The sequence below is a fragment of the Nocardia sp. CA-151230 genome (assembly GCF_050942175.1).
In the GTDB taxonomy this organism is placed as follows: domain Bacteria; phylum Actinomycetota; class Actinomycetes; order Mycobacteriales; family Mycobacteriaceae; genus Nocardia.
Genome location: NZ_CP192061.1, coordinates 8,538,184 through 8,648,714 on the forward strand (window position 1 = coordinate 8,538,184; position 110,531 = coordinate 8,648,714).

Annotated in this window: 118 protein-coding genes and 1 pseudogene (2 of these 119 only partly in view); 50 read left to right on the plus strand and 69 right to left on the minus strand. The window is 68.4% G+C overall.

Features of this window, described 5'->3' with window-relative positions:
* Positions 1–129 carry the 3' portion of a hypothetical protein gene (locus ACQP1O_RS39925; RefSeq protein ID WP_433563448.1) on the plus strand. The gene continues 69 nt to the left of window position 1, outside the view, so only the last 129 of its 198 coding nucleotides appear in the window; its start codon lies beyond the left edge, outside the window; its stop codon occupies positions 127–129.
* A 92-nt stretch (positions 130–221) separates the two neighbouring features.
* On the opposite strand, the gene ACQP1O_RS39930 is transcribed toward ACQP1O_RS39925, so the two are convergent.
* The gene (locus tag ACQP1O_RS39930; protein WP_433563449.1) at positions 222–623 is read right to left on the minus strand and encodes a Dabb family protein; all 402 of its coding nucleotides are present in this window, start codon (positions 621–623) and stop codon (positions 222–224) included.
* Between the two features lie 110 nt (positions 624–733).
* Between ACQP1O_RS39930 and ACQP1O_RS39935 the strand changes: the two genes are divergently transcribed.
* Positions 734–1,360 carry a TetR/AcrR family transcriptional regulator gene (locus ACQP1O_RS39935; protein WP_433563450.1) on the plus strand — a complete coding sequence of 209 codons (627 nt, stop codon included), beginning with the start codon at positions 734–736 and terminating at the stop codon, positions 1,358–1,360.
* Here ACQP1O_RS39935 and ACQP1O_RS39940 read toward each other — a convergent pair.
* Positions 1,348–1,926 carry a TetR/AcrR family transcriptional regulator gene (locus ACQP1O_RS39940; RefSeq protein ID WP_433563451.1) on the minus strand — a complete coding sequence of 193 codons (579 nt, stop codon included), beginning with the start codon at positions 1,924–1,926 and terminating at the stop codon, positions 1,348–1,350. The two genes, ACQP1O_RS39935 and ACQP1O_RS39940, sit on opposite strands and share 13 nt — an antisense overlap.
* A gap of 90 nt (positions 1,927–2,016) precedes the next feature.
* On the opposite strand from ACQP1O_RS39940, the gene ACQP1O_RS39945 reads away from it, so the two are divergent.
* Positions 2,017–2,439 carry a hypothetical protein gene (locus ACQP1O_RS39945; RefSeq protein ID WP_433563452.1) on the plus strand — a complete coding sequence of 141 codons (423 nt, stop codon included), beginning with the start codon at positions 2,017–2,019 and terminating at the stop codon, positions 2,437–2,439.
* Between the two features lie 61 nt (positions 2,440–2,500).
* Here ACQP1O_RS39945 and ACQP1O_RS39950 read toward each other — a convergent pair whose 3' ends face one another.
* From ACQP1O_RS39950 to hemL, 7 genes are all read right to left on the minus strand, one after another.
* Positions 2,501–3,691 (minus strand): Rieske 2Fe-2S domain-containing protein, encoded by a 1,191-nt coding sequence (locus ACQP1O_RS39950; RefSeq protein WP_433563453.1) that lies wholly within the window; start codon positions 3,689–3,691, stop codon positions 2,501–2,503.
* Positions 3,692–3,857: 166 nt separating this feature from the next.
* The gene (gene ccsB / locus ACQP1O_RS39955; RefSeq protein ID WP_433563454.1) at positions 3,858–4,847 is read right to left on the minus strand and encodes a c-type cytochrome biogenesis protein CcsB; all 990 of its coding nucleotides are present in this window, start codon (positions 4,845–4,847) and stop codon (positions 3,858–3,860) included.
* Positions 4,847–6,466: a cytochrome c biogenesis protein ResB gene (gene resB, locus ACQP1O_RS39960; RefSeq protein ID WP_433563455.1), complete on the minus strand. Its 1,620-nt coding sequence runs from the start codon at positions 6,464–6,466 to the stop codon at positions 4,847–4,849. The genes ccsB and resB overlap by 1 nt, the downstream gene beginning before the upstream one ends.
* Before the next feature lies 1 nt (position 6,467).
* Entirely contained in the window at positions 6,468–7,292 is an 825-nt protein-coding gene (locus ACQP1O_RS39965) for a cytochrome c biogenesis CcdA family protein (RefSeq protein ID WP_433567950.1), read from the minus strand.
* Positions 7,293–7,297: 5 nt separating this feature from the next.
* Complete coding sequence (locus ACQP1O_RS39970) at positions 7,298–7,933, minus strand: TlpA family protein disulfide reductase (protein WP_433563456.1); 636 nt, start codon at positions 7,931–7,933, stop codon at positions 7,298–7,300.
* On the minus strand, positions 7,930–8,535 hold the full coding sequence (locus ACQP1O_RS39975; RefSeq protein ID WP_433567951.1) for a histidine phosphatase family protein: 606 nt from the start codon (positions 8,533–8,535) through the stop codon (positions 7,930–7,932). Before ACQP1O_RS39975 ends, ACQP1O_RS39970 begins: the two co-directional genes overlap by 4 nt.
* A 665-nt stretch (positions 8,536–9,200) precedes the next feature.
* Positions 9,201–10,538 (minus strand): glutamate-1-semialdehyde 2,1-aminomutase, encoded by a 1,338-nt coding sequence (hemL, locus tag ACQP1O_RS39980; protein WP_433563457.1) that lies wholly within the window; start codon positions 10,536–10,538, stop codon positions 9,201–9,203.
* Positions 10,539–11,089: 551 nt separating this feature from the next.
* On the opposite strand from hemL, the gene ACQP1O_RS39985 reads away from it, so the two are divergent.
* Complete coding sequence (locus ACQP1O_RS39985; RefSeq protein ID WP_433563458.1) at positions 11,090–11,437, plus strand: hypothetical protein; 348 nt, start codon at positions 11,090–11,092, stop codon at positions 11,435–11,437.
* Between the two features lie 102 nt (positions 11,438–11,539).
* On the opposite strand, the gene ACQP1O_RS39990 is transcribed toward ACQP1O_RS39985, so the two are convergent.
* From ACQP1O_RS39990 to hemB, 5 genes are all read right to left on the minus strand, one after another.
* Positions 11,540–11,764, minus strand: a complete 225-nt coding sequence (locus ACQP1O_RS39990) for a hypothetical protein (protein WP_433563459.1) — start codon at positions 11,762–11,764, stop codon at positions 11,540–11,542.
* A gap of 83 nt (positions 11,765–11,847) precedes the next feature.
* Positions 11,848–12,084 (minus strand): hypothetical protein, encoded by a 237-nt coding sequence (locus tag ACQP1O_RS39995; protein WP_433563460.1) that lies wholly within the window; start codon positions 12,082–12,084, stop codon positions 11,848–11,850.
* Positions 12,084–12,650, minus strand: a complete 567-nt coding sequence (locus ACQP1O_RS40000) for a hypothetical protein (RefSeq protein ID WP_433563461.1) — start codon at positions 12,648–12,650, stop codon at positions 12,084–12,086. The genes ACQP1O_RS39995 and ACQP1O_RS40000 overlap by 1 nt, the downstream gene beginning before the upstream one ends.
* Positions 12,651–12,927: 277 nt before the next feature.
* Complete coding sequence (locus ACQP1O_RS40005) at positions 12,928–13,440, minus strand: hypothetical protein (protein WP_433563462.1); 513 nt, start codon at positions 13,438–13,440, stop codon at positions 12,928–12,930.
* A gap of 22 nt (positions 13,441–13,462) precedes the next feature.
* The gene (gene hemB, locus ACQP1O_RS40010; protein WP_433563463.1) at positions 13,463–14,440 is read right to left on the minus strand and encodes a porphobilinogen synthase; all 978 of its coding nucleotides are present in this window, start codon (positions 14,438–14,440) and stop codon (positions 13,463–13,465) included.
* 208 nt (positions 14,441–14,648) lie between these two features.
* On the opposite strand from hemB, the gene ACQP1O_RS40015 reads away from it, so the two are divergent.
* Complete coding sequence (locus ACQP1O_RS40015) at positions 14,649–14,969, plus strand: hypothetical protein (RefSeq protein ID WP_354846878.1); 321 nt, start codon at positions 14,649–14,651, stop codon at positions 14,967–14,969.
* Positions 14,970–15,057: 88 nt separating this feature from the next.
* Here ACQP1O_RS40015 and ACQP1O_RS40020 read toward each other — a convergent pair whose 3' ends face one another.
* From ACQP1O_RS40020 to ACQP1O_RS40045, 6 genes and pseudogenes are all read right to left on the minus strand, one after another.
* Positions 15,058–15,333 carry a hypothetical protein gene (locus tag ACQP1O_RS40020; RefSeq protein WP_433563464.1) on the minus strand — a complete coding sequence of 92 codons (276 nt, stop codon included), beginning with the start codon at positions 15,331–15,333 and terminating at the stop codon, positions 15,058–15,060.
* Between the two features lie 151 nt (positions 15,334–15,484).
* Positions 15,485–17,047, minus strand: coding sequence for a uroporphyrinogen-III synthase (locus ACQP1O_RS40025; RefSeq protein ID WP_433563465.1), 1,563 nt, complete (start codon positions 17,045–17,047; stop codon positions 15,485–15,487).
* A gap of 131 nt (positions 17,048–17,178) precedes the next feature.
* Positions 17,179–18,186 (minus strand): annotated as a pseudogene (gene hemC, locus ACQP1O_RS40030) (hydroxymethylbilane synthase); the annotation flags it as partial.
* The gene (locus tag ACQP1O_RS40035) at positions 18,183–19,571 is read right to left on the minus strand and encodes a glutamyl-tRNA reductase (RefSeq protein ID WP_433563466.1); all 1,389 of its coding nucleotides are present in this window, start codon (positions 19,569–19,571) and stop codon (positions 18,183–18,185) included. The pseudogene hemC and the gene ACQP1O_RS40035, both read right to left, overlap by 4 nt.
* Complete coding sequence (locus tag ACQP1O_RS40040; protein WP_433563467.1) at positions 19,568–20,332, minus strand: redox-sensing transcriptional repressor Rex; 765 nt, start codon at positions 20,330–20,332, stop codon at positions 19,568–19,570. The genes ACQP1O_RS40035 and ACQP1O_RS40040 overlap by 4 nt, the downstream gene beginning before the upstream one ends.
* A gap of 322 nt (positions 20,333–20,654) precedes the next feature.
* Positions 20,655–20,915 carry a glutaredoxin family protein gene (locus ACQP1O_RS40045; protein WP_433563468.1) on the minus strand — a complete coding sequence of 87 codons (261 nt, stop codon included), beginning with the start codon at positions 20,913–20,915 and terminating at the stop codon, positions 20,655–20,657.
* Between the two features lie 183 nt (positions 20,916–21,098).
* On the opposite strand from ACQP1O_RS40045, the gene ACQP1O_RS40050 reads away from it, so the two are divergent.
* On the plus strand, positions 21,099–22,049 hold the full coding sequence (locus ACQP1O_RS40050; RefSeq protein WP_433567952.1) for an HAD family hydrolase: 951 nt from the start codon (positions 21,099–21,101) through the stop codon (positions 22,047–22,049).
* A gap of 176 nt (positions 22,050–22,225) precedes the next feature.
* Here ACQP1O_RS40050 and ACQP1O_RS40055 read toward each other — a convergent pair whose 3' ends face one another.
* The 9 genes from ACQP1O_RS40055 to ACQP1O_RS40095 form a co-directional block, all read right to left on the minus strand.
* A complete protein-coding gene (locus ACQP1O_RS40055) occupies positions 22,226–23,245 on the minus strand; it encodes a lysophospholipid acyltransferase family protein (protein ID WP_433563469.1) in 1,020 nt (339 codons plus the stop codon).
* Positions 23,242–24,273: an NAD-dependent epimerase/dehydratase family protein gene (locus tag ACQP1O_RS40060; protein WP_433567953.1), complete on the minus strand. Its 1,032-nt coding sequence runs from the start codon at positions 24,271–24,273 to the stop codon at positions 23,242–23,244. The genes ACQP1O_RS40055 and ACQP1O_RS40060 overlap by 4 nt, the downstream gene beginning before the upstream one ends.
* A 226-nt stretch (positions 24,274–24,499) precedes the next feature.
* A complete protein-coding gene (locus tag ACQP1O_RS40065) occupies positions 24,500–24,601 on the minus strand; it encodes a 30S ribosomal protein bS22 (RefSeq protein WP_003402602.1) in 102 nt (33 codons plus the stop codon).
* Positions 24,602–24,793: 192 nt separating this feature from the next.
* On the minus strand, positions 24,794–25,036 hold the full coding sequence (locus ACQP1O_RS40070) for a helix-turn-helix domain-containing protein (protein WP_045437601.1): 243 nt from the start codon (positions 25,034–25,036) through the stop codon (positions 24,794–24,796).
* 212 nt (positions 25,037–25,248) lie between these two features.
* Complete coding sequence (gene proC, locus ACQP1O_RS40075; protein WP_433563470.1) at positions 25,249–26,067, minus strand: pyrroline-5-carboxylate reductase; 819 nt, start codon at positions 26,065–26,067, stop codon at positions 25,249–25,251.
* A 27-nt stretch (positions 26,068–26,094) separates the two neighbouring features.
* Entirely contained in the window at positions 26,095–26,991 is an 897-nt protein-coding gene (locus ACQP1O_RS40080) for a thioesterase family protein (RefSeq protein ID WP_433563471.1), read from the minus strand.
* 98 nt (positions 26,992–27,089) lie between these two features.
* The gene (locus tag ACQP1O_RS40085; protein ID WP_433567954.1) at positions 27,090–28,010 is read right to left on the minus strand and encodes a sugar phosphate isomerase/epimerase family protein; all 921 of its coding nucleotides are present in this window, start codon (positions 28,008–28,010) and stop codon (positions 27,090–27,092) included.
* A gap of 22 nt (positions 28,011–28,032) precedes the next feature.
* Complete coding sequence (locus tag ACQP1O_RS40090) at positions 28,033–29,760, minus strand: hypothetical protein (protein ID WP_433563472.1); 1,728 nt, start codon at positions 29,758–29,760, stop codon at positions 28,033–28,035.
* Entirely contained in the window at positions 29,757–30,749 is a 993-nt protein-coding gene (locus tag ACQP1O_RS40095; protein WP_433563473.1) for a hypothetical protein, read from the minus strand. The genes ACQP1O_RS40090 and ACQP1O_RS40095 overlap by 4 nt, the downstream gene beginning before the upstream one ends.
* A 65-nt stretch (positions 30,750–30,814) precedes the next feature.
* Here ACQP1O_RS40095 and ACQP1O_RS40100 point away from each other — a divergent pair, with 65 nt between their 5' ends.
* From ACQP1O_RS40100 to ACQP1O_RS40130, 7 genes are all read left to right on the plus strand, one after another.
* On the plus strand, positions 30,815–31,729 hold the full coding sequence (locus ACQP1O_RS40100) for a hypothetical protein (RefSeq protein ID WP_433563474.1): 915 nt from the start codon (positions 30,815–30,817) through the stop codon (positions 31,727–31,729).
* Positions 31,730–31,842: 113 nt separating this feature from the next.
* Complete coding sequence (locus tag ACQP1O_RS40105; protein WP_433563475.1) at positions 31,843–32,616, plus strand: hypothetical protein; 774 nt, start codon at positions 31,843–31,845, stop codon at positions 32,614–32,616.
* Between the two features lie 34 nt (positions 32,617–32,650).
* Entirely contained in the window at positions 32,651–33,253 is a 603-nt protein-coding gene (locus ACQP1O_RS40110; RefSeq protein WP_433563476.1) for a hypothetical protein, read from the plus strand.
* Positions 33,254–33,308: 55 nt separating this feature from the next.
* Positions 33,309–33,854: a hypothetical protein gene (locus tag ACQP1O_RS40115; RefSeq protein ID WP_433563477.1), complete on the plus strand. Its 546-nt coding sequence runs from the start codon at positions 33,309–33,311 to the stop codon at positions 33,852–33,854.
* Positions 33,855–34,031: 177 nt separating this feature from the next.
* On the plus strand, positions 34,032–34,487 hold the full coding sequence (locus tag ACQP1O_RS40120) for an Ig-like domain-containing protein (protein WP_433563478.1): 456 nt from the start codon (positions 34,032–34,034) through the stop codon (positions 34,485–34,487).
* A gap of 22 nt (positions 34,488–34,509) precedes the next feature.
* Positions 34,510–34,989: a hypothetical protein gene (locus tag ACQP1O_RS40125; protein WP_433563479.1), complete on the plus strand. Its 480-nt coding sequence runs from the start codon at positions 34,510–34,512 to the stop codon at positions 34,987–34,989.
* Between the two features lie 258 nt (positions 34,990–35,247).
* The gene (locus ACQP1O_RS40130) at positions 35,248–35,604 is read left to right on the plus strand and encodes a hypothetical protein (RefSeq protein ID WP_433563480.1); all 357 of its coding nucleotides are present in this window, start codon (positions 35,248–35,250) and stop codon (positions 35,602–35,604) included.
* 104 nt (positions 35,605–35,708) lie between these two features.
* On the opposite strand, the gene ACQP1O_RS40135 is transcribed toward ACQP1O_RS40130, so the two are convergent.
* From ACQP1O_RS40135 to ACQP1O_RS40145, 3 genes are all read right to left on the minus strand, one after another.
* Positions 35,709–36,398, minus strand: coding sequence for a response regulator transcription factor (locus ACQP1O_RS40135; RefSeq protein WP_154790977.1), 690 nt, complete (start codon positions 36,396–36,398; stop codon positions 35,709–35,711).
* Positions 36,395–37,645 carry a sensor histidine kinase gene (locus tag ACQP1O_RS40140; RefSeq protein ID WP_433563481.1) on the minus strand — a complete coding sequence of 417 codons (1,251 nt, stop codon included), beginning with the start codon at positions 37,643–37,645 and terminating at the stop codon, positions 36,395–36,397. The genes ACQP1O_RS40135 and ACQP1O_RS40140 overlap by 4 nt, the downstream gene beginning before the upstream one ends.
* 165 nt (positions 37,646–37,810) lie before the next feature.
* Positions 37,811–38,197: a winged helix-turn-helix transcriptional regulator gene (locus ACQP1O_RS40145; protein WP_433563482.1), complete on the minus strand. Its 387-nt coding sequence runs from the start codon at positions 38,195–38,197 to the stop codon at positions 37,811–37,813.
* An 89-nt stretch (positions 38,198–38,286) separates the two neighbouring features.
* Here ACQP1O_RS40145 and ACQP1O_RS40150 point away from each other — a divergent pair, with 89 nt between their 5' ends.
* From ACQP1O_RS40150 to ACQP1O_RS40160, 3 genes are all read left to right on the plus strand, one after another.
* A complete protein-coding gene (locus tag ACQP1O_RS40150; protein WP_433563483.1) occupies positions 38,287–38,985 on the plus strand; it encodes an NADPH-dependent F420 reductase in 699 nt (232 codons plus the stop codon).
* On the plus strand, positions 38,982–39,545 hold the full coding sequence (locus tag ACQP1O_RS40155) for a TetR/AcrR family transcriptional regulator (RefSeq protein ID WP_433563484.1): 564 nt from the start codon (positions 38,982–38,984) through the stop codon (positions 39,543–39,545). Before ACQP1O_RS40150 ends, ACQP1O_RS40155 begins: the two co-directional genes overlap by 4 nt.
* Positions 39,546–39,623: 78 nt before the next feature.
* A complete protein-coding gene (locus ACQP1O_RS40160; protein ID WP_433563485.1) occupies positions 39,624–40,655 on the plus strand; it encodes a medium chain dehydrogenase/reductase family protein in 1,032 nt (343 codons plus the stop codon).
* Between the two features lie 87 nt (positions 40,656–40,742).
* Here ACQP1O_RS40160 and ACQP1O_RS40165 read toward each other — a convergent pair whose 3' ends face one another.
* The 6 genes from ACQP1O_RS40165 to ACQP1O_RS40190 form a co-directional block, all read right to left on the minus strand.
* The gene (locus ACQP1O_RS40165) at positions 40,743–42,791 is read right to left on the minus strand and encodes a CocE/NonD family hydrolase (RefSeq protein ID WP_433563486.1); all 2,049 of its coding nucleotides are present in this window, start codon (positions 42,789–42,791) and stop codon (positions 40,743–40,745) included.
* Positions 42,792–43,064: 273 nt separating this feature from the next.
* The gene (locus tag ACQP1O_RS40170; protein ID WP_433563487.1) at positions 43,065–43,802 is read right to left on the minus strand and encodes a phosphoglyceromutase; all 738 of its coding nucleotides are present in this window, start codon (positions 43,800–43,802) and stop codon (positions 43,065–43,067) included.
* On the minus strand, positions 43,799–44,779 hold the full coding sequence (locus ACQP1O_RS40175) for an ROK family protein (RefSeq protein ID WP_433563488.1): 981 nt from the start codon (positions 44,777–44,779) through the stop codon (positions 43,799–43,801). The genes ACQP1O_RS40170 and ACQP1O_RS40175 overlap by 4 nt, the downstream gene beginning before the upstream one ends.
* A gap of 123 nt (positions 44,780–44,902) precedes the next feature.
* A complete protein-coding gene (locus tag ACQP1O_RS40180; RefSeq protein WP_433563489.1) occupies positions 44,903–45,502 on the minus strand; it encodes a YbjN domain-containing protein in 600 nt (199 codons plus the stop codon).
* Positions 45,499–46,866 (minus strand): D-inositol-3-phosphate glycosyltransferase, encoded by a 1,368-nt coding sequence (gene mshA, locus ACQP1O_RS40185; RefSeq protein ID WP_433563490.1) that lies wholly within the window; start codon positions 46,864–46,866, stop codon positions 45,499–45,501. The genes ACQP1O_RS40180 and mshA overlap by 4 nt, the downstream gene beginning before the upstream one ends.
* Before the next feature lie 119 nt (positions 46,867–46,985).
* Entirely contained in the window at positions 46,986–47,810 is an 825-nt protein-coding gene (locus ACQP1O_RS40190; protein ID WP_433563491.1) for an alpha/beta fold hydrolase, read from the minus strand.
* A gap of 59 nt (positions 47,811–47,869) precedes the next feature.
* Between ACQP1O_RS40190 and ACQP1O_RS40195 the strand changes: the two genes are divergently transcribed.
* The 5 genes from ACQP1O_RS40195 (at position 47,870) to ACQP1O_RS40215 (ending at position 53,017) form a co-directional block, all read left to right on the plus strand.
* Positions 47,870–48,604 carry an SDR family NAD(P)-dependent oxidoreductase gene (locus ACQP1O_RS40195; RefSeq protein ID WP_357006591.1) on the plus strand — a complete coding sequence of 245 codons (735 nt, stop codon included), beginning with the start codon at positions 47,870–47,872 and terminating at the stop codon, positions 48,602–48,604.
* Between the two features lie 139 nt (positions 48,605–48,743).
* Positions 48,744–49,778 carry a 3-oxoacyl-ACP synthase III family protein gene (locus tag ACQP1O_RS40200; RefSeq protein ID WP_433563492.1) on the plus strand — a complete coding sequence of 345 codons (1,035 nt, stop codon included), beginning with the start codon at positions 48,744–48,746 and terminating at the stop codon, positions 49,776–49,778.
* Positions 49,779–49,784: 6 nt separating this feature from the next.
* Positions 49,785–50,666, plus strand: coding sequence for a hypothetical protein (locus ACQP1O_RS40205; protein WP_433563493.1), 882 nt, complete (start codon positions 49,785–49,787; stop codon positions 50,664–50,666).
* A gap of 30 nt (positions 50,667–50,696) precedes the next feature.
* Positions 50,697–51,449 (plus strand): glycosyltransferase, encoded by a 753-nt coding sequence (locus ACQP1O_RS40210; RefSeq protein ID WP_433563494.1) that lies wholly within the window; start codon positions 50,697–50,699, stop codon positions 51,447–51,449.
* Complete coding sequence (locus ACQP1O_RS40215) at positions 51,446–53,017, plus strand: class I adenylate-forming enzyme family protein (RefSeq protein WP_433563495.1); 1,572 nt, start codon at positions 51,446–51,448, stop codon at positions 53,015–53,017. Before ACQP1O_RS40210 ends, ACQP1O_RS40215 begins: the two co-directional genes overlap by 4 nt.
* On the opposite strand, the gene ACQP1O_RS40220 is transcribed toward ACQP1O_RS40215, so the two are convergent.
* The 3 genes from ACQP1O_RS40220 to ACQP1O_RS40230 form a co-directional block, all read right to left on the minus strand.
* On the minus strand, positions 52,985–54,298 hold the full coding sequence (locus ACQP1O_RS40220) for a phthiocerol/phthiodiolone dimycocerosyl transferase family protein (protein ID WP_433563496.1): 1,314 nt from the start codon (positions 54,296–54,298) through the stop codon (positions 52,985–52,987). The two genes, ACQP1O_RS40215 and ACQP1O_RS40220, sit on opposite strands and share 33 nt — an antisense overlap.
* Before the next feature lie 15 nt (positions 54,299–54,313).
* Positions 54,314–55,522 carry a L,D-transpeptidase gene (locus tag ACQP1O_RS40225; protein ID WP_433567955.1) on the minus strand — a complete coding sequence of 403 codons (1,209 nt, stop codon included), beginning with the start codon at positions 55,520–55,522 and terminating at the stop codon, positions 54,314–54,316.
* A gap of 97 nt (positions 55,523–55,619) precedes the next feature.
* The gene (locus ACQP1O_RS40230) at positions 55,620–56,711 is read right to left on the minus strand and encodes a UDP-N-acetylmuramate dehydrogenase (RefSeq protein ID WP_433567956.1); all 1,092 of its coding nucleotides are present in this window, start codon (positions 56,709–56,711) and stop codon (positions 55,620–55,622) included.
* 44 nt (positions 56,712–56,755) lie between these two features.
* Between ACQP1O_RS40230 and ACQP1O_RS40235 the strand changes: the two genes are divergently transcribed.
* From ACQP1O_RS40235 to ACQP1O_RS40245, 3 genes are all read left to right on the plus strand, one after another.
* On the plus strand, positions 56,756–57,241 hold the full coding sequence (locus ACQP1O_RS40235) for a DUF2505 domain-containing protein (RefSeq protein WP_379389207.1): 486 nt from the start codon (positions 56,756–56,758) through the stop codon (positions 57,239–57,241).
* A 75-nt stretch (positions 57,242–57,316) separates the two neighbouring features.
* On the plus strand, positions 57,317–57,832 hold the full coding sequence (locus tag ACQP1O_RS40240) for a DUF2505 domain-containing protein (protein WP_433563497.1): 516 nt from the start codon (positions 57,317–57,319) through the stop codon (positions 57,830–57,832).
* A complete protein-coding gene (locus ACQP1O_RS40245; RefSeq protein WP_433563498.1) occupies positions 57,802–58,602 on the plus strand; it encodes a class I SAM-dependent methyltransferase in 801 nt (266 codons plus the stop codon). Before ACQP1O_RS40240 ends, ACQP1O_RS40245 begins: the two co-directional genes overlap by 31 nt.
* A 108-nt stretch (positions 58,603–58,710) precedes the next feature.
* Here the strand turns inward: ACQP1O_RS40245 and ACQP1O_RS40250 are convergent, their stop codons facing one another.
* Both ACQP1O_RS40250 and ACQP1O_RS40255 read right to left on the minus strand, forming a co-directional pair.
* On the minus strand, positions 58,711–60,201 hold the full coding sequence (locus ACQP1O_RS40250; RefSeq protein ID WP_433563499.1) for a hypothetical protein: 1,491 nt from the start codon (positions 60,199–60,201) through the stop codon (positions 58,711–58,713).
* 71 nt (positions 60,202–60,272) lie between these two features.
* Positions 60,273–60,890, minus strand: a complete 618-nt coding sequence (locus ACQP1O_RS40255; protein WP_433563500.1) for a hypothetical protein — start codon at positions 60,888–60,890, stop codon at positions 60,273–60,275.
* Positions 60,891–61,002: 112 nt separating this feature from the next.
* Here ACQP1O_RS40255 and ACQP1O_RS40260 point away from each other — a divergent pair, with 112 nt between their 5' ends.
* The gene (locus ACQP1O_RS40260) at positions 61,003–62,160 is read left to right on the plus strand and encodes an LmeA family phospholipid-binding protein (RefSeq protein ID WP_433563501.1); all 1,158 of its coding nucleotides are present in this window, start codon (positions 61,003–61,005) and stop codon (positions 62,158–62,160) included.
* On the opposite strand, the gene deoC is transcribed toward ACQP1O_RS40260, so the two are convergent.
* Positions 62,157–62,816 (minus strand): deoxyribose-phosphate aldolase, encoded by a 660-nt coding sequence (deoC, locus tag ACQP1O_RS40265; RefSeq protein WP_354847004.1) that lies wholly within the window; start codon positions 62,814–62,816, stop codon positions 62,157–62,159. The genes ACQP1O_RS40260 and deoC overlap by 4 nt on opposite strands.
* A 72-nt stretch (positions 62,817–62,888) precedes the next feature.
* Between deoC and ACQP1O_RS40270 the strand changes: the two genes are divergently transcribed.
* Both ACQP1O_RS40270 and purU read left to right on the plus strand, forming a co-directional pair.
* On the plus strand, positions 62,889–63,437 hold the full coding sequence (locus tag ACQP1O_RS40270) for a GNAT family N-acetyltransferase (protein ID WP_433563502.1): 549 nt from the start codon (positions 62,889–62,891) through the stop codon (positions 63,435–63,437).
* A 161-nt stretch (positions 63,438–63,598) separates the two neighbouring features.
* Entirely contained in the window at positions 63,599–64,480 is an 882-nt protein-coding gene (gene purU, locus ACQP1O_RS40275; protein WP_433563503.1) for a formyltetrahydrofolate deformylase, read from the plus strand.
* Between the two features lie 59 nt (positions 64,481–64,539).
* Here purU and ACQP1O_RS40280 read toward each other — a convergent pair whose 3' ends face one another.
* The 6 genes from ACQP1O_RS40280 to ACQP1O_RS40305 all read right to left on the minus strand — a co-directional run bounded on the left by ACQP1O_RS40280 (position 64,540) and on the right by ACQP1O_RS40305 (position 70,002).
* Positions 64,540–65,544: an alpha/beta fold hydrolase gene (locus ACQP1O_RS40280; protein ID WP_433563504.1), complete on the minus strand. Its 1,005-nt coding sequence runs from the start codon at positions 65,542–65,544 to the stop codon at positions 64,540–64,542.
* Between the two features lie 148 nt (positions 65,545–65,692).
* Complete coding sequence (locus ACQP1O_RS40285; RefSeq protein WP_433563505.1) at positions 65,693–66,715, minus strand: alpha/beta fold hydrolase; 1,023 nt, start codon at positions 66,713–66,715, stop codon at positions 65,693–65,695.
* Positions 66,716–66,896: 181 nt separating this feature from the next.
* Positions 66,897–67,193 carry a DUF2516 family protein gene (locus tag ACQP1O_RS40290; protein ID WP_433567957.1) on the minus strand — a complete coding sequence of 99 codons (297 nt, stop codon included), beginning with the start codon at positions 67,191–67,193 and terminating at the stop codon, positions 66,897–66,899.
* A 179-nt stretch (positions 67,194–67,372) separates the two neighbouring features.
* Entirely contained in the window at positions 67,373–68,038 is a 666-nt protein-coding gene (locus ACQP1O_RS40295) for a heparin-binding hemagglutinin (protein ID WP_433563506.1), read from the minus strand.
* Positions 68,035–68,571, minus strand: a complete 537-nt coding sequence (locus ACQP1O_RS40300) for a helix-turn-helix domain-containing protein (protein WP_433563507.1) — start codon at positions 68,569–68,571, stop codon at positions 68,035–68,037. The genes ACQP1O_RS40295 and ACQP1O_RS40300 overlap by 4 nt, the downstream gene beginning before the upstream one ends.
* A 135-nt stretch (positions 68,572–68,706) precedes the next feature.
* On the minus strand, positions 68,707–70,002 hold the full coding sequence (locus ACQP1O_RS40305) for a DUF445 domain-containing protein (RefSeq protein WP_433567958.1): 1,296 nt from the start codon (positions 70,000–70,002) through the stop codon (positions 68,707–68,709).
* 186 nt (positions 70,003–70,188) lie between these two features.
* Here ACQP1O_RS40305 and ACQP1O_RS40310 point away from each other — a divergent pair, with 186 nt between their 5' ends.
* From ACQP1O_RS40310 to ACQP1O_RS40320, 3 genes are all read left to right on the plus strand, one after another.
* Complete coding sequence (locus ACQP1O_RS40310) at positions 70,189–70,929, plus strand: TetR/AcrR family transcriptional regulator (RefSeq protein WP_379389195.1); 741 nt, start codon at positions 70,189–70,191, stop codon at positions 70,927–70,929.
* Positions 70,930–71,040: 111 nt separating this feature from the next.
* Positions 71,041–72,474 carry an ABC1 kinase family protein gene (locus ACQP1O_RS40315; RefSeq protein WP_433563508.1) on the plus strand — a complete coding sequence of 478 codons (1,434 nt, stop codon included), beginning with the start codon at positions 71,041–71,043 and terminating at the stop codon, positions 72,472–72,474.
* Positions 72,475–72,499: 25 nt separating this feature from the next.
* Complete coding sequence (locus ACQP1O_RS40320) at positions 72,500–73,741, plus strand: saccharopine dehydrogenase family protein (protein ID WP_433563509.1); 1,242 nt, start codon at positions 72,500–72,502, stop codon at positions 73,739–73,741.
* A gap of 13 nt (positions 73,742–73,754) precedes the next feature.
* On the opposite strand, the gene ACQP1O_RS40325 is transcribed toward ACQP1O_RS40320, so the two are convergent.
* Positions 73,755–74,711 carry a hypothetical protein gene (locus ACQP1O_RS40325; RefSeq protein ID WP_433563510.1) on the minus strand — a complete coding sequence of 319 codons (957 nt, stop codon included), beginning with the start codon at positions 74,709–74,711 and terminating at the stop codon, positions 73,755–73,757.
* An 82-nt stretch (positions 74,712–74,793) separates the two neighbouring features.
* On the opposite strand from ACQP1O_RS40325, the gene ACQP1O_RS40330 reads away from it, so the two are divergent.
* From ACQP1O_RS40330 to ACQP1O_RS40350, 5 genes are all read left to right on the plus strand, one after another.
* Complete coding sequence (locus ACQP1O_RS40330) at positions 74,794–75,423, plus strand: TetR/AcrR family transcriptional regulator (RefSeq protein ID WP_433563511.1); 630 nt, start codon at positions 74,794–74,796, stop codon at positions 75,421–75,423.
* 126 nt (positions 75,424–75,549) lie between these two features.
* Entirely contained in the window at positions 75,550–76,257 is a 708-nt protein-coding gene (locus tag ACQP1O_RS40335) for an ESX secretion-associated protein EspG (RefSeq protein WP_433563512.1), read from the plus strand.
* Between the two features lie 68 nt (positions 76,258–76,325).
* A complete protein-coding gene (locus tag ACQP1O_RS40340) occupies positions 76,326–77,177 on the plus strand; it encodes a polyphosphate kinase 2 family protein (RefSeq protein ID WP_433563513.1) in 852 nt (283 codons plus the stop codon).
* Positions 77,178–77,340: 163 nt separating this feature from the next.
* Entirely contained in the window at positions 77,341–78,135 is a 795-nt protein-coding gene (locus ACQP1O_RS40345; RefSeq protein WP_433563514.1) for a DsbA family protein, read from the plus strand.
* Positions 78,135–78,701, plus strand: a complete 567-nt coding sequence (locus tag ACQP1O_RS40350) for a vitamin K epoxide reductase family protein (protein ID WP_433567959.1) — start codon at positions 78,135–78,137, stop codon at positions 78,699–78,701. Before ACQP1O_RS40345 ends, ACQP1O_RS40350 begins: the two co-directional genes overlap by 1 nt.
* On the opposite strand, the gene ACQP1O_RS40355 is transcribed toward ACQP1O_RS40350, so the two are convergent.
* Entirely contained in the window at positions 78,698–79,846 is a 1,149-nt protein-coding gene (locus ACQP1O_RS40355) for a S1C family serine protease (RefSeq protein WP_433563515.1), read from the minus strand. The two genes, ACQP1O_RS40350 and ACQP1O_RS40355, sit on opposite strands and share 4 nt — an antisense overlap.
* A 64-nt stretch (positions 79,847–79,910) precedes the next feature.
* Positions 79,911–80,648: a ZIP family metal transporter gene (locus ACQP1O_RS40360; protein WP_433563516.1), complete on the minus strand. Its 738-nt coding sequence runs from the start codon at positions 80,646–80,648 to the stop codon at positions 79,911–79,913.
* A gap of 106 nt (positions 80,649–80,754) precedes the next feature.
* Between ACQP1O_RS40360 and ACQP1O_RS40365 the strand changes: the two genes are divergently transcribed.
* Positions 80,755–81,807, plus strand: a complete 1,053-nt coding sequence (locus ACQP1O_RS40365; protein WP_433563517.1) for an NAD(P)-dependent alcohol dehydrogenase — start codon at positions 80,755–80,757, stop codon at positions 81,805–81,807.
* A gap of 56 nt (positions 81,808–81,863) precedes the next feature.
* Here the strand turns inward: ACQP1O_RS40365 and ACQP1O_RS40370 are convergent, their stop codons facing one another.
* The 7 genes from ACQP1O_RS40370 to aceA all read right to left on the minus strand — a co-directional run bounded on the left by ACQP1O_RS40370 (position 81,864) and on the right by aceA (position 88,723).
* A complete protein-coding gene (locus ACQP1O_RS40370) occupies positions 81,864–82,055 on the minus strand; it encodes an antitoxin (RefSeq protein WP_433563518.1) in 192 nt (63 codons plus the stop codon).
* 76 nt (positions 82,056–82,131) lie between these two features.
* Positions 82,132–82,512: a VOC family protein gene (locus ACQP1O_RS40375; RefSeq protein WP_433563519.1), complete on the minus strand. Its 381-nt coding sequence runs from the start codon at positions 82,510–82,512 to the stop codon at positions 82,132–82,134.
* 108 nt (positions 82,513–82,620) lie between these two features.
* Positions 82,621–83,325, minus strand: a complete 705-nt coding sequence (locus ACQP1O_RS40380; RefSeq protein ID WP_433563520.1) for a helix-turn-helix transcriptional regulator — start codon at positions 83,323–83,325, stop codon at positions 82,621–82,623.
* A 43-nt stretch (positions 83,326–83,368) separates the two neighbouring features.
* Positions 83,369–83,494, minus strand: coding sequence for a hypothetical protein (locus ACQP1O_RS40385; protein WP_364620331.1), 126 nt, complete (start codon positions 83,492–83,494; stop codon positions 83,369–83,371).
* A 183-nt stretch (positions 83,495–83,677) separates the two neighbouring features.
* Complete coding sequence (gene metE, locus ACQP1O_RS40390; RefSeq protein WP_433563521.1) at positions 83,678–85,993, minus strand: 5-methyltetrahydropteroyltriglutamate--homocysteine S-methyltransferase; 2,316 nt, start codon at positions 85,991–85,993, stop codon at positions 83,678–83,680.
* Positions 85,994–86,165: 172 nt separating this feature from the next.
* Positions 86,166–87,038, minus strand: coding sequence for a 3-hydroxybutyryl-CoA dehydrogenase (locus ACQP1O_RS40395; protein ID WP_354847064.1), 873 nt, complete (start codon positions 87,036–87,038; stop codon positions 86,166–86,168).
* A 395-nt stretch (positions 87,039–87,433) separates the two neighbouring features.
* Positions 87,434–88,723: an isocitrate lyase gene (gene aceA, locus ACQP1O_RS40400; RefSeq protein WP_433563522.1), complete on the minus strand. Its 1,290-nt coding sequence runs from the start codon at positions 88,721–88,723 to the stop codon at positions 87,434–87,436.
* A gap of 529 nt (positions 88,724–89,252) precedes the next feature.
* On the opposite strand from aceA, the gene ACQP1O_RS40405 reads away from it, so the two are divergent.
* The 3 genes from ACQP1O_RS40405 to ACQP1O_RS40415 all read left to right on the plus strand — a co-directional run bounded on the left by ACQP1O_RS40405 (position 89,253) and on the right by ACQP1O_RS40415 (position 91,789).
* The gene (locus ACQP1O_RS40405; protein ID WP_433563523.1) at positions 89,253–89,729 is read left to right on the plus strand and encodes a DUF1772 domain-containing protein; all 477 of its coding nucleotides are present in this window, start codon (positions 89,253–89,255) and stop codon (positions 89,727–89,729) included.
* A 175-nt stretch (positions 89,730–89,904) separates the two neighbouring features.
* Entirely contained in the window at positions 89,905–90,750 is an 846-nt protein-coding gene (locus ACQP1O_RS40410) for a nucleotidyltransferase family protein (RefSeq protein ID WP_433563524.1), read from the plus strand.
* Positions 90,751–90,763: 13 nt separating this feature from the next.
* Positions 90,764–91,789, plus strand: a complete 1,026-nt coding sequence (locus tag ACQP1O_RS40415; RefSeq protein WP_433563525.1) for an XdhC family protein — start codon at positions 90,764–90,766, stop codon at positions 91,787–91,789.
* Between the two features lie 20 nt (positions 91,790–91,809).
* On the opposite strand, the gene ACQP1O_RS40420 is transcribed toward ACQP1O_RS40415, so the two are convergent.
* From ACQP1O_RS40420 to ACQP1O_RS40445, 6 genes are all read right to left on the minus strand, one after another.
* Positions 91,810–92,907 carry an ABC transporter substrate-binding protein gene (locus ACQP1O_RS40420; protein ID WP_433563526.1) on the minus strand — a complete coding sequence of 366 codons (1,098 nt, stop codon included), beginning with the start codon at positions 92,905–92,907 and terminating at the stop codon, positions 91,810–91,812.
* A 79-nt stretch (positions 92,908–92,986) separates the two neighbouring features.
* Entirely contained in the window at positions 92,987–93,781 is a 795-nt protein-coding gene (locus tag ACQP1O_RS40425; RefSeq protein WP_433567960.1) for an ABC transporter permease, read from the minus strand.
* Between the two features lie 47 nt (positions 93,782–93,828).
* Positions 93,829–94,590 carry an ABC transporter permease gene (locus ACQP1O_RS40430; protein WP_433563527.1) on the minus strand — a complete coding sequence of 254 codons (762 nt, stop codon included), beginning with the start codon at positions 94,588–94,590 and terminating at the stop codon, positions 93,829–93,831.
* A gap of 11 nt (positions 94,591–94,601) precedes the next feature.
* Positions 94,602–95,405: an ABC transporter ATP-binding protein gene (locus ACQP1O_RS40435; protein ID WP_402776210.1), complete on the minus strand. Its 804-nt coding sequence runs from the start codon at positions 95,403–95,405 to the stop codon at positions 94,602–94,604.
* A gap of 118 nt (positions 95,406–95,523) precedes the next feature.
* The gene (locus tag ACQP1O_RS40440; RefSeq protein ID WP_433563528.1) at positions 95,524–95,934 is read right to left on the minus strand and encodes a hypothetical protein; all 411 of its coding nucleotides are present in this window, start codon (positions 95,932–95,934) and stop codon (positions 95,524–95,526) included.
* 98 nt (positions 95,935–96,032) lie between these two features.
* The gene (locus ACQP1O_RS40445) at positions 96,033–96,977 is read right to left on the minus strand and encodes a hexose kinase (protein WP_433563529.1); all 945 of its coding nucleotides are present in this window, start codon (positions 96,975–96,977) and stop codon (positions 96,033–96,035) included.
* A 104-nt stretch (positions 96,978–97,081) separates the two neighbouring features.
* Between ACQP1O_RS40445 and ACQP1O_RS40450 the strand changes: the two genes are divergently transcribed.
* Positions 97,082–97,522 (plus strand): DUF4254 domain-containing protein, encoded by a 441-nt coding sequence (locus tag ACQP1O_RS40450; RefSeq protein WP_433563530.1) that lies wholly within the window; start codon positions 97,082–97,084, stop codon positions 97,520–97,522.
* Positions 97,523–97,860: 338 nt separating this feature from the next.
* Here the strand turns inward: ACQP1O_RS40450 and ACQP1O_RS40455 are convergent, their stop codons facing one another.
* Entirely contained in the window at positions 97,861–99,378 is a 1,518-nt protein-coding gene (locus ACQP1O_RS40455) for an ATP-dependent DNA ligase (protein WP_433563531.1), read from the minus strand.
* Positions 99,379–99,484: 106 nt separating this feature from the next.
* Between ACQP1O_RS40455 and ramB the strand changes: the two genes are divergently transcribed.
* The 9 genes from ramB to ACQP1O_RS40500 all read left to right on the plus strand — a co-directional run bounded on the left by ramB (position 99,485) and on the right by ACQP1O_RS40500 (position 108,495).
* The gene (ramB, locus tag ACQP1O_RS40460) at positions 99,485–100,894 is read left to right on the plus strand and encodes an acetate metabolism transcriptional regulator RamB (protein ID WP_433563532.1); all 1,410 of its coding nucleotides are present in this window, start codon (positions 99,485–99,487) and stop codon (positions 100,892–100,894) included.
* A gap of 118 nt (positions 100,895–101,012) precedes the next feature.
* Positions 101,013–101,702 carry a hypothetical protein gene (locus ACQP1O_RS40465; RefSeq protein WP_433563533.1) on the plus strand — a complete coding sequence of 230 codons (690 nt, stop codon included), beginning with the start codon at positions 101,013–101,015 and terminating at the stop codon, positions 101,700–101,702.
* 330 nt (positions 101,703–102,032) lie between these two features.
* Positions 102,033–103,268 carry an urea ABC transporter substrate-binding protein gene (urtA, locus tag ACQP1O_RS40470; protein ID WP_433567961.1) on the plus strand — a complete coding sequence of 412 codons (1,236 nt, stop codon included), beginning with the start codon at positions 102,033–102,035 and terminating at the stop codon, positions 103,266–103,268.
* Between the two features lie 244 nt (positions 103,269–103,512).
* Positions 103,513–104,400 (plus strand): urea ABC transporter permease subunit UrtB, encoded by an 888-nt coding sequence (gene urtB, locus ACQP1O_RS40475; protein WP_433563534.1) that lies wholly within the window; start codon positions 103,513–103,515, stop codon positions 104,398–104,400.
* Positions 104,397–105,563 carry an urea ABC transporter permease subunit UrtC gene (urtC, locus tag ACQP1O_RS40480; RefSeq protein WP_433563535.1) on the plus strand — a complete coding sequence of 389 codons (1,167 nt, stop codon included), beginning with the start codon at positions 104,397–104,399 and terminating at the stop codon, positions 105,561–105,563. The genes urtB and urtC overlap by 4 nt, the downstream gene beginning before the upstream one ends.
* Positions 105,560–106,435, plus strand: coding sequence for an urea ABC transporter ATP-binding protein UrtD (urtD, locus tag ACQP1O_RS40485; RefSeq protein WP_433563536.1), 876 nt, complete (start codon positions 105,560–105,562; stop codon positions 106,433–106,435). Before urtC ends, urtD begins: the two co-directional genes overlap by 4 nt.
* Positions 106,419–107,111, plus strand: a complete 693-nt coding sequence (gene urtE / locus ACQP1O_RS40490; RefSeq protein WP_433563537.1) for an urea ABC transporter ATP-binding subunit UrtE — start codon at positions 106,419–106,421, stop codon at positions 107,109–107,111. The genes urtD and urtE overlap by 17 nt, the downstream gene beginning before the upstream one ends.
* Before the next feature lie 86 nt (positions 107,112–107,197).
* On the plus strand, positions 107,198–107,890 hold the full coding sequence (locus tag ACQP1O_RS40495) for a GntR family transcriptional regulator (protein WP_433567962.1): 693 nt from the start codon (positions 107,198–107,200) through the stop codon (positions 107,888–107,890).
* A 65-nt stretch (positions 107,891–107,955) separates the two neighbouring features.
* Positions 107,956–108,495 carry a carboxymuconolactone decarboxylase family protein gene (locus ACQP1O_RS40500; RefSeq protein WP_433563538.1) on the plus strand — a complete coding sequence of 180 codons (540 nt, stop codon included), beginning with the start codon at positions 107,956–107,958 and terminating at the stop codon, positions 108,493–108,495.
* Between the two features lie 90 nt (positions 108,496–108,585).
* Here ACQP1O_RS40500 and ACQP1O_RS40505 read toward each other — a convergent pair whose 3' ends face one another.
* Entirely contained in the window at positions 108,586–109,257 is a 672-nt protein-coding gene (locus ACQP1O_RS40505) for a GNAT family N-acetyltransferase (protein ID WP_433563539.1), read from the minus strand.
* 102 nt (positions 109,258–109,359) lie between these two features.
* A complete protein-coding gene (locus tag ACQP1O_RS40510; RefSeq protein ID WP_433563540.1) occupies positions 109,360–110,139 on the minus strand; it encodes a TetR/AcrR family transcriptional regulator in 780 nt (259 codons plus the stop codon).
* A 123-nt stretch (positions 110,140–110,262) separates the two neighbouring features.
* On the opposite strand from ACQP1O_RS40510, the gene ACQP1O_RS40515 reads away from it, so the two are divergent.
* Positions 110,263–110,531, plus strand: the 5' portion of a protein-coding gene (locus tag ACQP1O_RS40515; protein ID WP_433563541.1) for a VOC family protein. The gene runs 109 nt beyond the window's last position; only the first 269 of its 378 coding nucleotides appear in the window; the start codon lies at positions 110,263–110,265; the stop codon falls past the right edge of the window.

Below are 110,531 nucleotides of genomic sequence, written 5' to 3' on the forward strand. Positions count from 1 at the left end.
TTCGGACCCCAGCGATCGGCCGGCACCGGCTCAGCACCCGCCAGGCGCAACCGCGTTATCGGTCCCGAAGATGATCCGGATTTCCTCGCAAAGCTCTCCCGGGAGCATCGTGACGGCGAATCCACCTGAATGGCCGAAGCTCGCCAACCAGATAGCCATATAGACAGATGTGACCGTCCCCCGCGGAACCGCACCAGCGGACCCACGGGGGACGCGTCGTCTCAGGCGAAGGCCACCTCGGGGATGGTGGCCATGAGCTCCTCCCATTCGGGATACATCTCGACCTTGCGCAGATGCAGCGCCTTGATCTTGTCGGACAGCTCCGGGTCCGGATCATCCGAAATATCCGGGCCGATCACCAGCTTCGCGAAATGCGGCGCGATCTCCGGATCCCCGGCCAGGTGCACCGGGTCGTGCAGATACCGCTCCAACGCGGCCAGATCCTCGATACCCACACAGTAGGCATGCGTGAGGCCCTCGGCCGGATCCCCCAGGCTCTGCCCGACCGTCGCGAAACTCACCGACTCCACCGACGCGGTGCGGCGCATGGCCGCGAGCACCTCGGCCCGCTGCTGCTCGGTGGACTCTTCGCGGAATCGGAACCGCAGGACGTGAACGATCATGCCAACTCCTTCATTTGAACTTGCTGGTTCAATATTTCGAACCAGTCGATTCAGTAGACATGATTGAACCCATGAGTTCAATAGGACGAACACGCCGGTAAGATGACCGGGTGACCACAGCGAAGGCGAGCCGCGGCCGCATCGACAAGCGGCAGGCCATTCTCACGGCGGCCCTGACGGTTTTCGCGCGACGCGGCTACGCCCAGGCCTGTGTGCAGGAGATCGCCGACGCGGCATCCGTCGCCAAACCGACGGTCTACAACCACCTCACCGACAAGGAAACGCTGTTCCGCGCGGCGATGTCGGCGGCCGCGGACGCGGTCGGCGACCAGGCCCTCGGCGCGCTCGAACCGCTACGCGAGCCCGGCGACGAGCTGGCCGCGGCCTTCGGCGAGACCGCCGCGCTGCTGCTGCGGGCCTGCTCGGACGAACGCGCGCTCGCCCTGCACCGGCTCACCTACGCCCAGGCGGGCGGCTTCCCCGATCTGGTCGATACCGTCCTGGACCGCACCACGATCCGGCTCCGCGACGCGCTTGCCGACCGGCTGGCCCGGCTCGCGCTGGCCGGACGGCTACGCCACAGCGACCCTGCGGTCGCCGCCGAGCAGTTCCTGGCGCTACTGAGCGGTCCGCTGGAAGCGCGCTCGCGCCAGGGCAATCGGGCCGTCGCCGCGGCCGAACTCCGGGCCGTCGCCGATGCGGCCGTGGATACGTTCCTGCGCGCCTACCGCCCCTGAGCGCCCGGCGCGAAGCGGTGGCGGACGAGATCCATTGCGGCGCGCGACATTCGATCGAAGGGCTCGATCTCGCCCGCGGCGCGGCAGAGCACGTGGGCGCCCTGCAGCAGGGTGAGCAGGGTGGTAGCCAGGTCCGCAGCGGTGGCCGGGTCCGCGCCGGCGGCGGTCAGTCGCTCGGCGAGTGTGGTTGTCCAGGAATCGAATGCGGTGGCGGCCACGGTGCGCAGGTCGCCGCTGTCGGGGTCCACGGTGACGGCGGCGACGGCGCAGCCCGCGCCGTCGGCCGAGGCGGCCACCACCGGGCGGACCAGAGCGAGGAAGGACTCGACGAGAGCCACCGGGTCGGGGGCCGGTAGCGCGGCCAGATGCCCGCGCACCTGGTCGCCGTTGCGGGCGGCGGCCGTCGCCACCAGCTCGGCCTTGCCGCCGGGGAAGTGGTGGTAGATCGCGCCGCGGGCGGCGCCGCTGGCGTCCAGGACCGCGGTGAAGGACATGCCCGCGACGCCCTTCTTCTGCAGCGCGTCGATGGCCGCGTCGATCATCCGATCCCGCGTGGTCGCCGCCATTTTTCCTCCCACCGTTGACTAGTACGGCCATCCTAGTACACACTCGACTCGCTAGTACGTACGTACTAGCACTCGAGAACGGAGAGCCCAGTGCCCATCACCGTGACCGCACCGCGCGGCGCCCTCACCGCCCGCGGCGAACGCGAGATCCTGCCCGCCCTCACCGCGGCCCTGGCCGAGGTCAGCGGCGGCGCCGGCAATGACTTCTTCACCGGAATCATCGGCGGCAGCGTGCATCTGCTGCCGCCGGAGGACATCTACGCGGGCGGCGAGAACCGGCCGATCGTCATGGTCGAACTCAAGCTGCCCAATATCGGCCTGCCCGACCCGGACGCCCGCGCGGCCTTCATCAGCGCGGCCACCGACATCGTCGCGGGGCTCACCACCGCAGGCCATCGGCGCGAGGACATCTGGGTCAATATCCTCAATGCCCTCGACGGCGCCTGGGGCATCGGCGGCCGCGCCTACACCGGCGAGGCACTGATCGCGGCGGTCACCGCGGCCGCCAACTGACGACGGTCCGGGCGGGTGCGCAGTACCGCGCCCGCCCGGACCGTCCCGAACCCGATCCCCGTCAGTGGCTGACGGCGTCCTCTTCCGCCTTGCGCCTGAGGTTTTCGGCGACCTCCGCCTCCCACGCCTCATTGGCCTTGGTGGTGTCGACCTCGAACTCGAAGCGCTGCACCGACTTCGGGTCGATGTCGGCGACGTCCACGTAGAACTGCTCGTACCAGCGACGCAGCTGGTAGACCGGCCCGTCCTCCTCGGTCAGCAGCGGATTCTCGATCTTGGACTTGTGCTTCCAGATCTCGACGTCCTGCAGGAAGCCCTCACCGATGCCGACGGTCATCTTCTTCGCGATCCGATCGGCCGAGGCATCGTCGATGCCCTGCGGCTTGCGCACCGACATGCCGTACTGCAGCACGAACGCGTCCTGCGAGATCGGGTAGTGGCAGTTGATGAGCACGGTCTCGAGCTCGAAGCCGCTGTAGTTGTTGACGAGCGGATTCACCATGTAGGACGGCCCGAAGTACGAGGCCACCGACTTCAGCGTCGAGTTGCCGCCGTACTGCGTGGCCATGCCCTTGTCCGGGCGCGCCGTGGAGTCCAGGAACTGGGTGGCGACGTGGCCCTCGAAGACGTTCTTGAAGAACGTCGGATACGCGTAGTGGATGTAGAAGAAGTGGGCCATGTCCACGACGTTGTCGATGATCTCGCGGCAGTTGGAGCCCTCGATCACCATGGACTCCCAGGTCCACTCGGTCCAGCCGTCGGCGAGCCCCTCGGTGCCCTTGCCCTCGGCATCGGTGTACGGGCCCTCGATGTAGGGGATCGTCACCTCGTCCGGCGGCGGGTTGCCCTCGTGGTCGTGCCACACGTAGAGCTGGTCGTTGCGCTCCAACGTGATCCACGACCGCGTCCGTGCCAGCGGCGGCACCCGCCGCGCATACGGAATCCCGGTGCACTTCCCATTGCCGCCCCAGCGCCAGTCGTGGAACGGGCAGGCGATGGAATCACCCTTGATCTCACCCATGCTGAGGTCGCCGCCCAGGTGCCGGCAGTAGGAGTCGAGCACGTGCAGCTCACCCTTGCTGTCGGCGAAGATCACCAGCTTGGTCCCGAATGCGGAGACCTGATGCGGCTTCCCGTCCCGGAACGACTTCGCGAGCCCGAGGCAATGCCATCCGCGTGCGTACCGCGTGGGCGCCTCGCCCACGTCGATCTCCCGCACCTTCCGAACCCGACTCTGCGGCGCCACTGCCATGACGAGCCCCTTCACTAAAACTAGAACGTGTTCTAATCACGGTCGCTTAATACGGTACAGCCCCTGAGCACCGATCGGAAGCTCCCGGAAAAAGAAGAAGGCCCCGGCACTGAAACGTGCCGGGACCTTCCGAAACCCATTGGGCCAGTTCAGGACGCCTCTCGGGTCAGTTCAGACCCGCGTACGAATGCAGACCGCTGACCACGATATTGATGATGAAGAGGTTGAAGAGCATGGCCACGAAACCGGCGATATTGATCCAGGCGGCCTTGGTGTCACGCCAGCCGGAGGTGGCACGGGCGTGCAGGTAGGCGGCGTAGAGGACCCAGGCGATGAAGGAGCAGGTCTCCTTGGGATCCCAGCCCCAGAACCGGCCCCAGGCCGCCTCGGCCCAGATCGCGCCGAGGATGACGCCGGCGCCGAAGATCGGGAAGCCGATGATGGTGGTGCGGTAGGCGAGCCGGTCCAGCAGCTGGGCGTCGGGAAGGCGGCGGGCCAGCTGGCCGAGGATGGTGTCCGACTCCGCGCCCGCGGGCTGCCAGAGCCGGAACAGGAACAGCAGACTCGCCACACCGGAGACCAGGAAGACGCCCGAACCGATCGACACCACGGTGACGTGCACCGGCAGCCAGTAGGACTTGAGGGCCGGGACCACGGGGGCCGCGTCCACATGCAGCTTGGTGCCCGCCAGGAACAGCAGGATCAGCACCGGCACCAGCAGGAACGACCACATGCCGCGATAGCGCTGGTCGCGCAGCAGTATCAGGCCGAGCAGCACGGCCGCGCCGGTGGCCATCGAGATGAACTCGAACATATTGCCCAGCGGGAAGCGGTGGGTCGCGAAGCCGCGCAGCACGATCGAGACCAGGTGCACGCCGAAGCCCACGAACAGCACAGCGAAGGCCATGTTGCCCAGACGCTCCGAGAAGGGGCGCTCGCCCCCGCGCGGCTGCACCTTGCCGGGCACATTGGCGGGCGGCTCGTCGACGATGCCGGAACCGCCTCCGGACGTCACCAACTGGCGGGCGGCGGCCGTCGGCACCGTGCGGGTGAGGGCGAACTGCCAGACCAGCATGATCCAGACCAGCGCGTAGATCACGATGGCCGACTTGAACGCGAGATCGCTGTAGGAGGCGATGTTCTCGTCGATCGGCATTACTTCTCTCCCGTCAGCAGCCGCTCACGCAGGCGGTCGAACTCGCCGCCCCACCCGGCCTGGTCGGTGCGGGCCAATCCGCCCATTTCTACTACGGTACGTCGTACCCCGTCGGTTTCGGTACCCGGGTACACCCGCAACCAGATGCGCCGGCGCTTCACAAGCAGCGACACCAGCAGGCCCGCCATCATGGTCAGCGCCGACACCAGCACCCACTGCTGTGCCGGATCGTGCGAAACCTGCAGGTTCACAAACTCTTCCGCGCCGTCGAAGGTGACCTTGGTGCCGTCGGACAGGGCCGCGGACTCGCCGGGCTTCAGGTTCACCCGCTGTTCCTTCACCAGGCGACCCTGCTTGATCATCTCCGGGTCCAGCGCGAACAACGACTGCGCACGGCCGGTGTCCAGGCCGGTATCACCCTGGTAGATGTCGATCGCCACCGCGGGATCCTTCATGGCCGGATACATGGAGGTCAGCAGCTGCCCGTGCATGAGCGCGGTCGGCGCGAACAGGCCCTGGATCGCGACCTGATGCTTGCGGCGCTCCTCCTCGTTCGGATACATGCCGCCCGGCGGATCGATGCGCAGCACACCCGAGGACAGGAAGGTGGTGGCGTCGTCCGGCTTCCACTGGATGGCCTCGGTGCGGGTCTGGCCGTTCGGGAAGGTCACCGTGAACTTGGGCGCGAAACCGTGGCCCTGCAGGTAGACCCGGTCGCCGGCGACCCGCAGCGGATGGTTCACCTGGATGGTGGTGTCCCGCCAGGTGTCGGAGTTCAGGTCCTTACCGGTCTGGTACTGGATGTTCGAGGTGAACATGGAGGCCTGGCCGTTCTGCAGGTAGTCGGCCCGGAAGTCCTTGACCCGCACACACATCGGCGTCAGGCCGGTGCCGTCGTTCACATTGCCCGCACGGAACGAGTCGAACACCGCGGGCGAGGTGGTGCAGAAACCCGGGCCGTCATTGGCGAGCACGACCACATTGCCCTCGTAGCCGAACAGCTTGCCGACCGCGATCGCCGCCAGCAGGCCCACCAGCGCCAGGTGGAAAACCAGGTTGCCGAGCTCGCGGGTGTAGCCCTTCTCCGCCGAAAGGGTCAGTTCCCCTTCGCGATCGCCCGGCTGCACGACCGTGCGCCAGCCGCGCATCTGACCGCGAGCCCGCTCGATCACCTGCTCCGGGGTGGCCGCCTCGGTCCCCGACCAGTGATGCGGCAGGCGAGACAGGTTGCGCGGCGCCTTGACCGGCGGCGTCCGCAGCGCGCGGTAGTGGTCCACACAGCGCGGCAGGATGCAGCCCACCAGCGAAATGAACAGCAGCACATACACGGCCGTGAACCAGAAGCTGGAGAACACGTCGAACAGTTGCAGCCGGTCCATCCACGGGCCCAGGGTCGGCCGGTTGCGGATGTAGTCGTCGACCTTGCCGGCGTTCAGACTGCGCTGCGGCAGCAGCGCGCCCGGGATGGCGGCCAGGGCCAGCAGGAACAGCAGCATCAGCGCGGTGCGCATGCTGGTCAGTCCGCGCCAGGTATTGCGCAGGACGCCGAGTACGCGCCGCAGCGGCGACTGACGCGGCGGACGGACGGGGGCGCTGGGGGTTTCGATGGTGGCAGTCATGTCAGATCGGCAGGGTCACATTCGAGACGAAGGCGTCGCGGACCCAGGAGACGAACTGGTCCCACGCCCCGGTCACCAGGGCGATGCCGACGGCCACCAACAGCAGACCGCCCATCACCTGAATGGTGCGGGAATTACGGCGCAACCAGCCGACGCCGCGCAGCGCGGTCGCCGAGCCGAAGGCCAGGATCACGAAGGGCAGGCCAAGGCCCAGGCAGTAGGCCACGATGAGGGCCACACCGCGGACCGCGGTGGTGCCCTCGGTGCCCGCCGACACCGCCATCACGCCCGACAGCGTCGGACCCAGGCACGGTGTCCAGCCGAGCGCGAAGACCGCGCCCAGCAGCGGAGCCCCGATGAGGCCGCTCAGCCGGCGCGGCTCCATTCGGGTGTCGCGCTGCAGCGCCGGAATGAGACCGATGAACGCCAGGCCCATCACGATGGTCACCACGCCGCCGATGCGCTGCAGCAGATCACGATTGACGTTCAGCACCTGGATCGCGCCGAACACGGTCGCCGAGGCCAGCACGAACACCACGGTGAAGCCCGCCACGAACAGGCCCGCCGCGCCCGCCACCCGCAGGCGCGCGGAATTGCGGCCCGCCACAGCGGTTCTGGTGGTCCTGGCCGATTCCACCGTCACCGGCGGGGCCTCCGCGCCCACCACACCGGCCAGGTACGACAGGTAGCCGGGCACCAGCGGCACCACGCACGGCGAGGCGAACGACACCAGACCGGCGAGCATGCACGCGCCCAGCGCCAGCAGCAGCGGTCCGGTGGCGGCGGTCTGCTGGAACGAATCCCCCACGCTCGCCAGGTAGGTCACGTGGTTCACGCCTGCTCCTGCGCGAGCTTGTCCACCACCGGCTGCAGGTCCTCCGCCAGCAGGGCGCGCAGGAACACCGCCGCCACCCGGTGCTGCTTGTCCAGCACGATGGTGGTGGGAATGACGCTGGTGGGGAACTTGCCGCCGAGCGCGAGCAGGCTGCGCATGGACGGGTCGTAGATGGAGGGGTAACCGACCTTGTTGTCGGTCACGAAGTCCTGGGCCTTGTCCTTCTGGTTGTCACGGACATTGATGCCCAGGAACGCGACACCCCTGTCCTTGCTCGCCTCGTAGACCTGTTCCAGCGCGGGCGCTTCCGCGCGGCACGGGCCACACCACTGGCCCCAGATATTGAGGACGACGACCTTGCCGGGGAAATCGTCCACCGACGTGGTCTTGCCGTCGTGCAGCAGATCCGGGCCGGACAGCTTGCCGATGGTGCCGCGCGAGGACGGCGGATCGTAGAAGATCTCGGTCTTGCCGCCCGGGGAGACGAAGTCGAAGGTGCCGCCCTGGGCCACCGCGTCCTTGCCCGCCGTCGAACACCCGGCGAGCACGGCCATCACACTCACACCGGCCAGCAACGCCGCGACCCGGCGCAGCGGGCGGCGGGCGGGCCGGGACGCGATGGCGCGGCTCATGCCCCGGTCACCTTGGGATCCGAGGTGCCCGCCGGCTCCGAGTAGACGATGTCGATCAAGGTATCGCCCTGGTAGACAAGCGAAGTCAGCGAGGCGAGCGAGCACTGGCGGTGCCGCGGGTCGTGCCAGAGCCGCTGTCCCTGCAGGAAGCGGCGCAGCGTCCAGACCGGCAGCTGATGCGAGACCAGCACGGCCTCCCGGCCGGCGGCCTCCACCCGCGCCTTGTTCACCGCGGCCAGCATGCGGTGCGCGATCTGCAGATACGGCTCACCCCAGGACGGCGTGAACGGGTCGCGCAGCTTCCACCAGTGCCGGGGCTTGCGCAGCGCGCCGTCCCCCGCCGAGACCCGCAGCCCCTCGAAGGTATTGCCGGCCTCGATCAGATTGTCGTCGGTCCGGATCACCAGACCGTGGCCCGACGCAATGGGATCCGCGGTCTCCTGCGCCCGCTGCAGCGGCGACGCCACCACCAGCGCGATGTCGTGATCCGCCAGCGACCGCGCCACGGCCTGCGCCTGCGCCCGCCCGGTCACCGACAGCTGGAACCCGGGCAGCCGGCCGTACAGGATGCCCTTGGGATTGTGGACCTCGCCGTGCCGCATGACGTGCACGATCGTCTCGAGATCGCTCGCCACATCACCCGGCAGGATCAACCCGCCCGTGGTGCCGGAGGCCACGCCGGCACCGGCGACAGCCTCATCCGAATCGTCCGCGGCCGCGAATTCCGTGCCCGATTCACCGGGTTCACCCGCATCGGGATCGATCTCGACCACGATCTCGGACGAGAACGGCGCAACCGGCGCAGCGGATTCACCCGCATCGGTGTCATCCGCATCCGTTTCGGACCCGGCAGTGGTAGCGAACTCCTCAGCCGCGGACACCGCAGCCTCGACTACCGGCGTGGTGTCATCGGACGCGCTTTCGGCGGCGCGCTCGTCCTCGGCAGCACCGGTGCCGATCGCATCGGCTGCGGCGTCCCGGGCCTCGGAAGCATCGGAGGCCGGGCCCGCCGCGCTCTGCGAGGCAGCGGCCGCGCCGGATTCGATTTCCCCGGCAGGGGATTCGACAGCGGCTACTGCACCGGAAGTGTCGGATTCCGTTGGGGCGGAAGCGGGTTCGGCCGGGGAGACGGCGATGTGTTCGCCGGTTTCGGCCAGTTCCTCTTCGGCCTGACGGATCGAGTCCAAGAGGCGGGTGGCCTCGGCGGCGGAGAGGGGAACCTCGTGTTGGGTGGGTGCGGGTATGCCGGAGTCGGGGTGGGCGAAGCTCACGCGGCGGATCCTTCGGGGGTGGCGGCCGCCGCGGCGCGCGCGGCGGCGGGGAGGGCGGCGGCGATGCGGTCGAACGCGTCCTCGTCGAGGGCGGCCGAGACGAACCAGGCTTCGAAGGCGCTCGGCGGCGCGTACACACCGGCATCCAGCAGCGCGTGGAAGAAGGCTGGGAAACGCCAGGTTTCGCTCGCCTTGGCGGCGGCGTAGTCGGTGACCGGGTTCTCGGCGAAGAACACGCTCACCATATTGCCCGCGAATTGCACCCGGTGCGGGACGCCCTCGGCGGTCAGCGCCTCGGTCATGAGCGCGCCCAGCCGTTCGGCGTTCTTGTTCAGCGTCGCGTACACCTGCTCGTCCGCGGCACGCAGCGTGGCCAGGCCGGCGGCCACCGCGACGGGGTTACCGGAGAGGGTGCCCGCCTGATAGACCGGACCCAGCGGCGCCAGGTGATTCATGATGTCGGCACGCCCGCCGAACGCCGCGGCCGGCAGGCCACCGCTCATCACCTTGCCGAAGGTGTACAGATCACCGGCCACGCCGTCGATGCCGAACCAGCCCGAGTGGCTCACCCGGAACCCGGTCATGACCTCGTCCATGATGAGCAGCGCGCCGTGCTCGGTGGTGAGCCGGCGCAGCCCCTCGTTGAATCCGGCCACCGGCGCGACCGCGCCCATGTTGCCCGCCGCGGCCTCGGTGATGACGCAGGCGATCTCACCCGGGTGGGCGGCGAATGCGGCGGCCACCGCGTCGAGATCGTTGTAGGGCAGCACGAGGGTGTCGGCCGCCTGAGCACCGGTCACGCCCGGCGAGGTCGGCAGGCCCAGGGTGGCCACGCCCGACCCGGCGTCGGCCAGCAGCGCGTCCACGTGCCCGTGGTAGCAGCCGCTGAACTTGATGATCTTGCCGCGCCCGGTGAAACCGCGCGCCAGCCGGACCGCGCTCATGGTGGCCTCGGTGCCGGAGTTCACCAGCCGCACCCGATCCACCGGCGCGACCCGGCCCGCGATGGCCTCGGCGAGCTCGATTTCCGCCTCGGTCGGCGCGCCGAAGGACAGCCCGCCCGTGGCCGCCCGCTGCACCGCCTCGACCACCGCCGGGTGCGCGTGCCCGAGAATCATCGGGCCCCACGAACACACCAGGTCCACGTAGTCGTTGCCGTCGGCGTCGGTCAGCGTGCAACCGCGTGCGGAGGCGATGAACCGCGGCGTGCCGCCCACGGAGTTGAACGCACGCACGGGCGAATTCACGCCACCCGGGATGACCGCCGCGGCGCGTTCGAAAAGTTGGGCTGAGACCGGGACCGACACCTGGCTCACACGCGGAGAAGAACTCACGGCACCCAGTCTCTCAGCCGCCCCTGCCCCCGTCGACGACAGGGTGTAGTCGAGTGGCCCTTCCCACAGCCAACCCGCCATCCTCGCACCCCGTGACGAACACCGCATCCCGAAGGCTGCCGGGTCACCCACCCCGGCTGCCCGAGCCCACGATGCCGGTACCGCCTCGGCCGAACTCCCCGCGGCATCGGCCGAACCATCGGGCGGCCCGACGCGACGATGGTGAACGGCCTGATGCCGGGTCCGCCGAGTGCGGAGAGACCGTCGCGACCGCTACCGGGCACGCGAAAACCGATGGCGGTTCATCCGCTGGCCGGCGGGCAGCACATACCCGCCAGTCCCCGCCCAGCCCGTGGCCGCAGGACCCCGAATTGCAGTGCGCGGACTCCGATGTGGCTCGCTGGGACGGTGGGGCAACACGCCGGAGTCCAGTTTCGTACAACGTTATTCGCTACATGATTGCTGGTGCGTAATGTCTCGACGCAGGAGACAGCTCGGAAGAGAGGGCGGGACGTATGCGGGTCATTCGAATCGGGGTTGGGATCGTCGCGGTGACGGCCGGGCTCGCCGCCGGGGCCGGAGTAGCGGCAGCGGCGGTGCCGGTGGTGCAGATCGATCAGGGGCGGGTGGGGGTGGCGCTGTCCCACAGTGAGACCGCCGCGCTCGCCGATGGCCCCGTGCCTGCGGTGATCAGCATGGTTGTGCCACTGAACCGGATGGGGGCGGGCCTGCAGCCCGACACCACCATCTACAAGGACGACAAGGGTGGCGTGCACGCCTCGCTCCGCCAGGTGATCGCGGAGGCCGCCGATCATCCCGACGGCAACATCGCGATCTTCCTCGATCTGCCGGGCAACCGAGGAGGACGTGTGCTGGATATTTACCAGAACTGGGGCTGAGGCTTTCTCTCACGTATGACCAGGTCCTCGCGTAAGCGGGGCTGACACCTTTTTCCGCAGCGGAGACGGCGGCGCGGTCTGCGGTCGCGCCGCCGCGACCCGTTACGGGAGCGGAATCCCCAGGCAGAACGCCGCCCATCCGGTGGACAGCAGGCAATTCAGCTGGGGCGATAGTAGGTCTTGCCAGGACACCGCGACCGCGTGTGACTGGTAATCCGGGACGGCATCGACCGGAGCGGCGGCGACCGGAGCCACCGCCGCGACGCCGACGACCCCCGTGGCCAGCACCGCGGTGGCGATGCGTTTCACGAGATCTGTGCGCTTCATGCCCATGATTCTCCGCGCGCGCCCGGACGCCTCCAAGGCGAATCCGGACTTCGCACCCCCTTGCGCGGCGTGGCGCGAAAAGCTCAGCGCGCGAGCCGAACTGCCCGCGCCACCACGTCGATCAGCGCCAGCCCGGACATGATGGCCAGCACCGCGCACCCCGCCAGCCAGGGCGCGATGTACCGCGTCGCGGTGAACGCGGGCGCCTCACCCTGCGACTTGAAGACAGTGGTGCGAATCCCGTTGTGCCAGCACCACACCGCCGCCACCACCAGCACCGGTACCAGCACGAACTCGGCGAATACGGTCAGCCATCGCATCACAGCGCTTCCTTCCGCTCGTCGTCCGACCCGCGCTCGTCATCGGTGCCAGGCTCGTCATCGGTGCCAGGGTCGCCATCGGTACCGCGCACCCGCTCCAGCGCGGTCGTCAGCTCGGCGCGCAGCGTGACGTGATCCCGCGCCCACGCCTGCACCAGCCGCCCATCGGTCAGCTTCAGCCCGATTCCCTTGCGCCGCCGCGGTACTCCGGTCAGCTCGCCCAGCGCCCGCGCCGACTGCCAGTCCTCATACTCCCAGGACTCCTCGTCCTCCTCCGGCAGCACCACGGCGATGTCGCGCAGCGGCACCACCTCCGTGCCCTCGCGCAGCTGCTCCGGCGTCAGCTCGACACTGATGTGCCGCTTGCCCGCCACCACCTGCAGCCACACGAATCCGGCCAGCAGCACCGCGCAGAAGACCAGCCCGAACCAGTGGATGGCGCCGCCCCGGATCACCTCGATGACCAGGATGATCGTGCACAGCGCGGGTCCGTAGGCGATGGTCCGCCAGCGCGCACCGGGCTCGGAGAACAGCACGGCCCCGGGGGTGTTGATGGCCTCACTCATAGGTCGAGCGTAAAGATCGTGGATTCGCTCAGCGGGCCAGGCCCGGAATCAACAGCACGGCGAGGGTGAGCAGCCCGAACAGAAACAGCAGACTCAGCACCAGCACATCGCGCCGCAGGCTGTGCGGCTGCTGGATCACCACTCGCATCGTTGCCTCCGCCTTCCCGGAGCCGAATGCGCCATGACACAACGTATGACGACCGGCACTCGGTTCCCGAATTCTCTGTGACTGCCCTCACCATACCCGCTAGTACGCTTGTCACAAACTCAGGCGTACCTACTGCGGTCCGGGACGGAAGAATGCCTCGGATTCGCTTCGATAGCACAGGAATACGGCCCCGCCCGCCAGCACCGCCGCCACGATTCCGGCCCCGCCGGCGACCAGCGCGGCCGCACCCTCCTTGACCCCGATGCCGAACAGCGTGCCCGCGGCGCCGAGCACCAGGAAGACGCCGAACCCGGTGAGAAGCGCTCGCGCCCAGGCCTTTCCGCGTCCCAGCTGGTACACCACGGCCACTCCGGCGCCGGTGAGCACCAGCCAGAACAGGCCGACCAGGACGAATACGATTGCCATCCAGGCCTGTACCTGTGTCAGCGTGACGGCCGGCTGCTGCTCCTTGACCTGGTCGAACATCTGCTGCGCCAGTTCCTGCCGCTGCCCGAACTGCGTCACCAGCGAGGCGATCAACTGCACCAGCCCGACAGCGAATGTGGCGTACCAGAGTTGGCAGGCGGTGCGCACGTCTTCCGGAGCCGGGCGCGAAATACCCGGCGGAACCATCGGATTCACGATCGGAGCTACTCGGTCACGCTCACGACAGCCAGTGCGCGGCCTCGGTGGCCCAGTAGGTCAGCACCATGTCCGCGCCCGCGCGCCGGATGCTGAGCAGCGACTCCAGCACCGCGCCCTTGCGATCGATCCAGCCGTGCTGGGCGGCCGCGGTGATCATGGCGTACTCGCCGGAGATCTGATAGGCCGCCACCGGCACCGTGGAGCGGTCCGCGACCTCGCGCAGAATGTCCAGGTACGACATGGCGGGCTTCACCATGACGATGTCCGCGCCCTCGAGCAGATCCAGCTCCAGCTCACGAATTGCCTCGCGGCGGTTCGCCGCATCCTGCTGATAGGTGCGCCGATCCCCCTGCAACGAGGAGCCGACGGCCTCCCGGAAGGGACCGTAGAAGGCCGAGGCGTACTTGGCCGCGTAGGCGAGGATGCCGGTGTCGGAGTACCCGGCATCGTCCAGGCCCGCACGGATCGCGGCCACCTGGCCATCCATCATGCCGCTGGTGCCGAGCAGGTCCGCGCCGGTTTCGGCCTGCGCCAACGCCATTTCGACATAGCGGGTCAGCGTGGCGTCGTTGTCGACCGCGCCGTTGTCGTCGAGCACACCGCAGTGGCCGTGGTCGGTGAACTCGTCGAGGCAGGTGTCGGCCATGACCACGGTCGATCCGCCGACCTCGTGCACCAGCGCGCGCAGGCCGCGGTTCAGGATCCCGTCCGGATCGCTGGCGGCACTCCCCTGCGCGTCCTTGTCCTCCGGCGTGGGCACGCCGAACAGCATGAGCCCGCCCACGCCCGCGGCCACCGCTTCCACGGCCGCCTTCCGCAGCGAGTCCATCGAGTGCTGGAAAACGCCTGGCATGGAGGAGATCTCGTGCGGTTCACCGATCCCGTCGGCGACGAACATGGGCAGAATCAGATGCCGCGGTTCCAGGCTGGTCTCGGCGACGAGCCGGCGCATGGCGGGAGTGCGGCGCAACCGCCGAGGGCGGTCCATTCCGGTCATGTTCGCATGATATGCCCGCCGCTCGACCCGGGTGCGCGCACCTCCGCGGCCGGGCCGGGCCGCACCGCCACGGCCATCGGGTCGCATCGCCAAAGTCATTGTGAGCAGCCGATTTTGTCGGTGGGGGCGGGTAGAATCGAAGATGTGTTCGAAGGAGTCGCACCGCCGATGCGGGGTGCGGATCCGGATCGCGACGGGAGGAATGGTCGTGCTCGCAGCTGTTACCAGCATGTCCGACAAGGTGAACAGGGCCGGCGAAGTGCCGAAGAAGGGGGACGTGATCGATCACGCGTGGCGGCCGCTGTCCAAACAGCCGCTGCCCGCAGGGCGGCCGCGGTCGTGGTACATCTCGCACAATCGCAGGTTGAAGGCCATGCGGCTGGCCATCGCACTACTGGACTCCGGATCCTTCAGCCCGGATCAGGCGACCAACGAAAACATCCGCCACACAGCGGAAGTCATCGGCGTGCACCGGCCCTCGGACGCCACCTGTCGCATGGTCCGCCGCCTGATGGCAGCCCAACGTTGACCACGAGGGAGGTTCTCCGGCGTCCGCGCAAGAAGACGTCGGAGAACCTCCACCGCGGGCGGCCGGCGCCGGCGCCCGAGGCGACCGGTCAGGAGTTGAGGCAGCCGGTCTGGGTCGAGCCCGGCGTGCCGAGATTGCCCGAGCCGCTGGTCAGGCACTTCAGCAGGGTCTGCAGCACGAGGGCGGCCGGGATACCGGAGGAGCCGACCCCCGGCGAGTCGGCAACGGTCGTGGCGATCGGGGCCGGCTCGGAGGTCTGCGCGAGGGCCGCGGCCGGGGACAGAGCCACACCCAACGTGAGGCCGGTCATAGCGAGCAGGCCGAAGGCCGTGCGCTTCATCGGGCCGAAGGCCGTGCGCTTCATAGCTGTTCACCTTTCAAGATCGAATACTCAACAGATCGTAGGCACCGGATCGCGCGTTGAAATGCCAGCATTTCCAGGGGGATTCGACAAAGGTTCGGGCCCCGCATCACTGGATGCGGGGCCCGATTCGAACCGATTCGACCTGTCAGCGCTAGCGGCTGCGGCGGCTCTTCTTGCGGGGCGGGGGCAGCAGGCCCTCGGCGCGCAGGTGGGCGGCGTGCTCGGCGAGCGCCTCGACGAGCGGGCCGACCTGGGCGATCTCGGGCTGCACGTCCACGCGCAGGCCGAATTCGATTGCGGTCTCGGCCGTCTTGGGGCCGATGCAGGCCACGATGGTGCGGGCGTGCGGCTTGCCGGCGATGCCGACCAGGTTCCGGACGGTGGAAGACGAGGTGAACAGCACCGCGTCGAAACCGCCGGTTTTGATCATCTCGCGGGTCTCCGCGGGCGGCGGCGAAGCACGCACGGTGCGGTAGGCGGTGACGTCGTCGATCTCCCAGCCGCGGTCGCGCAGGCCCTCGGCGAGGGTCTCGGTGGCAATGTCAGCGCGCGGCAGCAGCACCCGGTTGACCGGGTCGAAAACGTCGTCGTAGGGCGGGAAGTCGGCCAGCAGGCCCTCGGAGGACTGCTCACCGCTGGGCACCAGCTCCGGGTTGATGCCGAAGGAGCGCACCTTCTCCGCGGTGGCCTCACCGACGCACGCGATCTTCACACCGCTGAAAGCGCGGGCGTCCAGGCCGAATTCGCCGAACTTCTCCCACACCGCGCGCACCGCGTTGGTGGAGGTGAACACCACCCACTGGTAGCGGCCGTCGACCAGACCCTTGACCGCGCGCTCCATCTGCGCCGGGCTGCGCGGCGGCTCGACCGCGATGGTCGGCACCTCCATCGGGATGGCCCCGTGCATGACGAGCTTCTCGCTCATCTCACCGGCCTGCTCCTTGGTGCGCGGCACCAGCACGGTCCAGCCGTACAGAGCCCGCGACTCCCACCAGGAGGTCTTGGCGCGCTTCTCCACTTCCTTGCCGACCGTGACCACCAGCGGGCCGACCAGTTCGGAAGCGGCATTGTTCAGCGTCGCCAGCGTGGCGTCGATGGTGCGCTGCTGCCGGGTGGTGCCACGCACGGTCACCGCGACCGGGGTCTGCGGCGCCATGCCGTGCTCGACCAGCGCCGACGCGGTCTCGGCCAGGTGCCCGGAGGTGGCGTGCAGCACCAGCGGGCCCGGCGCGGCCGCCACGGCCGCCCAGTCCACCTCGCCGCGCACATCCACCTCGGTGTGGCTGGAACCGATTTCGATGCCCGCGTAGGCGGGGACGGTGGTGCCGGCCGAAAGACCCGGCAGCACCTCGAAGTTCAGGTGCGAACGGGTGACGGTGTTGATCTCCTGGATGACCGAATCGGTGGTCATCGGGTCGCCGGAGACCAGGCGCACCACGTCGGAACCATTGCGCGCCTCGGCGATCAGCGTCTTGGCCACTTCGGCGGCGTCACCGAGCGCGGGACGCACGTCGACGGGACGGGTCCCGTCGGGGTTCTCCTCGACCGCGGTGCCGATCAGGGCGAGCACGCCCTTGTCGACATCGGGATCGGTGAACGCCAGCGTCGCCCGGCCGAGCACCTCGCGGGCCCGCACGGTGAGCAGCGCCGGGTCACCAGGCCCGGACCCCACGAAAAGGATCCGACCGGGATTCTTCTTCGTCACTCGGCTCACGGCTGCACCTCGCTAGCGCTCGGCGCAACCGTGCCCGTAGGCGCTGTGCTGATGATTCGCTCGCTGCGCTCGCTCATGGGTTGGTTCTCCATTGGGCTGGGATTGCTGCTGTCGGTGAGCTCAGCGGATTCCTCTGTGACGCTGAGCAGGTCGCGCGCCCCCAGCTCCAAGAGCTCGCGCGCCAGTGCGCGACCCAGGTCCGCGGCATCCGCGACCGAGCCGACCACTGAAGCCCGGATCACATCCGAGCCGTCGATCGCCGCCGCGCAGGCGCGCAGCGACAACTCCTCCACCACCCGGCCGTCGTCGTCGAGCGATTCGACGACCTCGGCCAGCGCACCGATCGGTGCGGTACAGCCGGCCTCCAGTTCGGCCAGCAATGCCCGCTCCGCGGTGATCGCGGCACGGGTGCCGTGATCGTCGAGAGCGGACAGGATGGTCACGAGTTCGGTATCGGCGCTGCGGCATTCGACCGCCAGCGCGCCCTGCGCCGGGGCCGGCAGCATCTGCACCGGTTCGAGCGATTCGGTGACGGCGTCGAGGCGGTCGATGCGGGCCAGCCCGGCCCGCGCCACCACGACGGCATCCAATTCACCGGAAGTAACTTTGGAGATGCGGGTGTCGAGATTGCCGCGCAGCGGCACGATCTCGATGCCGAGGCCCAGCGCCTTCAACTGCGCGGCCCGGCGCGGCGCGGAGGTGCCGACCTTCGCGCCCGCGGGCAGCTCACCGAGCACCAGACCGTCACGCGCCACCAGCGCGTCGCGCGGATCCTGGCGGGCCGGGATGGCCGCGATATCGAAGCGCGGATCCTGCGCGGTCGGCAGGTCCTTGTAGGAGTGCACCGCGATGTCGACCGTGCCCGCGGCCAATTCCTCGCGCAGCGCGGCGGTGAAGACACCAACCCCGATCTTCTGCACCGGATCGGTGGCGTTCTGGTCGCCGGCGGTCTTCACGATGACCAGCTCGGCCTGCTGGCCGTTGGCGATCAGGGCGTCGCGCACATGCCCGGCCTGAGTGAGGGCCAGCAGACTGCCGCGGGTACCGATGCGCCAGGGCGCCTCGACGGTTCCGCGGCCAACGATCCGCTCCGTGGAGGGGACGGTTGTCTCGTTCTCGTGCACCATTGCTCCGGTCATGCGGTGTGCCCCTGTTCGTCGCCCGGGTGAGCGGCGGTGAAATCGTCGGCCAGTTCGCCCTGCAGGGCGGATATCTCCATCGGCGCGGCAACCGCTTGTGCCGCACCGGGTTTCAGTTCGAAAAGCTCGCGCAGCGCCTCGGCGTAGCTGTCACCGCCGGGTGTGGACGCCAGCTGTTTGACCCGCACCGTCGGCGCGTGCAGCAGCTTGTCGACCACCCGTCGCACGGTACGGGCCACCTCGTCGCGTTCGGTGGATTCGAGTCCCGGTAGTCGGGAATCCAGCCGCAGCAGCTCGGCCTCGACCACGTCGGCGGCCATCTGGCGCAGCGCGGCCACGGTCGGGGTGACCTCGGCCATGCGCTGTCCGGCAAGGTATTTCGCGAGTTCGTCGGCGACGATGGTGCGCGCGGCGGCGGTGTCGTCGGCGGCCGCGCCGGCCGACGGATCGCGCTGCAGCGTCTCCATGTCGATGACGGTCACACCCGGCAGCCCGGCCACCGTGTGGTCCACATCGCGGGGCAGGCCCAGATCACAGATGACCAGCTCCTCCGAGCCGGTCTTGGCGGCCAGCGCGCGATGCACGTCCGCCAGCGTCACCACGGTGCCGACCGCGCCGGTACAGGTGACCACCACATCGGCGGCGGCCATCGCCTCGGCCAGCCGGTCCATCTCGATGGCCTCGGCCGGCACGCCGTGCATGGTGGTGGCCGTATTGGCCAGGCGCTGCGCCTTTTCCAGCGTCCGGTTCACCACCAGGATCTTCGCCGCACCGCCGCGCGCCAGCTGCGCCACCGCGAGACCGCCCATGGCACCCGCGCCCAGCACCAGCGCGGTGCGGCCCGCCAGCGGACCCAGCACCATGCGCGCGCGATCCAGTGCGACCGACACCACCGACGCACCCGCGCGGTCGATCCCGGTCTCGGAGTGCACCCGCTTGCCCACCCGCAGCGCGTGCTGGGCCAGCTCGTGCAGGGTTCGTCCGGCGGCCTGCTGCGCGTCGGAGGCGGCGTAGGCGGCGCGGATCTGGCTCAGCACCTGCTGCTCGCCGACCACCATGGAGTCCAGGCCCGAGGCCACCGCGAACAGGTGCTCGGCCGCGGCCTCCGCGTAGCGCACATACGCGTGCTTGGTGAGTTCCGGCAGCGGCAGACCCGAATGCTTGGTGAGCAATTCGCCGATCTCGCCCAGCGCCGGGTGGAAGGCGTCGACGACCGCGTAGACCTCGATGCGGTTGCAGGTGGAGACGATCATCGCCTCGGAGACGTGGCTGGAGGCCAGCATCTTGTCGGTCAGCTTGGGCCGGTCGGTCTCGGTGATGGCGATCTTCTCGAGCACCGACACCGGTGCGCTGCGATGCGAGATCCCGACGAGAAGCACACTCATGGCTGGACCACCGCTCCCTTGCTGGTTGTCATCGGTACCCGGGGCATCAGGCTCCCGGCGGCCGCGCTCATCGCTTCCTCCGCGGCCGATTCCGCGTTGCGGGCCCGCTCGAACGACAGCAATTGCATCTCCACCGCGAGATCGACGCGCCGCACCTCGACGGTGGCGGGGGCCTCGAGCGCCAGGGCGGAGAAGCTCAGGATGCACTGCATGCCGGCCTCGACCAGCCGATCGCAGACGCCCTGCGCGGCCGCGTCCGGCACCGCGATGACGGCGATGGTGGGCTCCAGAGTGTCCACGGCATCGGCGAATTCGGCGACATCGCGAACGACCAGTCCGCACACCGTCGTGCCGATCACCGCCGGATCGTTGTCGAACAGCCCGACCATGGCGAACCCGCGGCGGCGGAAACCGCCGTAGCCGACCAGCGCCCGGCCCAGATGACCGGCTCCGACCAGCACCACCCGGTGCCCCTCGGACAGGCCGAGCACATCCTCGATGCGGTCGCGCAGCTTGATCACGTCATAGCCCACGCCGCGAACGCCGTTGGGTCCCAGGAAGGAAAGATCCTTGCGCAACTTCGCCGAACCGACACCCGCCGCGACAGCCAGTTCCTCACTCGATACGATGGCTACACCGTCGTCGGCGAGTACGGCGAGCACGCGGAGATAGGTGGCCAGCCGGGCCACCGTGGCCTGCGGGATGTCCTTCTGCAGAGCCTTGGAGACGCCAGTCGGCGGCGTCTCGTGCTGCTCTGTCACGTCGCTTGCGCTCCTCGTCCGGCCGGGGGTGAGTGTCCGGGTTCTTTTGTCGACCCGACGCCGGGAGACCGTCGCGGTCCTTGCAGGCGAGGTCGAGTCAGGTTCAGGGGGTCGCTTCCGCTGCCCGAGAAGGCGGGTCGCGTGCCACCACCGTAACCGCTTGTGAAGCCCTGCACAAAGTCGGTGAATTCAGTCACTTTGCGGCGGGCTCCGGCCCCGGCTTCATTCAACCCTCATCAGCGCGAACCCGCTACGCAACACACCGGTGGGAACGGGTGAAGGAGGCCCGTGTCGCGAACCCCCGAAAAGCCCTTATTGCGCCTTATTTCGCGAGGTCGGCGCGCAGTCGCGGCTCGTCCACATCGAAATAGCTGTGCTCGCGCCCATCCAGTAGCACGACCGGCAGCCGGTCGCCGTATTCGGCGCGCAGGCCCGGATCGGTGGTGGCGGCCTCGTCCACGTCCACGGTCGCGACCTCGATGCCGAACTCGGCGCAGATCGGCCGCAATTGTTCCAGTGCCGTGTGGCACAGACCGCAGCCGCTGCGGGTCAACAGAGTCACAGCATGTGTCGAATCGCTCATAGCCACCATCTAACAACTCTCCGATATGTCGTTCGCCGTCTACGTTGCGGCCACCCCCGGGCGTTACTGTGGACTTGTTCGCGCTAACAGGCGGAGGTACTGGTGCCGGAACGTTCGAAAGAGCAGGGGACGGGCTTCATCGCGGGCCGCTTCGGTGAATTCCCGGCACGCTGGGGTCAGGGCCTGCAGGACCTGCAGGATCAGTTCACCCGCATCACCCGCAGTCCGTTCGGTCCCAGCGAGGAAGAGGTCCGCGCCAACCTGGCCGGCGAGGCCAGCGCCGACGCCGCCATCGCCCTGCACGACGCCGAACTCGCGCTGCGGGACGACGGCATGCCGCCCCTCACGGTCCCTCGCGACCTCACCGCCGCCGCCTTCTTCGACGTCGACAACACCATGGTGCAGGGCGCGTCCATCGTGCACTTCGCCCGCGGGCTGGCCGCGCGCAAGTACTTCAAGACCTCCGACCTGGTCGATATGGCCTGGAAGCAGGTCAAATTCCGGGTCACCGGCAAGGAGAGCCACTCGGATATGGCCTCCGGCAAGGAGAAGGCGCTGTCCTTCATCGCCGGCCGCCCGACCGCCGAACTCGCCGCGCTCGGCGAGGAGATCTACGACGAGATCATCGCCGACAAGATCTGGCCGGGCACCCGGGCGCTGGCCCAGATGCATCTCGACGCGGGCCAGCAGGTGTGGCTGGTCACCGCCACGCCGGTGGAGCTGGCGCAGGTCATTGCCAAGCGGCTGGGGCTCACCGGCGCGCTGGGCACGGTCGCCGAGAGCGAGGACGGCGTGTTCACCGGCCGCCTGGTCGGTGACATCCTGCACGGGCTGGGCAAGGCGCACGCGGTGCGCACCCTGGCCGTTCGCGAGGGCCTGAACCTCAAGCGCTGCACCGCCTACAGCGACAGCCACAACGACGTGCCCATGCTCTCGCTGGTCGGCACCGCGGTGGCCATCAACCCGGACGCGGACCTGCGCGAGGTCGCCAAGAACCGCGGCTGGGAGATCCGCGATTTCCGCACCGGCCGCAAGGCCGCGAAGGTCGGTGTGCCCACCGCCCTCGCACTCGGCGCGGCGGGCGGCGCGGCCGCGGCCGTGCTCTCGCGCAAGCGGGAAGCCAAAGCCAGCTAGCCCCCCGCCTCCCCGAGACTTCCGCGCACGGCTGAGAGCCGTCGGCGTTGTGGACGCGTGCCGCCGGTCGAGTGCCGAATCCATTGTGGACGTACCCGATGAGTTACCCCGACCGTCACCAAATCAGTTGCCAATTTGGCATACGGCCGGAGCAGGTCGCGTATCCACGCAATTGTCTAGCCGGTGAACGGGTTCCGGCGCTTGATCAGATTCTTGTACAGCGTTCCCTGAATGGTTTCGCGGACCTGATCGGTGACTTCGAACATCGTCATCGGATCATCCGCATCCGCCGGTTCGTATCCGGCGGTCGAAATCGGTTCGCCGAATTCGACGTACCACTTCGACGGGAACGGAATGGCACCGAGCGGACCCAGATGCGGAAACAGCGGCGTGACCGGGAAATACGGGATACCGAGCAGGCGGGCCAGCGGCTTCAGATCGGCCAGCTTCGGATAGATCTCCTCCGAACCCACAATGGAGCACGGAATGATCGGCACGCCGGTGCGCACCGCCGCCGACACGAAACCGCCACGGCCGAAACGCTGCAGCTTGTACCGGTCCGAGTACGGCTTGCCGATGCCCTTGTAGCCCTCGGGGAACACGCCCGCGACTTCGCCCGCGCGCAGCAGCCTTTCGGCGTCCGCCGGGCAGGCCAGGGTGTGCCCGGCCTTGCGGGCCAGCCCGCCGATGATCGGCGTCTCGAAGATCAGATCGGCGGCCAGGATGCGCAGCGCCCGCTGCTTGGGGTGCCGGTCGTGCACGGCCAGCTGCAGCATCAGCCCGTCCAGCGGCACCGTGCCCGCGTGATTGGCCACGATGAGCGCGCCACCCACCTCCGGAATGTTCTCGATGCCCGACACCTCGACCCGGAACCACAGGTCCGACAGCGGGCGCAGCATCGGGAGGATCACCGATTCGAGAAGGTGCTCGTCCAAACCGAATTCGTCGACCTGGTAGTCGCCGGTGAGGCGGCGGCGCGCGAAGTCGGCGGTGTAGCGGACCCCGTCCGCCACGGTCCCCCGGATCAGGTCGCCCAGCGACTTGGGCTGGCGCGCTTCGGCTTCGGCGAGCCGATCGGTCAGCGAGGTCACCGGGGTGAGCGCCGGCTCTCCCACCGGCCACACCCGGGACGGACGGCTGTGCCGCGTCTCGAAATCCACGTCGTGAAGTCGAATCACCTTCGCTACATCACTCATTGGTGTGCTCCCGTCCCGGCCCCGAGCAGGCTGAGAAGTTTGTTTTCTGCGGCGTCGATCCACGTGGGATCGATCACGGGCCGCAACGCTGCGCCCCCTATGAAGTCGTCGAACGCCTGCACCGTGGTCCAGCGCGGCTGGAAGCCCAGTTCGGTGCGCATCCGGGTGGTGTCCAGACCACACCCGAAATGGAAGTAGTCGATCTGCTCCGCGGTGAACTCCCGCATGACCGGGCCCATCACGGTCCGCCCGACGGTGCGGAAAACCGCGTACGGGACCGGCAATTCGACCCGCCCGGCCCGGCGGATCGCCTGCGACAGCGCCATCGCGCCGTCACCGGCCACATTGTAGGTCCCGCCCGGAGCCGTCATGGCCCCGTGGACGAGGGCGGCGATGCCATCCTCCTCGTGCAGCAGCTGCATGCGCGGATCACGCCCGAGGATGGTCGGGGTGATCGGCGAACGGAAATACTGCACACCGCGTTTGGCCAACTGCGGCCCCACGATCGGCGGAAACCGCAGAATGGCCGCCGAGATATCCGGCCGTCGCCGGGCCAGCCCGCGGACGAAGCCCTCCACCTCGATCATGTCCCGGGCGAACCAGCCGCGCGGCGGCGTGCGCGCGCTCATCTCCTCGGTGAATTTCACCGGGTCCTTGGCGCTGCACCCGTAGACGGCGGAGGAGGAACGCACCACCACCCGCCGCACGCTGGAAGCCTTGCGGCACACCGCGAACAACTGCATGGCGCCGAGGACGTTCATGTCCTTCATGGCGGCCCGGCCGCCGCCGGAGGGCGGGCGCGACAGTGCCGCCGGATGCACCACCGTGTCCACCTGATTTCCGTCGATAACCTTGCGGATCAACGGATTACGAATATCGGCGCGCACGAATTCGGCGCGGCCCATACGGCGCAGCAGCTCGCGGCTGGGCTGTTTGGCGTCCACGGCGATGACGCGTTCGACGGCCGGGTCGGCCGCCAGCCGGGCCACCACATTGCCGCCGAAGAACCGGCTCGCACCGGTCACCATCACCACCCTGGGCGCCTGCCCGTCCCGAGTCCCTGCCACTCCGGATCCCACTCGCAGCCCCCATGTCTGAAATATCGCCGCTGTGTTATTCCCGCGCTCCCAGGGTAACCGGCGAGTAGGGACCATCCGAAGGGTATTAACCAGGATCTAACGATGACTTCAATCACCTGTGAAAAACGAAAGCCCGTCACCTGAGGTGACGGGCTTCCAGCTACGACGCAGCGGCTTACTTGCCGAGTTTACGACGCTGAACACGCGTGCGGCGAAGCAGCTTGCGGTGCTTCTTCTTCGACATGCGCTTGCGGCGCTTCTTGATCACAGAACCCATAGGGTTGTTCCTCGCGTTCTCTCGGGTCATCCCCGCTTCCGCGGGGTGCACACTGTCTGACCCTGCACAGTCCCTACCCGATACGGGCCGAATGGACCCGGCGGCACCACCGGCACGTACAGGATGCCGGTCCATGCTACCGGGCCACTCTCCGGCGAACGAAACGGGTGGCCGATCGGTTATCCGGGTGTACTACCCCGCGTCGAAGTAGGACGTCTCCAGATAGTCGTGCACCGCCTTGGCGTGTACCCGGAAGGAACGCCCCACCCGCACCGCGGGCAGCTCTCCCGAATGCACCAACCGGTACACCGTCATTTTGGATACCCGCATCAGATTCGCGACCTCGGCGACAGTGAGGAACTGAGTTCCTCCGCCGATGACGGATCCTGCATTGATTGGGCTGTTTCCGGACCTCGCTTGGCTGTTTCCAGACATCATTGCGCCACTGACCTCCGGCACGTCCGCGCCGCCGGCTTCCCCACCGGCGGAACAGACACGCACGTGCTCCTTGAAGCTTAGCGGGACCAGTGGGATTGCTGCGACGGGTGTGAGAAATCAGCCTTTGCTGTGGCGAGTCGGCCTTCGGCAGCAAACTAGCAACCGAGCAGTATTGGAATGCGGAGAGCGCACTCGCCGCACCATCAACGTTAGTCCGCGATCGCGCCGAGTTCGGCGGAACGGCGTTTTGCGGCGTCCAATGCATCGTGGAAAGCCGAGCGCACCGCACCCCGCTCCAGCGCCCGCAGGCCCGCCGCAGTGGTGCCCGCGGGCGAGGTGACGGCCGCGCGCAATTCCGGAGCAGACTGCCCCGACTCCTCGAGCAGGGCCGCCGAACCGAGCATCGTCTGCGTCACCAGCTGGGCGGCCACATCGCGGCTCAGACCCAGGCCCACCGAGGCGTCGATCATGGCCTCGACGATCAGGAAGAAGTACGCCGGGCCCGAACCCGACACCGCGGTGACGGCATCCATCTGCGACTCGGCGACCGTCACCACCTTGCCCACCGACTCCAGCATCTCGGTGACGAGGGCCAGCTGCTCCTTGCGGGCGTAGCGGCCGGGCGCGATGGCGCTCATGCCCTGACCCACCAGCATCGGGGTGTTCGGCATGACCCGCACGACCGGGAAGCCGGCGGGCAGCCGGGACTCCATGCGCGCGGTCGGCACGCCGGCAGCCAGCGACACCAGCACCTGATCGTGGTCGTCGCCCAGTTCGGCCTTGCCCAACTCGGCGACGACGCCGTCCACATCGTTCGGCTTCACCGCGATCACGACGAGGTCCGCGGACTTGGCGGCGTCGGCGATGTCGTCGGTAGCGCGAATCCCGAACCGGTCGGCCAGCATTTCGGCCCGCGCCGGCACCGGCTCCACGACGACCAGATCCTTGTTCGCCCGCCCGGACTCGAGCAGACCGGCGATCAACGCCTCCCCGATCCGACCCCCACCGATAACCGCAATCCTCGTCATGGAAGTCAAGGCTAGCCGGGCAGGTGATTACCTCGGCTGGGGGATCAGGGCGAGCTGACGGCTCTGCGCGACAACGGCACCTGTGGAGTCGATGACGAGTTGGTCTTCGTCGAACATGCGGTTGCCGACCTCGCGGCTGTGGGCGATGACGCGGAGCCAGCCGGGGGCCGGGCGGCGGCGCAGGTAGGTGGTGAGCTGAACCGTGGGGGCCCAGCCGAAGTGGCCGAGGTTCATGGGGACCGGGGGGCTCATGTCGGCGGCCATCAGGGCGAAGAAGGCGGCGACGTCGGGGTCCTGTTCGTCGCCCTCGAAGGGGCGGATCCAGAGGCGCAGGCGCGGTTCGGATTTCTCGCCGGCGAGGAAGCGGGCCCAGGCCGGGTCGATGGCGACCGAGGAGCCCTGGGCGACATGGACGATCTTGCCCATGGGGTTGCGCTCGTCGTAGGCGAGGGCGTCGGCGGGCGGTTCCGCGGGCATGTCTCCGGCATGGTCGGCGGCGTACTGCGGGACGGCGTCGTCGAGGTGACCGAAGGTGAAGGCGGTGTGCACCAGGGCGCGGCCGTCCTGGATCAGGCTCGCGTCGATGAGGGCGATCTGACGGCCCAGCTTGCGGGTGCGGACCTCGTACTCGACCTCCCCGGGGACGGGTGCGCCGAGGAAGTCGGTGCTGGCCGAGATGGGGAACATGGCGGCCTGCGCGGGCGCGGTGCGGCGCAGCCATTCGGTGGCGGCGGCCGCGCTGCCGGCGACCATGGTGCCGCCGTGCAGTTTGTCGCCGATGGTCCAGGTGGGTTCGATCAGGCCCGCGTAGCGGCCGAGTTCGGGAGTCTCCGCCTCCAGCTCGGTCAGCGCGCAGACGCGACTGAACGGCGCGTTCGCCAGTTCGCTCGCCGATTCGAGATCGACGGTCAACTCCGTTGTCATCCGCTGTCCTTCCACTGTCGCGTTTGTACAGCGTAAACGGACGGTCGGATCATTCCGCCCCAGCGGTGGGATGAATCACGCAACCCTCGCCGAGGCTCTCAGCCGCGGTGGGCGACGGTCGGCTCGGGGGTGGGGGCGGGGGCGAAGGGGTTGAGGTGGGTGCGGGCGAAGGTGAGCGCCCGGTTGAGCATGGCGGCGCGGTCCATGGTGGTGCGGGCCATCTGGGTGTTCACCTCGATGACGGCCTGGCCGTCGAAACCGCTGTGCACCAGCATGTCGCAGAGTTCGGCAACCGGCTGGGTGCCCTCGCCCGGGATCAGATGCTCGTCGGTTGCAGCGCCACGGCCGTCGGCCAGGTGCAGGTGGGTGAGCCCGGAACCCATGCGGCCCGCCAGGACTCGTGGATCCACGCCCGCGGTGGCGGTGTGCGAGGTGTCGAGCGTGTAGTGCCGGAACCCGACGTCGGTGGGGTCGTAGGAGGGGCTGAAGGTGGTGATCGAGGGGCCGGGGCCGCCGCGGCGCTGCAGCCGCTCGATCGAGCTGCCACGGAACAGGGTGTCGGCGCGCATCGGGAACATGTTCTCCACTGCCACCGCGACCGGGCTCGAATTCTCCAGTTCGGCAACCTGTTTCGCGAAACCGTCGGCGTAGCGGCGCTGCCAGCGGAAGGGCGGGTGCACCACCACGGTGGCCGCGCTCAGCGCCTCGGCGGTGTGCACGCTGCGGGTGAGCTTCGCGATCGGATCCGACCCCCAGACCCGTTGCGAGATCAGCAGGCACGGCGCGTGTACGGCCAGCACCGGCACGTCGTATTTGTGCGCGAAATGCTGCACGGTCGAAATGGACTGGCTGGCGGGCTCGGCCCACACCATGAGTTCCACGCCGTCGTATCCGAGCTCGGCCGCGTAGCGGAAGGCGGCCTCGGTGTTCTCCGGATACACCGACGCGGTCGAGAGTCCGACCCGGACTTCCTTTCGCCCCGCCCGGTCCTCGGTGCTCGCCCCCTGCGCTTGCACGATGTTCCCCACTGCTGCTCCCTGCTCAGTTCGTACTGAGTAGAAAGGCTAGCGGTCCGAGCGTCACGAAGACGCCCACGACGACGGCAATCACAGTGCTGAAGATGTCATCGGTGCGGCGCAGTACCCGCACCAGGGCGACCAGGCCGAGAATCACGATCATGGCCAGGGCCAGGGCAACCCACGGGAGCATTTCCCACATGCGTTCGAAGCCCTTGAACAGCAACATGCCCGCGACCGCGGCGCCCACGCTCTGGCCCCCGATCATCAGCCATTGCCGGCGATGCTCGTCGCTGTCGGAGCGGGCCGCGGCACGCGAGCGGGCCGGCCGGGCCGGGGCGCCGCGGCTGCTCCTGCTCTTGCGGGCGAGGGAGCCGGCCTTCTGCGTGAGCGCGGAAAGCCGCCCACCCAGCGACGTCTCGGGCTCGTCGTCATAGTCGTCGTAGTCGTCGAGCGGCTCGTAGAAATCGGTGAGGTGGTCGTCGGGCTCCGGCTCGGGCGCCACCGCCGCGCGCCCGCGCCCGCCACCCGGACGTTTACCGGCGCTTCGCGAATTCCGTTCCGCGCGTTGATCGTCGCGCTGCTGGGCGTCGCGGAGCAGATCACCCGCAACCGATTCCCCGGAGAGCAGCTGCTGATCGGAGTCGGCCAGCGACGACCACGCGGCGGTCGGCACCGCGGCCTGATCGTGGCGGTCGCGGACCGGGTCGGCGTCGGGTCGTCGTCGCGCCGACCATTCCGGAAGTCCATTGGCCGCGCCGTGGTCGACGCCGCTGCGGCGGTCGACGGCCGGACCCTGGGGGGCATTCGGGACCTGCGATTCCGCGTGCCGACGCGCCGAGCGCGACAACGGCGGTGCGGCGGGCGCGGCCTGCGGCGGCTCGAAGGGCGGCCGATCCTGCCCGGGGGTACGCGGTAGCGGTTCGGGTCCCGGCATCGGCGACCACGCGGGGGCGGCCGGCTGGAACTGGGTGCGGTCCGGGTCGCCGAAGAGCGGCTGGTCCTCGTACGGCGGCCGGTCGTCAAAGGGCTGGCGGACCGCGGGGTTGAACTGGGTGCGCGCGGCCCCGTCGGCGGGCCGGCCGGTGTCACCGCGGAACGGACGCACCTCGTCGGTGTTGTCGTCTTCCGGGTCGTAGCGGCGCCGGCGACCGCCCTCGCGCGGCGCGGCGGGCGGGGCGGGAGGTTCGATACCCGGCAACCGGCCCAGCGCGATATCGGAGTCCAGCGGGTCCGGCTTGCGGCGGCGGCCGCCGCTCGGGCGGGCCTCCGGTACCGGGTTCTCGGTCGGCGGCCAGTCCAGACCGGCGGACCAGTCCTGGGACGGCTCGGGTAGGGACGGCGGCTGCGGGGCGGGAGCCAGCGGGTCGTAGTACGAAATCGGCCCGGAGAGCGGCGAATACGCGGGGTCCGGATCGGGTACCGCGTCGTACTGTGAATAGTCCGGCTTGCCCGAGGCGGCGGCTACCAGATCCGAATAATCCGGAAAGCTCGCATAATCAGGATGATTCGAGAAGTTCGCAGAGTTTGAATAGTCCGATTCGACCGGGGCGGGCTCGGCCACGTCCTCGTCCGGCGCGGCGTGTGAGGACGATCCCGCGCTCACCACCGGAATATCACCGGTCAGTTCCGCGACGGAAATGCCACGGCCGCTTCGACGTCTGCGCCCGCCGCCGCCGGCGGGGGCCCCACTCTGCTGGCCGTTCCGGGCCAGCAGCTCGGCGACGGACAGCTGGCTTGAATCCTCGGTCATCGAGACACCGTTTCGATCGGGCCCGACAGGCCGCTGTCGGGGCCGCCGGTAATCGGTTCGCTATCCAGGTCGGTATCCAGTTTGCGCAAGATCAATCCCTCTCGCAGTGCCCAGGGACAGATTTCGAGCGTGTCCAGGGACAGAGCCCGCATACTCGCCTCCGCGACCAGCGCACCGGCCACCAGTTGCTGTGACCGATCAGAACTTACGCCTTCCAATTCTGCCCGGTCGGCGGCCGTCATTCTCGATATGAACGCAATCAGCTGCCGCAGGCCGGAACTGGTGAGAGTACGCCGCACCCGGGGTCCCGCAACAGAGGGGGCGGCGCCGGTCAGCCGGGCCAGCGAGCGGAAGGTCTTGGAGGTGCCGACCGCCAGATCCGGGCGGCCCACCTCGAGCAGCTGCTTGCTGGGCAGCACCAGCTCGGCGTCGAGCCAGTCGCGCAGCACCGCGACCCGGCGCTTGCCCGGCGGATCGTGGCGCAGCCAGTCGCGGGTCAGCCGGCCCGCGCCCAGTTGCAGCGAGAGCGCCACATCCGGCACCTCGTCCGCGCCGTTGCTCATCTCGAGCGAGCCGCCGCCGATGTCCAGATTCAACATCCGCCCGGCGCTCCAGCCGTACCAGCGCCGCACCGCGAGGAAGGTGTGTCGAGCCTCATCGACACCGGTGAGCACCTGCAGATTGACTCCGGTCTCGCGCCGCACCCGGGACAGCACCTCGTCGGAGTTGGTGGCCTCGCGGACCGCGGAGGTGGCGAACGCCATCAGCTCCACGCATCCGGAAGTCTTTGCGATACTTGCGAATTCGGCTACCGTCGCGGTCAGCCGCGCCGCGCCCGCGGAGGTGATCCGGCCATCGTCGTCCATGCTCTCGGACAGCCGCAGGGCCGACTTCGTCGAACTCATAGGCATCGGGTGTCCACCACGATGCGCGTCCACCACGAGCAGGTGGACGGTATTGCTTCCCACATCGAGTACACCGAGCCGCACAAGAACACGGTACTGGGTGGGTCAGGACTTCTGGCCAGGCGACTGAGCTGTTAGCGTTCCGCATTGTGACGGCAGGTGCATCGGCGAGCGGACCGACCGGGCTGCGACCAGCGGCGAAGATCGACCCGGCGCCCGAAGTTGAACTCGACTTCCCGCGGGAGTGGATCGAATTCGTCGATCCAGCAAATGATGAGCATTTGATCGCGGCCGATCTGACCTGGCTGCTCTCGCGCTGGACCTGCGTTTTCGGCACTCCGGCATGTCAGGGCATCATCGACGGCCGGGAGAACGACGGCTGCTGCTCACACGGCGCGTTCCTCTCCGACGAGGAGGACGGCAAGAAGCTGCACCGGGCTGTGAAAATGCTCACAGCCGAGGACTGGCAGCTGATGGACAAAGCCGTCGACGACAAGGGCCGCGTCCGCAAGAAGCTGTACCTGGAAGAGGACGACCTCGACGACGAGCCCGCCCTGCGCACCCGGCGGGTGGACGGCGCCTGCATCTTCCTCAACCGGCCCGGCTTCGCCGAGGGCATCGGCTGCGCGCTGCACACCATGGCACTGCGCAAGGGCCTGGAGCCGCTCACCGTGAAACCGGAAGTGTGCTGGCAGCTGCCCATCCGCCGCACCCAGGAGTGGGTGGACCGGCCGGACGGGGTGGAGATCCTGCGTACCGTGATCACCGAGTACGACCGCCGCGGCTGGGGTCCCGGCGGCCTGGATCTGAACTGGTACTGCACCGGTTCGCCGGATGCGCACGTCGGCACCCGCCCGGTATGGGAGGCTTACGCGCCCGAGCTGATCGAGCTGATCGGCCAGCCCGCCTACGACGAGCTGGCGCAGCACTGCAAGCGCCGCCAGGGCCTGGGCATCGTGGCGGTGCATCCGGCCACGGCCATCGCGGAGGAGAAGGCCGCCGAGGCCGCGAAGAACCAGGCCGTGCCCGCGAAGAAGGCGGCCCGGAAGGCGAAGCCCGCGTAGCAATAGCGGAGAACTAGCCAGCAATTTTCTGAAATCACCCAATTTCACATTCCCGCTCCCTTACTGTGCGTCGGACCCCTATCCACATGGGTCGCAGCACAGGAGTACGCAAAGTGAGCAAATTCCCCTTGGGCGGCCGCCATCTCGGCATCGGCCTCGCCGGGTTGGCCATCGCGACGGGCGCAGTCACCGTTCTGGCCACGCACGAAGCCCCCGCCGCCCACGCCTCGGTCGACTCGGTCTCCATCTCGGGATCGAACTGGACCGTCGGCACCAGCTACACCCTCAGCGCCAACCTCTCGGGCGCCTCGGTCGGTCTGCTCGTCTACTGGAGTGACAACGGCAGCAGCCTGACCCCGGTCGGCAAGGTGCCCTGGCCCCCCGGCCACGCCAGCCTCGACTGGACCCCCAAGACCCCCGGGCAGCACGTCATCACGTGCTCGCAGGGCAGCACCACCCAGACTCTGATCGTGAACGTCGGCGACGGCACCACCACCACGACCGTCCCGCCGACCACCACCACGACGGTCCCGCCGACCACCACGACCACGGTCCCCCCGACCACCACCACCGTCCCGCCGACGACCACCACTGAACCGCCGACGACCACGACGGTGCCGCCGACGACCACCACCGAACCGCCCACCACCACAACGGTTCCCCCGACCACCACCACGGCACCGCCCACCACCACCACCGAACCGCCCACCACCACAACGGTTCCGCCGACGACGACCACGGCACCGCCGACCACCACCACCGAACCGCCCACCACCACAACGGTTCCCCCGACCACCACCACGGTCCCGCCCACCACGACGACCACCCCCGGCGGCGGTGGCGGCGGTGGCACCGGCAGCGCCAATGGCCTGCCCTTCGGTCTCTGATCGAGACCAATTCCCCTGAAATCCAGGAGTTTTCATGAGAATCACCCCCATGGGGCGCAGCCTCGGCGCGGGTCTGGCCGGGCTGGCCATCGCGACCGGTGCGGTCACCGTCCTGACCACGCACGAGGCCCCGGCCGCGCACGCCAGCGTCGACTCGGTCTCCATCTCGGGATCGAACTGGACCGTCGGCACCAGCTACACCCTCAGCGCCAACCTCTCGGGCGCCTCGGTCGGTCTGCTCGTCTACTGGAGTGACAACGGCAGCAGCCTGACCCCGGTCGGCAAGGTCCCCTGGCCCCCCGGCCACGCCAGCCTGGACTGGACCCCGAGTACCTCGGGCCAGCACATCATCACGTGCTCGCAGGGCAGCACCACCCAGACCCTGATCGTGAACGTCGGCGACGGCACCACCACCACGACAGTGCCGCCGACCACCACGACCACGGTCCCGCCGACCACCACCACGACGGTCCCGCCCACCACCACGACCACGGTCCCGCCGACCACGACCACCACGGTCCCGCCCACGACCACCACCAGGACGGTCCCGCCCACCACCACGACGTCGCCCGGCAACAGCGGCGGCACCGGCAGCGGCGGCACCGGCAGCGCCAATGGCCTGCCCTTCGGGCTCTGATCCGATTCACACCCCGATTCCCTTGGGGCACACCATGAGAAGCACAGGAGTATCCATGCGCAGCAAGCCTTCGGGCCGCGTGATCGGGGCCGGGCTGGCCGGCGTCACGGTCGCGGCCGCCGCCGCGGTCACGGTGGCCATGTCGCCGACCGCGAGCGCCACCGTCGACGTGATCACCATCTCCAGCGCCACCCCCACGGTCGGCGGCGACTACACCCTGCACGCGTCCCTGTCGGGCGCGTCGGTCGGTCTGCTCATCTACTGGAGCGACAACGGCAGCAGCCTGACTCCGGCCGGCAAGGTGCCGTGGCCGCCGGGTGAGGCGAGCCTGGACTGGTCGCCGTCCACGCCGGGTCAGCACATCATCACGGCCTCGCAGGGCAACAGCACCCAGACCCTGGTCGTGAATGTCGGCACCGGTTCCGGCGGCACGACCACGACCACACCGCCCACCACGACCACCACCACGCCGCCCACCAGCAACCCGCCGACCACCACGCCGGGCAGCGGCGGCACGGGCAGCAATGGCACGGGTAGCGCGAGCGGCAGCGCGGGCACCCTGGTCGGCGGACTGCTGCGCGGGCTGTTCGGCAGCAGCTAGCAAATGCCCGTTCCGGGCACGGCGTGACGGGTTTTCCTCGGGAGCCCGTCACGCCCACCAGGACCAAGCGGACGCTTGCTTGATTATTTTTTCGAAATATCCACGCTTCACACATCCGGTCCCTTAAGGTGCGGAAGCCCGCACATCTCCCCGTGGGGCAGCACAGGAGAGCAACACATGCGCAACACACCACCGAGGATCAGCGCGCGCCGAGCCGGCGTGGGGATCACCGGCTTCGCCGCCCTCGCCGCCGCGGCCGTGGTCGCGGCCCCCGTGTCCTTGGCCGCGGTCGACACGGTCAGCATCGACCAGACGAACCCGGTGGTCGACAAGGCGTACACCATCTCGGCCACCCTCAGCGGCGCCTCGATCGGCCTGCTCGTGTACTTCAGCGACAACGGCAACGAGATCGGCCCGCCCAAGATCCCGTCCCCGCCCGGACACGCCTCCATCAGCTGGCGGCCCACCACCAGCGGACAGCACGTCATCACCGCGTCACAGGGCCCCAACAGCCAGTCGATCGTCGTGCAGGTGGCCGACGCACCGCTCGGCTCGGGCTCGAGCAGCACCGGCAGCGGCTTCGGGCCCGCCGGCCCGCTCGGCAGCGGCAGCAGCGGCACCACGCCGAACTAGCAAGCGAGACAGGACTTTCCGCATGAGCAGCATTCGGGCATCGAAATCAGCCCGTCGGATCGGCGCGGGCGTCGCGGGCCTCGCGACCACCGCCGCCGTCGCCGTACTGGCCGCGCCGCAGGCCGCCGCCACGGTCGACTCGGTCGCCATCTCCGGCAGCGCCCCGTACACCATCAACACCGGCTACACCCTCACCGCCAACCTCAGCGGCGCGGGCATCGGCCTGCTCGTCTACTGGTCGGACAACGGCACCAGCCTCACCCCGGCCGGCAAGGTGCCGTGGCCGATCGGCTACTCCAGCATCGACTGGAAGCCCACCACCGCGGGCCAGCACATGATCACCGCTTCGCAGGGCGGCAACACCAAGACCATCATCGTGAACGTGACCGATCCGTCCCAGCCGGGCGGTGGTGGCGGTACCGGCGGTGGCGGCGGGACCGGCAGCGCGGGTTCGGCGCTGGGCGGCCTGCTCGGCGGGCTGACCGGCAGCGCGGGGTCGTAGTCCGCACCGGCTGCGTGCCCGCCGTCACATCGCGGCGGGCGCGGACGTCCCGAGCCCAGCCCCCGTCGTTATGTGACGCGATCGCGGGTTTCCGGAAGGTGAACAGCCGGTACCGCCGGGCGACAAACGAATCAGGCTGCGCAGAAGTATATTTCGCATCCCCTCCGGTCCGATGACCTCGGGATGTGAATAGCCCGAAGTAAGCGCGACATCGTTCCGCTATTGCGAATTCACCGGAGCGTGTTAGACATCCTGGCCATGATCAAGAAAACCCTCGCCGTCGCGGCGCTGGCCGCCGGTGCCGTTCTCACCATCGCACCGCAGGCGTTCGCCGACAGCGCCGACCCCAACGCGTTCACAGATCGCACCGCCGATTTCGTCACCTACAACGATCCCGCCGTGCTGAGCGCCAAGGATGCCGGCAAGCAGATCATCGTCAGCCCCTACGGCACCAGCCACACCATCGCGTGCAAGGGCAATGGCGCCGACGTGCCGTGGTACGGCTGCATGCAGCAGGACAACCCGGGTCTGGGCTGGCTCATTCTGGACCAGCAGGACCTGCCGGGTCTGGGCCCCGCGTGGGTTTACACCATGAAGTCCGACCCCAACGCGTAGAGCGCCGGACACGGCCGGGGACGCACGAAAACTTGGTCGGGAGAAAGCCGAAACCCGCCCACTTCGAGAATTCGAAGCGGGCGGGTTCTTTGTCGTCGGGCGGGCTACGCCTCGAGCTTGTAGCCCAGGCCGCGCACCGTGACCAGGTGTTCCGGCTTGGCCGGGTCGGCCTCGATCTTCGAGCGCAGGCGCTTGACGTGCACGTCGAGGGTCTTGGTGTCGCCGACGTAGTCGGCGCCCCAGACGCGGTCGATGAGCTGCCCGCGGGTGAGCACGCGACCCGAATTGCGCAGCAGATATTCGAGCAGGTCGAACTCCTTGAGCGGCAGGGTCACCGCCTTGCCGTTCACCTGGACGGTGTGGCGGTCCACGTCCATGCGCACCGGGCCGGCCTCCAGCACGCTGGTCTCGCTGCCGTTGTCGGGTTCCTCGCCGGCGCCGCGGCGCAGCACGGCCCGGATGCGGGCGATGAGCTCGCGCGAGGAGTAGGGCTTGGTGACGTAGTCGTCGGCGCCCAGTTCCAGGCCGACCACCTTGTCGATCTCGCTGTCCCGCGCGGTCACCATGATCACCGGGACACTGCCGCGAGCGCGCAGTTGCTTGCACACGTCGGTGCCGCTCATGCCGGGGAGCATGAGATCGAGCAGGACGATGTCCGCGCCGGAACGGTCGAACTCGGCCAGGGCGGCCGGGCCATCACCCACCACGGTGACCTCGAACCCCTCCTTGCGCAGCAGGAACGCGAGCGGATCGGCCAGCGACTCCTCGTCCTCGACGATCAGCACACTCGTCATCGGGTTGCCTCCACACCGTTGGTTCTGGCCCGCCCGAGGGGGCGCGAGCCGTTTTCCTTCTTGGCCACCGGAACACCGGTGGCAAGTCTCTTGTCGACCTGACCGTTGGAATCGGCAGGATGGGCCGGGATACGCAGGGTGAACGTCGATCCGGTGCCCAGTTTGCTCCACAGCGTGATCTCACCGTTGTGGTTGGCGGCCACATGCTTGACGATAGCCAGCCCGAGGCCGGTACCGCCGGTGGCACGCGAGCGCGCCTTGTCGGCCCGGAAGAAACGCTCGAAGACGCGCTCCTGGTCCTCCTTGGAGATGCCGATGCCGCGATCGGTGACCGCGATATTGACGTAGCCGCCGCGCAGCGCCCGGCTCACCGACACGTGCGAGCCGCGCGGCGAGTAGGCGATGGCGTTCTCGACCAGGTTGGACAGGGCGGTCACCAGCAGGGTCTGGTCGCCGAGCACCTCGAGGCCGCTGGTGGCGTCGGTGGAGACGGTGATGCCCGCGGCCTCGGCCGTGGTGCGGGAGCGTTCGATGGCCTGGGTGACGACGGTGTCGACTTCGACGGCCTCGAGCTCCGGCAGCCGCTCCGCGCCCTGCAGGCGGGACAGTGCGATGAGCTCGGTCACCATCTTGCCCATGCGGCGGGCCTCGCCGTGCAGCCGTTCGCCGAAGTGCCGCACCGAGTCGGGATCGTCGGCGGATTCCAGCAACGCCTCGGCCAACAGGCTCATGGCGCCGACCGGGGTCTTGAGCTCATGGCTCACATTGGCGACGAAGTCGCGGCGGGTGGCCTCCATGCGGGCCTGCTCGGAGTCGTCGTCCGCGAACAGGACCACGAAGTTGGTGTTCTCCTGCGAGAGCGGCCGAGCAACCCCTCGGACAGCGAGGCGGGCACGGCCCGGCATGGGGATCTTGGCGGTGAGTTCGAAATCGACGTCCTGGCCGCCGGCCAGCACCTGTTCCACCGCTGCCCAGGCGCGCTCGTCGAGCAGGCGGTCGTGGACGACGCCCAGCTCCTCGGCGCGCGGGTTCACCAGCACCACGTCCCGGTACTGGTCCACCACGGCGATGCCGGACTCGGAGGCGAGCACGATCAGGTCCAGGACCTGTGACATGGTCAGCCCGGTGTCGGTGGCGGCGCGCAGGCGCTCCTGGCGAGCGTTCACATACGGAATGAGCAGTCCTCCGACGGCCAGTCCGACTACGGCCGCCAGGACTGCCAAAAGCACGGCCTGTGGAACGCTCACACTTTGAATCGTACGGTCGCCGACGCGGGGTCAAACCCCGGGTGCTGGAAGTTTCACGCAGGTCATGGGCACTTCCATCCTCGTTAGCCCGGCGTTTACGCAATGTTCGGTCAGCGTGTCTCGACCGCTGAGCGCCCTTGCGGCAACCACTTTCGCGATCGCGGATCAGTCCTCGGCGTCGCCGTAGAGGGCCGTGCGGACGGTGTCCCCGTGGCGGTCCGCCCACTCCCCCAGCGCGAAGATCGGGATGAGCAGATCCACGCCCGCCGGAGTCAGCGAATACTCAACGCGCGGTGGGGCTTCCGCGTATCGGCGACGCTCCAGCAATCCCATCCGCTCCATGCGTCGCAGCGTCTGGGTGAGCATCTTCTGACTGATGCCGCCGATCGCCCGCCGCAACTCCACCGGCCGCATCGGGCCCTCGCGGAGTGTGTAGACGATCACAGTCAGCCAAGAATTGCCGAATACGTCCACGGCCAGCCGCGCGGGGCAATCGGATTCGAGCCCGCCGTACTCCGCGAATTCCACCGGTTCGATGATCTCGGCCGTCATGAATCCAGCCTGCCATCGCCATTGGGCACCCGGGAGTGCGCATCGGAATCCCTAGCGTCGATTTCGCAAGCCAGACCATAGGAGTGGATATGCGAATCGGAATCATCGGAGCCGGTCAGATGGCACGGGCGCTCGGCGGCGGCTGGACCGCGGCCGGACACGAGATCGTCGTCGGGGCACGGACTTCCGCCGGAGCCGCCGCGGCGGCGGAGGCCATCGGCCACGGCGCCCGGGCGGCCACCCTCGACGAGGCGGCGCGATTCGGCGAGGCGACCTTGCTCGCCCTGCCGGTCTCGGCTCTCGACGACGTGTTTCGGGCGCACCGCGAGACCTACACCGGCCGAACCCTCATCGACTGCACCAATGCCTTCGCCCCCGACGCCGGCGGCTTCACCCTCTCCGAACCCGCTGTGGCCGAACGGATCGCGGCGACCGCGCCCGGAGCGCACGTGGTGAAGGCGTTCAATCTCCTTGCGGCCGAGGTCTGGGCGGGCCCGCACCGGGCCTTCGAGGGCCGTGCCCTGACCGTGCCCCTGTGCGGCGATGACGCCGACGCGGTCGCGGCCGTGGCCGGGCTGGCCGAGGATCTGAAACTGCACCCCGTCCACGCGGGCGGTCTGCGTCAGGCCCGGTACCTCGAGGCCACATCGGCCTTCGTGGTCGGTCTCTGGTTCGCGGGCCACGACGCCCGGGCCATGTTCCCGCCCTTGGAGTCCGCCTTCGCCGTTGCCGATCAGGCCGGCGGGCTTGCCAGGAAGCAGAGAGTGAGTGTACGGTCACTCACATGAACAGGCGCGGGATCACACTCTCGACTTCGGACATTCGGCGGGAAGCCGTGCTGGACGCGGCCATCACCGAATTCGCCAAGACCGGATTCCACGGGACCCCGATCAACACCGTCGCCGCGACGGCCGGGATCTCCCCCGCGTACGTGTTCAAACTGTTCCCCAGCAAGGTGGAGTTGTTCGTCGCCGCGTTGGACCGGTGTTTCGAGCGGGTCGAGGGGGCGCTGGGCACCGGAGCCGCCCGGACACCGGGCGGCGATCCGGAACGGGTGCTGCACGAAATGGGCGGGGCCTACGCCGAACTGATCACGGATAAGAGCTTGCTCATGCTGCAGGTGCACGCTCTGTCCGCGGCCGATACGCCCGATATCGCCGCGGCCATGCGCCGCGGCCTCCAGCGCATTACCGACTTCGCCGAAACCCGTTCCGGCGCAACGGGTGAACAGGTGCAGCACTTCATGGCCTACGGACAGCTGTGCCACCTGATCACCACCCTCGGCCTGGACGCCGGCGAGGGCGCCTGGGCCGCCACCCTGACCGCGGGAATCCGCCACTTCAACTGACGCTCACGCGCCCTCCGACGAGGGCGTTTTCTTTCGACCAAGAGTGATTGACCAATCACACACCTGAAGGACAAACCGATGTCGAACATCATCGTCACCGAGGTAGTGCTGCCGGGACGCGTCGAGCCGGAGGGCCTGACCGTCACCGACCGCGAATTGCCGCCGCCGGGAACCGGCGAGGCGCTGGTCCGCATGGAGGCGACGGGCGTGTCCTTCGCCGAACAGCAGATGCGGCGCGGCAAATACTATGACCAGCCGGCGTTTCCATTCGTGCCCGGCTACGACATCGTCGGCGAGGTGATCGCGGTCGGAGCCGGGGTCGATCCGGCCCTCGTCGGCCGCCGGGTCGCGGCGCTGACCAAGATCGGCGGCTGGAGCAGCCATCTCACGGTACCCGCGGGCGATCTGGTGCCGGTACCCGACGGGCTGGCGGCCGACGCGGCGGAGACCTTCGTCGTCAATGGCATCACCGCGTGGCAGATGCTGCACCGGAAGGCGAAGGCCCGTGCAGGGCAGACGATTCTGGTGCACGGGGCGAACGGGGGTGTCGGCTCGACGCTGGTCCAGCTGGCGCGCGCCGCCGGGATCCGGGTGATCGGGACGGCGTCGGCACGCAACGCGGACGCGGTGGCCGCGCTCGGCGCACTGCCGGTCGACTATCGCGGGGACGTGGCGGCCCAGGTGCGGGCGCTCGCGCCGAACGGGGTGGACGCCGTCTTCGATCATGTCGGCGGTCCCGGCATCGTGGACTCCTTCGCATTGCTGGCGCCCGGCGGCACCCTCGTCTCCTACGGCAGCGCGGCCACCAAGGACGAGGAGGGCGATTCCCGTCTGCCGGTGCTGAAGCTGTTCGCGCGGCTGCTGTGGTGGAACGCGCTGCCCAACGGGCGGAATGCGTCCTTCTACAACATCTGGGCCGGACGTCGCCGGCTCGCCCGGTTCCAGGCTCAACTCGCCGCGGACCTCGGCGCGGTGCTCGATCTCGCGGAGCGCGGCGTGCTACAGCCCCAGATCGCGGCCCGAATCCCGTTGCGGGAGGCCGCACGGGCGCTCACCCTCGCCGAATCCGGCACCGTCACCGGCAAAGTCGTCATCGTCGGCGAAGCCTGAACCTCGGCACCGATGCGGGCGAAAAGCAAAACCCCGGGTGTGCACGCCGTTGTGCACACCCGGGGCTTCGATCCCGGAGAGACGGATTCACCAGCCGGTGTTACCGCGGACCGGGATGTTCACGAAGCTCGGGCGATCCGGATCGAGCTGCAGATGCTCGGGCTTCAGGCCGGTGTCGATCAGCATGGGCAGGATGGGCAGGCCCTTGGGGAAGTTGCCCGCGAACACATCGACGCGCAGGCGGTGGCCCGGCTGCAGGACGGCCTGGGTGCCGCCGAGGGCGATGTCGAGGTTGGTGGCCTCGCCGGGGACGGTCTCCTCGCGCTTGTCCAGGGAGGTGAAGGCGCGCGGGTCGGTGTAGTCGCCGTTGGCGGAGCGGGCGCTGTTGGCCTCGTCGACCTGGCGCAGCGAGGCCATGAGCTCGCCGGAGGTCAGCACGGTCGACTGGCCGTCGGGGGCGACATCGTTGACGGTGACGGTCCAGTAGCCGTCGGTGGCGTCCTGAACGGTGTTGAGGTGCACCGCGATCGGGCCCGAGACGGTGGTGGCCTCGGCCACCGGCGCGCTGGTGAAGGTGAGGGCGTTGGTCTCGGCGATGCGGGAGTCCTTGGCGCAGGCGTCGACCAGGTTCAGGATGCCCGCGGTGGCCTGGGCCGCGTCATTGGAGCAGACTGTGGACAGGCCGGGCGCGACGGTGAGCCGGTCGGTGTCGCCATTGGCGTCCGCGGTGAGCGAGCCGTCGTAGACGCTGTTCGCGGTGCCCGAGCGCTGCGACGAGAGGTACATGCGGCGGTAGTCGGCGGCCTCGGAAACCGGTGCGGTGGGCCCGAATCCGCCCTGGGTGGTCCAGCCGCCGCCCTGCTGCTTGAGGGTCACCGGGCCGTACTGATCGATGCCGTTGTCGATGCCCTTGAGCCACTTGTCGAACCAGGCGCGCTGCAGCACGTCCAGACGCGGCGGCGCCCCGACCCGGTTGACATCCGCGCCGGAGGTGACGTGGTAGGTGTTGCCCATGAGCAGCTGCTTCTGGCCGGGCGGCAGCGGAATCTGGTTGTAGATCTTGGATTCCGAGTAGGTGAAGAGGTCGTGCCAGCCGCCGGTCACGAACGTCGGCACCTGGATCTCGGCCGGGTCGCCCAGCCACTCCTGGCGTTCCTGGCTGAGGCCGTTGAGCATGTCCTTGACGCGCGGGTCGATGCTGTTCATGTCCGTGCTGGTGTAGGCCGACATGAGCACGTCGAGGTAGCCGAAGGGATCGTTGACGCGATCCTGCAGCCATTTGAAGTCGAAGGTGCCGTTGGCGATCGAGGCCACGTCCGGCACCCACTTGAGGCCGTTGATGGCGCTCAGCCACAGCGGAATGAAGTTGAAGCCGAAGCCGCCGCCGGGCGCGAGCACGTCGTCGATGAGGTCGCTGCCGGGCACGATGGGGAAGATGGCCTTCAGCGCGGGCGGCTGTTTCTCGGCGGCCTGCACCTGGTTGATGGCCGAGTAGGACAGGCCGTTCATGCCGATGCGGCCATTGCTGAAGCCCTGCTTGGACGCCCAGTCGATGACCTCGACGGTGTCCTGCTGTTCGCGGCCGCGCAGCATGTCCCACTCACCCTGCGAGAAGCCGGTGCCGCGCACGTCCACGACGACCTGCGTGTACCCGGACCTGATGAGCTGGCGGTCGACGGAGAAGTTGCGGAGTTCGCCGTTGCCCGCCGCGTTCAGCAGTTCACCGAAGCCGGTGAGCGGAGTGCCGTCGAGGTGGATATTGCGGAAGACGTCGAGGAGCGCGTCGGACAGACCGGGGACGGAGAAGGCGCTGTCGGCGACGTTCGACACCAGCTTGGTATAGGGCGTCATATTGACGACGGTCGGCGTCGGGGCGGCGATGGGATGACCCGCGGCGTCGGCCGGGTGGTAGACATTGGCCTTCAGGACGGTGCCGTCACTCATGGTGATCGGGACGTCCCAGTCGATGAAGACGTTGGGGTACTGCTGCTGCCCATCCTCGATGGCGGTCCACTCGGCGCCGGCGGCGCCGCCGTCGGGCCCGGTGGGGATGGTGGCATCGGCGGTGATGCCGGTAGCAGGCAGGAGCAGAGCGGCCGCGGCGGCCGAGACCGTGGCCCGTAGCGCGTGCTTCATCAAACGTGATCTACCTCTCGCAATGGTCGAACGCCCAGAGCATATCTACTGCGAAGTAAGTTGCAAACCCCGGTTACAGACACCGATTTAAACTGGCAACGCTTCGGCAAATTCTTTTGCGAGACAGGGGAATACCCTACGGTCACGTAGTGAGACGCGGATCACAGTAGTGGATAAGGCATTCCGATCGAGGCTTCGAAGCGAAACCTTCGCCGGAAATGAAAAACGCGCTGTGACCGGAAAATTCGGTCACAGCGCGAGTTTCGTCTCGAATTACTTGCCGCCCTGGCTCGCCACGGCGGCGGCGCCCGCCGCGGCGGCCTCGGGGTCGAGGTATTCGCCCTTGCCGATCGGCCGCAGGTTCTCGTCCAGCTCGTACTTGAGCGGGATACCGGTGGGGATATTCAGTTCGGAAATCTCCTCGTCGGAGATGTTCTCCAGGTGCTTCACCAGGGCGCGCAGCGAATTACCGTGCGCGGCAACGAGAACCGTCTTGCCCGAGCGCACATCGGCCGCGATGGTGTCCTCCCAGTAGGGAACCATCCGGGCCACGACGTCCTTGAGGCACTCGGTGCGCGGCACCTCGATGCCGGCGTAGCGCGGATCCCCGTCCTGGCTGTACTCGCTGTCCACCTCGATCGGCGGCGGCGGGGTGTCGTAGCTGCGGCGCCACAGCATGAACTGGTCGTTGCCGTACTGCTCCTTGATCTCCGCCTTGTTCTTGCCCTGCAGCGCGCCGTAGTGGCGCTCGTTCAGGCGCCAGTCGCGGACCACCGGAATCCAGTGCCGGTCGCAGGCGTCGAGGGCATTGTTGGCGGTGCTGATGGCACGGCGCAGCAGCGAGGTGTAGACGATATCCGGCAGAATCCCGTGTTCGGCGAGCAATTCACCGGCACGCTTGCCTTCCGCGACACCCTTGCCGGTGAGACGAACGTCCACCCAACCGGTGAACAGGTTCAGGGCATTCCATTCGCTCTCGCCGTGGCGCAGCAACACGAGGGTGTACGTCATGAGGTCATCCTCCCACGCGGGGTTTCGCCTGCATTCGCTGCCCCGAGCGCGAGAATCGCGGCACCCTGCAGCGTGGCCTGATCGGTCAATTCGGACGGCACCACGCGCAGTTCCCGCAGGAAGATCAACTTCGCGTGCGCCGCGGCGGCCTTTCGCAGCGGCCGCCACAGCGGTTCCCCGGACTGCGCGAATCCGCCGCCGACCACGACCAGATCGGTGTCCAGGAGGGCGGCCGCCGAGGCGATGGCCCGGCCCAGCGCCGTGCCCGCCCGTTCCAGCGCGGCGAGTGCGACCGCATCACCGGTCGCCGCGTCCTTCGACAGTTCGACACCGGTACTCCCGCCCCACCCCTGCCGTCGCGCCCAGCGCACCGACGACATCCCACTGGCCACAGCCTCGACGCAGCCGAATCCCCCACAGGCGCAGGGCTCTTCGTTACCGGGAACGACGATGTGTCCGACATGGCCCGCATTTCCGGTGCGCCCCATGACGACTCGCCCGTCACTGATGAGGCCGCCGCCGATGCCCGAGGACACCGTCATACAGAGCGCGTCGTCCACGCCACGCGCCGCGCCCCATCGCTGTTCGGCCAGCGCCAGGCACACGCCGTCGATGGCGAAACGAATATCGGCGTCGGGAAACAGTTCCCGCACCGCCTCGACCAGCCCGAAACCCCCGGCCCATTCCGCGATATTGAGCGGCCCGGCATACCCGGTCCGCACATCCACCGGCCCCGCCGACCCGATCCCGACCGCCGTGACCGTCTCACCGCCGGCAACCGCCACCAGCAATTCCCGGCACGCGTCCCACACCCCGGATTCCGGCACGGCGATCCGCCACGGATTACCGGTCACCCCTGCCGTATTCACGGTCGCCGCCGCGAATTTGGTCGCTCCGATATCCAGCGCTATCACCGTCATCGCCGACCGCCTCCTGCGTGCTCCCGTGTCCCGATGGCCCGGCCGATTGTCGCGCATGGAGTGCGTTTTCCGTATGTCATCGTGACAGCTGGTTTCGCAACGGGCGGGGGTAACTCGTCGGGGACGACCAAATTGGTCCGGCTCTCGACCGCCGGCACGCGTACCCGACGCCGACGGCTCTCAGTCGTGCGCTGAAGTTCCGGGGAGGCGGGGGAGCTTGTCCGCGCTGTCCACCAGGTGCTCGAAGGCACGGAGGTTCTTCAGCGATTCGCCGCGGGAGACCCGCCATTTCCATTCCTTGCGAATGGATTCGGCGAAGCCGAGTTCGAGGAGGGTGTTGAAGTCGGCGTCGACGGCCTCGAGGATCTGGCCGAGCCAGCGGTCGAGTTCGTCGGGGGTGACGCGGTCGTTGGACATGCGGCCGACCAGGTAGATGTCGCCGACGCGGTCGATGGTGTAGGCCACGCCGTAGAGGCGGCGATTGCGGCGGAGCAGGAATTTGTAGACGCCCTCGAAGTTCTCGTCGGGCTTGCGGCAGACGAAGGATTCCATACGGACGCCGTGCTTGCCGACGCTGACGCCGATGACGGTCTTGAGCTTGCGTTCACCGGGGAGCACCACCACGAACAGGTCGGGGGCGTCGCGGGTGTACTCGATCTCGCGTTCGCGCAGCGTCGCGTCGATGAGTTGCGCGGTGGCGCGGGCGGTTTCGTCGTTCAGGCCGCCGTTGCTGGCATGCGGGCGGGGCGTCCACTCCTCGGTGCGGTCGGCCTCGCTCATCTGCGTACTGCTCCCATCCGACGCCGCCACAGCGCCAGCGATCTGGCGTGATTGCTGTCGGTGTGCAGGTTACCGCTGTGCGGCCGGACGACCGGCGCCTGGGCGAGCGCGGCGGCATAGCTGTCGAGCAGCGCCTCGGCCGTGTGCGCCCAGGAGAAGTTGGCGGCGTGGCCGACCGCGGCCCGGCCCATGTCCTCGAGCTTGCCCGGATCGTCGAGCAGTGCGTGCAGGGCGGCGGCCCAGTCGCCGGTCTGGTGGCCGGGGACCAGCAGGCCGGAGACACCGTCGTGGACGGCGGTGCTCAACCCGCCCACATCGGCGGCGAGCACGGGGGTCCCGCTGGCCTGCGCCTCGATGGCGACCAGGCCGAAGGATTCGTTGTAGCTGGGCACGGCCACCAGGTCGGCGGCCCGGTAGACCTGCACCAGCCGGTGCGCGGGCTGGGGCGGCAGGAAGGTGACCCGGTCCGAAATGCCCAGGGCCGCAGCCAGTTCGATCAGGGCCTCGGGTTTCTTCAGTCCGCTGCCGGACGGGCCGCCCACGATCACCACGCGCAGCGGGCGTTGTGGCGGGGTCGGCAGGGCGGCCTCCTCGGCCAGCACCTGGGCGGCCGCGCGCACCAGTACGTCGGGGGCCTTGAGCGGCTGGATGCGCCCGATGAAGGCGACGATGCGCTCGTGCGCGGGCAGGCCGAGTTCGCGGCGGGCGGCGAGTTTGTCGCCGGGCTGGTAGCGGGTCAGGTCGGCGCCGGGCAGGGCCACATCGATGTGGTCGGGGTCCGCGCCGTACAGCTCGACCAGCTGCCGGGCCTCGTCGGCGGTATTGGCGACCAGCCGGTCGGCCTCGGCGACGATCTGCTTCTCACCGATCTCACGGACCGCCGGCTCGGGGCAGTCGCCCTCGGCGAGGTAGGCGTTCTTGACCGCGGCGAGGGTGTGGGCGGTGTGCACCATAGGCACTCGCCAGCGGTCGCGGGCCAGCCAGCCGACCTGGCCGGAGAGCCAGTAGTGCGAGTGGATGAGGTCGTAGTGGCCGGGCAGATTGCGGGCCTCGGTGCGCAGCACCTCGGCGGCGAAGGGGCACAGCTGGGTGGGCAGATCGTGCTTGTCGAGCCCTTCGAAGGGTCCCGCGGCCACCGTGCGGACCAGCACGCCCGGCGCGGCCTCGACCACCGGTTCGTCATTGGAGGAGGTGGCCCGGGTGAAGATCTCGACCTCGGTGCCGCGACGGGCCAGTTCGATGGCGGTCTGCAGCACGTAGACATTCATGCCGCCCGCGTCTCCGGTCCCGGGCTGGGCGAGTGGTGAGGTATGCACCGATAGCACGGCAATCCGATTGGGCCGTAGGTCCAGGCGCTGACTCACCACTCCAGTGTGCACGGGGGTAGTAACACCCCATGCACGGGTTACCTTCCCAAGTGAGGTCGGTCACAACGCGCGTGGGCCGCCCGAGGGCTTCGCCCCCGAACTCCCGCGAGGCGCGATTACCCCAGCGCCTCAACGAAATTGGTGATCTCCGTCACGAACCGGCCGGGATCCTCGATGAACAGGCCGTGCTGCGCATCCTCCCAGTAGGAGGTCCGCACATCCGGCGCGGTGTCGGCGATGTAGCGGCCGTTCTCGATCGGCACCACCGGGTCGGCGGTGCCGTGCAGCACCAGCACCGGCACGTCCAGGCCGCGCAGGGTCTCGGTGTTGTCGACGGTGCGATAGAACAGGGCCTTGCGCACTCGGGGCAGGGTGGCGATGCTCCCGCCGAACAGGCGCTGGGCGTCCACGCCCTTGTCGCGGCCGGGCCCGGTATTGGCATTGCCGAAGGCGGCGAAACCGCGCATGGCCTTGCCCGCGCTCTCGTCGAAGACGTCGGGGATGGCCTTCCCCATGCCCGGACCGGTCTCCGCGCCCTGGACGCCGCGGCCGATATTGGCCTGTGAACCGGTGTAGACGACGCCCGCGATCGCGCCGGTCCCGTAGGCGGTCAGGTAGTCGGACAGCACGATGCCGCCGTAGGACCAGCCCAGCAGGATCGCACCGGAGGAGATGTTCTCGGCGGCGAGCACGGCGGCGATATCGGCCGCCCAGTTCTTCGGGTCGTCGTATCCGGATTCAGGGGCGTCGGAGTAGCCGTGGCCGCGCAGGTCGACCGCGATCACCCGGAATTGCTCGGCGAGCAGGTCGGCGGCCTGCCCCCAGCAGCGCAGGTTGCCGGACCAGCCGTGCAGGAGAACGAGCGGCCGGGCCCCCTCCGGACCGGTCACCCGGTAAACGATGGTCGTGCCGTCCGCGCTTGCTACTTCCCGAATCGCCATAGGAGTGAGGCTAACCACCCGCGACGCACCGGCGACACGCCCTGCCTAAGCTCAGGGACATGAGCACTCGTACCGCTGTGGTGACCGGAGCCAGTTCGGGGATCGGCGAGGCGACCGCCCGCGAACTCGCCAAGCAGGGGTACCACGTGTACGTCGGCGCCCGCCGGGTCGATCGGCTGGAGCAGCTGGCCGCGGAGATCGGCGGGACCGCGCTGCCGCTGGACGTGACCGATGAGGAGTCGGTGCGCGCCTTCACCGAGGCCGTCGAGCGCTGCGATGTGCTGGTCAACAATGCCGGCGGCGCGAAGGGCCTGGCCCCGGTGCTCGAGGCGGATCTGGACGACTGGCGCTGGATGTGGGAGACCAATGTGCTGGGCACGCTGCGGCTCACGAAGTCGTTGCTGCCCAAGCTGATCGCCTCCGGTGACGGCCTGATTGTCACCATCACCTCGGTGGCCGCGTTCTCCACCTACGACAACGGCTCCGGCTACACCTCGGCGAAGCACGCGCAGGCGGTGCTGCACCGGACGCTGCGGGGCGAGCTGCTGGGTCAGCCGGTGCGGCTGACCGAGATCGCACCCGGCGCGGTGGAGACCGAATTCTCGCTGGTGCGTTTCGGTGGCGACGCCGAGCGTGCGGCGAGTGTGTACCGGGGCATCGATCCGCTGGTCGCACAGGACATCGCGGAGATCGTGGGCTTCGTGGCCTCGCGCCCGCCGCACGTCAATCTGGACACCATTGTCGTCAAGCCGCGCGATCAGGCCGAGTCGGGACGTTTCGCCCGCCGCTCCTGAAGTTGCCCCTTCAGAGGTAGGTCAGATGGTGTTGTGCCGCAATGTAGTTCACCTCACATGATCTGAATCATAGATTTTTCAAAACCGAAATACCGGCACTGCTAGCGTCGCCCGCAACCGAGGGCTGCTTGGAGTGAACATGGTGAGATCACGAATCGAGGCGGTCGGGTCCTATCTGCCCGACACCGAGATATCGACAGCGGAGTTGCTGGCCCAGCTGGCCATCGACTCCCCCATCGACCTGGAGCGCATCAGCGGCGTGCGGCACCGCCGCCGCTGCGCCGAGAACGAGGATTCCCTGAGCGTCGCCCTGGCCGCGGCGCGGACCGCACTGGATAATTCGTCCTATGACGCTGCCGATCTGGATATCGTCATCTCCTGCTCCATCACCCGCATTCGCGACGGTGAATTCTGCGTGGAGCCGTCCTTCGCACTCATGATCCGCAATGAACTCGGCGCGACCGGGGCCATCCACTTCGACGTCTCCAATGCCTGCGCGGGCATGATGAGCGGAGTTCTCGTGCTGGATCGCATGATTCGTGCGGGCATGGTGAAACGCGGGCTGGTGGTTTCCGGGGAGTACATCACGCCCATCTCCGATACCGCCGTACGTGAGATGTCCGAAAAATACGATCCGCAGTTCGCCTCGCTGACCGTCGGCGACGGTGCGGCCGCGGTCATTCTGGACGGCGAGGGCAGCGCCGACGAGGGCATCGACTACGTCGAACTCAATACCAGCGCCGGTTTCGCGCAGTTGTGCCTGGGCATGCCCAGCGATCGCAGTTCCGGTATCGCGCTGTACACCGACAACCGGGCCATGCACAATGAGGCTCGCTATCTGTTGTGGACCACCCGGCAGCGGGATTTCCTGCACGAGAACAACAGCAGTTTCGCGGCGGAGGGCTACGACCACGTGATCCATCATCAATTCAGCGCGCCCGCAGTGGAATTGGTATCGAAGATCGCCGAACGCGAATTCGACGCCCCGGTGCCGCCCGCGCTCATGGTCCTGGACCGCTATGGCAACACCGCATCCACCTCGCATTTCGTGGTATTACACGACGCGCTCAAACAACAGCGGATAGCGTCCGGGGCGAAAGTACTGATGGTGCCCGCGGCTTCCGGCGTCGTGGCCGGGTTTCTGTCGGTGACGCTCGGCGACCTTCGGGTGTGATGCAGCATGGGAATCGTCATTTCTTCGGTAACCACCGAAATCGGCGGCGGCAGCTCCATCGAGCAGGCGGCGGCCGCGGCGCGCCGGGCCATCGCGGAGGCCGGCGCCACGCCGGAGCAGATCGACGCGCTGATCAATACCGGCGTCTATCGCGACTCGAACATGGTGGAACCGGCCATGTCCGCGCTGATTCAACAGCAGGCCGGCATCGGGCTGGAGTATCGCAGCGGCGATGTGCCGTGCCTGTCCTTCGACCTGATGAACGGCGCCTGCGGCATGCTCAATGCCATCCAGGTCAGCCAGGCGCTGCTGGAGGCCCCGACGGTGCACCGGGTGCTGCTGGTCTCCGGTGACGCGCATCCTTCGAAATCCCCCGAACCGCAGCCGGGCTTCCCGATCAAGCCGGTGGGCGCGGCCATGCTGCTGGAAAAGCGTCCGGGCACAGCCGGATTCGGGGCGCTGCACATCAGCGCCACCGACGGGCGGCCCGCCGCGGAGGGCTTCGTGCGACTGTCGGAGATGGGCTCCACCGGCCGGTCCTCGATCACCGTGAACCGCACCGGCGATGTGGAAGAGCTGCTGCACCACGCGGTTTCGGCAGCGTCCGAGGCGCTCGACGTGGCCGACGCTCCCCCCGCGCGGACGGTGCTCATCTGCGGGCGGCCCACAGCCGGATTCCCCGCACTGCTGGCCGAGCGCCTGGGCATCGCGCCGGAGGCGGTCAGCGCCGACGATACCGACGGTGATGCGCACACCTCGGCACTCCCGGTCGCGTACCTGGCGGCCCGCGACAGCGGCAAGCTCGATCGGGCCGACGTAGCCTTGTTCGTGGCCGCCGGGGCCGGGCCGTCGGCCGCAGCCATCGCCTACCGGCTGCCGAAACCGTAAGCCGCGGCCAGGAATCCGCCGGGAAGGGCCATGAACGAACTGTGGGTGATCGTGCCCGCCTACAACGAGGAGCACGGCATCGCCGGCACGCTGTCCGCCCTGGCCGGGCAGCGAGACCGGGACTTCACGCTGCTGGTGGTGGACAACAACTCCACCGATGCCACCGTCAAGGTGGTGCGCGATTTCGCGGACACCCATCCGGGCCTGCGCGTCGAGGTGATCACCGAGCTGCGCAAGGGCACCGGAGCGGCCGCCGACACCGGCATGCGGCACGCCATCGCGGCCGGCGCGACCCGGCTGGCCCGCACCGACGCCGACTGCCTGCCCGCCCCCGACTGGACCGCGCGCATCCGGGCCGCCTTCGACTCGGGGCTGCGGCTGATCAGCGGGCAGCTCATCCCGCGCACCGACGAGGGCGTGCGGCTGCGTGATCGCACCATCATCCTGGTCGCGCTGGAGGTGGCCTCCCTGTTCGGGAAATTCCGCCCCGGCAACCGCGATCCGCGCTACCTGGGCCCGTATGTCATGACGCCCGGCTGCAATATGGCCATCACCGCCGAACTGTACGAGGCCGCGGGCGGATTCCCGCGCACCGCCATCGAGGAGCTGCACGAGGATCGGGCGCTGGTGAACGCCGTGCGCATGCTCACCACCGACTACGGGCTGCGCCGGGACGTGCGGGTGTACGGCTCCAACCGGCGCGTGCGAGCCTGGGGTGTGCGCAAGACTCTCGCCTGGTACGCCGACCACCGCTACAAACCGGAGCTGGTGGACATCCGGTGAACGCTGGATACCCCTCGGCGGGTGAGGATTTCACCGCGCTGCTCCGCGAGCAGGTGCTGCGCACCCCCGACGCGCCCGCGCTGGGCATGATCGGCGAACCGCCGCTCAGCTTCGCGGAACTCGACGCCCGCGTCCGGCTGGCCGTGAAACGCCTGCACGACATGGGCTTCCGGCCCGGCGACCGCATGCTGTTCTCTATCCGGCCCTGCGTGGACGCCGTGGTCATGGTGTTCGGGACCATGGCGGCGGGTGGCACCATCGTGTTCGTGGACCCCGGCGTCGGACCCGAATTGTTCGCACGCCGCATCGAATTGGTGCAGCCGAGCTGGGCGGCGACGGAATCACTGCTCTACCTGCTGAGCGGGCCGCTGCGCGGGTTCGGCCGCCGGCTCGGCCTGTCACTGCCGGAGTTCGGGCAACTGCCGGTGCGGCACATCCGCTGCGGGCCATGGCTACCGGGCACGCCGCGCGGGGCCCTCCCGCTGCGGCAGCTGGTGGGTTCCGAGCCCGGTTGGCGCGGTCCCTCGACCACATCGACCTTCGACGTTCCCGCCGAGGACCCCGACGCCGAGGCGCTCATCGTCTTCACCTCCGGCACCACCGCCGACCCGAAAGCCGTTGTACACACCCGCGGTTCGCTGGGCGCGGGCCTGGCGGCGATGGCGGGCTGCACCAGCCTCATGCCCGGCTCGCACCTGCACACCGAACAGCTGATGATGGGGCTGCCCGCGGTGCTGGAGGGCGCACGCTGGTCCATGCCGCGGTACCCGCGCTTCGGCACCCACATCGACCCGATCGGCTTCGCGCGCACCCTCGACACGGCGACGCACGCCTTCTTCACCCCCGCCGACCTGGCGGTGGTGCTGGATGCCATCGAGGCCGGGCGACTGGTCGCGCCGGCCCACCTCGAGGAAGTCTCACTGGGCGGCGCGCCGGTCACCACCGCGCTGCTGCGCCGCGCCCGCGCCGCCCTCCCGGACACCGAATTCCTGGCCGTCTACGGCATGACCGAGATCCTGCCGGTGGCCATCACCTCCGGCGCGGACAAGCTGGCCTTCGAGGGACCCGGTGACCCGCTCGGCCCGCCGGTCGAGGGCGTGGACGCGCGCCTGGCCGACGACGGCGAGCTCATCCTCTCCGGCCCCAACCTGTGCCGCGGCTACCTCGGGGAACCATCGCTGAAGGAGATCGCCACCGGCGACCTCGCCCGCTTCGAGGGCGACACCCTGGTGCTCATGGGCCGCAAGAAGGACATGATGATCCGCGGCAAGACCAATATCTATCCGGGCCTGTACGAACCGGCCATCGCGGGCGTCGAGGGCGTGCGCCAGGCCATCATGGTCGGCCTTCCCGACGAGATCGGCGACGAGCGCATCGTGCTGGCCGTGGTGCCGGACCCGGACGCCTTCGATATCGAGGAGCGGCTACGCCGCGAATTACCGTCCCTGATCGATGTTTCCGCGCTGCCGGACGACATCGTGCTGGTCGCGGAGATCCCCGTCGGCGGGCGCACCAGCAAGCCCGACCGGGCCGCGCTACGCGCCCGGCTGGCGCTGCGGCTCGGCTGAGGGATCCGGGCGCTCGCGCAGCGCGGTCAGCATCGCGTCCGCGAAATCCGCCGCCCGCCGCTCCGACAAGACCGGTTCCGCGTAGCAGAACCCGAGGCGCATTTCCCCGTGCGCCGTCGCGACCGCCACCGTCAGGACGCTCACACAGGAATTCGCCGCGGCCAGCGTCAGTCCCGAAAGCCGCCATGCCCCGGCCGTTTCCGGGAATTCGACCCGCCCCAGATTGGTGACCGACACGTTCCACGGCGCCCGCCGATCCACCAGGTCCGCCAGGCGCCGGCCGGATTCGAGTGTCCGCGGCGTCCCGAATCGCATGCCCGCCACCGTTGCCAGATGCCGCCGCTGCCGCACCCCGCGCTCGAGTTGCCGCCTCACCGACCGGGCCGCGGTCCACAGCGGAACGCCGAACGGCACGAATCCGACCAGCACCGGCGCATAGATGCCCAGCTCATCGTCGGCCGGACGCGGGGAGAGCAATTCCCGGAAATCCACGGGCGACGCGATCCCGGCGATTCCGTGCACTCCGGAATTCGAACCGCCGACCGCGGTCGCCGCCGCGGCGGCCAGCGCCCCGTGCACAGTGACTCCGGCGCGCCGGCAGTCGATTACCAACGCCGCCAGCGCTTCCCGATCGAGCACCCGGTGCACGACCCTGGTTCGCCGCTCCGGCAGCGCCGCACGCGCACCGGCCACGCGCTGCGGCCGTTGCCCGAGCGCGGCCGCCTGATCGAACAGCGTCGTATACGCCCACCGCCACACCCCGCGCGCCCCACCGGGAATCAGATCATCCGCGGCCGGAACCCCCGCACGCTCTGCCGCCCCGGCACTCGCCCCCGCCGCATGCCCGATCAGCTTCCGCAGCAACGCCATCAGCGACCGGCCGTCCATGATGATGTGCGAGATCGTGAGCACGATGTCATGGAATTCGTCCATGGTCCCCGCCCCGACCGCGATATCGACAATGCGCGCCAACCCCTTCGCGGTATCGAAGGGATCAGCCATCTCGGCGTCGATTTCCCGCACCCAAGTCTGGGAATCGTGCGACTCCATGCGCCGCACCGGAATTCCCGGCTCAGCCAACTCCCGGAACCACGGATCCCGGCCCGCCTCGGCCACCACCCCCACCCGCAACAGCGGATACTCCGCCACCAGAGCCGCGACCGCCTCCTCCAACCGCCGCGCCGAAACCCGCCCGTGAACCCGCACGCGCCCACTGCAATTCGCGGGCGAGATCCGGTCGATGATCCAGAACCACCGCTCCGAGGGACTCAGGGCGCGCATGTCGCGGAAGGGTTTTCAGCGGCCGCCGACGGGCTGGGGCGGGAGCGGGGTGGCCGAGATCTGGTTCTTCGGCTCGCCCTGCAGCGCCGAGAGGCCCTTCCAGGTCTCCCAGTCGATGGTCCAGTCGTAGATGTCGCCGTCCGCCGCGGAGAGCTGGATACGGGTGCCGGTGACCTCGACCGGGTCGCCGTAGAGGGCGGTCGGGAAGTAGGCCTGGGCGTCGGTCGGGTTGAGGTTGATGCAACCGTTGGTGACGTTCGAATTACCCTGGGCGGACACCGATTCCGGATTGGCGTGAATGAACTCGCCATTGTTGGAGATGCGCACGGCCCAGCGTTCCCGCACGTTCGTGTAGAACGGCGGGTTGGACATCATGAAGTCCTCGTACTTCTCGGTCACCACGTGGATGCCGGAGCGGGTGACATTGCGGTCCTGGTTGCCTTCGCCGTAGCTGCAGGCGAAGTCGAAGATGGTCTGCCCGTCGCGCACCACCTGGACGCGATGGGTGGGGGCGGCGGCCTTCACGATCTGGGCGCGGCCGATGCGGAAGTCGGAGGTGAGGTCGGAGTCGCCGAACAACCCGCTGCCCATGTCCAGGCCGTACAGCTTGGCTCCGACGTGCACGGTGGTGCCGGACTGCCAGTACTCGCGGGGCCGCCAGTGCACCCGGGAGCCGCCGTTCTCGTCCTGCAGCCACGCCCACGAGCCCTCGGTGGCCGGGGTGGCGGTGACGACGAGCGCCTTCTCGACCGCGGCCTTGTTCTCGACATGTCCCTTGAACTGGAGCATGATCGGCGCCGCGATGCCGACCTCCTGGCCGTCACCGATATTGATGGTGGCGGGCGCGGTGGTCTTGGGGCTGATGGTGGTGAACTTGCCGTCGATGGCCACCGGCTTGTTGTCGGTGCCGATGGCGGTGCCGGACCAGGTGTAGGTGGCGCCGTAGCCGAGCGGTTCGTTCACCGTGAATTTGCTGCGAGTGGCATCGAAGGTGCCGGTTACCTGCTTGCCATTGGAATTGGTCAGTGCCAGCTGATCGATGCGGCCATTGCTGACCGTCGCCGACACCGCGGTGGTCGGGTTGACATTGTCGGTGCCGCTACCCGGCTCCAGCTTGACGGACGCGACCGGAGCAGCCGGCTGCGCGTGGCCGCCACCCCCCTTGTTCGACGACGAACACGCCGCCGCGATCACTGCCGTCGACGCCACCAGAGCGGCCCGCATTGCCGCCCGGCGGGACAGTCCTCGATTACTCACTTGCTCGACCCTACCCCCGCAAACCGTGTATCCCGGACGCTGAATTGGTGGCGAAAGCCACTCGCTACAGGCTGACTCCCACGGTCACAGGTTCCGGATCCAGATGAATGCCGAAGCGCTCAGCAACCCCCTCGCGAACCGTGCGGGCGAGGGTCACCAGATCGGTCGCGGTAGCCGCGCCCCGATTGGTCAGCGCCAGCGTGTGTTTGGTCGACAACCGCGCTGGAGACCCGTCGCCCGGAAAGCCCTTGGCGAAGCCGGCGCGCTCGATGAGCCAGCCCGCCGAGAACTTTACCCCGCCGTCCGCGGGATAGGTGGGCACGGCCACGTCCGCCCCCAGATGTGACGCGATCGCCGCGCGCACCGCCGCCACCTGCGCATCCGGAATGACGGGATTGGTGAAAAACGAACCCGCACTCCAGGTGTCGTGATCCGCCGGATCCAGCACCATGCCCTTGCCCGCCCGCAAACGCAGCACCGCCTCCCGCACCTCGGCCGCGGGACGGGACTCGCCCTCGGCCGCCCCGAGCGCCTGCGCCAGTTCCCGATACCCGAGCGGCGCACTGGAACCGTCTGCACGCAGCGCGAATTCGACGGCCAGCACCACCGCGGCGGCGCTGTGCTTGAGAACCGAAGTGCGATAGCCGAATCCGAGCTCGGACGGCTCGGCCCAGCGAATCTCACCGGTGGCGCGGTCCAGCAACCGCACCCGGCGCAGCAAACCGGCCACCTCGACGCCGTACGCGCCGACGTTCTGCACCGGTGTGGCACCGGCCGAACCGGGAATTCCGGACAGGCATTCCAGCCCGCCGAAGCCGGCCGCCACCGTGGCGGCGACCACCGCGTCCCAGTTCGCACCCGCCTCGGCGATCGCGGTGTCACCGTTGATCTGCACGCCCTCGGTCGCGATCCGCACCACGACCCCGTCGAAACCGTCGTCACCGATGAGCAGATTGGAGCCACCGGCGATGAGCAGCATCGGAATTCCGGCCGCGTCCAGTTCGCGCACGGTGGCCACCAGGGCGTCGGTGGTCGCGCAGTCGGCGACCGTGGCCGGACCGCCGACCCGCAGGGTCGTCAGCTCCGCCAACGGGACGGCGGCATGCAGCCGCGCACCGGTCGCCGTCAACCGGTCCCGCAGGTCGTCGAACGACACCACCCGAGAAGTACGCACAGGCACAGACGGTAGCCTGTCCGACCATGGCGACACCTCTGGCCTTCACTGCGCACTCGACACATCCCATGGCCGCGGTGCGCGCGGCGTTCGCCGACGAGCAGTATTGGAAGGACCGCATCGAGGCGGTCGGCGGTCCCAATGCCCGCATCGAGAACCTCGTCATCACCGGTGACCAGGTGCGCGTCGACATGGTGCAGACGATTCCGGCCGAGGAGCTGCCCGCGCAGATCACCGCGATCAAGCCCGACGGCCTGACCATTCCGCGCACCGAGACCTGGCACGGCAGCGGCGGCACGGTCGAGGCCCGCGTGGACGGTGCGCCCGCCACCGTGAACGGCACCCTGACCGTCACCGACGACGGCTCCGGCTCCACCTTCGTGGTGGACGGCTCCATCGACGTGAAGATCCCGCTGTTCGGCAAGAAGATCGAGGCCGCCATTCAGCAGCACCTCACCGAGCTGCTGGAGCGCGAGGCCGAGTTCACCGACACGTGGCTGAGTTCACATTGAGCACCCCGGTTCACAGCCGGCGACCCGCCCGAAGATTGCGCTGACCGGGATCGCCCGGCAGTAACCTGAGCGATCGTGGCACGCCGACTCGACTACTCCGCGCGGTATCCGCTGCACACCACGCAAGAGGTGTACGCCGCGATGATGAACCGTGAGCACTGGGATGCCCGCATCGAGGAACTGCGCAAGCACTCCCCGAACGACATCGTCGGCCTCGACTCCGGGGACCATGGCATCACGGTCGAACTGCGGCACGTGCTACCTCGCGACACCCTGCCCGAGATGGCGCAGATGGTGGTGCACAGGGACATGGTGATCACCCGCCGGGAAACCTACGGCCCCTACGGACCCGAGGTGATCGGTGAGTACACCGCCGAAATCCCCAACAGCCCAGGCACTCTCAGCGGCACCATGCGTTTGTTCCCCACCGAGACCGGCTGTACGCTGCGCACCTCCTCGCGGGCCCAGGTCCACCTTCCGTTCTTCGGGCGCAGGCTCGAACAGCTCATGCTGGTCAACCTGGTGGACCTGTTCCGCGCCGAAGCCGAGGTGACGAAGGTTTGGCTGGATCAGCAGCACCCCGTCGGGTAGCCAAGCCGATCGGCACGATCACCCGCGGCACCACCGGCATCAACCGGCTGCGCCGCGGCGATCGCTGGATGGCGCACGACTCCCTCGTCGCCGGGCGATTGCTGGACGCCGCGGATCCGCTCGTGGTGGATCTCGGATACGGCGCCAGCCCCGTCACCACCCTGGAGATGGCGGCCCGGCTGCGGACCGTCCGGTCGGACCTGCGGGTGGTCGGCCTGGAGATCGATCCGGACCGGGTGGTTCCCGGCCGGGACGGGGTGGTGTTCGCGCGCGGCGGTTTCGAACTCGCGGGCCTGCGCCCAACCCTGGTGCGCGCCTTCAATGTGCTGCGCCAGTACCCGGAATCCGCTGTCCCCGAAGCCTGGTCGACCATCCAGTCCGGTCTGGCTCCGGACGGTCTCCTCCTCGACGGGACCTGCGACGAACTGGGCCGCCGCTGCGCCTGGATCCTCCTCGACCGCAGCGCACCCCTCTCCCTGACCCTCGCCTGGGACCCCTTCACCGTCGACACCCCCTCCGACATCGCCGAACGCCTCCCCAAGGCCCTCATCCACCGCAATATCCCCGGCGAACCCATCCACACCCTGCTCACCGCCGCCGACCGCGCCTGGGCCGTCGCCGCACCCCTGGCTCCCTACGGCCCCCGGGTCCGCTGGCGGCACGCCGCCAACCTCCTGCGCGCGCAAGGTTTTCCGCTCCACCCCTATCGCCGCCGCCTCCGCGACAACGTGCTGACCGTCCCCTGGTCGGCTGTCGCGCCCCTGCCCTGAGCCGGTTCACCGAGTTACGCTATCTCCCTACGGTCCCCGTACCCCAGCCCCTTCGTGGGCACGACCGGCCGACCGCAGGCTGCAATGATCCGCGTGGTCGCACGCGGATCATTGGAGCTTGTGGAACAGCTCTCGCACGGTGCCGGTAACGGCGGCGGGGGCGAGCAGGGAGCGCGGGGCGAAGGGCTGACGCCAGAGGCCGCCGTGGGCCGCGCCGGCGGCGAAGAGGGCCTCCGGGTTGGCATTTCGGGGTTCGTCGGCCGCGAACAGATCCGCCACCAGTTTGGCGGCGAGCAGGGTGCGGGCGGTGGCGGGGTCGAAGACCTCGATGCCGAAGCGGGAGGCGGCACGGTATGCCGCAGTGCGCCAGGGGTATTCGCGAGCGACGCTACGGGTCCAGGCGGGCGGGGCGACCGTGAAGGACACGGTGTGCTCCGCGGCCCGGGCCAGAACGGCTCGCCAGCGCGGAAGACGTTGGGCCAGGGCGTAATCCGGTCCGGCCAGCGCGGGCAGATTGTCGAACAGACCCCAGGCCCCGCCCTCGGAGTCGAAGATCGGGCGGGTGTAGTTGAGGCGGTAGAGCGAGTGCGGGGCCACGCGATGCAGGAGATCCTGAGCACTGCCACGGATACCGCGCTCCGCCAAACGATCCCGGGCCGCCGCCACCACGGAGGCGGGCACGGCGTAGGTGTCGGTCGGCGAGCCGAGCAGCGCGAGGGCGGCATCGGAATGATGCCGCAGCAGGGTTTCGGCGAGCACGTCGGACGCGGCGGCGAGCCGGACACCGGCCGCCCCGGGCAGCCCGGCATACAACCCGAGCACCGGCCGGGCGTCACTGTGCGCGGTGATCCACCGCGCCAAAGCCGGAAAACTCCGGGAGATGTCCACGCCGGGTTCGCGGTCCGCGACCGGGAACCGCATGACCCCCGCCCCGGCCTTGGCGACCGTACGCAACCGCTCCCATCGCACCCGGCCCGGCCGATCCACCGCGAGCACGTCCGCGCCCCACCCCAGCAGCGGCCGCAGCGGTCCGAGCTCGGCGTCCGCACCGGTCACGGTCACCCGGAAACCGGGAAGCCGCAACCATTCCGGGTGATCGATGACCCGCTCGATCGCCGCCACGAAGTCGGCCTCCAGAATCCCGCGGGTCTGCCATTCGGCCAGTCGCAGCCGCAGCGCATCCTCGGCCAGCAGCAGCCCGCGCCATGGCACCTCGAGGCGTTTCACCGCGGGGGCCTCGCCCGGGACCTCGGCGGTCTCCAGGACCGTCCCGCCGGCCTCGGCGTCCACATCGACGGTGTCCAGCGCCGCCACCGTGCGCCCGACCGTGAACCGCAGCATGTGGCGCACCGCGCCCAGCCCCGCCTCGGCCATGCCGATCGAAACCTCCGGCGCACCGATGGCCAGCGCCGTCATGCCCCGGAAAACCCGGTGGTAGCCACGCCGCCAGTCCCGGCAGGTCTCCACCGACTGCGCCAGATCGGCATCGTAGGGCCGGATCGCGTCGGCGACCACGGCCGCCGAGAACATGTCCGCGATCCGCTCGGGCGGGCCTGGCGGAAACACCAGATCCCACGCGTCAGCACCGACCGTCCCCATGAACAGTCACCCTGCCACGAAATGCGCCGCCGCAAAACTCGAACACCACACCTCGAAAGCCCCGGAAGCCCCTATCGCGGGTCCTCCTGGGCGCGGGCCAGGGCCCGGTGCAGCCGGGCCGCCGTGGCCGGATCCAGAGCGGTACTGGCGGAATGAATTTCGGTGCGGCCGCAGCGGTGGATGGCGACGGCGTCGGCCACCACCTCGTCCAGCGCGGCCTGCCCGATCCCGGCCTCGGCCAGATCCAGCACGGTCCGCAGCGGCGTGGTCACGAGGAAGGCCCCCGCCGACTCCACATCCTTGCGGGCGAAACTGCGCCGCAGCACCACCAGCCGCGGCGACAGCGGGAAACGCCCGACCCGCGCCGACAGGTGCACGAACCGCGGCCGCAACCGTCCCAGCCCGTGCAGTTCGGCGGCGCTGTGGTGCGAGACCGCCGCGGCCCCGTCGAACCAGGCCGACCACATGGCGTACTCGTCGAGCGGTCCGTCCGGCCAGTCGGCCATCCGCAGCAACCCGACCCCCGAACGCAGGATGCTGCCGTCCCGCAGCCCGTCGCGAATCCGGACCTCACATCCGGCGCGCAGCACCTGACGGGTGGTGAAATACCCCGCGTGCCGCGCGGCCTGCCCCCGCAACGCGCGCCATCCGTATTCCGGATCGGGCTCCGGTGCCGCGTTCCCAGCCATGACATTCAGGATAAGCGGCACCCCTGTGCGTTATGTCACAATCCACGCCTGTGAGCCGACACCTCACAGGATGCACAGAGCCCACACAGAAAGCTCGGGAAGAATCGCCTCCATGAATTCGGAACCCACCTCGGACGACGCGATCAGGCGCGACGCCACCGTCGCGCAGCCGGACAATCCTGCCGCGCAGCCGGTCGAATTCGGCAAGCCGGACAACACGCCCACCGAAGTCCTGGGTGCGGAGCACGACTCGCCCACCGAGGTGCTCAACGGCCAGGGCGCCACCACCGACTGGTGGAACGACCCCACCGCCCGGCACGGCGGTCAGGCCACCCCCGACCTCGGTGCGCAGCCCACCCAGGCCCTCCACCCGGGCGAGGCGGCCTACGCTCCCGGTGCCACCGCCGGTCCGGGCCACTCGACCGGTACAGCGCCGACCGCGGTGCTGCCGGCCGGCATCGACATCTCCGGTTCGATTCCGCAGCCCGGCGGCGCGCAGCTGCCGCCCGGCACACCGCCGCCCCCGATGAATGGCGGTGGCGGGCAGGGCGGCTCATCCGGTAAGCCCCGAAATCGCAAGCGGACCCTGCTCATCGTGGGCCTGGTGTCGACGCTGCTGGTGGCGGGCGGCCTGGCGGGCGGTGAGGCCTACGCCCGCAACAAGGTCGAGAAGTGCATCAGCTCGCAGTTCCAGGCGCAGATGGGCTCCAAGATCGATGTGTCGTTCGGCTGGAAACCGCTGCTGCTCACCATGTTCGACCACAAGGTCGGCTCGGTGACGGTGAACAGCGACGACTCCAAGTTCGGCCCGGCGCAGGGCATGGTCGTGCACGCCACCTTCAAAAACCTCGATATGTCCGATGACGGCAAGCAGGCCACCGTCGACAGCTCCACCGCCGACGTCACCTGGAGCACCGACGGCATCACGAAGACGCTGGGCGGCTTGGTCTCCGGCACCACCGCCGATCCCGGCTCGGGCACGCTGAGCTTCGCGGTAATGGGCGGCCTGGCCCAATTGCAGGTCAAGCCAAAGATTGTCGGCGACAAGATCGAGGTCGACACCCTGCAGGCGTCACTGCTCGGCTTCGGCCTGCCCACCGATCTGGTCTCGGGCATCGTCGATCTCATGACGCAGAGCCTGCAGAGCTACCCGCTGGGCCTGCAGCCCACCAAGGTCGAGGTCACCAAGGACGGCCTGCACGTCGCGCTGCAGGGCGGGCACACCGAGCTGAAGGCGGATCCGGATCAGCAGCAGCCGATCGACTGCTAGTCCGGAAACCCTTCCAGCACTTCACGAGACCGCGACAGTCCCAGCCGCGTGGCGCCGGCGGCGATCAGTTCCGCCGCCTGCGCCGCGCTCCGGATACCGCCGCTGGCCTTCACCCCGAGCCGCCCGCCGACGGTCTCCGCCATCAACCGCACGGCATGCGCGCTCGCACCGCCCGCGGGATGGAATCCGGTGGAGGTCTTCACGAAATCCGCGCCCGCCCGCTCGGCGGTCCGGCACACCTCGGCAATGGCTTCGTCGGTGAGCGCGGCGGATTCGATGATGACCTTGAGCAGCGCCCGATCCCCGATCGCCTCGCGCACCGTGACGATGTCGGCCAGCACCGCGTTGTAATCGCCGGCCCGCGCCGCGCCGACGTCGATGACCATGTCCACTTCGGCCGCGCCCTGGTCCACCGCCAGCCGCGCCTCGGCCCCCTTCACCAGCGAATGATGTTTGCCGGAAGGGAAACCCGCGACCGTGGCCACCACCAGACCCGGCGCACGCACCGGCAGCATGGACGGCGACACACAGATCGCGAACACGCCCAGTTCGCGCGCTTCGTCCACGAGCGCGGCCACCTCGGCGGGTGTGGCATCGGGCGACAACAGGGTGTGATCGATCATCGCCGCCACGTCACGACGGGAAATCTGTGCCATGAGCACCGAGTTTGGCACACGCCCGGCGAATTTCGTTGCGGGCCGCCACCGTTGTCACGCAGACTTGTAAGCGTGCTGATCCGTCGTGAACGTACCGGCGATGCCGCCGCGATCGACGCGGTGCACCGCAGCGCCTTCGATCGCTCCGCGGATGCCGACGCTGATACCCTTTCTTCCGAGCCTATCGGCGACCCCGTCGAAGTCGGTCTGGTCCATTTCCTCCGCGACGACGGATCCGCCTGGATCCCGACCCTGTCGCTGGTGGCGGAGTTCCACGATCAGATCGTCGGGCACGTCTGCCTCACCAGGGCCGGCATCGGCCCGTTCCCGGTGCTGGCACTGGGCCCGATCGGTGTCCGCGCCGACCATCAGCACAAGGGCATCGGCTCGGCTCTCATGCACGCGGCCCTCGGCGCCGCCGACGCTCTCGACGAACCACTGGTGGGCCTGCTCGGCAGTCTCGAGTACTACCCGCGTTTCGGCTTCGTCCCGGGTACCCGGCTGGGCATCGTCCCCGACCAGCCGGAGTGGGCCACCCACTTCCAGGTCCGCCCGCTCACCGCCTACGAACTCGAGATCAAGGGCGAATTCCGCTACGCCGACGCCTTCTATACCTTGTGAAATCTATCGATTGCCAGAGCGACGACTGATTTCGTGCCGACAGGCGTAACTCGTCGGGCACACCCAGAATTGGTTCGGCACCCAACCGCCGGCACGCGTGCATGACAGTTGGCGGCACCCGGCCGCGCGCTGAAGATTCGGGGAGGCGGATACTGCCCGGTATGAGTTCCACCCTGGACGACCGTCGCTACGTGCTCACCCTGGGCTGCCCGGATCGTCCCGGCATCATCGCCCGCATCACCTCGTTCATCGCCGATTTCGGCGGGTCGATCGTGGAGGCGGGTTATCACTCCGACCTGGAAACCGGGTGGTTCTTCACCCGGCAGGCGCTCGAGGCCACCACCGTGCCGTTCGATCTGGACGAGCTGCGCAGTCGCTTCACCGCCGTCGCCGCCGACCTCGGCCCGGAGACCGACTGGCAGGTGCACGACTCCGGTGAACGCCGCCGCGCGGTGCTGCTGGTCTCCAAGGACGGCCACTGCCTGCACGACCTGCTCGGCCGGGCCACCAGCGGCGAGCTGCCCGCCACCATCGAGGCCGTCATCGGCAATCACCCGGACCTGGCCGGCATGACCGAGGCGCACGGCATCAAGTTCCACCACGTGCCCTTCCCCAAGGACCCGGCCGAACGCGGCCCGGCCTTCGAGCAGGTGCGCGATCTGGTCGACGCGCACGACCCGCACGCCGTGGTGCTGGCCCGGTTCATGCAGGTGCTGCCATCGGAGCTGTGCGAGCACTGGGCGGGCAAGGCCATCAATATCCACCACAGCTTCCTGCCGTCCTTCGTCGGCGCGCGCCCCTACCACCAGGCCTTCGCCCGCGGCGTCAAGCTGATCGGCGCGACCTGCCACTACGTCACCGCCGAGCTGGACGCGGGCCCGATCATCGAGCAGGACGTCACCCGCATCGACCACTCCGACACCGTGCGTGACATGGTCCGCCAGGGCCGCGATATCGAGCGCGTGGTGCTGGCCCGCGGCCTGCGCTGGCATCTCGAGGGCCGGGTGCTCGTGCACGGCCGCCGCACCGTCGTCTTCGAATAGGACCCGAAAAGCCAACGCCCGCGCCGGTTTTCCCAGGGCGGGCGTTGTCGTCTCCGAGGTCAGCCGGCGACGGCGACCGGGTCGCGGCGCGAGCGGCGGATCACACGGTGCAGCTCCACATTGAACGCCTTCTCGGCCTCGATGTTCACCAGGTGCCCGGTGGGCAGAATGGTGTACCGGTCGAGATGTCCGGCGACGGCGAGGGTGTCGGCGATCTCGCGCGAATGCACCTCCGGCAGCAGCCGATCGTGCGAGCCCGCGATCACCGTGGTCGGGACCGTCAAATGCGCTGCGGCACCGTGCAGATCGAGTTCGAGCAGGCCACGGGCCACGGCCGCGCGCACCGACGGGCGGCAGGAACGGACGATCGAGGTGCCGAAGAGGATCTGGTCACGGGTGGCGGCCGGAGTCATCAGCCGATGTTTGGCGATCAGGTTGACCGCGGGGCCGCCGGGCAGCGGCACCGGCGTGCCGAACAACGCCAGCGCCAGCCAGTCCGGGCCGGGGATCACATCATTGAGCAGCGGAATCACGGTGGCGCGGTTGGGAATCTGACGCGCGGCGGTGGTGGCCAGCAGCACTGCCGAGGCCCGATGCCGGACCTGGTGCGGATAGCGGTGGGCCCACGCCTGAATGGTCATGCCGCCCATACTGTGCCCGACCAGAACCGCGCGCCGGCCCGGGCGCAGCACCGCTTCGAGCACATCGGAGAGGTCGTCCGCGAGCTGATCGGCGCTGAAAGAGCGTGTGCCGCTCTCACTTTCGCCGTGGCCACGCTGATCGAACGCGATCACGCGGTATTCGCCGGCGAAGGCGTTGATCTGCGGGTTCCAGTATTCGATGGCGCAGGACCAGCCGTGCGCCAGCACGATGACATCGCCCTCGGCCGGACCGTAGGCGTGCACGCGCAGCCTCGCACCGTCACGCGTGGTGACGGGGATGACCTCGGTGGGACGCGGGGTGTTGAGCGATGCGGTCCGGTAGTTCCGGGACCGCAGCCCGGAGCGGAAGGGGGCGGTCAGCGCGTCGGCGCCGACACCGGCCTCTGGCAGTTTCACCAGCATGAGCACTCCTTTGTGTTCCAGACCACCGTAGCGCGCTAACCAAGGTGCTTGCAATAGCAAGCAGGGGATATATCTTCTTGCTCTACAACTATGTTCGCTGTGACTGCCGTCTCCGTTAAGGAACCTCAGGGGTGGACGAGCCCACCCCTCAGGCGCCCACCACCCGCGCGGGAATTCCGAACGCGGACTTCGCGATCCGGTCGAGTTCGGCATTGAACTCCCGGTACGCCTCGACATTCCCCAGGTGACCGGTCGGCAGGATCCGGTACCCGTCCAGGCTGCCGGTCGCGGTGAGCATCTCGACGATTCGCTCCGAGTGCACGGGCGGGGTCATGTCGTCGGCCGATCCGGCGATGACGGTGGTCGGCACGGTCAGGTTGGCCGCCCCGCGCCCGACATCCAGGTAGGACAGCAGGGTGCCGAACCGGCCGCGCACCCGCGCCCGGCACGAGCGCACGATGTTCAGACCGAAGGCGGCGACATCGCCGACCGCGGCCAGACTCATGATCTGCCGTCGGAACACCCACGTCACCGGCAGGATCGGCGGGAAGAGAATCGGGGCGCTCAGGCCGAGCAGGCCGACCAGGAACGGCAGCTTGGCGATACCCCGATTGAAGAACGGGACCACGGTGGTCTCGGCGATCAGGTCGCCGGCCGCGGTATTGGTGAGCAGCACCGCGAGCAGCTGCCGCTGCACCCGCTGCGGATACCGGCCCGCCCAGGCCTGAATCGTCATGCCGCCCAGACTGTGCCCCACCAGCACCGCGCGCCGGCCCGGCTTCAGCACGGCGTCCAGGACATCGGCGAGATCGTCCGCGAGCTGATCGGCGGTGAGCGGGGCAGTGCCCTCGTCGCTCTCGCCGTGGCCGCGCACGTCGTAGGCGATGACGCGGTATTCGCCCGCGAAGGCATTGATCTGGGGGTTCCAGTATTCGAGGCAGCAGGTCCAGCCGTGCACGAGAACGATCACATCGCCGTCGGCCGGACCGTAGGCGTGCACCCGGAGCCGGGCGCCATCGGAGGCGGTGACCGGGACGACCTCGTAGGGACCGACCGGCGGATTCAGATCCGTATTGCGGTAGGTCCGGGTACGCAGGTCCGCCCGGTGCTCGCGCACCAGGCCACGGACCTTCCGGCCGAGGTCCGCTCGGTGAGGCAGCGTTGCCCGCATAGGACACTCCTTTGTGTTACTGCTAGATACAGTAACCTGCGCAACCCCGTGCTTGCTAGTGCAAGCACCCGAAAAGTTCCCGAGCCGGAACCCACCTCACCCCCGGTCAGCGCATGGATGTGAAAAAAAATGACCGCCACCCGGATGATCCGGAGTGGCGGCCGAGTGTCTCGAACGCGAGTTACCAGCGCGGCCCGCGCTGGATCTCATCCACCTTCGGCCGGACATCGGCGAGGTAGACGCCGGTGGCCACGATCGCGGCGATACCGAGAATCCCCACCGGGGTCTGCGCCAGCAGCAGGGCGCCCAGCGACGCCAGCAGAATCGCGATCCACACCGGCTTGGTCAGCTTGTCCACGGCCGTGAAGGCATCCGGGCGCTGGCGAATCGCGTGCACGAGCGCGAACACCGTCATGCCGAGCGCACACAGCTGCAACACCGTCAAGATCAAGCTGGGGATTGCCATCACCTCACCCATCATACGGGTGAAGCCCTGCCCACCAGGGCTTCTCACCACGACACGGGTTGCGGAACCCCGATGACCACACCGCCCGGCGGCACCGCACCCTCCGAAGGGCGGCCGCGTCCCTCTGAACACGGCCGCCCTCGCACACGTGAGTGTGCGAGGGCGACAGGCTTTTTCGCGAAATGCGAGACTTACTTCTTGACGGGGGCAGCCTTCTTGGCAGGGGCCTTCTTGGCCGGAGCCTTCTTGGCGGCAGCCTTCTTGACCGGGGCGTCGTCCTCGACCGGAGCGGTCTCGGTGGTCACGTCCACGACCTCGGCGTCGACGGTCTCCTCGGCCTCGGCCTCTTCCTTGCCGGCGAGCCCGATGTAGGGGCCGACCTGGTCGGTCACCTTGCCGATGATGTCCTGGGTCTGCGACAACAGGTCGTTGTAGCGGGTCTCGACCTGCTCGAAGCGCTCCTCGAAAGCCGGGTTGCTGCGCAGCTTCTCGACGGTCTCCTCGCCGCGGGCGGCCAGGTCGGCGTACAGGTCCAGCAGCTGGTGGTAGTACTGGTCGACCAGCTTGCGCAGCTCCTCGGCGGTGGCCTTCTCGCGCAGCTCGGCCAGGTCCTCGGGCAGCTCGGACGGCAGCGCCTGCACGCGCTGGCGCAGGGTCTCGGCCTGCTCCTGCAGGTCGGCCGGGAGGTTGGCGACGCGCTCGCGGGCCTCGTCGATGCGGCCCTGGACGTCGGCGGAGGTGGCGCGCTCGCGGATCTGCGAGACGGCGTCGAGCACGGCGGCGTAGATGGCGTCACCGGCGCCGACCGTGGCGTAGATCGGCTTGGTCACGGTCGCGGTCAGGTTCGATTCGGTCATGATGGTTCGCTCTCCTGGCGTGGCGGAACTTCGGTTGTGCGGTGCGGAACCTCGTTGTCCCTGTTTCCCCCGGGAACGCCCCCCATTAGCTCCGTTGCGTCCCCTCTGTCCTCGTTCGCCTGGTTTTCCCGGCAAAACGATTCATAGATGTCCAGGAGGACCTGCTTCTGACGTTCTGTCAGGCCGGCATCGGCCAGCAGGGCATCCCGGACGGGGCCGTGCGGCCTCTGCTCGAGGTACCCGGCCCGCATGTACAAGACCTCCGAGGAGACCCGCAGACCCTTCGCGATCTGGGCGAGTACCTCGGCGGACGGGTTGCGCAGCCCGCGCTCGATCTGACTCAAGTACGGATTGCTCACCCCCGCCAGTTGTGCGAGCTGACGCAGCGAGACCTGGGCGGCCTCGCGTTGCGCCCGGATGAAGCCCCCGATGTCGTGAGCCGCGTTGGCTACGCGACCCGTCCGATCTCCGGCGGCGGACGTCTCCGCGCTGTCGCCCTCGATCGGTTCGGGAACCTCGGGATCGTGCTTCATCACTCACCTTCCGGCGGTTGTGCGGTCAATTCTAGGACGGGGTGCTAACTCTTGCAAGCGCTCTGCTAGCGCCGTTCACCAATGGCACGCGGCAAACAGCCGGCGCTCCGCCCGCAGCGCTTATTGGTCAAATGTTCAGCCATTGAACAGCAAATGCGAGATGGCATAGATGACCAGGCCCGCCAGCGAACCGATCACCGTGCCGTTGATGCGAATGAATTGCAGATCCTTGCCCGCCGCCAATTCGATCTTGCGACTGGCCTCCTCCGCGTCCCAGCGGGCAACGGTGTCGCTGACCAGCGACGCGAACTCGGCGCCGTAGTTCGTGACCAGGTACCGGACGCCGCGCTCCAGCCAGCCGTCCACCTGGTCGCGCATGGCGGCGTCGGTCGAGAGCCGCTCGCCCAGCTGCTGCACATTGTCGGCCACCTTGCGGCGGAGCGTGGAATTCGGATCGTCGGCCGACTCCAGGATCATGCGCTTGGCCGCCCGCCAGGTGGCCTGCGCCATCCCGGTGACCTCGCGCCGGCCCATGAGCTCGGTCTTGATCTTTTCCGCCTTTTCGATCATGGCGTCGTCGAATTGCAGATCGTGGGCGAAATCCTCGAGGAAGCGATTCGCCGCCAGCCGTACCTCGTGATCGGGCTGGGTGCGCACCTTCCAGGTGAATTCCACCAGCTCTCGATAAATGCGCTCGGCCAGCAACGAATTCACGAATTTCGGGGCCCAGGACGGCGCGTCCCGATTCACGATGCGGTCCAGCGTCTCCTGCGAGTCCAGCGCCCACTGGTGCGCACGCTCGGCCAGCAGGTCCAGCAGCGGAGCCTGCCGGTTGTCCGCGATCAGCTCGTTGAGCACCTTGCCGATGGGCGGACCCCACAGCGGCTCGGCGATGCGCTTGACGATGGTGTTGTCGATGATCTGCTCGACATCCTCGTCGCGCAGCACACCGATGACCGCGCGCAGTATGGTCGCGCTCTCGTCGGAGATGCGTTCCGCGTGCCCCGGTTCGGCCATCCAGCGGCCCAGCCGGAACGAAATCTGCGCGGAATTCACCTTGACGGCGACGGCATCCGGCGACAGGAAATTGGTGCGGACGAATTCGCCGAGTCCGGCGCCCACCTGATCCTTCTTCTTGCGGATGATCGCGGTGTGCGGAATCGGCAGGCCCAGCGGATGCCGGAACAGTGCGGTGACGGCGAACCAGTCGGCCAGCGCACCGACCATGCCGGCCTCGGAGGCGGCCTTCACATAGCCGACCCACTCACCGCCCGCGCCGCGCGAACTGATCCAGGCGCAGACGATGTAGATGATCGTGGCCGCGGCGAGAAAGCCGGTGGCAATGGCCTTCATGCGCCACAGTTCGCGCTTCTTGCCCTCTTCGTCCAGGAGATCGGCGAACGCTCCGCCGCCGTTGGGTGTGGTCTTCATCGGCGTCGGCTCGGTCGTGTCGAGTACCCCGGCACCGCCGGCAGGTTTCTCCATATCGTCCATTCTGGCGCGTGGTGTGATGAACCCCCCGCCACCGGGCCCTTCCCGATCGGCGACGATCCACAGCATGGGAGGCTTAAGCTGAATAGGCCCAGGCCCAGGACGCGAACAAGGAGCCAACGCAGCGTGACCACCAAAGGCAGCGTGAGTGCCGCAGTGGAGGCGGCCACCGGTCCACGCGGTGGTCGTGTCGACGGCCGCAAACGCCGCTGGCAACAGCACAAGATCGACCGGCGCGAGGAGCTGGTGGACGGCACCCTCGCCGCCATCCGCAAGCGCGGCGGCGATGCCGGCATGGATGAGATCGCCGCCGAGATCGGGGTCTCGAAAACCGTTCTCTACCGCTATTTCTCGGACAAGCAGGACCTGACCCGCGCCACCATGGAGCGGTTCATCGAGACCACGCTGATGCCGCGCATCTACGAGGCCATCAGCGACGACCTCGACGAGTATCAGCTGGTCCGCAATACCTTGGCGGCCTACGTGCACACGGTCGACTCGGATACCGATGTCTACCGGTTCATCATGGGCAACGGCTCGGCCACCGACACCTCCACCCTCGCCGATTTCGAGAAGCTCTTCGCGCAGGTGGTCTCGGCGGTCATCATCGACAAGTCCTTCGACCGCGGCATCCAGACCGAAGGCGCGATGCTGTGGTCCTACGTGCTGGTCGGTGGCGTGCAGCTGGCCACCGACTGGTGGATCTCCAACCGCACCATGTCCAGCGAGGAAATGCTCGACTACCTCACGATGATGGCGTGGAGCGCTATCGAGGGCATGGTCCGCGCGGGCGGCGACCGGCACTACTTCAACGCTCGCCCGCATGTGCTGCCGGACCCGGAAAACCGCGAAAACAGTGCTAGCTGACGGCTAGCACTCGAGTTCGCAGTGTGGTTAGGCTGAACCCGGCGGACCACACCACGGGGCATCCGCCGTGTCGGCACCAACGGGGGTGTTGGCTCCCATGGAGGGTCACTGATGGCGAAAGAGCTGCCCACATCCAGGCTTGCGCGGGGGACGAAGCTGGGAATTGCCGTCGCCGGTAATGCCTTGCGCGCCCAGAAGACTCGTCGATCCATGCGCGGCCGTTCCGAGGCCGTACGGGCGCGGATGGCCGAGGAGTCCATGATCCGGGCCACCGAGCAGATGGTCATGGTGCTGGGCACCATGAAGGGCGTGGCCATGAAGCTCGGTCAGATGCTGTCCGTGCTGGACCTGGATCTGGTGCCGCCGGAGCATCGGGAGCGGTTCCAGCGCCGGCTGGCGGTGCTGCGCGACAGCGCGCCCACGGTGTCGTTCGAGGTGATGCGAGCGGTCATCGAGGAGGACTTCGGGCAGTCACTGGAAGCCGTTTTCGCCGAATTCGGTCCGGAGCCCGTGGCCGCGGCCTCGATCGGGCAGGTCTACAAGGCGACGCTGCACGACGGGCGCGAGGTCGCGGTGAAGGTGCAGTACCCGGGCATCGACGTCGCGGTGCGCGCGGATCTGAAGAACCTGGCCATGTTCCGGCGCATCCTGCAGTCGGCCATGCCGTGGGTGACCCCGGCCGTGCTGGACGAACTGCGCCTGAATCTGGAGAGCGAACTCGACTACGTCGCGGAAGCCACTACCCAGAAACAGATTTCGGAATTGTTCACCGGGCACCCGTTCATCGTGGTGCCGACCACCTACCCGGAACTGTCCACTACCCGCGTGCTGGTGAGCGAGTACTTCCCGGGCCGCGGCTTCGACGAGATCCGGGAACTGCCCGCGGCGGAACGCAATCGGATCGGCGAGATCATCTACCGCTTCTACGTGGGCTCGCTGTTCACCTTCAACGAGTTCTGCGGCGACCCGCATCCGGGCAATCTGCTGCTGGGCCCGGACGGCCGGGTGGCGTTCCTGGACTTCGGGCTCTTCAACCGGATGGATCCCGAGCACGTGCAGTTCGAGGCCATCTGTATTCGCGCGGCGGCCGAGGAGCGGGCCGAGGATCTGCGCGATCTCATGGTCGAGCGCGGGGTCATCGATTCGCCGGAGGAGATCACGCCCGAGGAGTGCCTGGAATACGTGCTGGCGGCCTGCGAATGGGCGCTGGTGGACGAGGATCTCACCATCACCCCCGAATTGGCCTCCGGCGCTTTCGTACTGGCGGTGGATCCGCGGGCCAGCGAGTTCACCGGGATGAAGCAGCAGAATCTGCCGCCCGAGCATCTGTTCTCCCGGCGGGCCGACTTCCTCACCTTCGGCATGCTGGGGCAGCTGGAGGCCACCGGCAATTGGCATCGCATCGCGCGGGAGTGGCTCTACGGGGATGCGCCGGTCACCGAACTCGGCCGCGCCCATCACAACTGGCTGGCGAGCCGCCCGGCTCCGACGCCGACCACCGGGGGGCCGACCAAGAAGACCCGTAAACGCGCCGCCAAGGCGTGAAACCTCACCGACGGGAAAGAGAGCCATGGGCAACAGGGAATTCGACATCGTCCTATTCGGGGCGACCGGCTTCGTAGGCAAGTTGACCGCGCAGTATCTCGCCGAGGCGGCGCTGGCCGGTGCGCGCATCGCGCTGGCGGGGCGGTCGCCGGAGAAGCTGGCCGCCGTGCGCACGGAGCTCGGGGCGGCGGCAGCGGAATGGCCACTGGTGCAGGCGGATTCGACCGATCAGGCCAGCCTGGACGCGCTGGCGGCGCGCACCAGGGTGGTGGTCACCACCGTGGGCCCGTACCTGCGCTACGGATTGCCGCTGGTGCAGGCGTGCGCCGAGAACGGTACGCACTACGCCGATCTCACCGGTGAGCCGCTGTTCATCCGGGAGTGCATCGACCGCTTCGGCGAGCGGGCCGCCGAGACCGGCGCGAAGATCGTGAATTCCTGTGGCTACGACTCGATTCCGTCGGATCTGAGCGTGTATCAGCTGTACAAGCGCAGTGTCGCGGACAATGCCGGCGAGCTCACCGACGTCACCCTGGTGGCCTGGCTCAAGGGTGGGGCCAGCGGCGGCACCATCGATTCCGGGCGGGCCATGATGGAGGCCATCGCGGAGGATCCGAGCAAGGCGTCGGTGATGTCGCACCCGTATTCGCTGAGCCCCGACAAGGCCATGGAGCCCGATGTCGGGCGCCAGAGCGATCAGGCGCTCTCGCGGGCCTCGGCCATCGATCCGAGCCTGGACGGCTGGGTGGCGACCTTCGTCATGGGCGCGCACAACACCAAGATCGTGCGCCGCTCCAATGGCCTGCTGGGCTGGCCGTACGGCAAGAACTTCCGCTACCGGGAGGTCATGAGCGCGGGCTCCTCGGCCACCGCGCCGCTGGTCGCCGCCGGCATCGCGGGCGGAATCGTGGCCACCATGGCGGCGGGCGCGGTGCTCTCGCGAGTGGCCGTGGGCCGCAAGCTGATCGACCGCATCGTGCCCAAGCCGGGCACCGGGCCGAGCGAGCAGGCCCGGCGCAGCGGCTGGTTCACCATGCGCACCTTCGCGCACACCACCTCGGGCGCGAAGTACGAGTGCACCTTCGCCGGCAAGGGTGACCCGGGCTATCAGGCCACCTCGGTCATGCTGGGCCAGTCCGGCCTGTGCCTGGCCTTCGACAGCCTGCCGGAGCTGGCGGGCATTCTCACCCCGGCCTCGGCCATGGGTGACGCACTGACCGAGCGGCTGCGCGCGGCGGGCATCACCATCGAGGTCGCGCCCGTCTGACGCACCGCCGCGATCACGCCGGAGTGCTGTATTCCGCGATGAGCTCGCGGTAACGATCGAAGGCGGGCTTCGGCGTGTAATCCGAACGCAGGAGCCCGAATTCGAGGTTCATATCGCCCTGATCGCTGTAGGAGTCGCGCAGGCCGAAGTGCTCGTAGGTGGTGATGTTGAGCTCGCCCGCCAGACCGTCGACGAGACGCACCACGGTCCCGAGCATCTCGGCCTGCCGCGCGTAGGACCGGTCCGGCCCGGTGGCCCAGCCGTTTTCGGTGATGTGGATGGGGGTGGTGGCCGGAATGCCGGCGGCGGCGAGGCTTTCGCGGCGGAAGGCGGTCACCACCGCGGTGATGGCGGATTCCAGGCTCTCGGCGGCGATCGGGCGGAAGACGTCGGGGAAGAAATCCAGGCCCACATAGTCGAGCGCGGCGGCGAATTCGCGCCCGCCCCGACGGCCCAGATCGGTCCAGAACTCCTGTGCCGGATCGAAGATCGGTGTCGAGTTGCAGCCGATGCGGACCGCGAGCCCGAGCCGGTCGACCTCCGCGCGGGCGGCGCGCACCCCCTCGATGATGGCCTGCCGGACCTGCGGGTAGCTGCCGTTGCCACCGGGTCCGGCATGGTTGGGCTCCTCCGCGATCTGCAGTGAGCAGAGCACCGGTCCGTAGTCGCGAATCTGCTTGCGCAGAAACGCGAGCCAGCCGGTGAGGTCGTCGCCGGGTTCGTGGAAGCACACCACCAGATCGAGTTTCCGGTGCGCCGTGGCGTACTGCCAGGGCTGCGGCGGGGCCTGCTGGAACCCGCCGCGCGCGTCGCTGTAGAGGACGTAGCCGCGCACCACGAACGGATGCTCACCATGCAGTTCGTCCAGGGCCGCCGTGATGCGGTCGGCCCGTTCCGGTGGGCCGGGCGTGACATTGCCGAACTGATCGCCGGCGAGTCCGCCGGCATAGATGCCGAATCTGAGCGTCATGGTCCGACCGTATCTCAAATTTTGGTGTCACACCAATTTTAGTGTCACACCTATACTGCTCTGCGACAGGAAGGAGAGGTCGTTGGCACTGCGCGAGGAGAAGAAGCGCGCCACCCGGACCGCACTGGCCGACGCCGCCATGGCGTTGTTCGTGGAGAAGGGCTTCGACAAGGTGACGGTCGCCGAGGTAGCGCGCGCCGCGAACGTCTCGGTCAACACGGCGTTCAACTACTTCCCGACCAAGGAGGACCTGTTCTTCGACCGTCAGGACGAGGTCGCGAACCGGCTCGCCACCGCGGTGCGCGACCGCGCACCGGGCGAGTCGGCGGCCGCGGCCGTGCGGCGCGCCTTCCTCGACCGGGTGCGGCGCGACGATCCCACCCTCGGCCTCTCCCCCGGCGCCACCACCTTCTGGCGCCTGATCGACGACAGTCCTGCCCTGCAGGCCCGATTGCGCCGGCTCGGCGAGCAGACCGAGACCGCGCTGGCCGAGGCACTCGCCGAGGCCACCGGCACCAGCCCCGACGACCCCACCGCACGGCTCGTCGCGGCCGCCCTCGCCGGCCTGGATCGCGCGCTGCACGCGGAGATCCGCCGGGCCACGCTGGCGGGCGCGGACCCGGAGACGGTGCGCGCCACCGTGATCCGAGCGGCGGCCGACGGATTCGACACGGTGGTAGCAGGACTCGCCGATTACGCCACCCGGCGATAGCAACCCGCCGAATGAGTGCGGTAGGTCACAGATTGCGCGTGCCGGTGACAGCCAGCACCCGCAGAATCTCTCCGGTAGGGTCGCGGACGGGACGGAGGTGGTACCCAAGAAAGGGGGGTCGGCCACGTGAAATGGATCCTGACCCCGGACGAGTTCGCGATGATCTGGACCCGCGAAACCGATCTGGAACGCCGTCCCTATCCGCTCGACACGACTCCATCGGTGCCCGAAAATCTCGACGGCGCAGCGCAATTCGGGCCGATCACCTCGGGCGGAGCGCCGGCGCGCTTCCTGCGCCGCACCGATCCCGACCTGGCCGCGGCACTGGCCCTGTGCGCCCGCACGGACACCACCACCGTCACCCTGTACGGCGAGCGCACCGCCGGCCCGGAGGCCCGGCGCATTCTCGCCTTCGCGGCGGTGGCACAGCAGCGGGTAGGCATTCTGGTCTCGCTGCCGGACGCGGTGACGGTATCGCTCTGTCCCGCCGAGCAATTGGGGCGGGAACTGGTGGAGGTCATCGGGTCGGCGCCGCCGGGACGACTGGAGCCGCTGCGCGAACCTCAGCAGGCGGTGCTGTATCCCGACGCCGACGGCACCGGCGCGAAAGCCGACCACTTCCGCCGCAAACTGCGGGAACCGGTGGACGGGCGCGGATTCATCACCGTCACGGTCGAACCGGCGAATCCGCTGTCGCCGCCGACCCGGCATCGCACCTGGCTGGACTTCTCCGGCGACGGCCGCTATCTGCTGACCACGGCCGCCGACCTCACCCTGACCCCGGTCACCGATGAGGAATTGGCCGCGCAGCTGGTGCAACTGGCCCGGGTGTAAGTGCGGGCACCGGACGGGTTCGGCGCGGTTGCCTGCGAGAAACCAGGGCCCCGTGCTAGGCATGAAGAATGGCGAAGGCGACATCCTGGACGAAACCAATCACCACGGCGCTACGCGCCGACGGCGTCAGGGTGAGCGATCTGAACCCATCCGCGACTCCGGGTTTCAAGGGCGACAAACGCGCCGGCGAGGCCCTGCTCGAGGAACGCCGCGCCGTGTTGTCGGATCTGCAGGAAAAGCTGTATGCCAACGGCCGTTCCGGTGACACCCGCAGCGTGCTGCTGGTGCTGCAGGGTATGGACACCGCGGGCAAGGGCGGCATCGTCCGGCACGTGATCGGTTCGGTGGACCCGCAGGGCGTGGACCACGCGGCCTTCGGCGTGCCGACGCCGGAGGAACAGAAACACCACTATCTGTGGCGCATCCGCAAGAAGCTGCCGCGTGGCGGGCAACTCGGCGTGTTCGACCGCTCGCACTATGAGGACGTGCTGGTGGTGCGGGTGCACGAACTGGTCGCGCCGGAGGTGTGGGGCAAGCGCTACGACGAGATCAACAAGTTCGAGCGCAAGCTGGTGGACGACGGGACGACCGTGGTGAAGGTGGCCATGTTCGTCTCGCTGGACGAACAGAAGAAGCGGCTCATGCAGCGACTGGACCGGCCCGACAAGTACTGGAAGTTCAACCCGGGCGACATCGACGAGCGCGCGTACTGGCCGCAGTACCAGGAGGCGTACCAGGCGGTTCTGGATCGCACCAATACCGACTACGCGCCCTGGTACGTGCTGCCCTGCGATGCCAAGTGGTACGCGCGGCTGGCCGTCACCGAACTGCTCATCGACGCCCTGCAGGGCCTGAAGCTGGACTGGCCGCCCGCGCTCTTCGATGTCGCCGAACAGAAAAAACGTCTCATCCGGGGGTGATTCACACCCCTGCCGGGTGAATTCTCGCCGTTGACCACGGAAAATCGCTTGCCGCAGCGCGCCGGGCGCGACTCGGCACGCGCACATGCAGCTTTCTCTCAGGTTCTCGGGTGAAGATGGGCGCGCACGTGTCGTGACAACGGAAGGCGTGGTGAGCGCAGAGGTGAGCACTAAACCGGGTGACCGTAACAATCCGCTCGCGAAAGCGGCGCGGGCCGACCGGAACCGCAAGATCTTCATCCAGGTCGGCGTGGCCGCAGTCCTGGTCGGTCTGGTGGCGGCCATCGGCATCGGTCTGGCGATCCGCAAGCACGACGACAACAAGGGCACGACGGCCGCGTCGTCGGCCTCGTTCGCCCCGGCCGTCACCCACGATCCGAGCACGGGCGCGATTCCGCCGAACGTCACCCCCGGTGGCGCCATCCGCATCGGCAATCCGGACGCCAAGGCGAAGATCCAGATCGTCGCCGACCTGCAGTGCCCGGCCTGCAAGATGTTCGAGGGTTACAACTCCGACGTGCTGGCCAAGGCGGTCCAGAACGGTTCCGCCACTATCGATTACAACATCATCTCCTTCCTGGACCGGGCCTCCAACGGCAATCAGTACTCGACCCGCGCGGCCAATGCCGCCTATGTGGTCGCCAGCGCGGACCCGTCGAAGTTCCAGGCCTGGCTGGGCACCATGTTCGGCAAGCAGCCGCCGGAGAACGGCAACGGCATGACCGATGACCAGCTCATCCAGATCGCGGCCGACGCCGGATACACCGATCCGCAGGTGGCGCAGGACATTCGGGACGGCAAGTACATCCAGTTCGTGAAGGACGCGACCAAGGCGGTCTTCGCCACCGGGCTGCAGTCCACCCCGACCGTGTACGTGAACGGCAGCCAGGTGCAGGACGCCAAGACGCTCATGAGCCCGGGCGGCATGACCTCGGCGATCGAGAACGCGAGCAAGTGATGATCGCGGCAGGTCCCCGCTCGGCCTGGCCGCTGCTGCTGGCTGCGTTGATCGGCTGGGCGGCGTCGGTGACGCTGCTGGTGGAGAAGTTCAAGTCGCTGACCGAGCCCGGCTACAAGCCGATCTGCTCCATCGATCAGACCCTCTCGTGCTCGACGGTCATGGAATCGCCGACCGCGTCGATGTTCGGATTCCCCAATCCGATCATCGGCGTGGTGGGGTTCTCGGTCTTCGTGACCATCGGCGTGCTGCTGGTGTGCGGAATCGCCCTGCCGCGCTGGTTCTTCGGCGCCATGTGGTTCGGCCTGCTGCTCGGCGTGGCGTCCATCTGCTACCTGGTGTGGGACGCGGTGTTCAAGATTCACGCGCTGTGCCCGTGGTGCATGGTGGTGTGGGTGGTGACGCCGGCGCTGCTGGCCATCGTGACCAATGTGCTGTGGGGACGCTCGCGGGGACTGCTGCAGATCCTGGTGGAGTGGCGGTGGACGCTGGTCGCCGTCTTCTATGCGGTGGTCATCCTGATCGTGTACCTCCAGTTCCAGTCGTACTGGAACAGCAAGTTCTAGTTGGGCGGGCCGACGGTGAGCGTCACGTTCACCGTCCGGTGTCCGCCGTTCGGGTCGCTGACCTCGAGCCGCACCACATCGTCCGGTCTATGGGCGTTGAGTGCGGCTTTCAGCATTTGTGAGCTGGTGATGGCGCGGTCGTCGAGGGCGGTGATGACCTCGCCGTCGGTGAGTCCGGCCTCGTAGGCGGGCAGTCCGTAGATGGACACGTCGATGCGCGCCCCGGCCGGCTGCGCGTCGGAGGTGAGGATGCCCAGGGTGGCGGTGGGGCCGATGTGCACGGTGTCGGTCGGTGTGCCGGAACGGATCTGGCGGACCACGTTCATGGCGGTGTCGATGGGCACGGCATAACCGTTGGGGCCCTTGCCCATTGCCTTCTGCATGTCGCCCGAGGCGGCGGTGACGACGCCGATGACCGAGCCGTAGCGGTCCACCAGCGCGCCGCCGGACTGCCCGGCGGCCACCGCGGCCGCGACCTCGATCATGCCGTGCAGCGATTTCCGCGACAGGTCGGCGGCATTGCGGGCCACGATGGCCGAATCCAGATTGGTGATGGGCCCGCCCACCGCGGTCGGCGAGCCGGTGCCGCCCGCATTGCCGATGGCCAGCACGGCGTCGCCCAGGTGCAGTGGGGCGGAGTTGCCGATATGGGCGACCGGGAGCCCGCCGGCGCCGTTCAGATCCAGCACAGCGATATCGGCGCCGGAGTCGTAGCCCGCGACGGTGGCGGTGTAGGTCGCGCCGGTTCCGACATCCGAAACCGTCACGGTGTCAGCGCCTTTGATGACGTGATGGCTGGTGAGCACCTCGCCCTCGGCGGTCAGCACGATGCCCGAGCCGGCAGCGCCCAGTCCGTAGGGGCGGATACCGGCGGTGATGTTCACCAGCGCCGGTTCGGCCACCCGCGAGACCAGATCGACGTCCAGCGGCGGCAGCGACGGGCCGGCCAGCTCGGCGGTGGTGGCGTCGTCACGGAACGGCCAGCGCGGCAGTTCGCCGCGGTAACCGAGGAATCCGGTGATGCCGAGAACGGCGGCGACGACCAGTGCCAGGATGCGCCTGCCCCGGCCGGGCCGACGGCCCCGGGCCGAGTAGGGGCCGGTAGCGCCGCCCGCCGGATGAACCCCGTGCGTGTCGCTGTCCACGGACCCTCCCGATTGCGGTTCGCCCGCAGGCTCGAGCATGTCTGTCTATTGGTGTACCAGTATTTCAATGGCTCAGTGCCGCAACAGCCAACATGGCCAGCACCCCGGCCAGTGTGCACAGCAGCGGTCCCCGGGCGGGTTTGCCCGCATGTGCCTCGGGCAGGATATCGGCCGTGGCGAGATAGAGCAGGAAGCCCGCGAAATAGCCGAGATACAGGCCGACCAGTTCGGCGGGCACCCGCACCAGCGTGCCGATGATCGCGCCGACCACCGGGGCGATGGCATCCAGTCCCAGCATGATCAAACCGCGTGTGCGGGCATTGCCGTACAGCGTGGTCAGGGTGAAAGTGTTGAATCCGTCGGCGAAGTCGTGGCAGATGACCGCGATGGCCACCGCCACGCCGACCGCCGCGCCGGCCTGGAAACCGAAGCCGATGCTGAGGCCGTCGAGGGTGGAGTGGAACACCAGGCCCGCGCCCGCGAGCAGGCCCAGCGAGGAGAAGTCGTGATTGTGCCGGTGCGCGACGAATTCGTCCTCGTAGCCGGTGTGCAGGGCCATCGAGCGCTCGATCACGTGCACGGTGAAGAAACCGACCACCGCGGCCAGCAGCGGCACCGGCACGCCGAGCGCGATGCGGCTGTTCTGCTCCAGCGCGTCGGGCATCAGGTCGAAGGCCACCACGCCCAGCATGACCCCCGCGGCCAGCCCGAGCACCAGCCGCTTGCGATCACCGATGTGCACCGCCAGCAGCCCGCCGATCAGGGTTGCGCACATGGAGAGCAGGGAGAGCAGAATGGCCACTCCGCCAGCATGACGCCGTTGGCAGTCCGATTGCCACGCCGCGCCGCGGGTGAGAAATCGAACGATCGGTTGTTCATTTCGGGCATGCGGCGGTAGGCATGACCTCATGAGCACTGCTACCGCCTACGCGGTCTCCGCCCCGGACGCGGCTTTCGAGAAGATCGCCATCGAGCGCCGCGAACTGGGCCCATACGACGTGCTGATCGACGTCAAGTACGCCGGCATCTGCCACTCCGACATCCACACCGCCCGCAACGAGTGGCGCGGAACCGCCTACCCGTGCGTCCCCGGGCACGAGATCGCCGGCATCGTGGCCGCGGTCGGCTCCGACGTGACCCGGCATCGGGTCGGCGATCGGGTCGGGGTGGGCTGCCTGGTCGACTCCTGCGGGCACTGCGACCCGTGTCTGGCCGGCGAACAGCAGTACTGCGAGAACGGGGCGGTCTGGACCTACAACAGCCCGGTGCCCGCCGAACAGCAGGCGGGCGGGCGCACCCTCGGCGGCTACGCCACGCAGATCGTGGTGACCGAGGGTTTCGTGCTGGCCATTCCGGAGGGCATCGGGCTGGATGTGGCCGCGCCGCTACTGTGCGCGGGCATCACCCTGTTCTCACCGCTGCGGCACTGGCACGCCGGGCCGGGCAAGCGGGTCGCCATCATCGGTATGGGCGGGCTGGGGCACATCGGCGTGAAGATCGCCGCGGCCATGGGCGCGGAGGTCACCGTCCTCAGCCACTCGCTGTCCAAGCAGGAGGACGGCCTGCGGTTCGGGGCGCACCATTACTACGCCACCGGTGATCGCGACACCTTCAAGAAGCTGCGCGGATCCTTCGACCTCATCATCAACACCGTCTCCGCCGACCTGCCGATCGAGGACTACCTCAAACTGCTGCGGCTGGACGGCAGCCTGGTGGCGCTCGGCCTGCCCGAGCAGCCTTACAGCGTGCGCGCTTCCGCGCTGGCGGGCCTCCGCCGTTCGCTGTCCGGCTCGATGATCGGCGGCATTCCGCAGACCCAGGAGATGCTGGACTTCTGCGCCGAGCACGGCATCGGCGCGGAGATCGAGGTGATCGCCGCCGACCGCATCGACGAGGCCTACGAGCGGGTGATCGCCTCCGACGTGCGCTACCGCTTCGTCATCGACGCCGCCACCATGTGAGCCCGCGGGCGTGTTTCGCGCCGGCCGCCCGGCCGGCGCAAAACACCCTGTGCCGCTTAGTGTCCCGACTGATCGCGCAGAGCCTGCTTGGCAGCGTCCTGCACCTTGTCCACCGCACCGGCGAACTTGCCGTCGGTCTGCTGGTCCACCAGATCGCCGGCCTTGTCGATCAGCGGCTCCAGCTTGTCTGCGTGCTGGCCCGCCAGCTCCGCCGCCTTACCCGCCGCGTCCTTCAACTGGTCGAACATGCCCACGATCCACACTCCTGTCTCGAATCAACCTCCGTGACAGGCTATCTCCGCGGCGCGGCGGGAGCGGCGGGGCTCAGTTCGCGGGCGGCGGGCTGAAGACGCCGAAGCGGTTGCCCGAGGTGTCGAGCAGCTCGGCGAAGACCAGGCCGTTCTTGGCGGTGACGGGCTGCAGGAAGACCTTGCCGCCTTCCTTCTCGGCCGCGGCCAGTACCGCGGGCACGTCCTGGACCAGCACGTAGAAGATGGCGTGGTTGCCGGAAGCGTCGTCCTGATGCGCGATACCGCCCGCGGGCATCTCGTTACCCGGATAGGTGACGATGTCGTACTTGCCGTCTTCGTCCGGGTCCGGAGCGAAGTTCCAGCCGAACAGTTCCCGGTAGAAGGCCTTCACCTGTTCGGGCTCATTGCTGCCGACCTGGAACCAGGCGACGGTGTTGAAGGGCGGAGTGGTCATCTCTGTCTCCCGAAGAGTCATGGTGGATTTCCTTGCCCCACCACGATCTCCGGGCCCGGCGACAACCCCCTGTCGGTGTTTCGCGATTTTTTGCCGGTGTTCGCCGGCCTAGCCGAGCGAGATCATCCGCACCTCGTGCACCGGCTCGTCCGGGCGGCACATGTCGATGGTCCGCTCCGGCCCGATCCACTCCGTCAGCTCGATGCCCTTCATCCGGTCGAGCCGGAAGTTGCGCGGTTCGTCGCGCAGCCGGCACCAGGCCAGCAGATACCAGCCATTGGTCCCGTGCAGCAGCGCCACCGGCTCCACCTCGCGCTGGCTGAGCACCCCCGAGCCATCCAGATATTCGATGCGCAGCACCCGCCGCGCCACCACCGCCTGCTCCACCTCCGCCGGGATCGGCATCGGCGCGACGGCCTCCGGCGACTCCAGGAGTCGCACCCGCAACGCCAATTGCCGTGCCGCATCGGCATTCTGCTGGGACATGGCGGCCAGGATCTTGCGCAGGGCACTGCGGCCGGCCGCCGCGAAGGGCCCACCATCGGCGCGGGCCACGGCGACCGCCAGCGCCACCGCCTCGGCCGCGGTGAAGTTCAGCGGCGGCAGTGACATGCTCTTCTCCAGCGCGTACCCACCCCGCCGCCCCACATCGGCGTAGATGGGAACCCCCGACTGCTGCAGCGCGCTGATGTCCCGCTCGACGGTGCGCACGCTCACCCCGTGCCGCGCGGCCAATTCCCGTGCGGTCCGCAGACGCGGGGACACCGCCCGCAACTCCTCGACAATCGCGTAGAGCCGATCCGTGCGGTTCACGCCCACACCGTAGCGGCACCCACCGACAATCCCGGGTCGGCGCTCAGCGCCCCGACTTCCAGGGCGGATCCGGCGGCACCTGATCCCCCTTCTGGTTGTAGGTGTCGTTGTACTGCTTCTCGGTCTCGGGATCGTCCACCGGCTGATCGCTCTTACCCGTCGGATCCATGCCCACTGCCTTTCTCGAAAACCTGTGTCCCGCACGCTAATCATCGGTTCATGACCGATTCGTGACGCCGGACGCACGGAATCCCGGTCCGATCGGAGGATCGGACCGGGATTCCGTGCGTCTGCGTGTCGCCGCTGGCGCCGTTGGGTGAGCGCTTCCGTGCCGGGCGGCTTCGCTACCGCCTCAGGCGGTTTCGCCCGCGGCGGCCTCCGCGCGGCGGCGGACGCGGCGTGCCGCGGCGACCATATTGCGGAGGGACGGGTCGAGCTGCCAGTGGTGGCGGGTCTTCAGGCCGCCGTCCGGGTTGGCCCACAGGCGTTCCGGGGTGACGGCTTCCGCTGCGGCGGTGAGCAATTCGTCCAGCTCGTCGATGTCCGGGATCCGGGCGGAACGGGACTCGTACACACCCGGTCCGACGCCGTGGGTGAGACCGCGGCCTTCGGCGCAGTCCTCCTTCAGCGCCTCCAGCACCCACTCGATGGAGCGGGTGGCGACGATGGCGGTGACGTCCGCGTCGAGTTCCTCGATGGCCGCCACCACGTCACCGCGGCTGGAATAGCCGATGTGCGTGTGGATCTGGGTCTCCGGAGCGACGCCGGAGGTGGCCAGCTTGAACGCGCCGACGGCCCAGCGCAGGTATTCGGCCTGGCCCTTCTTGCGCAGCGGGAGCAGCTCGCGGATGGACGGCTCGTCCACCTGGATGATGACGATGCCCGCCTTCTCCAGGTCCACCACCTCGTCGCGGATGGCCAGCGCCACCTGGTCGGCGGTCTCGTAGAGCGGCTGATCCTGGCGCACGAAGGAGCGGGCCAGCATGGTGACCGGGCCGGTGACCATGCCCTTGACCGGCTTGTCGGTGAGGGACTGGGCGTACGCGGTCCACGACACCGACATCGGTTCGGGGCGCGACACGTCGCCGTACACGATCGGCGGCCGCACGCACCGGGATCCGTACACCTGCACCCAGCCGAAATGGGTGGTGGCGAAGCCGTCCAGCAGCTCCGCGAAGTACTGGATCATGTCGTTGCGCTCATGCTCGCCGTGCACCAGCACGTCGAGGCCGATGTCCTCCTGCAGCCGGATGGTGGACTCGATCTCGGCTTCGATGCGCTTGCGATACTCCTCGTAGGACAGCCGGCCCTGACCGAGGTCGTGGCGCGCCTGCCGGGCCGTCTCGGTCTGCGGGAACGAGCCCAGCGTGGTGGCGGGCACCACCGGCAGCCGAAGCTTGGCCTGCTGCGCGACCTTTCGCGTCTCGTAGGGCTCGCGCACCCGCATCTGCGGGGTGATGGCGTAGACGCGCTGGCGCACCGCGTGCTTCTGCTTGAAGTGCACCGAGGTCGGCTTCCGGCGCCACTTCTCCGAGGGGCCCTCGGTGAGCGCCTTGGCCAGCGAAACCACTTCCAGCACCTTCTGTTTGGCGAAGGCGAGGCGGTCGGCGACGGGACCCTCGAGCTCGTATTCGACGAGCACGTCGTAGGGCACGTGCAGCAGCGTGGCGCCGGTGGAGACCACCATGTCGGGGCAGACCTGAGCGAGGGCGTTCAGGTATTCCAGCGTCACGAACCGGTCGGCACGCCACACATTGGTGCCGCTGATGACACCGGCGTAGAGCCGCTTGCGCCTGATGCCGGGGATCTTGGCCAGTTCCTCCGGCACGACCCGATAGCTGGCCAGGTCGAGACCGATGGCCTCCACCGAAGTGCGGCACAGGATTTCGATGGCCTCACCGAAATCGCCGTACTGCCCGGTGACCAGCATGCGCGGGCGCAGCGGGGCCTTGGACAGCTGCTGATAGGTCTTCTCGAACAGCTCCATCGTGGACGGCGAACGGTCGCTGGTGAAACAGGGCTCGTCCAGCTGCACGCAGGTGGCGCCGCGCTTGGCGAGGATCTCGAACAGTTCCTCGTACACCGGCAGCAGCTTGTCCAGCAGCACCAGCTTGTCGAATTCGGTCTCGCCGGGAACGTGGCCGGTCTTGGACAGCAGCAGCAGCGACAGCGGTCCGAGGATCACCGGCCGCAGCTCGATGCCGGCCGCCTTGGCGCGATCGAACTCGTCCAGCAGCGCCTCGGGGTGCAGAGAGAATTCGGTGTCGGGCTCGAGTTCCGGCTGCCGGTAGTGGTACGGCGTGTTCAGCAGTTTCACCAGCTCCAGCGGCGGCAGATCCGGCCGCCCACGAGCCATCAGGAAGTAGAAGTCCAGCGGGTCCAAGCCTTCTCGGAAGGGCTCGAACCGCTGGGGGACCGCACCGAACAGCAGTGCGTTGTCGAGAATGTGGTCGTAGAAGGAGAAGGTGTTGCCGGGGACCTGCGTCAACCCGGTGGCGGCCAGCTCCAGGTACTGGCTCTCCTGAATCTCGCGCCCGACGGCCAGCAGCTCGTCGCGCGACAGCGTGCCGTGCCAATAGGACTCGAGCGCGCGCTTGAGTTCCCGATGCGGACCGATCCGCGGGTATCCCAGGATGCTGGATCCGAACCCGTCGGTGACGTTGACCATCTGAACGGACACTCCTTCCGAGCTGCCGGTCCCGAACGACCTGGTTGCAGCTTATGCCCGGTTGCGGTGGACGCCGCCACATGCCCGGCGGCGCGCACCTTGGGTGAAAAAACACGATGCGCTCACGCGACCACCCGCGTGAGCGCATCGAAACGCCATGGAAAGGCTCAGATCACGCGCGGTTGTACTGGTAGAAGCCCGCACCGGCCTTCTTGCCCAGCAGGCCCGCCTCGACCATCCGCATGAGCAGCGGCGGCGCGGAGTACAGCGGCTCCTTGAACTCGGCGTACATGGAGTCCGCGATGGACTTCACGGTGTCGAGGCCGACCAGATCGGTGAGCGCCAGCGGGCCCATCGGGTGGGCACAGCCCAGCACCATGGCCTTGTCGACGTCTTCCTTGGTGGCGAAACCGGATTCGACCATGCGGATTGCGGAGAGCAGGTAGGGCACCAGCAGCGCGTTCACCACGAAGCCGGAGCGGTCGGCGGAGCGCACGACCTGCTTGCCCAGGATGTCGGCGGCGAACTGCTCGGCGCGCTTGGTGACGGTCTCGGTGGTCTTGAGGGTGGTGACCAGCTCGACGAGCGGCAGCACCGGCACCGGGTTGAAGAAGTGCATGCCGACCACCCGCTCCGGGTTGTTGGTCGCCACTGCGATCTTCATGATCGGAATGGAGGAGGTGTTGGAGGCCAGCACCGCGTTCGGATCGGTGACGACCTTGTCGAGTTCGGCGAAGATGGCGGTCTTCACGTCCTCGTTCTCCACGACGGCCTCGACGACCAGCTGACGGTCGGCGAAGTCGCCGAGGTCGGAGGTGAAGCGCAGCCGCCAGGCGGCCTGCTCCCGCTCGCGCTCGGTGATCTTGCCGCTGGACACCCCGCGGTCCAGCGACCGCAGAATGCGGGCCCGGCCGGCGGCGGCGAGTTCCCGGGTCTGCTCGAACACGAGCACGTCGACGTGCGCCCGCGCGCAGACCTCGGCGATACCCGCGCCCATCTGTCCGGCGCCGATGATGCCGACGCGCTGAATCTTTTCGCTGCTCACGTCCCGCTCCGTTCCGCCTCCCCGCAACTTTTGCGGGCGGCTGAGTGCCGTTGCCACTTCTGCATCCGTGCCTGCGTCAAGTGCCGAACCGATTTCGGTCGTACCCGGTGAGTTACCCCTACCGTTACGAAATCAGTTGTCCGGTACCGAACGCCGCCAGTCGGCCGTCGTAGCTGTGGGTGAAGGCGTCGGACTGAATTCGACCCTGCGCCTTCTTAAGGTCTCAGAAGAAATATAGGGAAATGCCCTCCCCGCCGGGGCTGTCGACGGGAAGGGCGGGTGAACACCGCCGGGAGAGGCTTGCCATCTCTCCCGGCGGCTTCGAGGTTCCCGGGGCGGCGGAGGTTGTGATGCGACTACCGCCCCGGGTACAGGTCCTCAGAACCTGTTGTGGCTCAGTGGAACTGGCCCTCTTCGGTGGAACCCTTCAGCGCCGCGGTCGAGGTGTTGGGGTCGACCGTGGTGGCGATGGTGTCGAAGTAGCCGGCGCCGACCTCACGCTGGTGCTTGACGGCGGTGAAGCCACGCTCGGCGGCGGCCTTGAACTCGCGCTCCTGCAGGTCGACGAAGGCGGTCATGCCCTCGCGGGCGTAGCCGTGGGCCAGGTCGAACATGCCGTAGTTCAGCGAGTGGAAGCCGGCCAGGGTGATGAACTGGAACTTGAAGCCCATGGCGCCGAGCTCACGCTGGAACTTCGCGATGGTCGCGTCGTCCAGGTGCGCCTTCCAGTTGAAGGACGGCGAGCAGTTGTAGGCCAGCAGCTGGTCCGGGAACTCGCCGCGGACGGCCTCGGCGAACTTGCGCGCGACCTCGAGGTCCGGCACGCCGGTCTCCATCCAGATGAGGTCGGCGTAGGGGGCGTAGGCCTTGGCACGCGCGATGCAGGGCTCGATGCCGTTCTTGGTGCCGAAGAAGCCCTCGGCGGTACGGGTGCCGTCCAGGAACTCACGGTCGCGCTCGTCCACATCGGAGGTGATGAGGGTGGCGGCCTCGGCGTCGGTGCGGGCGATGATCACCGACGGCACGTCGGCGACGTCGGCGGCCAGACGCGCGGAGGTCAGGGTGCGGATGTGCTGCTGGGTGGGGATCAGCACCTTGCCGCCCAGGTGGCCACACTTCTTCTCGGAGGCCAGCTGGTCCTCCCAGTGCACGCCGGCCGCGCCGGAGGCGATCATGGCCTTCTGCAGCTCGTAGGCGTTCAGCGCGCCACCGAAGCCGGCCTCGGCGTCGGCGACGATCGGGGCCAGCCAGTTGGCGACCGAGGTGTCACCCTCGACCTTGGCGATCTCGTCGGCGCGCAGCAGCGCGTTGTTGATGCGGCGGACGACGGCCGGAACCGAGTTGGCCGGGTACAGCGACTGGTCCGGGTAGGTGTGGCCGGACAGGTTCGCGTCACCGGCAACCTGCCAACCCGACAGGTAGATGGCCTTCAGGCCCGCGCGGACCTGCTGCACAGCCTGGTTACCGGTGAGGGCGCCCAGGGAGTTGATGTAGTCCTCGTTGTTGACGAGATCCCAGAGGATCTCGGCACCGCGGCGGGCGAGGGTGTGCTCCTCGACGACGGTGCCCTGCAGCTTCACGACCTGATCGGCGGTGTAGTTGCGGGTGACGCCCTTCCAGCGGGGGTTGGTGTCCCAATCCTGCTGGAGTTCCGCAGCGGTCTTCGGGGTGCCGACCTTCGACATCTCTGACTCCACTTCTTCGTTCGGTCTCGGTAGCCCCGCGGATCGAACCAAGCACCGGATCCGGGAGCGAGGATGTTCGACCACTGCTGGAGCAGCAATTTGCAGACTTGCTAGGCCCGCGAGGTGTACTTCCACACGATGGCACAGGAAAAAATATGCGTCTACCTGTTGCAAGTGTGAATCCCCGCTAGCTTTCACCAGCATTTTGCTAACCCTGCAAAATTTGCTTGCGAATAGCAGCGGTGAAATCTACTTGCCGGTAGCGCTGACGTGCGGTTTTGCATAACGCCCGTACTGTTTGCGTGACGGGGACCACCGGTACACGACGCGCCGACCGCCGTCGAGATGTGAGCACCTTCACAGGTCATTGCGATCTCGATAGCTGTGAGGCGGGCCACCGGGGCGCCCGGATCGGACCATTCGGTCGACTGAAGAACTTGAGATCTAGCACTGCTAGACAAAATAGCTTCGCGTTGTTATTGTTGCTTCAGTTCCTAGCACCGCTAGATCACTGCCGAAAGAGGCCCCCATGCTCGTCCTGACCGGCCAGTTCCTCGCCGCCCTCGCAGTCCTCGCCAATGCCGTCGTCTACGGCACCGACTGGTGCGCCGCCCTGATCATGCGATCCGTCTACCGCCGCCTCGACGACGCCTCCGTCACCGTCAACGCCGGCTGGGGCCACTACTACGGCGACAAGCGCATGCCGATCTTCGGCGCGGGCGGCGTTGTCACCGCTGCCCTCACCCTGATCGTCGCCGCGGTCTCCGGCCACACCGGCGCGGCCGTCGCCGCCGCCGTCGCGCTGGTCGCCCTGGTCGCCTGGCTGGCCTTCTACGCGAAGGTGGCCAAGCCGGTGAACACCGCGCAGAAGGCCGCCGCCCAGTCCGGCGTCATCCCCGCCGATGCCCGTGCGCTGCAGGACAGGTGGGACAGCATCATCAACCTCCGGGTGGCCCTGCAGTTCATCGCTCTGTCCGGCCTGCTCGCCGCCCTGGCCCTCTTCTGAACCACCCGCGCTCGACAGCCCCGCACCGAAACTCGGTGCGGGGCCTCGTTGTTGCCCGGGCGACGGTCGCCGGGCGACGCCTGCCTGCTCGAGGTCCGGCAGACCTGACCGCCCTCCGTAGCTGTCGCGGCGCACGCTGCCGGTTGCCGGGGTCCGGCCGGTCCTGAAATCCCTGATGGTCGCTTGGTCAGCGAAGGTGCGCGGGCGGGATTACCCTGCTCGCGTGAGTCCCGAACGCTGCGATGGAATTCTGCTCGCGGCCGGTGCCGGTCGGCGGTATGGCATGCCGAAAGTGCTGGCCGAGGACGGTCGCTGGCTGCACGGGGCGGTGGCGGCGCTGCGGGACGGTGGATGCGCGCGAATCTTCGTGGTGCTGGGGGCGACCGGGCCCGCCCACCGCGCGCCGGACGGCGAGTGGCAGGTATCGCAAACCTCGGGCATCGCCCTGCCCGAGGGAGTCCACCCGGTCTGGGCGGCGGACTGGGACCTCGGCCTGAGCGCCTCCACGCGCGCGGGTCTGGCAGCGGCCGCGGCACCGGGCCTCAGCACCCGGGAGGCCTTGGAGCAGACCGGAATTCCCGATGAATCCGCAGTTCCGGGCATGGATGACACCCTTGCCGCGCGGACTTTCGGCACCGGGAACACTGCCGAGCGGAATTCCGATTCGAGGAATTCCCGCACCGGAAGCTCCACGGCGACGCCGCGGAATCACCGCGCAGCGCCCGCGGAATTGGTCGCGATCATGCCGGTGGATACGCCGGACGTCGGACCTGCGGTGGTCGAGCGGGTGATCGCGGTGGCGCGGACCAGCCAGAGCCGGTTGGCGCGGGCGTTCTTCGGGACCACGCCCGGGCATCCGGTGGTGCTGGGGCGGGCGCACTGGGCGGGGGTGTGCGCGAGCGCAGAGGGAAATTCGGGGGCGGGCACTTATTTACGGCAACGAGCGGATATGGTGTGCGTCACGTGCGATGACCTCGCAACGGGGATCGATCGGGATTATCCGGCGGACAGCGCACTGTGATCGGGAGCATGTGATGCGGGAAATCGTCGACGACCTTCTTCGAATTTGGCACAGCGGGCGCACCGGGGGGCTGGCCACTCTGGTTCGGACACAAGGCGCTACGCCCGTACCGATCGGGTCGGCCATGGTCGTCGACGCCGACGGGCGGGCCTTCGGATCGATCTCGGCGGGCTGCGCCGAGGCCGCCGCCTACGAGGCCGCCATCGAGTCGGCGCACACCGGACGGCGCGGGCTGCAGCGATTCGGACCGGGCAGCGGGCTCGATGCGCAGATGGACTGTGTCGGCGCCCTGGACGTGTTCACAGAACCCTTCTCGCGCAGGCATTTTCCCGAATTCCCCGATGTGGCAGCCGATATGGCGGCCCAGCGGCAGGTCACCGTCTTCACCGTCGTCTGGCATTCGGACCCGGATGTGATCGGCCAGCACCTCATCACCGACCGCAAGCACGGCACCGAGCTGGTCTCGCTCCCCGACTCCGACGTCTTCGTGTCCTCGTTCGCCCGCCCGCCGCACCTGATCCTGGTGGGGGCCAACGCTTTCGCGAGCGCGCTGGCCACCCAGGCCCGGCTGCTCGGCTACCGGATCACCATCGTGGACGCCCGCCCCACCTTCGCCAATTCGACCGCCTACCCGGGCTGCGAGGTGGTGGTCGACTGGCCGCACCGCTACCTCAACACCCTCGCCTCGGCCGGTGAGATCGGCGCCGACACCGCCATGGTGGTGCTCTCGCACGACCCGAAATTCGAAATCCCTTTGCTCACAGTGGCTTTGCGACTACCCGAGCTGGGGTACCTGGCCGCCCTGGGCACCCCGGCATCGCACGCACATCGGCTGGAGGCCCTGCAGGCGGGCGGCTTCACCGACGAGACCCTGTCCCGCCTGCACTCTCCCGCCGGTCTCGACGTGGGTGCCCGTACCCCCGCCGAGACCGCCGTGTCGATCGCCGCCGAACTGCTGGCGGTCCGCAACGGCACCTCCGCCGAACCGCTGTCCGCCTCCCCCGGCGCGGGTCGCCGGCACGTGCAACTGGTGCGCTGACTCGCCCCTGAGGCGCTGAGCTACTTCAATTCTGGGTGCTCGGCGAAGACCTCTTTGAGCACCGACAGGTCGAACAGCTTGTCCGCCTTGATATCGATCTTGGCCTTGGCCAGTGCCGCGATGTTCTGTTCGATCAGTGCGTCGGTCATGGTGAACAGCCCGTTGGCCTTGGAGTCGGCCGATTCGACCAGCCCGTTCTGCGCCTGTGCCTCCATGGTCTGCTCGCGCAGCTCCAGGCGCTGATCCTTGCCGTACACCTCGACGGCCAGCCGCGCCGCCTCGCCCGGGTTGGCGACGGCGTCCTTCCAGCCCTTGATCTCCGCCGTCAGGAACGCCTTGAGTTTGTCGCGCTCCTTGTCGATGGTCTGCTGGCTCACCGTCAGCGTCTCCGCGACCAGCGGCAGCCCGAAGTCGGCGAACAGGAAGTTGACGTTCTGGAACCCCTTGGTGGCCAGAGTGATCGGCTCATTCGTCGCGTAGCTGACCCAGCCGTCCACCTCACCGTTGGCCAGCGGCGTCGGATCGTATTGCGCGGGCACGATGGTGACGTCGGAGGGTGACATGCCATTGGCGGTCAGCAGCGCATCGAAGATGAGCTGATTGGTGTCCTGCACACCGATCTTGCGCCCCTTCATGGCCTGCGGGTTGAGGATCGGGTTCTTTCCGGAGCTCACGATGCAGAAGGGATTCTTCTGATACGTGGTGCCGACGATCTTGGCGGACAGGCCCTCCAGAATCGCGGGCGCGGTGGTCTGCGGCGCGGACATGCCGATCCAGATCTTCCCGGTGCCCAGCCCCGCCTCCACCGAGGTGCTGGCCGCGCCGCCCGCGATCAGATTCACCGACCCGAATCCGGCGTCCTTGTAATAGCCCTTGGAATCGGCGAAGTACTCACCGGCGAATTCGATGTTCTTCAACCAGGACAGCTGCACAGCCACCGTCCCGTACTTGGAACCGTCGGCGACCGAGCCATTGCCGGAGCCCGAGGAGTCCTTACCGCACGCGGCCAGTAATCCGGCCCCGCCCACCGCCGCACCGGTCAATCCGGCGTAGCGGAGGAAGGATCGCCGACCCATGGACAACTGCGAGGCCGAATCCGGCCGGAGCAAACCACTCATGCGGCGAATGTAAGCCGTTTCGATTTCCGATTTTTTGCTTTTCCGCAGGTATTTGTGTGCGCCGCGTTAACTCGTGTGCTCATTCCCGGCTCCGTTCCGGCGAGAACCGCGCCAGCACCAGGTTTTCCAGCACGCCCACCACCGCGTAGGCGAACACCGACACCACCGTGACCAGCGCGATCGACGCCCACAGTCGGTTGTACTGGAAGGTGGGGATGGCGCGGATCAGCCCCGCGCCCAAACCGGTTCCGCTGCCCAGCCATTCGCCGAGCAGCGCACCGATCAGCGCGCCCGGCACCGAGACCCGGGCGGCCGCGAACACCGCGGGCAGCGCGGCCGGGACCGCCACCATGCGCATGGCCGTCCAGTTCGAACCCCCGTAGGCCAGTACCAGTTCCGTGGCCTGCCGGGGCGCGGACCGCAAGCCGGTCATGATCATCACCAGGGCCGGGAAGAACACCACGATGGCGGCCATGACGGTGACGCCGAGCAGTCCGCGCCCGAACACCAGCACGATGATCGGGGTGATGGCCACCAGCGGGACCGATCGCAGCAGCATCGCCACCGGCATGAACGCCTGCGCCACCGGGGGAACGCCGATGAACAGCGCCGCCACCACCAGCGCCGCGCCCATGCCCGCGCCGAAGCCGATCAAGGCGTCCCGCAACGTGATTCGCATTTCGTCGAAGATCACCTGACGGGCGCCCGCCGAGGTCGGCCCGGTCACCAGGTACTTCCACACGTCCCCGGGGCTCTTGCCGACCAGCCCGACCTGCGGGTACAGCTTCAGGAAGCCGTACCACAGCGCCACCAGCAGAATCAGCGAAACCAGTAGTGGCAGTAGGAATCTCCCGATCGGCCGCAGCAGGTTCAGCAGCTGCGCGGCCCAGCCCGCCGCCGGGTTCGCGACCTTGTCGGTCATCATGCCTCCGCTCGCGTCCACGGCACCGCCACCCGCGCCACCAGCGCCACGATCGCGTAGCCGAGCCCGGCCAGCGCGGCCGCGGCCAGCGCCATGCCCCAGGTGCGCGGGACGTTGTAGGCGGTCTGCGCGGCCGTCAGAGCCACCCCGATACCGCTGTCCACGCCGCCCAGGTACTCCCCGATGATCGCGCCCAGCACCGCGGACGGCGCGGCAATCTTCAAGGCGGCCAGGGTATTCGGCAGGGCCGCGATCAGCTGCACCCGGGTCAGCCGCTGCCAGCGGCCACCGCCGTAGGCGCGCACCAGATCCAGGCTGGTGCGGTCCGCGGACCGCAATCCGGATACGGTGCCGACCATGGTGGTGAAGAAGCAGTACATGGCCGCCAGGAACACCGTCGGCGTGCGCCCGCCGAACACCACCAGGATGATCGGCCCCAGCGCCAGCAGCGGCGTGCAGTAGCTCAGGATGGCCAGCTGGGTGACCAGCATTTCGATGGGCGGAATCAGCACCACCAGCACCGCCAACGCGATGGCCAGTGCATTGCCCCACAGGAACCCTTGCAGCGCACCCCAGGCCGTGATCCGGAAGTTGGGTCCGTACAGTGCCCAGCCGTCGGTGTACATGGTGTGCAGCACGGTCCACGGGCTCGGGACGGTGCCGCCCGCGACGCGCAGTTCGGCGAGCAGCGTCCACAGCGCCAGCAGTGCGAGCATGCCCGCCAGACCACCCAACCTGGTTATCCGCAGACTCTCTCTCATTGCGCCCCGGTTCATTCCGATGCCACCCCGCCCCGGCCGGTGCGCCCGAACAGCAGCTCCGACAGATAGTCGTGCAGCTTGTGGAATTCGGGCGTGCGCATCATCTCCGGCGTGCGGGGCCGCGGCAGGTCGATGTTCACGACCTCCACCACCCGGCCGGGCCGTGGGCTCATGACAGCCACCACGTCGGAGAGGAAGACCGCCTCGGCTATGCCGTGCGTGACCATCAGTGTGGTGGCGGGCTTTTCGGTCCAGATGCGCAGCAGTTCCAGGTTCAGCCGCTGCCGGGTCATATCGTCGAGCGCGCCGAAGGGTTCGTCCAGCAGCAGCACCGTCGGCCGGACCACCAGCGCGCGGGCGATCGAAACCCGTTGCCGCATACCACCGGACAGCTGCGCGGGCTTGGCCTTCTCGAAGCCCTCCAGGCCGACCAGCCGGATCAGATCCGCGACCAGCTCCCGGTCCGCGGGCAGCCCCGCCACCTGCAGCGGCAGCTTGATATTGGATTCCACACTGCGCCAGGGCAACAGCGCCGAATCCTGGAACGCGATCCCGAACTCGTGCCGCCTGCGCAGCTCGGCCGGGGTCTCACCATTGATCTTCGCGGTCCCCGCGGACGGCGACTCCAGATCCGCGAGAATCCGCAGGATGGTGGACTTCCCGCACCCGGAGGGCCCCAGCAGCGACAGGAACGCGCCCTGCGCGGTATGCAGATCCACCGTGTCCAGGGCCGGCACCACCCGCCGCCCGGAGCGGAAGGTCTTGCTCAGCCCGCTGATGTGAATGCCCGTCCCCGCGGCGGCTTCCGAACTCATAGCGCCAACGGTAAGTGCCGGGAATTGCACGCAGATTGCAAATGAGCAGACCAGATGACCTACTTGTTACACAGAGACCACGGAATCAGCCGCCTCTGAGAGTCCCGAGAGTTGGGTTTCACCACCATGTCTGGGGTTCGAACCAGTCGCGCGCTTCCCGGCGGAACAGCAGCACGATCACCGCCAGCGAGACCAGCGGCCCCAGCGGACCCGGCGGCCGCCCCTCGGTGATCGACGGCACCGTCCACAGCATGTTCATGACCGCCACCAGAATCGCCCCGATGCGCACCGACTGTCCCTCGGAGTTGAATGTCAGCGCGACCAGACCGAGCAGAAACGCCGGGATGAACGGCACCGCGGTCCCGATCGCGGCCTCGGCCCCCAGCAGCCATCCCGAGGAGGCCACGCAGATCGCGCCCAGCCCCGCGATTCCCAGCGCGAGCACTTGCGCCGCACGCACCACCCGGGGCATTCGATAGTTGTCGTCCACACCCGACCCCCGATCGGGTTGAGTTCCCAGGTCCGACACTCCCCCAACCTAACCCGGGACAACCCCCGGTCCCGCGCCACCACGCCGCCACGGGGTTCAGTTCACAGCTACCTCACATACGGCGTGTCCCCGGAGTGTCACGGCCGGACCGCGACGGATTCGAGTTCCCGCACCCGCACGGTGGGCAGCAGCCGGTCCCGCAGCACCCGGTCGATCTCCCCCGCGACCGGAATGACCACGGCGGCGGCGGAGGTGGCGACGGCGTCGGCGAGCAGCTCCGGCCAGTCCGGTGTGGTGCCGGCGGCCAGCGCGGCGATGATGGCCGCCACCGCCGCATCGCCGGCCCCGGTAGGGTTGCCCGCCAGCGGTTTCGGCAGGGCCGCCGTCCAGGCCCGGGTCGGGGTGACCGCCACCATGCCCGCGCCGCCCCGGGTCACCACCACCGTGCCCACGCCGTCGGCGATGAGCGGATCGACGGCCGCGAGGATCTCCGGAATGGTGCCCGCCGGGCGGCCGGTGAGACGTTCCAGCTCCTCGACATTGGGGGTGAGCACGACGCCTGGCACGCGCGCGGCCAGTTCCAGCGGCTGGCCGTCGAAGTCGCAGATCGTGGGCACGCCCCGGGCGATGGCGGTGCGCGCCAGCTCGGCGGGCAGGCCCGGACTCACCCCGCCGGGCAGCGAACCCGAGATGACCAGGCCACTCATATCCGAGAGCAGGCCCGCCACCCGCACCCGCAGCTGATCCACCGCGTGCGGTTCGGTGACCCGCGGCCCGGGCTCCCACAGCGCGGTGGCGGTGCCGTCATCGGATTCGCTGATCACCACCGTGCGGCGGACCCACGGCAGCGCGTGCACGAAGTCCACCGGCATCTCGAGTTCCGCGGCAGCCGCGAAGGAATGGTCCGCGAAACCGGTGGCGCGGGCGTATTTGCCGAGCTGGTTCAGCACCCGTGTGACATTGATGCCGCGCCCGCCCAGCCGCTGATCCACCGACCGCACCCGCTGCGCCCGGCCCCGCTCGAAATGCTCGACCCGGTAGGTCATGTCGTAGGCCGGGTTCAGGGTCACGGTGAGGATCACCCCACCATCTCGGCACGTCACGGCACCGGATGCAACCCCTGGGTGGCAAAGTGGCACCGAATGTCGTTGCCATTCGGAGATATTCGAGGGGCAGGATGTCGGCCGTGCATCCGCTCCCACCGAAACACCTGCTGCTGCAGGCCTGCCGCGGCCTGCCCCCCGACGACCATCCGGTGCTGCGCTGTGCCGGCTTACTCGCGGACCTGCACGAGCGGCGGCTCACCAGAGCGGGCGGCACCGATCGGATCGACCACGACCGGGCGCGACTGGTGCACGATATCGACAGCTGGGTGGCGGCCGAACTCCCCAAGGCCGCCCGCGACGCCCACCTGCACACCGAGACCGTGGGGACGGTGGTGGACCGGCTCGCGCAATTCTCCGCGCTCGCCTACCTGACCCTGGCCATGTCACCCGACGACGCCGTGCACGATGCCGCCCAGCGGCTCACCGAACTGGCCATCGCCTACGAGGATCTGGCTGGTGAGCTGGCCGCGGGCCGCCGCCGGCTGCCGAACCTGACCGGCATCCACGACTACGAATCCTGACCGCGACACGAATCTTGACCGCGGCCGGCGGTGCCCGGCGAGGGGGCGGGGCACCACCGGCCACACAGGTGGACCATGCGCAATCCACCGTCGAAGTCTCCCGAACGGCACGAGCTCACAGGGAATCCGCGTGGGAGATGCGGTGGCAGTTCCTGTGTCCCGTCACCTGACAACCGTCCGGTCGAGCGTCGACACGTGAATCATGTCGCCCGAAACTCGGAGCGTCCCCTGTTCCAGCTGTGAATCGCCTGTGAGGGAGGACCAACTCTCGGGACTCTCAGGGGCTTCGCCCCCGAACCCCAGAGGCAATTTCGGGAGCTCCGCCCTCGCACCCTCGTCTATTTGGTGCCGGGTAGCAGGGCGCGGATGGTGTCGATGGTGTCGGCCTGGTGGGGTTCCTTGTCGGGGCGGTAGCGGACTACGCGGGCGAAGCGGAGGGCGACGCCGCCGGGGTAGCGGGGGCTGGTCTGGACGCCGTCGAGGGCGATTTCGACTACCAGTTCGGGGTAGAGATAGACGGTATTGCCGTCGCGTTTGCGTTCGTGACGCGGGAATTCGGCCGTCTGCCAATGGAGTAGGGCGTCGGTGAGGCCCTTGAATGTTTTGCCGACCATGATCGGGTCGCCGCCCTCGGGGTCGCGCGCGCCCAGGTGGAGGTTGGAGAGGTAGCCGGTGCGGCGGCCGTAGCCCCATTCGGCGCCGAGCACGATGAGGTCGAGGGTGTGGGTGGGTTTGATCTTCTGCCAGGAGCGGCCGCGGCGGCCGGCGGCGTAGGGGGCGTCCAAGGATTTGATCATGATGCCCTCGTGGCCCGCGGCCAGCGCGCCGTCGAAGTATTCGGCGGCGGCTTCCGGGTCGGGGGCGATGAGGGCCGGAATGGTCAGGCCGCAGGCCACCGCGGTGAGGGCCTCGCGGCGGGTGCGCAGCGGGGCGTCCAGCAGGTCGGCGCCGTCGAGGTGGAGACAGTCGAAGAAGTAGGGGTGCAGCAGCAGTTCCTGGGAGGTGGTGGCGCCGAAGCGGCTCATGGTCTCCTGGAAGGGCCGCGGGCGGCCGGAGTCGTTGAGCGCCAAGGTTTCTCCGTCGAGCACGACGCTGGTGCAGTCCAGCTGCCGCACCACTTCGACCAGTTCGGGCACGCTCGCGGTGATGTCGCGCAGGGTGCGGGTGAACACCCACACCCGCTCACCGTCGCGATGCACCTGGATGCGGGCGCCGTCCATCTTGTGTTCGACGCTGGCCCGCCCCTCGAATTCGGCCATGGCCTCCTCGAGGGTCGCGCCGGGCGAGGCCAGCATGGGCTGGATCGGCCGCCCGACCTCGAGCCGGAACGCGGCCAGGGCCTCGACGCCGCCGGTGCGCGCCGCGACGGCGGTGACCGGCAGCCGCCCGGACAGCATGTGGGCCCGCCGCACCGCCTCGATCGGCACCTCGAAGGCGGCGGCCACCGCCTCGGCGACGATCGCGGTCAGCGCGCCCTGCCGCATCTCCCCGGTCAGCAAGCGGAGCAGGAACTCGTGCTCGTCCCGGGTCGCGGCCCCGAACAGGGTGGCCAGCAGTTCCTGTCGTCGCGCCGCCGACCCGCTGCCCCTGACCTCGGCCAGCTCGCTGAAGGAGGTGTCCACCTCGTCCACCGACAGCGTGGACACCGCGGCCGGCTCGACCGCGAGCGTGGTCAGCGTGCGCCACCCCGTTCCGATCCGTCCCTGTGGCAGCTCGCCGGACGACCAGGCCACGACCTGCGCCAACTCTTGCGGCGCCGCCTGCTTCAGCAGGTCGGCGAAGATCTTGATCTTGTTCTTTCGCGACGACGTCGCCCGCACACCCTGTGACGCCTCAACCACATCGGACAAGAGCACTTGTCGACGGTAACCCGAGCGACCGACAACGATGTGATACACAGCTCAGCAGCTCTGCTAACCCTCGCGTTGGCAACGATGCGAAGACACCAATAAACTTGGGCGCATGGCCAAGACTTACGTCGGTGCGCGGCTGCGACAGCTGCGTACCGAGCGCGGTTTGAGTCAGGTCTCGCTGGCCAAGAAGCTCGAGATCTCCGCGAGCTATCTGAATCAGATCGAACACGACGTGCGTCCGCTCACCGTACCGGTCCTGCTGCGCATCAGTGAAGTCTTCGGCGTCGACGCCGGCTTCTTCTCCTCCCAGGACGACACCCGGCTCATCGCCGAACTCCAGGAGGTCGTGATGGACCAGGAGCTCGGGGTGGAGGCCGACGCCCAGGAGATCGCAGAAATGGTCAGCGCGCACCCGGGTTTGGCGCGCGCCATGGTGAACATGCATCGCCGCTACCGGAATACGACCGCACAGCTGGCCGCCGCGACCGAGGACCGTTTCTCCGACGGCAGCGGTTCGGGCGCCATCTCCAAACCGCACGAGGAAGTACGCGACTACTTCTATCAGCGGCAGAACTACATTCACGAATTGGATACCGCCGCCGAGGAACTCACCCATCGCATGCGATTCCACGGCGGCGATCTCAAGCGTGAGATCCCGCGCCGCCTCAGCGATGCGCACGGCGTGCAGATCGTGGAGCGTATCGATCTGGGCGACGGCGTGCTGCACCGCTTCGATCCCGAGCAGCGCCGGCTGGAAATCGCGCCGCATCTCTCGGGCGGGCAGCGGGTGTTCAAGCTGGCCGCCGAGCTGGCCTACCTGGAATGCGGCGAGCTCATCGAAAAGCTGGTGGCGGAGGGCAATTTCAGCGGCCACGATTCGGTCGTGCTGGCAAAACTGGGCCTCGCCAACTATTTCGCCGCCGCCACGGTCCTCCCCTACGCCCATTTCCACGAGGTGGCGGAGGACTTCCGCTACGACATCGAACGCCTGTCGGCGTTCTTCACCCAGAGCTACGAGACCATCTGCCACCGCCTGTCCACGCTGCAGCGCCCCAAACTCCGCGGCGTCCCCTTCTCCTTCGTCCGCGTGGACCGCGCCGGCAATATGTCGAAACGCCAGTCCGCCACCGGTTTCCACTTCTCCTCCAGCGGCGGCACCTGCCCGCTCTGGAACGTCTACGAGACCTTCGCCTACCCCGCGAAGATCATGACCCAGATCGCCCAGATGCCCGACGGCCGCAAATACCTCTGGATCGCCCGCACCGTCGAACGCCGCGCCACCCGCTACGGAGAACCCAGCAAAACCTTCGCCATCGGACTGGGCTGCGAACTCCGCCACGCCGGCCGCACCGTCTACGCCGACGGCCTGGACCTGAACGAGCCCAAAGCCACCCCCATAGGCGCCGGCTGCCGCGTCTGCGAACGCTCCAACTGCCCCCAACGCGCCTTCCCACCCCTCGGCAAATCACTCGACATCAGCGAACACCGAAGCTCCATCTCCCCCTACGTCATTCAGTGACCCGCGATCACCCCTGCGGCTTCAACCCCGGGCCGTCGGCGATCAGCGTCGTCGGTGACGGATTCGATGACCTATCCGGGTGGGAAACACTCGCTGAATCGCGCGCGAACACGATCGTGTGAAATTCGAGAAGGTTATTGCCACGGCCGGGCTCACCATTGCCGCGTTGGCGATCGCAGGGGGTACTTCCTATGCCGCGCCGGCGCCGGATCCGGCTACGGTGCAGTCGATTCGGCACCCTGCTCAGAATCAGGATGATCTGGGGTACTCCATTGTTCGCTCGGATGCGGACAAAACGGTTACTACAACCCTTACCGGCGGCACCTTTCGGCTCACCGATGCGTCGGTCGATGTGCTGGACGGCTCCGGGGTGGTCGTGACGAGCATGCCGCTGGCCATGACCACGGCGGGTACGGATCTGGTGGTGTCGATGCATCCGAGCATCGAGGACAACGGGACCAAGCTGGTTGCGCATCCGGAGGCCGGCGAGATCGCGCAGCCGGGGGCCGCGGATATCGGGCGGTGGGTGCCGACCTCGCCCAAGCAGCGCGCGACCCAAACCGGTAGTGCCATCGGCGCATTGGGTGGTGCGCTCGGTGGTCTCGTGGTCGGCGTCGTCATCGCGGTGGCCACGGGTGGCCTGGGCATCATCGCGCTGCCGTTCGCGGCCATGATCGGTGCGTTGATCGGTGGCGGCACCGGCAGTGCGGCGGGCGCGGGCACCACCAACGACGACCGGCAGGACGGCTGGACATGGCAGCAGGACTGCCACACCGACTACTACACCCACAGCCAGTACTGCTACTGAGCCGATCTCACCGTTGGGCCCGAGCCGGTGTCAGCTTCCGCTGGCCCCGGCTCGGGCCGTTTCATATCCCTTGACCTGCAATAATGTTTCCTTCACACCACCCGAACCACGATGCGGTGAGCAGAAATTCACGCCGCTGCAATGTAGGAAATCGGACATTCATCGAGAGTCATTCCGGCGCAACACTTCCCGTTTACCTTTCGTTCCACGAATACAGCCGCTGTATACGCGGCGGTATTCGCAAGCGGCGCACGTGGCGCCGCCGAACACCGTGAAGTGAAGGATCCGCCCATGCACGACTCTCCCCGCCGGGACAGGGCCGCCCGCCTGATGAAGGCGATCACCATTCCGACCGCGCTGGCGCTGTCCGCCGTTCTGGTCGCCGGCTGTGGTTCGCGCGACAGCGACACCGCGTCGGGCTCCAATGCCAAGTCCTGCGTGGACACGTCGAAGGACACCATCAAGATCGGTTCACTACACTCGCTGACCGGCACCATGGCCATCAGCGAGGTCACCGTCGCGAATGCCACCAAGCTGGCGGTGGACCAGATCAATGCGGCGGGCGGCGTCCTGGGCAAGAAGCTGGACGTGGTGCTCGAGGACGGCGCCTCGGATCCCAAGACCTTCGCGGAGAAGGCCGAGAAGCTGATCAGCTCCGACTGTGTGGCCGCGGTGTTCGGCGGCTGGACCTCGGCGTCGCGCAAGGCCATGAAGCCCAAGTTCGAATCGCTGAATTCGCTGCTGTACTACCCGGTTCAGTACGAGGGCCTGGAGGATTCGAAGAACATCTTCTACACCGGCGCCACCACGAACCAGCAGATCATCCCGGCGCTGGACTACCTGAAGCAGAAGGGCATCACCTCCCTCTACCTGGTGGGCTCCGACTACGTCTTCCCGCAGACCGCCAATCGCGAGATCAAGGCGTACGCCAAGGCCAATGGCATCGAGATCAAGGGCGAGGACTACGCCCCGCTCGGCTCCACGGATTTCTCCACCATCGTCAACAAGGTCCGCAATGCCAAGGCGGGCGCGGTGTTCAACACCCTCAACGGCGACTCCAATGTGGCCTTCTTCCGCGAGTACGCCAACGCGGGCCTGAAGGCCGCTGACATGCCGGTGGTCTCGGTGTCCATTGCCGAGGAAGAGGTCGGCGGCGTCGGCGTGCAGAACGTCGCGGGCCAGCTGACCGCCTGGAACTACTACCAGACCGTCGACACCCCGCAGAACAAGGCGTTCGTCGCCGCGTACAAGACGGCCTACGGCGCGAACAAGCCCACCTCCGACCCGATGGAGGCCGCCTACACCTCGGTCTACCTGTGGAAGGCGACCGTCGAGAAGGCGAAGTCGTTCGCGGTGGCCGACATTCAGAAGGCCGCCGACGGCGTCAGCTTCGACGCGCCGGAGGGCACCGTCACCATCGACGGCTCCAACCACCACATCACCAAGACCGCGCGTATCGGCGAGATCCACCCCGACGGGCTCATCTACACCGTCTGGGATTCCGGCAAGCCGATCCAGCCGGACCCGTACCTGAAGAACTACGACTGGGCCAAGGGCCTGAAGTAATTCGGCGGCCGCCGATGAGGGGCGGCTGGTGCGGCACCTGTGCCACACCAGCCGTACGGCGACCAGCCGAGAGGCCAATCGATATGAAACAAACAGACAATCGATCCCTGTCCACCCGCCCGTTGGTTCGCGGCCCGTCTCGTTCTGGACTGAGCGGAGCGGGGGAGCGAAGCGGAGGAGCGGAGGGAAGGACGAACGAGACCTCCGGGGCCGCGAACCCGCCTGGAGCGAAGCGGAGGGCACATTGAACACAGCGGCTGTCGGACAGCTCTTCACAGGGCTGAGTCTGGGCTCGATCCTGCTGCTCGCCGCGCTGGGTCTGTCGCTGACCTTCGGTCAGATGGGCGTCATCAATATGGCGCACGGTGAATTCATCATGGCCGGGTGTTACACGACCTACGTTGTGGAACAACTGATCTCGGCGACGGGCGTGGCGCTGATCGTGTCGCTGTTCGTCGGCTTCCTGGTCGGCGGCCTGCTGGGCGCGGCCCTGGAGATGGGGCTCATCCGCTGGATGTACGACCGGCCCCTGGACACCCTGCTGGTCACCTTCGGTGTCGGATTGATCCTGCAGCAGGCGGTGCGGGACATCTTCGGCGCGCCCGCCAAGAACGTGGTCGCGCCGGACTGGCTGACCGGCGGCCTCACCATCGCGGGCACCGTGGTGCCCAAGACCCGCATCTTCATCATGGTGCTGGCCGTGGTTGCGGTGATCGCGCTGGCCACCGCGCTCAAGACGACGCCGCTCGGCCGCCGCATCCGGGCGGTGGTGCAGAACCGCAGTCTGGCCGAAACCTCGGGCGTCTCTTCACGTCTCACCGATGTGAGCACATTCTTCATCGGTTCCGGGCTGGCGGCGGTGGCCGGTGTGGCCCTGACCCTGATCGGTTCCACCAGCCCCACCATCGGGCAGTCGTATCTGGTGGACGCCTTCCTGGTGGTCGTCATCGGCGGCCTCGGGCAGATCAAGGGCACCGTGATCGCGGCCTTCGCCATGGGCCTGCTGAATTCGTTCGTCGAATACTCGACCACCGCGACGGTCGCCAAGGTGATCGTCTTCATCGTGGTCGTGATCTTCCTGCAGGTGCGCCCGCAGGGTCTGTTCACCGTCCGCACGAGGAGTCTGGCATGACCACCATCCAGCGGCTGAGTGCCAACTCTTCCCTGAAAGCCCTGGGCGGCTTCGTCATCGCCGCCATAGTCCTGTTCGGTCTCGCACCGGCGATGCTCACCGACTTCCGGTTGAGCCTGCTCGCCAAGTTCCTGTGCTTCGCCATCGTCGCGGTCGGCATCGGCCTGGCGTGGGGCCGCGGCGGCATGCTGACCCTCGGCCAGGGCGTGTTCTTCGGCATCGGCGCGTACATCATGGCCATGCACATGCAGATGGCCGATGCGGCCAAGGCACACGAGGATGTGCCGGAGTTCATGACCATCGCGGGCGTGGACCAATTGCCCGCCTACTGGCGGCCTTTCGAGTCCGCGCCGGTGGCGCTCCTGGCAATCGCGGTGCTGCCCGCCGCCATTGCCGCGGTGCTCGGCTTCGGGGTGTTCAAACGCCGGGTCAAGGGCGCGTACTTCGCCATCCTGAGCCAGGCGCTGGCCGCGGCGCTGGCGATCCTGCTCACCGGGCAGCAGACCATCGGCGGCTTCACCGGATTGAGCGACTTCCGCTCGTTCTTCGGCTTCCGCCTGGACGATCCGGTGAACCGGCGCATGCTGTTCTTCATCGCCGCGGGCACACTGCTGATCGTGGTGGCCATCGCACGCCAGCTCATGCGCAGCCGCTACGGGGAACTGCTTGTCGCCGTGCGTGATCAGGAGGAACGGGTCCGGTTCCTCGGCTACGACCCGGCCAATATCAAGATCGTCGCCTATGTGGTGGCCGCGTTCTTCGCGGGCATCGCGGGCGCGTTGTTCACCCCGATCGTCGGCATCATCTCCCCCGCCGACATCGGTGTGGTCCCGTCCATCGCCTTCCTGATCGGCGTCGCCATCGGCGGCCGCACCACCCTGCTCGGGCCGGTGCTGGGCGCGATCGGCGTGGCCTGGGCGCAGACCACGTTCTCCGAGCACTTCCCGTCGGCGTGGACCTACTTCCAGGGCGCGCTGTTCATCGTGGTGGTCGGCTTCATTCCGGCCGGACTGGCCGGATTCGGGCCCATGGCCAAGCAGCTGCTGGAACGGCTGCGGCCCACGACGGCCCCCGACGCCGCACCGGAACCGGCCGCCGCGCCCGAGAGCGAGGCAGCGGTCGAGGCCGAGTCCGAGGCGGAGCAGAAGGTGGAAGCACGATGACCGCACCCGAACCGAAAATCGGCGGCAACGCCGGAATGGACAGCGAATACCTCGAAATCCGCGGCCTGTCGGTGAGTTTCGACGGCTTCAAGGCCGTCTCCGACGTGGATCTGACCGTCTTGCAGGGCGATCTGCGCTTCCTCATCGGACCCAACGGCGCGGGCAAGACCACCCTCATCGACGCCATCACCGGCCTGGTCCCCGCGACCGGCTCGGCGCAGAAGACCGGCGCCGAGCTGATCGGCCGCAAGGTGCATCAGATCGCCCGGCTCGGGGTGGGGCGCACCTTCCAGACGGCGAGCGTGTTCGAACAGCTCACCGTGCTGCAGAACCTCGATATCGCCGCGGGCGCGGGACGTTCCGCGCTCACCCTGCTGCGCCGGCGCAAGTCGGTGCTGCCCGCCATCGAAGAGGCGCTCGAGACCACTGGACTCGCCGCGCTGCGCGACAAACCTGCCGGGGTGCTCGCGCACGGACAGAAACAGTGGCTCGAGATCGGCATGCTGCTGGTGCAGAACGCCTCGGTGCTGCTGCTGGACGAACCGGTGGCGGGCATGAGCGCCGAGGAACGCGAGGAGACCGGAAACCTGCTGCGCCGCATCGGCGGTGAGCGGGTGGTCATCGTCGTCGAGCACGATATGGATTTCATGCGCGCGTTCGCCAGTTCGGTGACGGTGCTCGCGGGCGGCCGCGTCCTCAGCGAGGGCACCGTGGAGCAGGTGCAGGCCGACCCGAAGGTGCAGGAGGTCTACCTCGGCACCGCCGCGGCCGGTGAGCTGCCGCCCGCGGAGAGCAGCACTACTACCGGGTCGATGGGCGCGGAGCAGGAATCGGACGAGGCGAAGGAGGCGGCGGATGCTGGAACTCTTTGACCTACATACCGGCTACGGCCGGACCGAGGTGATTCACGGTGTATCCCTGACGGTTCCGGACAATGGCGTGGCGGCCATCATGGGCCACAACGGGGCCGGTAAGACCTCGCTGCTGCGTGCGGCGGTCGGCCTGCTGCCCGCCAAGTCGGGGCGGATCCGCTTCGGCGGCGAGGACATCACCAAGATGTCGCCGTCGCGGCGGGTCAAGCGCGGCCTCGCCTATGTTCCACAGGGGCAGCAGAGTTTTCCACAGCTGTCCACAATGGAGAACCTCCAGGTGGTGGCCGACGGCCGCAAACGCGGCAAGGCGCTCGTCGACGAAGCGCTGGACCTGTTCCCGGCGCTGCGGGAACTGTTGTCCCGCAAGGCCGGACTGCTCTCCGGCGGCCAGCGCCAGCAGCTGGCCATCGCCCGCGCCCTCGTCACCGAACCGGCGCTGCTGATCCTCGACGAGCCGACCGAGGGCATCCAGCCCTCGGTGGTCGCCGAGATCGAACGCACCATCATGGAACTCTCCGGCCGGGGCGGACTCAGCGTGCTGCTGGTCGAACAGCACATCGGCTTCGCGCTGCAGGCCGCGCAGCAGTTCTACGTCCTGCGCTCGGGCCGCGTCACCTCCTCCGGGGCGGGCGGTGCGAGCGCGGAATCCGCTGTGCGCCAGGCCATGGCGATCTGATCGGACATTTCGTGAACGCGCGCAGGGGGCGTATTCCGTTGTCCGAGCGGGTCTATCGATCCCTGCAGCGCGATCTCGCGGCCGGGATGCTGGTACCGACCGAGCGACTCGGCGAGGAACGCCTCGCCGAGACCTACGGCGTCTCCCGCACCCCGGTCCGCGAGGCGCTGGCCCGGCTCCTCGCCGACGGCCTGCTGGAACGCCACACCGACGGCCTCTACCCGTACCGACCCCGGGTCGACGAACTCGGCGACCTCTACGAACTCCGAATAGTCCTGGAAGCCAGAGGAATCCAGCGGCTGCAGGCCACCGCGGCGGCGCTCCCGGAACCGCTGGCCGCCGCCGTGCAGCCGGAACCGCCGGGCCTGGCGGCTCGGCCTGCGGTCACGCCGCACGACCTGGGTGCGATCGAGCGAGAGCTCGGGCTCTGGCGGCGCGTGCGCGAGGATCCGCCGGAGCCCGGGGCCGAGCTGATCGCCGCCGACGAGCGGTTCCACACCACACTCCTGCTGGCCGCCGGCAATTCCGCACTGGCCGAGGCGCTCTCGACGGTGCACGCGCGGGTGCGGCCGGTGCGGGCCCTGGACATGCCCACCCCCGGGCGGATCGCCGCCATGGCCGAGGACCATATCGCCATCGCCGAGCACCTGCTCGCCGGGGATCTGGACACCGCCCTGCGCACCCTGCTGGCCCACCTCACCAGCTCCCGAGCGCACGTCCTCACCCGTGCTCGCCGCGCGCTGGAGCTCACCAAACTCGCCCAGGCGGTCCGCGAGTGACCCGATCCGCGCCGCGCCGGGCCGTCGGTCTGGCAAGTGGCTCAGACAGGGTGTTGACTGGGGGGATGGTGTCGACGAAGCCACGCATCGCTCCCGGTCGTCTGCGGGAGCTCGGTCCGGTGAACTGGGTTGTCTGGCAGGCGCTTTCCCGTGCCGCGGGCACGGAGGACGCGCATCTGTTCAGCACACTGGGCCGGACCGGCGGTCTGTTCCGGGGATGGCTGCACTTCTCCGGCCGCCTCATGCCGGGCGGCAAGCTGCCCCGGTACGAGTCCGAACTGGTCATCCTGCGCGTCGCGCACCTGCGCCGATGCGAGTACGAGACCGACCATCACATCCGGCTGGGCCGCCGCGCGGGCGTCACCGCCGAAATCCTCGACCGTCTCCGCGAGGGCCCGGCCGCCGCCGGATGGTCCGCCAAGGAGCGCGCGCTGCTCACCGCCGTGGACCAGCTGGTCACCACCCGCGACCTCGACGACGCCACCTGGCAATCCCTCGCCGGCCATTACGACGAGCGCCGCCTCATCGAAATCGTCCTGCTCACCAACCAATACGAGGGCCTGGCCAGCACGATCACCGCCCTCCGCATCCAAACCGACCACTAGCCGCACGATCCGGCAGCGGCTCACGCCGGTTTCGAACCGCGGTACATCGCGGTTTCGAACCGCCGGCCGACCCCCGGCGGTGGCCGGATATCAGCGACGCAGGTGGTAGACCGGCTGGGTGGCGGCTTCGGGAACGGTCTCGGCGTGCGGGATGCGATGCGCGTACCCGGGTTCGGCCGGGCGGGCGGGCTGGATGCGGGCGTGCAGGTGCATGTCGTGCCAGCCGTCGTCGTGCAGGCCCGCGCTGCGATTGATCCCCTCGAGCACGAAGCCGGATTTGTGTGCCACCCGGCAGGATTGGGCGTTATGAACGGAATGCCGTAACTCCAGGCGGTGGAATCCGGCCACCTGGAAGGCCCAGCCGACCAGCGCCTCCACCGCGCGCGGGGCGATGCCGCGGCCGCGCGCCGCCGGGACCACCCAGTAAGCCAGCTCGGCCTCGCCGGGTCCGAGTTCCATGTGATGCAGCGAGGCCCGGCCCATCAGCCGGCCACTGCGGCCATCGGCGACAGCCCAACTGGCCGCGGTGCCACCACTCCACGTGCGCGCCCAGGAGTCCACCCATTCCCCGGCCTCCTCCACGGTGTCCGCGGTGCGCACGTGCCAGCGCCGAATGGCCGGATCCTGGAAGGCCGCGTACACCTCGGGCCCGTCCCGGCGCAGCCACGGCCGCAGCACCAGCCCGTCTCCCACCGGGAGCACCGGCTGCGCTGCCCGGCTGAAGGTTTCGGCGGCGACGATTGCCGGGGTTGATCGCGGCATGGGTGGAATTCTGCCCGCGATCGCCCGGTCCGCGCGGCGAAATTGAGACCACCGTCCCGATCGGTCTCTATTGCCCGGGTCGCCCGAACCGACCGGCCATGCTCAGGGCCTGCGGTTTTCGATGAGCGCGGCCAATCCGTCCAGGACCCGGGCCAGCCCGAACTCGTAGGCGTGGTCCGCACTGTAGGCGCTGTCGTGGGCCTGCCCCGCGACCGCGCCGATCCGGGCCGCCAGAGGATAGCGGCCGGCGTCGAAGACCCGCGCCAGCAGCGGGGCCGCCCGCTCCCACCACTCGTGATCGGAGTGCCCGCTCTCGGTCGCGGCCCGCGCGGTGTCGATGGCCAGCTGCGCGGTCGAGGTCACGAAGCCCAGCACATAGGTGAGCGCGGCGTCCATCTCCAGGTCACCGAGGCCGAGCCCGTCGAACGCGCGCAGCTCGTGATCGTATTTCGCGGCCACGCCGGGACCCAGCGGCGGCCGCGTGGTCGGCAGATAGGCCACCCACGGATGCTCGGCCAGCAGGGCTCGATTCTCGGCGGCGATTGCGGAAACCCGTTCCCGCCAGGGCATTCCGGTGAGATCGTGACGCGGCATGCGCTGGTAGACGGTGTCGAGCATGAGGTCCAGCAGTTCGGCCTTGCCCGGCACGTAGGTGTAGGTGGCCATGGGCGTGATACCCAGCTTGGCCGCCACCGACCGCATGGTGAGCGCGCCCAGTCCCGCACTGTCGGCGATCTCCAGCGCGGCCGCGATGACGGCGTCGAGGGTGGTGCGCTGTCTGGGCCCGCGCGCCGAACCACCGGATCCGGGCTCGCGCCACAGTAGTTCCAGCGTGCGTACCGGGTCGCCCGCGCTGCTGCGTTCCCCGCTTCGTCCGGCCATTCGCGTCACCTCCGTCGCCGATCGTATCGATGTGACAGTCGTCACTTTGCATCCCATCGGGAATGTCTGTACAAAGTACAGCGTACTTAGTACAGAGTTGATCGGCACCACCTAGGAGGCCCCATGACCATCACCGCATCCGCGATCTCCCTGAACGTGCCCGACCCGATCGCCTCGGCGAAGTTCCTCATCGACCACTTCGGTTTCGCCGAGAAGATGTCGGCCGACGGCTTCGTCGACGTGACCCGCCCCGACGCCGGATTCGACGTCATCTACCTGCGCACCGGCCTCGGCAGCTTCAAGCCGGAGCGCATCGCGGGCAGCGCGGGCGAGGGCCTGCTGGTGGTGTTCGTCGTCGACGACATCGACGCCGAATACGCCCGCGTCCAACG

Coding starts and splice junctions, on each gene's coding strand:
- ACQP1O_RS39930 (WP_433563449.1), bottom strand. CDS start 623: ATGATCGTTCACGTCCTGCGGTTCCGATTCCGCGAAGAGTCCACCGAG.
- ACQP1O_RS39940 (WP_433563451.1), bottom strand. CDS start 1,926: ATGGCGGCGACCACGCGGGATCGGATGATCGACGCGGCCATCGACGCG.
- ACQP1O_RS39950 (WP_433563453.1), bottom strand. CDS start 3,691: ATGGCAGTGGCGCCGCAGAGTCGGGTTCGGAAGGTGCGGGAGATCGAC.
- ccsB (WP_433563454.1), bottom strand. CDS start 4,847: ATGCCGATCGACGAGAACATCGCCTCCTACAGCGATCTCGCGTTCAAG.
- resB (WP_433563455.1), bottom strand. CDS start 6,466: ATGACTGCCACCATCGAAACCCCCAGCGCCCCCGTCCGTCCGCCGCGT.
- ACQP1O_RS39970 (WP_433563456.1), bottom strand. CDS start 7,933: ATGAGCCGCGCCATCGCGTCCCGGCCCGCCCGCCGCCCGCTGCGCCGG.
- ACQP1O_RS39975 (WP_433567951.1), bottom strand. CDS start 8,535: ATGCGGCACGGCGAGGTCCACAATCCCAAGGGCATCCTGTACGGCCGG.
- ACQP1O_RS39990 (WP_433563459.1), bottom strand. CDS start 11,764: ATGAAGCGCACAGATCTCGTGAAACGCATCGCCACCGCGGTGCTGGCC.
- ACQP1O_RS39995 (WP_433563460.1), bottom strand. CDS start 12,084: ATGCGATGGCTGACCGTATTCGCCGAGTTCGTGCTGGTACCGGTGCTG.
- ACQP1O_RS40000 (WP_433563461.1), bottom strand. CDS start 12,650: ATGAGTGAGGCCATCAACACCCCCGGGGCCGTGCTGTTCTCCGAGCCC.
- hemB (WP_433563463.1), bottom strand. CDS start 14,440: ATGACCGGAATGGACCGCCCTCGGCGGTTGCGCCGCACTCCCGCCATG.
- ACQP1O_RS40020 (WP_433563464.1), bottom strand. CDS start 15,333: ATGAAGCGCACGGCCTTCGGCCCGATGAAGCGCACGGCCTTCGGCCTG.
- ACQP1O_RS40035 (WP_433563466.1), bottom strand. CDS start 19,571: ATGAGTGTGCTTCTCGTCGGGATCTCGCATCGCAGCGCACCGGTGTCG.
- ACQP1O_RS40045 (WP_433563468.1), bottom strand. CDS start 20,915: ATGAGCGATTCGACACATGCTGTGACTCTGTTGACCCGCAGCGGCTGC.
- ACQP1O_RS40055 (WP_433563469.1), bottom strand. CDS start 23,245: ATGAGTGATGTAGCGAAGGTGATTCGACTTCACGACGTGGATTTCGAG.
- ACQP1O_RS40060 (WP_433567953.1), bottom strand. CDS start 24,273: ATGGTGACCGGTGCGAGCCGGTTCTTCGGCGGCAATGTGGTGGCCCGG.
- ACQP1O_RS40065 (WP_003402602.1), bottom strand. CDS start 24,601: ATGGGTTCTGTGATCAAGAAGCGCCGCAAGCGCATGTCGAAGAAGAAG.
- ACQP1O_RS40070 (WP_045437601.1), bottom strand. CDS start 25,036: ATGTCTGGAAACAGCCAAGCGAGGTCCGGAAACAGCCCAATCAATGCA.
- proC (WP_433563470.1), bottom strand. CDS start 26,067: ATGACGAGGATTGCGGTTATCGGTGGGGGTCGGATCGGGGAGGCGTTG.
- ACQP1O_RS40080 (WP_433563471.1), bottom strand. CDS start 26,991: ATGACAACGGAGTTGACCGTCGATCTCGAATCGGCGAGCGAACTGGCG.
- ACQP1O_RS40090 (WP_433563472.1), bottom strand. CDS start 29,760: ATGACCGAGGATTCAAGCCAGCTGTCCGTCGCCGAGCTGCTGGCCCGG.
- ACQP1O_RS40110 (WP_433563476.1), top strand. CDS start 32,651: ATGAGAATCACCCCCATGGGGCGCAGCCTCGGCGCGGGTCTGGCCGGG.
- ACQP1O_RS40115 (WP_433563477.1), top strand. CDS start 33,309: ATGCGCAGCAAGCCTTCGGGCCGCGTGATCGGGGCCGGGCTGGCCGGC.
- ACQP1O_RS40120 (WP_433563478.1), top strand. CDS start 34,032: ATGCGCAACACACCACCGAGGATCAGCGCGCGCCGAGCCGGCGTGGGG.
- ACQP1O_RS40125 (WP_433563479.1), top strand. CDS start 34,510: ATGAGCAGCATTCGGGCATCGAAATCAGCCCGTCGGATCGGCGCGGGC.
- ACQP1O_RS40130 (WP_433563480.1), top strand. CDS start 35,248: ATGATCAAGAAAACCCTCGCCGTCGCGGCGCTGGCCGCCGGTGCCGTT.
- ACQP1O_RS40135 (WP_154790977.1), bottom strand. CDS start 36,398: ATGACGAGTGTGCTGATCGTCGAGGACGAGGAGTCGCTGGCCGATCCG.
- ACQP1O_RS40145 (WP_433563482.1), bottom strand. CDS start 38,197: ATGACGGCCGAGATCATCGAACCGGTGGAATTCGCGGAGTACGGCGGG.
- ACQP1O_RS40150 (WP_433563483.1), top strand. CDS start 38,287: ATGCGAATCGGAATCATCGGAGCCGGTCAGATGGCACGGGCGCTCGGC.
- ACQP1O_RS40155 (WP_433563484.1), top strand. CDS start 38,982: ATGAACAGGCGCGGGATCACACTCTCGACTTCGGACATTCGGCGGGAA.
- ACQP1O_RS40160 (WP_433563485.1), top strand. CDS start 39,624: ATGTCGAACATCATCGTCACCGAGGTAGTGCTGCCGGGACGCGTCGAG.
- ACQP1O_RS40165 (WP_433563486.1), bottom strand. CDS start 42,791: ATGAAGCACGCGCTACGGGCCACGGTCTCGGCCGCCGCGGCCGCTCTG.
- ACQP1O_RS40170 (WP_433563487.1), bottom strand. CDS start 43,802: ATGACGTACACCCTCGTGTTGCTGCGCCACGGCGAGAGCGAATGGAAT.
- ACQP1O_RS40175 (WP_433563488.1), bottom strand. CDS start 44,779: ATGCGCGACAATCGGCCGGGCCATCGGGACACGGGAGCACGCAGGAGG.
- ACQP1O_RS40180 (WP_433563489.1), bottom strand. CDS start 45,502: ATGAGCGAGGCCGACCGCACCGAGGAGTGGACGCCCCGCCCGCATGCC.
- ACQP1O_RS40190 (WP_433563491.1), bottom strand. CDS start 47,810: ATGGCGATTCGGGAAGTAGCAAGCGCGGACGGCACGACCATCGTTTAC.
- ACQP1O_RS40195 (WP_357006591.1), top strand. CDS start 47,870: ATGAGCACTCGTACCGCTGTGGTGACCGGAGCCAGTTCGGGGATCGGC.
- ACQP1O_RS40200 (WP_433563492.1), top strand. CDS start 48,744: ATGGTGAGATCACGAATCGAGGCGGTCGGGTCCTATCTGCCCGACACC.
- ACQP1O_RS40205 (WP_433563493.1), top strand. CDS start 49,785: ATGGGAATCGTCATTTCTTCGGTAACCACCGAAATCGGCGGCGGCAGC.
- ACQP1O_RS40210 (WP_433563494.1), top strand. CDS start 50,697: ATGAACGAACTGTGGGTGATCGTGCCCGCCTACAACGAGGAGCACGGC.
- ACQP1O_RS40220 (WP_433563496.1), bottom strand. CDS start 54,298: ATGCGCGCCCTGAGTCCCTCGGAGCGGTGGTTCTGGATCATCGACCGG.
- ACQP1O_RS40225 (WP_433567955.1), bottom strand. CDS start 55,522: ATGCGGGCCGCTCTGGTGGCGTCGACGGCAGTGATCGCGGCGGCGTGT.
- ACQP1O_RS40235 (WP_379389207.1), top strand. CDS start 56,756: ATGGCGACACCTCTGGCCTTCACTGCGCACTCGACACATCCCATGGCC.
- ACQP1O_RS40250 (WP_433563499.1), bottom strand. CDS start 60,201: ATGGGGACGGTCGGTGCTGACGCGTGGGATCTGGTGTTTCCGCCAGGC.
- ACQP1O_RS40255 (WP_433563500.1), bottom strand. CDS start 60,890: ATGGCTGGGAACGCGGCACCGGAGCCCGATCCGGAATACGGATGGCGC.
- ACQP1O_RS40260 (WP_433563501.1), top strand. CDS start 61,003: ATGAATTCGGAACCCACCTCGGACGACGCGATCAGGCGCGACGCCACC.
- deoC (WP_354847004.1), bottom strand. CDS start 62,816: ATGGCACAGATTTCCCGTCGTGACGTGGCGGCGATGATCGATCACACC.
- purU (WP_433563503.1), top strand. CDS start 63,599: ATGAGTTCCACCCTGGACGACCGTCGCTACGTGCTCACCCTGGGCTGC.
- ACQP1O_RS40280 (WP_433563504.1), bottom strand. CDS start 65,544: ATGCTGGTGAAACTGCCAGAGGCCGGTGTCGGCGCCGACGCGCTGACC.
- ACQP1O_RS40285 (WP_433563505.1), bottom strand. CDS start 66,715: ATGCGGGCAACGCTGCCTCACCGAGCGGACCTCGGCCGGAAGGTCCGT.
- ACQP1O_RS40290 (WP_433567957.1), bottom strand. CDS start 67,193: ATGGGTGAGGTGATGGCAATCCCCAGCTTGATCTTGACGGTGTTGCAG.
- ACQP1O_RS40295 (WP_433563506.1), bottom strand. CDS start 68,038: ATGACCGAATCGAACCTGACCGCGACCGTGACCAAGCCGATCTACGCC.
- ACQP1O_RS40300 (WP_433563507.1), bottom strand. CDS start 68,571: ATGAAGCACGATCCCGAGGTTCCCGAACCGATCGAGGGCGACAGCGCG.
- ACQP1O_RS40305 (WP_433567958.1), bottom strand. CDS start 70,002: ATGAAGACCACACCCAACGGCGGCGGAGCGTTCGCCGATCTCCTGGAC.
- ACQP1O_RS40315 (WP_433563508.1), top strand. CDS start 71,041: ATGGCGAAAGAGCTGCCCACATCCAGGCTTGCGCGGGGGACGAAGCTG.
- ACQP1O_RS40320 (WP_433563509.1), top strand. CDS start 72,500: ATGGGCAACAGGGAATTCGACATCGTCCTATTCGGGGCGACCGGCTTC.
- ACQP1O_RS40325 (WP_433563510.1), bottom strand. CDS start 74,711: ATGACGCTCAGATTCGGCATCTATGCCGGCGGACTCGCCGGCGATCAG.
- ACQP1O_RS40340 (WP_433563513.1), top strand. CDS start 76,326: ATGGCGAAGGCGACATCCTGGACGAAACCAATCACCACGGCGCTACGC.
- ACQP1O_RS40350 (WP_433567959.1), top strand. CDS start 78,135: ATGATCGCGGCAGGTCCCCGCTCGGCCTGGCCGCTGCTGCTGGCTGCG.
- ACQP1O_RS40365 (WP_433563517.1), top strand. CDS start 80,755: ATGAGCACTGCTACCGCCTACGCGGTCTCCGCCCCGGACGCGGCTTTC.
- ACQP1O_RS40370 (WP_433563518.1), bottom strand. CDS start 82,055: ATGTTCGACCAGTTGAAGGACGCGGCGGGTAAGGCGGCGGAGCTGGCG.
- ACQP1O_RS40375 (WP_433563519.1), bottom strand. CDS start 82,512: ATGACCACTCCGCCCTTCAACACCGTCGCCTGGTTCCAGGTCGGCAGC.
- ACQP1O_RS40385 (WP_364620331.1), bottom strand. CDS start 83,494: ATGGATCCGACGGGTAAGAGCGATCAGCCGGTGGACGATCCCGAGACC.
- metE (WP_433563521.1), bottom strand. CDS start 85,993: ATGGTCAACGTCACCGACGGGTTCGGATCCAGCATCCTGGGATACCCG.
- aceA (WP_433563522.1), bottom strand. CDS start 88,723: ATGTCGAAGGTCGGCACCCCGAAGACCGCTGCGGAACTCCAGCAGGAT.
- ACQP1O_RS40405 (WP_433563523.1), top strand. CDS start 89,253: ATGCTCGTCCTGACCGGCCAGTTCCTCGCCGCCCTCGCAGTCCTCGCC.
- ACQP1O_RS40410 (WP_433563524.1), top strand. CDS start 89,905: ATGGTCGCTTGGTCAGCGAAGGTGCGCGGGCGGGATTACCCTGCTCGC.
- ACQP1O_RS40415 (WP_433563525.1), top strand. CDS start 90,764: ATGCGGGAAATCGTCGACGACCTTCTTCGAATTTGGCACAGCGGGCGC.
- ACQP1O_RS40420 (WP_433563526.1), bottom strand. CDS start 92,907: ATGAGTGGTTTGCTCCGGCCGGATTCGGCCTCGCAGTTGTCCATGGGT.
- ACQP1O_RS40430 (WP_433563527.1), bottom strand. CDS start 94,590: ATGAGAGAGAGTCTGCGGATAACCAGGTTGGGTGGTCTGGCGGGCATG.
- ACQP1O_RS40435 (WP_402776210.1), bottom strand. CDS start 95,405: ATGAGTTCGGAAGCCGCCGCGGGGACGGGCATTCACATCAGCGGGCTG.
- ramB (WP_433563532.1), top strand. CDS start 99,485: ATGGCCAAGACTTACGTCGGTGCGCGGCTGCGACAGCTGCGTACCGAG.
- urtA (WP_433567961.1), top strand. CDS start 102,033: ATGAAGGCGATCACCATTCCGACCGCGCTGGCGCTGTCCGCCGTTCTG.
- urtC (WP_433563535.1), top strand. CDS start 104,397: ATGACCACCATCCAGCGGCTGAGTGCCAACTCTTCCCTGAAAGCCCTG.
- urtD (WP_433563536.1), top strand. CDS start 105,560: ATGACCGCACCCGAACCGAAAATCGGCGGCAACGCCGGAATGGACAGC.
- urtE (WP_433563537.1), top strand. CDS start 106,419: ATGCTGGAACTCTTTGACCTACATACCGGCTACGGCCGGACCGAGGTG.
- ACQP1O_RS40495 (WP_433567962.1), top strand. CDS start 107,198: ATGCTGGTACCGACCGAGCGACTCGGCGAGGAACGCCTCGCCGAGACC.
- ACQP1O_RS40500 (WP_433563538.1), top strand. CDS start 107,956: ATGGTGTCGACGAAGCCACGCATCGCTCCCGGTCGTCTGCGGGAGCTC.
- ACQP1O_RS40505 (WP_433563539.1), bottom strand. CDS start 109,257: ATGCCGCGATCAACCCCGGCAATCGTCGCCGCCGAAACCTTCAGCCGG.
- ACQP1O_RS40510 (WP_433563540.1), bottom strand. CDS start 110,139: ATGGCCGGACGAAGCGGGGAACGCAGCAGCGCGGGCGACCCGGTACGC.